This is a genomic window from Vogesella mureinivorans, assembly GCF_007644035.1.
GTDB lineage: Bacteria > Pseudomonadota > Gammaproteobacteria > Burkholderiales > Chromobacteriaceae > Vogesella > Vogesella mureinivorans.
In genome coordinates this window covers 1-113,625 of record NZ_VMTV02000791.1, presented here as the reverse complement: position 1 = coordinate 113,625, position 113,625 = coordinate 1, and the positions used below count along the sequence as shown (strand labels likewise).

Sequence of the window (113,625 nt, the reverse complement as noted above, 5' to 3'; positions counted from 1 at the left end):
CCCCAGGCACCCGCACCAAGAACGGTAATCTTCATCACGGCTTTCTTACAGGCCCCACAGGCCGCTAATACGGGCGTAGCCAATGCTGCCGTCACGGTGCTTGACCTTGACCCAGCTGCTTTGCGGTGCTTCCTGCATATCCAGCACCAGGTCTTTTTCGGCCCAGAACAGCAGCTTGGCGCTGTCTTGTGCGCTGTCGCGTACCGCCAGCTTGTCGCTGGTGACCAGCAGGGTACGGCGCGTAGACAGGGCGGCAGACGGTATCCACGCGATGCCGCCGGTAGCGTCACGCACGCGCGACCAGTCTTTCTGCGCGGCCAGCACTTCTACCGGGTAGTAGCGGCTCACCACAAACAGCTTTTGTGCCGACAGGTTGGGCGCGTCGTACAGGGCCACGCCGGTTTCTTTGACCGAGCGGAATTCCAGTGCAAAAGCCGTACCGGCCAGCGAGGCCAGTACGGCAGCAGCAACAATAAGGTGTCGCTTCATGAGGTTCAGGCGTTACCGGCTTCGGCCTGCTCTGCACGTTGCTGCATGTAGAGGGCTTCGAAGTTGATCGGCGTCAGCAGTACTGGCGGGAAACCGGCGCGGCCAACCAGGTTGGACACGGTTTCGCGCGCGTACGGGAACAGGATGTTCGGGCAAGCCACGCCCAGGATCGGGTCGATGTCTTCTGCCGGTACGTTGCGGATCTGGAAGATACCTGCCTGGCTGACTTCGCACAGGAACATGGTTTTGTCGCCCAGCTTGGCGGTCACGGTGATGGTCAGCGACGATTCGAAGAAGCCGTCTTCCAGCTGCTGTGCGCCATTGGCCAGCTGCATGTCGATTTCTGGCTGTTCCTGCTCCAGGAAGATGGCGGGGGCGTTAGGGATTTCCAGCGACAGGTCTTTTACGTAGATTTTTTCGATGGAGAAAACCGGTTGCAGCTCTTGTTGTTCGCTCATTTTTTACGTCTCTATGGCACCAGGCAGGTGCGGGGTTGGAATCAGCTGTCATCATCGCATGAATAGATGACAGCGACGAGATACAGATCAATCTGCCAGCAGTACGTCCAGCTTGCCGGCACCATTCAGTGCCACCAGGTCGTCGCAGCCACCCACATGGGTGTCGCCAACGAAGATTTGCGGCACGGTGCGGCGGCCGGTGATGCTCATCATTTTTTCACGCTCGGCCGGGTCCAGGTCGATGCGGATTTCCTTGATATCGCTCACGCCCTTGCTGGCCAGCAGCTGCTTGGCACGAATGCAGTAGGGGCACACTGCGGTGGTATACATGGTAACGGGTTTCATGGCGGTATCCGGTAAGGTTTGGGTCGATTATAAGCGTGTGCCGTGGCGGTGTGCTACCGCTCACGGTGCCAGTAGCAAGCTGGCCTGGTAACGGCGAATCACGTCGCCCACCGCGGCATCCAGCGCCGGGGTCAGCTCGCTGGCGCGTGGCGAATTCACCACCGCCACAATCACCAGGCGCTGGCCGGTGGGGGCCTGCCAGTAGCCAGCCAGTGCGCGGGTATCGTCCAGCGTGCCGGTTTTCATGCGCAGGCTGCCGGCAAAGCTACCCAGGCGCTTGCGCAGGGTGCCGTCTTCGCCCGCCAGCGGCAGGGTAGCAGCTAGCTCGGGGCCGTAGGGCCCGCGGGCGGCGTCGCGCAGTACCTCGCCCAGCAGGCGTGCACTGATGCGCTCGCGCCGCGACAGGCCAGCGCCGTTTTCCAGCACCAGTGTATCTGCGGCCAACCCTTTGCTTTGCAAGAGGCTGCGCACCTGGGCGATGGCATCGTCCAGCGTGTTGCCGCTTTGTGGCTGCTGCACGCCCAGCGCCAGCAGCACGCTGCGCGCCATGGTGTTATTGCTGTGTTTATTGACGTCGGCCAGCACATCGGTCAGCGGGTCGGATTCCTGCTGCAACAAGGTGCGCGCCCCCACCGGTGCCGCTGCTACGCCCACGGCTGACGGCCCCTCCCCGCCCAGCCCGCGCCACAGCGCGCGGAAGCTCTGGCTGGCAAAGCTGTTGATATCCAGCACATTGACGTAGTTGGCCGCACCATCGCAGCCCTGCGGCAGCTTGCCGCTCACACGGATGGTGCGCTCTGCTACCGTCACCTTCACGTGCTGGCGCACGTCGCCGCAGCCCGCGGCACTGCTGGCCTGCAGCTGGTTATCCAGCGCAAATTGCGGCAGCGGCGGGTCGAGCTGCACCGCCGGTTTGCCGCCATCAAAGCCATAGCGCAGCCAGGCGACTTTCAGGTTTAGCAAATGGGTATCCGGCGGCACGGTAAACACCCGGTCGGCGTCACCGGCAAAGCCATCGGCACTGCCGATATTGCTGTAGGCGCGTTTATCCAGCAGCAGGCTGCCTTCTATGCGCTGCACCCCACGCAGGCGCAGCTGGCGCAGCATTTCGGCCAGGCGCGGGCTATCCAGGCGCGGGTCGCCGCGGCCAACCCAGTACAGATCGCCGCGTAGCACGCCGTTTTCCAGCGGGGCATCACTCTTGAACTCGGTTTTCCAGCGGTAGTTTGGCCCCAGGCGGTTTAGCGCGGCCCAGCTGGTGAGCAGCTTCATGGTTGAGGCCGGGTTGACCGGGGTGTCGGCACGCCAGGCGTCGAATACGCTGTCGTTTTCTACCGGCGCCGCCCAGATGGCCACTTCGTTGGGGCGAAAGCCTGCCGGTGCGGCAGCCTGCGCGCTGGCCTGTGCGCTGGCTGCGCAAAGGAATAACAAGGTCAGTGTGCGTTTCACTTAGAGCTCCAGTGGGTCGACATCCAGCGACCAGCGTAGCTGGCGCGATGCCTTGCGGGCCAGGGCCTCGATGGTGGGCAGGGCTGCCCGTAACCAGCCGTGCAAAGCTGCACGGGCGGTGGATTCCAGTGTGAGCTGGGCGCGCTCGCGCCCGGCCAGGCGCGCCATCAGTGCCGGGGCCGGGCCAAATGCGCTGATACCGTCCGGCGGCGTGCCCAGCTGCTGCAGTACCGCCTGCAAAAATTGCTCGGCGTCGGCGTACAAGGGGGCATCGGCGCGCAGCAGTATCTGGTAGGCCGCGGGTGGGAAACCTGCCTCGCGGCGCTCGGCCAGCTGGCTGGCGGCAAAGCCGTCAAAATCGTGCTGCTGTAGCGCCAGGTAGAGCGGGTGGTCTGGCCACTGGGTCTGAATCACCACGTGGCCAGGCACACCGGCACGGCCGGCGCGGCCGGACACCTGCATCAGCTGCGCAAACAGGCGCTCGCTGGCGCGGAAGTCCGCCGAGTACAAACCGCCGTCGCTACCCAGCACCACCACCAGCGACAGCGCGCCGAAATCGTGCCCCTTGGCCAGCATCTGCGTGCCCACCAGGATATCCACCTGGCCACTGTGCACGCGCTGGTAAATGCTGTCCCACGCCGTTTTGGTGCTGGTGCTGTCGCGGTCGATGCGCAAGATGCGCGCCTCCGGCAGCAGGCGCTGCAGCGCCGCCTCCAGCCTTTGCGTGCCCTCGCCCAGCGGCTTGATATCCGGGTTGCCGCAATCCGGGCACTGCACGGGGATGCGCTGCTGTGCGCCGCAGTGGTGGCAGCGCAGCTGGCGGGCGGTCAGGTGTAGCACCATGCGGGCACTGCAATGGCGGCAGGCGGATGTCCAGCCGCAGTCGGTACACGCCAGTACCGGCGAGTAACCGCGACGGTTGATGAACACCAGGCTCATCTCGCGCCGCGCCAGGCGCTGGCGCAGTGCCGCGATCACCTCGGGTGCCAGGCCATCGTCCAGCTTTTGCCGCCGCACGTCCAGCAGGCCGATCTGCGGCAAGCAGGCGCCGTCGTGGGCGCGCTGGTTCAACACCAGCTTGCGGTAGCGCCCGGCTTCCACATTGGCCACGGTTTCCAGGCTGGGCGTGGCGCTGCCCAGCACCACCGGCACCTGCTGCCGGTGCGCACGCCATACCGCCAGGTCGCGCGCGTGGTAACGCAGGCCGTCGTGCTGTTTGAACGAGCCATCGTGTTCCTCGTCCACAATCACCAGGCCCAGCTGCGGCAGCGGGGTAAATACCGCCAGGCGCGTGCCGATGACAATGCCGGCACGGCCCTGCCAGGCATCCAGCCAGCCTTGCAGGCGCTCGCCATCGGACAGGCCGCTGTGCAGGCAGGCAATGCCGGTGGCGGGAAAGCGCCGGGCAAAGCGGTCGATCAGCTGCGGGGTCAGGTTGATTTCAGGAATGATCACCAGCACCTGGCGGCCTGCGGCCAACACCTGGGCAATCAGCTGCAGGTACACCTCGGTTTTGCCACTGCCGGTAATGCCATGCAGCAGAAACGCGGCAAAGCCGCCCAGCGCCGCTGCCACGGCAGCGCGTGCCGCCTCTTGCTGCGCGTTCAGCGGCAGCGCGCCTTCTACCCGCAGTGCGGCCGGTTGCCATGGCAGCACGGCAATATCGCCACTGGCCAGGCCGGCTTTCAGGTAACTGCTTGCCTGCGGGTGCAGCTGGCGCAGGGCATCGCGGCTAAGCGGCTGCTGCAAGGCCTGCCACAGCAGGGTTTTAACGGTACTGCGCGCCGCAGGCGGGCTAGCCAGCCCCTGCGCGCTGAGCTGGTAATAGTGGTGGTCGGCCTGCTTGACCGGTTTTGCCTCGCGCAGGCTGGTAGGCAGGGCGGTAAACAAGGCTTGGCCTACGGGGTGCAGGTAATAGCGGGCAGCAAACTGCACTTGTTCCAGCAGCAGCGCAGGCAGCGGCGGCAGCTCGTCCAGTACCGCCAGGATGGGCTTGAGTTTGTCCGGCGCCACGGCGGGGGGCGGTATGCTGTTGTCGATAACGCCACACATCTCGCGTGGGCCAAAGGCTACTTTTACCCGCGTACCATCCGGCAGCGGGCTGTCATGCAGGTAGCTGAAGGCGGCGCGTAGCGGCACATCCAGCCACACACCCAGTATCACGTGCTCAGTCAAATGAACTCCCGTTTCCCCGCCAGGCCACGCCGGTATTGGCTTGGCGCAAGCTGTGCACAGATGCTGTGGATAACTTTGTGAACAAGCTGTAGTTCAGTGCACCCAGAGGCCGCCAAACCGGCCTTTGCGTTAGATTGCACAAAAATTAATCTAATTATTTTATCTTTTAAATTCAATGACTTGCGTTTTTAGTGGTTTTTTTATCGCTAGCGCTTGACAGAAAGCTCACAAACTTATCGAGCGTGTGAATAAGTACAGGAACAACACCGCCCGCAGCTGTCAAGCCCCCTGCGCAAAGGGCGGCCAACAATAAAAAACGGCCACCGCATCATACGATGGCCGCCAGCAAAATGCAGTGTTGTTACAGGTGGTACTGGCGCGACAAACGGTGCACGGCGTCTACCAGCGCACCGGCGTGTGCCGGGTCGGCAAACTGCGAAATACCGTGGCCCAGGTTGAATACGTGGCCGCTGCCGTGGCCGTAGGCCGCCAGGATACGCGCGGCTTCCGCCTCGATCGACGCCGGGCTGCCAAACAGCGCATTCGGGTCGAAGTTACCCTGCAGCGCCACCTGCTCGCCCACGCGGACACGCGCCAGGCCGATGTCGGTGGTCCAGTCCAGGCCCACGCAATCGGCACCAATACCGGCGATGGCTTCCAGCCACTGGCCGCCACCTTTGGTAAACACAATCACCGGTACGCGGCGGCCGTCTACCTCGCGGGTCAGGCCGGCAATGATCTGCTGCATATAGGCCAGCGAGAACTCGCGGTAGGCAGCGTGGCTCAGTGCGCCACCCCAGGTATCAAAGATCTGCACGGCCTGGGCGCCCGCAGCAATCTGGGCGTTCAGGTAGGCCGTTACCGACTGCGCGGTGATCTGCAAAATGCGGTGCAGCAGTTCCGGGCGGGCGTACAGCATGGCTTTTACGTGGCGGAAGTCGGCCGAGCCGCCGCCTTCGATCATGTAGCAAGCCAGCGTGAATGGGCTGCCGGAAAAACCGATCAGCGGCACGCGGCCATCCAGCGCACGGCGGATGCTGCTGACGGCATCAAAGACGTACTGCAGTTTTTCCAGCGGTGCCACTTCCAGCGCCTGGATCGCGGCTTCGTCGCGCAGCGTACGCTCGAACTTGGGGCCTTCGCCTTCGGCAAAGTACAGGCCCAGGCCCATGGCGTCCGGCACGGTCAGGATGTCGGAAAACAGAATGGCCGCGTCCAGCGGGAAGCGCTCCAGTGGCTGCAGGGTGACTTCGGTCGCGTAATCCGGGCTGGTACACAGACCCATGAAACTGCCCGCCTTGGCACGGGTCGCGCGGTATTCCGGCAGGTAACGGCCTGCCTGGCGCATCATCCAGATCGGGGTGTAGTCAACCGGCTGCTTCAGCAGCGCGCGCAGGAAGGTGTCATTCTTGAGCTGTGTCATGTCGGCCTGAGTGGGTCTGATAAGTTGGCCGCATTATACCGCGCCCGCCCTGCCCCGTGCTTTGACATAAGTCGCCCCGTTGTGGACAAAACGCCGGTGTCGCCCTGCACCGGATTTATTGCCATTGTTAATGCACTTGTGAGGCCCTACCCCGTGTGCTTAACTGGAACAGCTGTAACGATCACCAATCAGACTTTAAAGGAATAGCACATGAATCAGAGCGATATTTCACAGTGGCAACAGGTCCTGGGCACCTACGCCATCGACGTCGGCGTCAAACTGCTGGCCGCCATCCTGTTCTGGGTACTGGGGCGCTGGCTCATCGGCGTGGTAGGCAACCTGGTACAACGCGCCCTGGCTCGCCAGCATGTCGACGCCACCATCATGCGTTACATGGGCACCGTCATTAACGTTACCCTCAACATCATGCTGGTCGTCGGTATCCTGGGCTATTTCGGCATCCAGACCACCACCTTTGCCGCGCTGTTTGCTGCAGCCGGCGTAGCCATCGGCATGGCGTGGTCCGGCCTGCTGTCCAACTTTGCCGCTGGCGTGTTCCTGATCGTGCTGCGCCCGATGAAGGCTGGTGACTTTGTGACCGCCGGCGGTGTGACCGGTACCGTGCGCGAGATCGGCCTGTTCACCACCGCGCTGAATACCCCGGACAACGTGCTGACCATGGTGGGTAACAGCAAAATCCTGAGCGATACACTGCAAAACTACAGCAGCAACCCGCACCGCCGTGTCGAGCTCAAAGCCCAGCTGGCCGGCAACGCCGATTTCCCGGCCGCAGTCGCCGTGCTGAAACAGCGCATTGCCACCATCCCCAATGTCCTGGCTACCCCGGCGGTAGAGGTGGAAATCCTGGAGTTCAACCTGGTGGGCCCGGTACTGGCGGTACGCCCGTACTGCCATAACGACCACTACTGGCAGGTGTATTTCGACACCAACAAAACCATCCGCGAAGCGCTGGGCGGCCAGGACTTCCCTGCGCCAATGCCGGCACAGCTGGTTTACGTCAAGCAGTAAGCTGCAAGACACCTGCCGGGGCGCTGCGGCGGCTGCCCGGCAGGCCAGCATGGCTTCACAAATCCGCCCGGCATGCGCACAATGGTAAAAAAACATGCCACGACGCCATGCACGCCATTTTCCGCCCTACCCTCCCCCTGTTGTGCCTGCTGCTCGCCTTGCCAGGCTGTGCCAACAACAAGGCACGCGAAGACGCCAGCCGCGCAACTGTCACCATCAGCAGTGATGGCAAACGCCTGGTGTACAACGGCAAAATCAAGGCCAGTACCGTAGACGACGCGCTGGCGCTGTACAAGGTGGCCAACCCCAAACCCGACACGCTGGATATCTCCAGCCAGGGCGGCAGCCTGTACGATGGCATCCGCTTGGGTACGCTGGTCTACAAGCAGCAGCTGGATGTGCGCATTTTTGGCGAGTGTGCCTCGTCCTGCGCCAACTACATTTTCCCTGCCGGCAGAAGCAAATACCTGCTGCCAAACAGCCGGCTGCTATGGCATGGCGGCATGCTGCAGCCCGACTGGCGTGCGCGCATACAGCAACGCTACGCCAACGATGCCCAGGCGCGGCTGCGTGCCATCGAAGAAAACGACTGGATGCAGCAATACGAAGCGGCGTTTTTTCGCCAGATCGGTGTAGACCCGCTGTTGACGGTATGCGGCCAACACCCCGCCTGGCGCCAGCAGTTTCCGGATACGCACGGCTTTGACTACTCACTGGAAGACCTGGCGCGCTTCGGGGTAAGCAATATCCACATGGTTGGCCGCAGCTGGCGGGCAGCCATCGGCGATAGCAGCATCTTCCGCGCCAGCTACTGCGATAGCGCCCCGCCCATCAGCAACGAGCTCATCAAGAATGCCAGCCGTTATGAAGAAGACGACTAGCGCCGCCTAGCCGCCATGCACGCGCACCGGGCGCCGCAGCGTACCCGGGCCACAAAACAAAGCCACCCGCGTGCGGGTGGCTTTGTCATGGCTGTGACGGCAGGCTAGTCGTGCGCCTGGGCCACCTTTTGGCCGCTCAACCGCGCCAGCAGGCGGCGGATGCGGCTGCGCAGCCCGTCCATATAGGTGTACACCACCGGCACCACGATCAGCGTCAGCACGGTAGACGTAATCATGCCGCCGATAATGGCGTGCGCCATGGGGCGCTGCGTTTCCGACCCCGCCCCGCTGGCCAGCGCCAGCGGCAGCATGCCGAAGATCATGGCCAGGCTGGTCATCATGATGGGGCGCAGCCGCACGCGGCCAGCCTCCACGATGGCGTCCAGCCGCGACATGCCCTCGCGCCGGCTCTGGTTGATGAAGTCCACCAGCAAAATACCGTTCTTGGACGCCAGGCCCATCAGCATGATGATGCCGATCACCGAGAACATGTTCAGCGTGGAGCCAAACAGCAGCAGCGCCACAAACACGCCGACAAAGGCCAGCGGCAGCGCCACCATGATGGTGATGGGCAGGGTAAAGCTGCGGAACTGCGCTGCCAGAATCATGTAGATGAAGATCACCCCCATGGCCAGCGCCTGCACGGCGTAGCTCAGCGACTCCTGCATATCCTGGCGCTCGCCCTGCTGAGACAGCACCACGCCGGCCGGCAGCGTCACCGCCTTGATTGCCTTGTCTACGTCGGCAAATACCTCGCCCGAGCTGCGGCCGCTGATGTTGGCCGTGACGCTGATCTCGCGCATCAGGTCGGTACGCTCGATCTGGCGCGGGCTGGTGGCCGGCACAATGCTGGCCACCAGCGACAGCGGCACCATCTGCGCCTCGCCGGTGTCGGCACGCCGGCCAGGCACCATCAGCACGTCCAGTAGCTCGGCGGCGCGCTCATCACGCGGGATCTGCAGCCGCACGCTGTAGTTTTCGCCGTCCGGCGCTTCCCAGGTGGTGGCGGTACTGCCGCCCAGCAGTACCGACAGCGTGTTGCCCACGCGGGCCAGGTCTACCCCCAATGTGGCGGCTGCGTCGCGGCGCAGCTGCACGTTCAGCGCCGGGTCGGCGTCGTTCAGGCTGGATTCCACATCGCTCACGCCCTTCACCTGCTTGATGGCCGCCATGATGTCGGCCGTGGCGCGCTGCAGGCTTTGCAAGTCACTACCGCGCACCCCCAGGTTCACCGGCTTGCCCGGCGGGCCGTGCTGGCCGGTTTCTTGTACCGAATCCAGCTGGATGCCCGCCACCGGCTGCGCGGCGCTGCGGGCAGCGGCCATCAGGGCAAACAGGTCACGCTCGCGCTGTTGCTTGTCGCCTACATCTACCGACAGCTGGGCTTCGTTGCGGCCGGCACCAAAGCTGCCGCCACCGATCTTGCTATCGATGGATTTCACCTCGGGCACCACGGCACGGATACGCTGCTCCACCTCGCGCGCCTTGCCTTCGGTGTACTCCAGCGTAGAGCCGGCTGCCGTCTTGAAGGTCAGGCGGAACTCCCCCTTGTCGGCGGCGGGCATGAACTCGCCACCGATGATGGGCACCAGCATGAAGCTGCCCACGGTCAGGGCCAGTGCACTGGCTACCACGGTTTTGCGATGCGCCAGCGACCAGCGGATGGTGGCCACATAGCCATCGCCCAGGCGGTCTAGCGAGGCCTCGAACCAGTCCAGCATGCGGCCAACCGGCCCCTTGTGCTTGTCGCCGTGGCGGTGCGGGTCGTGCCAGATGGACGACAGCATCGGGTCCAGCGTAAACGACACCAGCAGCGAAATCAGCACCGCTACGGTAACCGCCAGGCCAAACTGGTGAAAGAACTTGCCGATGATGCCGCCCATAAAGCCCACCGGCAGGAACACCGCCACAATGGTGAGCGTGGTGGCCAGCACCGCTAGGCCGATCTCGTTGGTACCGTCCAGCGCCGCCTGAAAGTGGCTTTTACCCAGGTTGGCATGGCGCACGATGTTCTCGCGCACCACGATGGCGTCGTCGATCAGCAGGCCTACCGATAGCGACAGCGCCATCAGCGTCATCATGTTCAGGGTGAAGCCCATGGCCTGGATGGCAAACAGCGTGCCGATCATGGAGATGGGCAGCGTCAGGCCGGTAATCACCGTGCTGCGCCAGCTGCCCAGAAACAGGAACACAATCAGCACGGTCAGCGCTGCGCCTTCCAGCAGGGTTTTTTCTACCTCGTGCAGCGAGCCTTTTACCTCTTCCGACTTGTCGTAGGTCAGGCGCACGCTGGTACCCGCCGGCGCCTGCGGCTGGTATTCCGCCACAATGCGTTTTACGCCGTCGGCCACGCTCACCACGTTGGCGCCACGCGCGGCGCGGATATCCAGCCCCACGCCGGGCTTGCCGTCGATCAGCGTAATGCTGTTGCGCTCGGCTTCGGCGTCGTCCACCTCGGCCACGTCGGCCAGGCGGATGTCACGGCCATCGCGACTGGCGATCACCAGCGCACGGAAATCGTCCATGGTCTTGAGCTTGCCCGCCACCCGCACCGACAGCTCGTTACTCTGCGTGCTGACCTGGCCGGCCGGGTAGTCACGGTTGGCCGTGGCAATGGCATCGGACACCTCGCTGACCGACAGGCCCAGCGCCTCCAGCCGGTATGGGTCCAGCTGTACGCGTACCTCGCGCTTGCTGCCGCCGACAATCTTCACCTCGCCCACGCCGGCTACCGTTTGCAGGCGCTTTTTCAGCACGTTTTCGGCCCAGGTGGACACGTCGCGCTGGCTGCTCTGCGCCGAGCTGAGCGTGTAGGACATCAGCGGGTCGTCGTTGGGGTTCATCTGCGAAATGGTGGGGGTATCCACCTCGCGCCGCAGGCTGCCCTGTACCGCGCCCACTTTGTCGCGCACCTCTTGCAGGCCCTGCGCGGCGTCGGTAGACAACTCGAACTCCACCACCACCACCGAGCTGCCCTCAAACGAGTAAGAACGGATGTGCTTGACGCCGTTGATGGTGTTGACCGCTTCTTCGATAGGGCGGGTGACATCGCTTTCCACCACCTCGGGCGAGGCGCCCTGGTACGTGGTGGACACCACCGCTACCGGAAAGCGGATATCGGGGAACTCCTCTACCGGCAGGTTGCGCCAGGCAAACAGGCCCAGCACCGTGAGCAGCAACATCAGCACGGCGGCAAAGTAGGGGTTTTGTACACTGACGCGTGTCAGCCACATGGCAGTGTCTCCTTAAGGTTTGGGCAGGGTCACGGCATCACCGGGCTTTACGCCCAGTAGCGCCGCCGCCAGGATGGTCTGCCCGGCGGCCACGCCTTGCACCGCCAGCACGCGCTCGCTATCAGAGCGCAGCACGATGCGCACCGGCTGTTTGAGCAGCCGCCCGCCCTGTACCAGCATCACCCACGGGCTGGCGCTGTCGGCCTGCTGTACCGCGGCTTGCGGCAGGCGCACAGCGTCCAGCACCTCGCGCTGCACAATACCGCCCTTGGCAAACTGGCCGGCTTTCAGGCGGCCATCCTGGTTGGCCACGCGCAGGTAAACGCTAAACGTCCGCGTGGCGGTGGCTGCTACCGGGTTGATACGCACCAGCTCGCCACGGAACTCGCCGGCTAGCCCCTCTACCGTAAAGCGGGCAGCCTGGCCTGGCTGGAGCTTGCCGATGTCACGCGCCGGCATGTTGGCCGCCGCCTCCAGTACCGACAGGTCGGCAATGGCAAACAGCTTCTGGTTCTTGCTGGCTTGCTCGCCCGGCTGGGTACGCCGTGCATATACGGTGCCGGCCATGGGGGCGCGCACCTCGGTTTCGCCCAGGCTGGTTCTGGCGCGCGCCAGCTGGCTGCGCCGTGCGGCCAGCTCGCCCACGCGAATCTGGTAGTCGTTGTCTATTTCGTCAAATGCCAGCTTGGAGATAAACCCCTGCTGGTACAGCTCGCGCTGTTTGTCACGTTTGAGGCGGGCCAGCTTCAGCCGCGCTTCGTCGTTGGCCAGCTGCGCCTGCATTTCCAGTACGTTCTGGCGTAGCGCTTCGGCGTCGATGCGCGCCAGCAGCTGGCCTTTTTGTACGGTTTCGCCCTCGCGTACCAGCACGGCCAGCACGGTGCCTTCGCTCTGCGCGGCCACCTCGGCGCTGTTTAGCGGGTTCAGCGTGGCGGTAAACGGCAGCTGCTCGGCCACCGGCGCCATGGCCGTGACCAGCAAATCGGCCTGCGACAGCGCGCGGGCCGGGGGAGTGGCTGCCGCCGCGCTGGCTGCTTTGGCGGCGTCGGTATCACTTTTATTGCAGGCGGTGCCCAGTACGGCCAGGCCCAGCAGCAGCATGGCGGCCAGGGGGCTTAATCTGTAGCTATGCATTACACAGTCCTTCACGGCAGCCCCGCCAGTACGGCGGGGCCAGTTTGATCGGGCAAATCAGAGGTTGGCCGCAGGCTGCATGCCGCGCGGCAGCAGCAGCCACAGGCGGCCATTCTGTTTCATGCGGCCGGCGTACAGGCCGGCTTCGGTACCAAAACCAAAGAAAAAGTCGGCACGCACGCCGCCACGAATGGCGCCGCCGGTATCCTGCGCGTGCACCAGGCGGTTCAGCGCTTTAGGGCTACCATCTAGCGGCCAGGTGGTAGACAGGTACACCGGCGCGCCCAGCGGGATATAGCGCGGGTCGACGGCCACGCTGTAGCCGCCCAGCAGCGGCACGCCCATGGCCCCGAGCGGGCCGTTGTTATCTGCCGGCAGCGTTTTGAAAAACACATAGCTGGGGTTGGCATTGAACAGCTCCTGCTTGCGCGCAGGGTTGGCCGCAATCCATTCCTTGATGCTTTGCATGGATACATCGGACAGCTTCATCTGGCCGTTATCCACCAGCCAGCGGCCGATGGACTTGTAACCGTGGCCGTTTTGCTCGGCGTAGCCGGCGCGTACATAGCTGCCGTCTTCCAGCTGGATACGGCCGGAGCCCTGCACCTGCAGGAAGAACAGCTCGGTATCGTCCTCGGCCCAGGCCAGCACCGGCGCGGTGTTGATGCCCTTGCCGGCGTTGATCTCGGCACGGCTGTAATACGGCAGCAGGCGGCCATTGTCGATACGGCCTTTCAGCGCGCGCGTGCGGCTATCCACCACAAAATCTTTCGGGTTCACCAGCACTTCGCCCGCGTCGGCGCGGGTTTTGCCAGGCACCACTTGCAGGCGGTTGCCCGCGGCCGGGCGGGCTACCAGCACGCTGGCCGCCAGCTGCGCGGCGCTGGCATCCAGCACGCGCAGGTCGGCCGGTACGCCGTACACGGCATAGGGCGTTTGCGCCGAATGCTGGTGGCTACCGGCCAGCAGCGGCTCGAAATAGCCGGTAATCAGTCCGTTGCCCGGCTCCACAATGCGCCACGGGGCAAAGCGTGCCTCGTAAAAGCGGGTAATGGCCGGCAGGTTGGCCGCATCCAGCGTGGCGGCCTCGGCGCAGATATCCTTCCAGGCTGCCCTGCCCTGCAGGCTGCGGCAGCTCAGGCGCAGGCCTTCCAGGCTTTGCGACGCCATGCTCTGGCCCCAGTCCGGCAGGTCGGCAAAGCTGGCTGGCTGATAGCGCACGGTACCGCTAGCCGGCGGCGGGGTGGTGCTCAGGGTGGAACAGGCAGACAGGGCCAACAGCGCGGCCAAAGGCAAGAGGTGCTTGAGCATGGTGTGAGTATGGGACAGCGGGGTCGGTAAGCGGGTTAGCGGTAGACAGCAGACCGGGCTGTGTCGACGAAGTTCAGATGGTAATAAACCGCCGGTCAGAAAGGCAAATGACAAATGCCAGCCTGTCGCACTTTTCGCCCTGTCCCAAAGCACAAGGGCCAGGCGTTGGCCTGGCCCTTGCGCTAGTGACGATCAGGCCTCAACGCGGCAGCGCGGCGTTCAGCGCCTTGATGAAGTCCGGCGAGTCCGGCTTGGTCAGCGAGCTGAAAGCGGTGACGGTCTTGCCATCGGCCGAAATGATGTACTTGTAGAAGTTCCACTTGGGCGTGGTGCCGCTGGCCTCGGCCAGCGCCTGGTAGAACGGGTGGGCATCGCTGCCGCGCACGTGTACCCGGCTGGCCATGGGGAAGCTCACGCCAAAGTTGCTCTCGCAAAACTGTGCTACCTCGGCGTCTTTGGCCAGCTCCTGGTTAAAGTCATCGCTGGGGAAGCCCACCACCACCGCGCCCTTGGCCTGGTAGCTTTTCCACACGCTTTGCAGGCCTTTGTATTGCGGGGTAAAACCGCACTGGCTGGCAGTATTCACAACCACCACGGCCTTGCCGCTGTAGTCGCACAGATTGATCTTGCCGCCCATCAGCGCAGGCACCTGATGGTTCAGCAGTGGCGGGCAAGCGGCCAGTGCGGCCAACGGTGCCGCCAGGCATAACAGGGCGAGGCGTGGTGTCATGGTGCAGCCTTTCAGTCTTGCTGTGCAGCCATCTCGGCGCGCACTTTGTCCATATCCAGGTCGCGGATGGCCTGGATCAGCTGGTCAAACTGGCCAGCCATCATCGCCCCCGCCTGATGAAACACCACGATACCGTCTTTCAGCGCCATCAGCGTGGGGATGGAGCGAATCTGGAAATGCCCCGCCAGCTCGCGCTCGGCTTCGGTATCGATTTTGGCAAACACGATGTCCGGGTGCTTTGCGGCGGCGGCCTCGAACACCGGGCCAAACATCTTGCACGGGCCACACCATTCGGCCCAGAAATCCAGCATCACGATACCCTCGCGCTCGGCGTAGTCGTTGAAGGTATCGGCGGTAAGGTTGATATGGCTCATGCTTGTTTCCTGATCGGTTAAACGACGGCACTGCCGTCCATAGCCTGCAAGATGGCTACCTTTGCCGCCGAATACAAGCGCACGGAGATGGTATTTTTTTATCGAGGTGATAGTGGGCGGCGCGGTGCGACACTACAGCAAGTAGGATGGGTGAAGGCGCTCGCGCCGTAACCCATCGATCCATTCATCCACGCACAGCGATGGGCTGCGCTGCACTGCACCCATCCATATCGAAGAGCACGTGACGCAGACGCAACCCAAAACCCATTCACACAAAAAATCGGACAGGCTCCCCGGATCCAGCGACGCTTAGCCCACTTGGCATCACAAAATGACACTCTCCCTACTCGAACTTTCAGCGACAGACATCGAAACAATAGCTGTCTCGTGTGTTCCTGCCAGCGTGGCAGCTATAGCCGAGCCAGGTTCGATGCCACCGGCTTTTGTCGCCCAACGAGCACTGGCACTTATCGCAGCTGGCCAACCTAACCCTTGGGCAACCATTTTTCTCATCGTTGACGACCTGAATGGCAGGATTGTCGGAGCCTGCGGGTTCAAAACCGCACCGAGGCATGGCCGGGTAGAGGTAGGCTATGGCGTAGCCCCTGTCGCCAGGGGCAAGGGCGCGGCCACAGCAGCGCTAGGGCTACTGGTTCAAAAAGCCTATATGGCTGGTGCAACAGAAGTGCTGGCCGAAGTCGCGCCGGACAATCACGCCTCTACCCGTGTGGTGCAAAAGGCCGGCTTCACCATCGCTGGCTCGCGTCTGGATGACGAGAACGAGTATGTCATCCAGTGGCTGCTGAGCAGGGAGGGCTAAGGCGCTAGTCGTGTCTGCCAGCCGTAACATGGCGTGGCCCACCCCTGCTTCTCCAGTTGGCCGCAACGCATAAGGCGCGGCCAACGTTGATGCCCACAGCGCCCCCGGATGCGCCGAGGGCTTATCCGGGCTAGCCGATAGCCTGCATGATGGCGAGCATCAGCCCTGATGGGTGATGCGCCAGCACTGGTGGATTTTCTTGTTGCGGAAGTCTTCCGGCACCGACTGTGCGCTGATGTCGCGCACGGCGTAGTCGGCTACCAGGCGTTCGTCCATCGTGAAGCTGCGCAGGTTATTGCTGAAATACAGCACGCCATCCGGCGCCAGCAGGCGCATGGCGCCGTCTACCAGCTTGAGCTGGTCGCGCTGTACGTCCAGCTCGTCCATCATTTTCTTGCTGTTGGAAAAACTGGGCGGGTCCATCACGATCAGGTCGAACTGCTTGCCCGCTACCCAGGCGTCTTCCAGGTACTGGAACACGTCGTCGCGAATCAGCACGTGCTTGGTCAGGTCCAGGCCGTTCAGCTCGAAGTTGCGGCGGCTCCAGGCCTGGTAGGTGTTGGACAGGTCGACCGTTTCGCTGGACACGGCACCGCCGCTGGCGGCGTAGCAGGTAAAGCTGCCGGTGTAGGCAAACAGGTTGAGAAAGCGCTTGCCGGCGGCTTCTTCGCGCACGCGGCGGCGGGTGTTGCGGTGGTCCAGAAACAGGCCGGTATCGAGGTAGGCGTCCAGGTTGACCCAGAAGCGCTGGCCTTGTTCTTCCACAATGAAGTCTTCGCCTTCGCGGCCGGTTTTTTCGTACTGGCTTTCGCCTTTCTGGCGGCGGCGGGTTTTCAGCGAGATCTGCCACAGCGGTACGCCGGTGACCTCGCAGATGGCCTGCTGCACGGCGGCGATCCAGGCCTGGTAGTCGGCGTCTTCGATCTGCCAGCCGGTATCGTATTCCTGCAGGTGGATGCGCTCGCCGTACAGGTCGATGATGAGCGGGAACTGCGGTACGTCGCGGTCGTACAGGCGCCAGGCGTCCAGGCCATTACGGCGCGCCCATTTGCTGTAGTGCTTGTAATTTTTGGCCAGGCGGCCAGTAAAGGCCGATACGTCTACCATGAAAAACCTCTTTTGAAATGCAGCGCGCCGGAGGGCATCCGGCGCGGGGGAATGCGGGGTGGCCAGGGTTGGCCGCAGGCTAGCCTTGCTGCTGATAGTAATTCACCAGCTTGCGGTACACCGGCTCAGGTACGTACTGGCGAATCATCTGCTCCCAGCCGGCGGGGCCCATCAGGCCTTTTACCATGGTAGACGATACCTCGGCATATTCACGCGGTGGCAGCAGGAAAATGGTGGTGATGTCGGCGTGCAGGTCGGAGTTGATGTAGCGCATGGTGCGCTCGTATTCGTAGTCGGTAGCGGTACGGATGCCGCGCACGATGTAGTTGGCGTCGATGCTTTGCGCGTAGTTCACCAGGAACTGGTTTTCGAATACTTCCACCTTCAGCTTGGAAAAGCCGCGCGTCACGGCACGCAGCATATCCAGGCGCTCTTCCACATCGAAAGTGCAGCGCTTTTCCGGGTTCACCCCGATGGCCACCACCAGCTCGTCGAACAGGTCAACGGCTTCGCGGATCATCCACAGATGACCATTGGTGACCGGGTCGAAACTACCGGCGTAGACAGCTCGCTTCAATTGACGCTTTCCTTTGTGGGTATGAGGCATGGCGGAATGTATCCTGCTTGAACAGGGGGGAACAAGGCATTTATTGCTGCACTGCAGTAAAAAAGCGCCGCCGGGGTGTTTTCACCACGGCGGCGCCATTTTAACGCAGGCAGGTCAGGCGTTGATGGTTTCTGCGTGGTGGCAGGCGACTTCGCGCCCCAACAGGGTGCGCAGCTGCGGCACGTCCTGGCCGCACTGCGCCGTGGCATACGGGCAGCGCTTGTGGAAGGCGCAGCCGGTAGGCGGGTTCAGCGGGCTGGGCAGCTCGCCCTGGATCTTAATCTTCACGCGGCGGTCTTCTTCGTGAATGGACGGCGTGGCCGACAGCAGTGCCTGGGTATACGGGTGCAGCGGCTTGTCGTAGATCGCTTCCTTGGTGCCCACTTCTACCGCACGGCCCAAGTACATCACCATCAGGTCGTCGGCGACGTGCTCGACCACGGCCAGGTTGTGCGAGATGAACACGTAGGCGGTGTTGAACTCGTCCTGCAGGTCCATGAACAGGTTCAGCACCTGCGCCTGGATGGACACGTCCAGCGCCGAGGTCGGCTCGTCGGCCACCACGATTTGCGGCTGCAGCATCATGGCGCGCGCGATGGCGATACGCTGGCGCTGGCCACCGGAGAACATGTGCGGGTAGCGGTAGTAGTGCTCGGGGCGCAGACCAACACGCTTCATCATGGCGCGTACTTTTTCCTCGCGCTCTTTGGCGCTCAGATGGGTATTGATGAGCAGCGGCTCGCCCAGCTGGTCGCCGATTTTCTGGCGCGGGTTCAGCGAGGCGTAGGGGTTCTGGAACACCATCTGCACCTTGCTGCGCAGGGCCTTGAGCTGGGCTTTGCTGGCCTTGGCAATATCCACGCCTTCCAGCACCAGCGAGCCGGCGGTGGGGGCTTCGATCAGCGTGAGCTGGCGTGCCAGGGTGGATTTGCCGCAGCCGGATTCGCCCACCACGGCCAGCGTTTTGCCGGCTTTGAGTTCGAACGACACACCATTGAGCGCCTTGACCATGGCCTTGGGCTTCAAAAAGCCCTGCGAGACTTCGTAGTGACGGGTCAGGTCGCGAGCCTGCATGACGGTATGGCTCATGAGGCCTCCTTATCGAACAGCGGGTAGAAGCAACGCACGGCGCCGTGCTGGTGCGGGGTAATGGCCGGGCGCTCGTCACGGCAGCGCGGCTGTACGTGCGGGCAGCGCGGGCTCAGCAAGCAGCCTTTGGGGCGGTCGTACTGGCCGGGCACAATGCCGGGCAGCGTGGACAGGCGGTGCGCGCCTTTACTGTGCTCGGGAATGGACGACAGCAGCGCCTGGGTGTACGGGTGCACCGGCTGGCGGAACAGCTGCGGCACCACGCCTTCTTCGGCGACCTGGCCGGCGTACATGACCGCTACGCGATGCGCCACCTCGGCAATCACCGCCAGATCGTGGGTGATCATCAGCAGCGCCATATTGCGCTCTTTTTGCAGGTTCACCAGCAGGTCCATGATCTGGGCCTGGATGGTCACGTCCAGCGCGGTGGTGGGCTCGTCGGCAATCAGTAGCTTGGGGTTACAGGCCAGTGCCACGGCAATCATCACGCGCTGGCTCATGCCGCCGGACAGCTGGTGCGGGTAGGCTTCCAACCGGCTCTTGGGCGCGGGGATTTCTACCAGCTCCATCAGCTCCAGCGCACGGGCTTTCAGCTCGGCGCCGCGCAGGCCCTGGTGTACTTTCAGCACCTCCATGATCTGGTAACCCACGGTGTAGCTGGGGTTGAGCGAGGTCATCGGGTCCTGGAAGATCATGGCAATGTCTTTGCCCACGATCTTGCGGCGCTCTTTGGCGCTGATGGTGAGCAGGTTTTTGCCGTCAAATTCCAGCTGGTCGGCCACGATGCGACCCTGCCCTTCCAAGAGGCCCATCATGGCCATCATGGTCACCGATTTACCCGAGCCGGATTCGCCGACAATGCCCACAATCTCGCCCTGGTTCACGCTCAGGTCCAGGCCTTCTACTGCACGGAAAGGGTTGGCCGCATTGCCAAACTCTACCGACAGGTTCTTGATTTGCAACAGACTCATGATTTCCCCTTACGCCGCGCGCTTCATTTTCGGGTCCAGCGCGTCACGCAGGCCATCACCCATCAGGTTGATCGACAGCACGGCCAGCAGAATGGTGAGGCCGGGCATCAGCACCACCCACCAGGCGCTGGTCATGTAATCCCGTGCGCTGGACAGCATGGTGCCCCACTCCGGGGTAGGTGGCTGTACGCCCATGCCCAGGAAGCCCAGTGCCGAGATTTCCAGAATGGCGGCAGAGAAGCTCATGGTGGCGTGCACGATCAGCGGTGCCATGCAGTTGGGCAGCACGGTGACGAACATCAGGCGCAGCAGGCCGGCACCGGATACCCGGGCAGCGGTCACGTAGTCGCGGTTCAGCTCGGTCATGGCCGAGGCGCGCGTCAGGCGCACATAGCCCGGCAGGCCCACCACGGCAATGGCGATCATGGCGTTGACCAGGCCAGGCCCCAGAATGGCCATGATGGCGATGGCCAGCAGCAGCGAAGGCAGCGCCATCATGATGTCCATCAGGCGCATGATCAGGCCGCCCATGACTTTGGGGAAAAACGCGGCCAACAGGCCCAGGATCACGCCTGGCACCAGCGACAGCAATACCGAGATCAGGCTGATCAGCAGCGACATCTGCGCGCCGTGGAACAGGCGCGCCATGATGTCGCGGCCCAGCTCGTCGGTACCCAGCAGGAACTGGCTGCTGCCACCCTGCGCCCACGATGGCGGGGTCAGCAGGTGGTCGCGGTACTGCTCCAGCGGGTCGTGCGGCGAAATCAGGCCGGCAAACAGTGCACAGAACAGCACGATGGACATAAAGACCAGGCCAGCTACCGCGCCTTTGTTCTGGCTGAAGCTTTGCCAGAATTCCTTGAAGGGCGACGGGTAAGTCAGTGCCGGGTCATCGTTGGCCGCAAGCTGCGGCGATGTATTCACATTAGCCATATTTCTACCTGCTTATTTGGCGTGACGGATGCGCGGGTTGGCGATGCCGTACAGGATGTCAACGACGAAGTTGGTGAGGATCACCAGCGTGGCCACAATCAGGATGCCGTTTTGCACCACCGGGTAATCGCGGCGGCCAATGGCTTCGATCAGCCATTTGCCAATGCCCGGCCAGGAGAAAATGGTTTCCGTCAGCACCGCACCACCCATCAGCGTGCCGACTTGCAAGCCAATCACGGTCAGCACCGGAATCAGCGCGTTGCGCAGGGTGTGGATAAAGATCACGCGGGCAGGCGACAGGCCTTTGGCGCGGGCGGTACGCACGTAGTCTTCACGCAGCACTTCCAGCATGGACGAGCGCGTCATCCGGGCAATGGTGGCCAGCGGGATGGTACCCAGCACGATGGTAGGCAGGATCAGGTGCATCACCGCGTCCTTGAACGCGCCAGCGTTGATGTCCGGGTCCAGCAGCTCGGCGCGCCAGGCATCAATCAGCATGAAGCCGGTTTGCGGCTGCACGTCAAACATCAGGTCGATACGGCCCGATACCGGCGTCCAGCCCAGGAATACCGAGAAGAACATCACCGCCAGCAGGCCCCACACGAAGATAGGCATGGAAAAGCCGGTAAGCGACAAACCCATCACGCCATGGTCAAACATGGAGCCACGCTTGATGGCTGCTACCACGCCGGCCAGCAGGCCAAAGACGGTGGCAAACACCAGCGCACAGAGCGCCAGCTCCAGCGTGGCGGGGAACAGGGTAGTGAACTCGTTCCACACGCTTTCCTGGGTCTTGAGCGAGGCGCCCAGGTCACCGTGGAACAGCTTGGAAACGTAGTCGAAATATTGCACGTACAGCGGCTGGTCCAGGCCCAGGCGCTTCATGGCCGCGGCGTGCATCACCGGGTCTAGCGTGCGCTCGCCTACCATGACTTCGATGGGGTCGCCAGGAATCATGCGGATAAGCGCAAAAGTAATCAGCGTAATGCCGAAGAAGGTGGGGATCAGTACACCCAGCCTGCGCAGAATGAATGAAAACATGTTGAATGAGTCTCCCGTGCATGCCCTTGTGAGGCACGACGTGTACAGCCAGAAAACGCAGGCAAACGGGAAACTATCAGCAGAACAGCAGAAGGGAGGGGTGCCGGGCAGCTTGCAACTGAACCACCCACCTATACCAGCAACAAGGCCGCCACGGCAGAACGCACTTTAGCGCTGCCCTGCCCTTGCCACCTTGATACAGATCAACCCACCATAACTAACCATCTCGATAGTTACCGTTTGCATAAACGGCTCGCCAATGAGCAAACAAGGAGGCCGAAGCCTCCTTGTGCCAGACAGGGGCCTAGGCCCCGTCTATTAGCTTACTTAACGCTAACACCTGCGAAAGAATAGTCGCCGAACGGGCTGATCTTGAAGCCGTTCACTTCTTTACGCATTGGCTGGTTCACTGTCGAGTGAGCGATGGTGGACCATGGCAGATCTTTCTTGAAGATCTCCTGGGCTTTCTGGTACAGCGCAGTACGCTCTTTCAGGTCGGTGCTCTTACGTGCTTTCAGCACGGCAGCATCGAAGTCCTTGTTGCAGTAACGCGCGTAGTTGGAGCCACCTACTGCTTCGCAGGTCAGCAGCACGCCCAGGAAGTTATCCGGGCTGGCGTAGTCGCCGGTCCAGCCGATCAGGCCGGTGTCGTGCTCGCCGTTTTTCATGCGTTTCAGGTACTCGCCCCACTCGTAGGTGGTGATCTTGGCTTTCACGCCGATTTTGGCCCAGTCAGACTGGATCATTTCGGCCATCAGCTTGGCGTTCGGGTTGTACGGGCGCTGTACCGGCATGGCCCACAGGGTGATCTCGAAGCCGTTCGGGTAGCCAGCCTTGGCCAGCAGGGCTTTGGCCTTGGCTACGTCTACAGCCGGGTTACGCAGCTTGTTGTTGTACGACCACAGCGAAGCCGGGAACGGGTTGGCCGCTTCCTGGCCTTGGCCTTGGTATACCGCATCGATGATGGCTTTGCGGTTGATGGCCATGTCCAGTGCCTGACGCACTTCCAGTTTCTTGAACAGTGGCTTCTCGGTGTTGTACGACAGGTAGCCAATGTTGAAGCCCGGTGCGGTGGTCACTTTCAGTGCCGGGTCGGTTTTCATGCCGGCCAGGTCTTGTGGCTTCGGATACGACATGATGTGGCACTCGCCCGCTTTCAGCTTCTGGGCGCGTACCGAGGCGTCGGTGGTGATGGCGAAAATCAGGTTGTCGACTTTCACGTCGCCCTTTTTCCAGTACTGCTTGTTAGCCTTGTAACGGATCTGGGCGTCTTTCTGGTAACGCACCAGAATGAACGGGCCGGTACCTACCGGCTGCTGGTTGATCAGGGAGGCTTTGCCTTCTTTTACCAGCTTGTCGGCGTACTCGGCCGACAGGATGGACGCAAACGGCATGGCTACTTTGGCCAGCAGGTCGGCATCCGGGTCTTTCAGGGTGAACTTGACGGTGTTGGCGTCAACTTTTTCTACCTTCACGATGTTGGCGTCCAGGCCAGTATCGGAAGCGTACGGGAATTCAACCGGGTAGGCTTTGTTGAACGGGTGGTTCTTGTCAACCATGCGGCTGAAGCTGAATACCACGTCGTCAGCGGTGAAATCACGGCTAGGGGTGAAATAGTCGGTAGTGTGGAACTTCACGCCCTTGCGCAGTTTGAAGGTGTATTCCTTGCCGTCGGCAGACACGGTCCAGGACTCGGCCAGACCAGGGATGGTCTTGGTGGAGCCTTTTTCGAATTCAACCAGGCGGTTGAACATGGCGTGCCCGGCGGCATCGAAGGTGGAACCACCGGTGTACTGTGCCGAATCAAAGCCTTCCGGGCTGGCTTCGGAGCAGTAAATCAGGGTGCCGGCAGCGTTGGCGGCAGTGGCAGCGGCGGTCAGGCCGGCTGCAAACAGCAAATGTTTGGCAACTCGCATGGTTTCTCTATTCCCTATTTCTACTTTGATGGAAGTGATGCTTGGGCATCGCACGTCATGACAATGCAAACGCCGTGCCGGTTTATCGTTAGCCCCCGGCGTATACATTATGCAAGGCAATAAAACGCCAACAAGGCTTGCTTGTTATTTTTCACTACAAAGCCACGGGCTGGCAGCACGCTTGTTGTGTTTTTGGCGCTTTATTGATGCAAAACACGTTTATCTATGGCGTGTTGTTGCACCAAGTGTAGACAAGCTGCAGCCCGGGCAGTCGGACAGTGCCCCTGTCCGATCGCGGCTGAGTATTTCACAGCACGGATATCACATCCACTGAGGAAAATTGATGTTCTATGCGCTTTTGTTATAGGCTGGGCATCTATCGCCATCTGCGGCCAACCTGCACCCACCCAAACAAAAATGATTCGTTTTAGACAAATAGAGGCATTTCGTTGCCTGATGAGCTGCGGCACCACGGTAGCCGCCGCGCGGCGCATGCACATTACCCAGCCCGCCATCAGCCGGCTGATCGCCGATCTGGAAGACGACCTGGGCTTTCGGCTGTTCAACCGCGCCAAAGGCCGGCTGGAGCCCACCACGGCGGGCATCCGCTTTCAGCGTGCGGTAGAAGAAAACTTTCTGGGGCTGGAGCGCCTGCGACAAGCCGCAGAAACCATACGCGCCGAGGAAAACGAAGGCCTGGCCATTGCCTGCATGCCGGTGCTGTCCACCAGCCTGCTACCGCAAATCCTGAAAGAATTTTTCAAGCTGCGGCCAGATGTACCGGTACGCATCGACACGGTAGGCAATGCCGAAGTCACGGTAAAACTGCAAGACCTGAAAGTGGATGTAGCGATCAGCCTGGCGTTTCCCGCCATTGCCGGCATCGAGGTAGAGCCACTACTGGAAGCCGACGTGCTGTGCGCGCTGCCAGCCGGCCACCCGCTGGCCGAGCGCGACTTCATCACCCCGCAGGACCTGGCCGAAGAGACAGTCATTGGCTGGATGCCCAACTACCCGCTGAGCCAGAATCAGGAGCAAAAGTATTTTGGCCATGCCGGGGTGGCACCACGCTACAACATCCGCACCCACGCCTCGCACACCCGCTACGCCATGGTGGCCAACGGCTTTGGCGTCTCGATCGTGGAGCCCTTTGCATCAGCACTGTGGGAAACCCAGGGTGTGGTAACCCGCCCGTTCATGACACCAGCCAAGCACGAATACGTGATCGCCTACCCGTCCAGCGGCAGCCGCTCAGCGATCTTGCAAGACTTTCGCCTGGCCACGCTGCGGGTAGTCAACGACCCGGCGCTGGTGCCATGGGGCCGCGCGCTGACACAGGAATAGAAAAAGGCGCCCACGGGCGCCTTTTTCTGGCTGCTGACAACATACCAACAAAAGCTTTACCGAACCCGGCAGAGCCTGGCCGCTTAATATAAGTACTGGCATCCGCAGCCTGGCCATTTACAAAACAAATCCTGCTTGCATGGCAAGCCGGATGTGTCATCCCTATCAAAAAGGCGCCCCCAGGCGCCTTTTTGTATTCTTGCGGCCAACCTTGGACCTTAGCGTTTGCGCAGAATCACCGAGCCTACCGAGTAGCCGGCGCCGAACGACGACAGCACGCCGATGTCGCCGCTTTGCAGGTCGGCGTGGTGCAGGTGCAGGGCAATCACGCTACCGGCCGAACTGGTATTGGCGTAGCTGTCCAGAATCACCGGCGCTTCGCTGCCTTCGGCGTCGCGGCCCAGTACGCGGCGGGCGATCAGCTGGTTCATCGACAGGTTAGCCTGGTGCAGCCAGAAACGCTTCACGCCTTGTGGCTCGATGCCGTTGGCCTGCAAATGGGCCACGATATGCTCGCCTACCATCGGGCACACTTCCTTGAATACCTTGCGGCCCTGCTGCACAAACAACTTGTCCAGCTGGCCAATACCCTGCTCGTCGCAGCGGTTCAGGAAGCCGAAGTTATTGCGAATGTTGTTGGAGAACACAGTAGCCAGCTTGCAGCCCAGCACCTCGAACACGTTGGCCGCCGTGGTGGTGTCGGCCGACTCCAGCACCACGGCGGTGCAGGCATCGCCAAAGATGAAGTGGCTGTCGCGGTCGCAGAAGTTCAGGTGGGCGGAGCAGATTTCCGGGTTCACCATCAGCACGGCGCGTGCCTGGCCAGCGGCGATGGCGTTGACGGCAGTCTGAATACCGAAGGTAGCCGACGAGCAGGCCACATTCATATCAAAAGCGTAGCCGTTGATGCCCAGTGCCTGCTGCACCTCGATGGATACCGCCGGGTAGGGGCGCTGCAGATTGGAGCACGCCACAATTACCATATCGATGTCGGCGGCGGTCTTGCCGGCGCGGGCCAGCGCCTCGGTGGCGGCGGCGACGGCCATTTCGGCCTGCACCGACAGCACGTCGTTGCTGCGCTCCGGCAGGTACGGCGCCATGCGCGCCGGGTCCAGCACGCCGCTGGCGTTCATCAGATAGCGCTGCTTGATGCCGGAGGCTTTTTCGATGAACTCGGCGCTGGATTCGGCCAATGCGGCCAACTCGCCACGGGCGATGGCATCCTGGTTTTCTGTATTGAATGCGGCAACGTAGCTGTTAAAAGCTACCACAAGCTGCTCATTGCTCACCGCGTGCGGCGGGGTAAACAGGCCGGTACCGCTGATCACCACTTTATTCATGGCTGTTCCTTCTGTCTGGGCAGCACGGCTGCCCGCAATTCAAACAAGTGTTTGCGCGAATCATACACCAAGGCTACCCGGCACGCCGGTTTTCACCCGCCGCCACCGCCGCCATCCTGGCAAAAAACCCTGTCAAACTAGGTAAATACGGGTAAAATCGTTGGCCTCTCAAGTGGGCATGGCCCACTGTCTGCACCCCGCCGTTTTATTTGCTTTTACCCGGAACTTCCTGCTGGCAATACTTGACCAAATTACTCGGGATTGAGTTATAATCCGGTCAACCACTCAGGGAGCCCAAACACCATGCGCTTAACCACCAAAGGCCGCTTTGCCGTCACTGCCATGCTGGACCTCGCCCTGCGCGAAGCCAATGGCCCCGTTACGCTGGCCGGTATCAGCGAACGCCAGGGTATCTCCCTGTCTTACCTGGAGCAGCTTTTCGGTAAACTGCGCCGCGCACAGCTGGTAGACAGTGTACGCGGCCCCGGCGGTGGCTACACCCTGGCCCGCACCATCGAAGAGATTTCTGTTGCCGATATTATTGTTGCCGTGGACGAACCCGTGGACGCCACCCAGTGCGCCGGCCGTGAAAACTGCCACGACAACCACCGCTGCATGACCCACGACCTGTGGACTGACCTGAACGTGACCATCTTCGACTATCTGTCCAAGATCAGCCTGGCCAGCCTGGTGGCGAAGCAGCGCGCCAAAGAAACCACTGTAGTACAAGATCAAAGAACCCTGCGTCGCAACAGTACCTGTAGCGAGGCTGTCGCTGGCAACCCCGTGTAAGCGACACCTGGAGAACCCGATATGAGCGAGCTGAAGCAACCGATCTACCTCGACTATTCCGCCACAACGCCGATCGACCCGCGCGTGGCCGAAGCGATGATCCCTTACCTGACCGAGCTGTTCGGCAACCCGGCCAGCCGCAGCCACAGCTACGGCTGGACTGCCGAAGAAGCGGTAGAAAACGCTCGGGCCAATGTGGCCCAGCTGGTGAACTGCGACCCGAAAGAAATCGTGTGGACCTCGGGCGCTACCGAGTCCAACAACCTGGCCATCAAAGGCGCAGCCCAGTTCTACAAGACCAAGGGCAAGCACCTGATTACCCAGCGTACCGAACACAAAGCCGTGCTGGACACCATGCGCGAGCTGGAGCGTCTGGGCTTTGAAGTGACCTACCTGGACGTGCAGGACAACGGCCTGATCGACCTGGCCGCGTTTGAAGCCGCCATCCGCCCGGACACCATCCTGGCGTCCATCATGGCCGTGAACAACGAAATCGGCGTGATCCAGCCTATCGCCCAGCTGGGCGAGCTGTGCCGCGCCCGTGGCGTGCTGTTCCATGTGGATGCCGCCCAGGCTACCGGCAAGATCGCCATCGACCTGGCCGCGCTGAAAGTGGACCTGATGAGCTTCTCGGCCCACAAGACCTATGGCCCCAAAGGCATTGGCGCGCTGTATGTCCGCCGCAAGCCGCGCGTACGCCTGGAAGCCCAGATTCACGGCGGCGGCCACGAGCGCGGTTTCCGCTCCGGCACCCTGGCGACCCACCAGATCGTGGGCATGGGCGAAGCGTTCCGCATTGCCCGTGAAGAAATGGAAAGCGAAAACGCCCGCACCCGCGCCCTGCGCGACCGCCTGTGGGCTGGCCTGCAAACCATCGAGGAAACCTACCTCAATGGCGATATGGACCAACGCGTACCGCACAACCTGAACGTGAGCTTCAACTTTGTAGAGGGCGAAAGCCTGATCATGGCGATTCGCGATCTGGCCGTATCGTCCGGCTCGGCCTGTACCTCTGCATCGCTGGAGCCATCCTACGTACTGCGCGCGCTGGGCCGTAACGACGAGCTGGCACACAGCTCCATCCGTTTCTCCATTGGCCGTTTCACCACCGAAGCCGACATCGACTACGCCGTGAACCTGCTGCAAGGCAAAATCGGCAAGCTGCGCGAGATGTCCCCGCTGTGGGAAATGTTCAAGGACGGCATCGACCTCAACACCATCGAGTGGGCAGCCCACTAAGACCCCATTTTGACGATGCGGCCAACCTTGGCCGCACGCAGGAGACAGCATCATGGCATACAGCGACAAGGTAATGGACCACTACGAAAACCCGCGCAACGTGGGCGCTTTCGAAAAGGGTGACGACTCGGTAGGCACCGGCATGGTGGGCGCACCGGCCTGTGGCGACGTAATGAAACTGCAGATCAAGGTAGGCGAAGACGGCGTGATCGAAGACGCCAAATTCAAAACCTACGGCTGTGGCTCCGCCATTGCCTCCAGCTCGCTGATTACCGAATGGGTAAAAGGCAAATCGCTGGACGAGGCGCTGGCCATCAAGAACACCGATATCGCCGAAGAACTGGCCCTGCCCCCGGTGAAAATCCACTGCTCCATCCTGGCAGAAGACGCCATCAAGGCCGCAGTAGCCGACTACAAGCAGAAGCACGGTAAATAACAGACGGCGGGCTCCGGCCCGCCAGCAGCACAAGGCAGACGCAATCATGGCAATCACGCTCTCCGAAAGCGCAGCAAAGCACGTCAGCAACTTCATCGCCAAACGCGGCAAGGGCCTGGGCATCCGCCTGGGGGTGAAAACCTCCGGCTGTTCCGGCATGGCTTACAAGCTGGAGTTTGTCGACACCGCCAACGATGAAGACATCACCTTCCTGAGCCACGGCGTCACCGTGTTTACCGACGCCAAAAGCCTGGCCTACCTGGAAGGCACCGAGCTGGACTACACCAAGGAAGGCTTGAACGAAGGCTTCAAGTTCAACAACCCGAACGTGAAGGACGAGTGCGGCTGCGGCGAAAGCTTCAACGTCTAAGCCCCTGCTGCCACCGGCCTGCCTGCGCGAGCGCGGGTTGGCCGGTGTTGTCGTTTCATCCTTACCCGGTTTTTGCAGAAAGCGTTCATGAGCACCGACTTCACGCAGGATCACTTTGCGCTGTTCAACCTGCCGCGCCGTTTCGCCATCGACACGGCCCAGCTGGATAGCGCCTGGCGCACCGCCGCTGCCGAAGTGCACCCCGACCGCTATGTCAGCGGCCAGGACGCCGAAAAGCGCGTGGCCCTGATGCGAGCCACCCGCGTGAACGAAGCCTACCAGACGCTGAAATCGCCGGTCGCCCGCGCCCGCTACCTGCTGCAGCTGGCCGGCATCGACACCGCCGAAGAAACCAATACCAGCATGCCGGCAGCCTTTCTGATGGCGCAGATGGAATGGCGCGAAGCCATTGCCGACGCCCGCGCTGCGGCCAACGTCGACCAGCTGGAAGCGCTCTCGCAGCAGCTGCGCGGCGACGTAAAAGGTCTGGAAGCCGAGCTGGGCAGCGCGCTGGACGAGCAGGCAGACCACGCGGCGGCCGCACTGGCGGTACGCAAGCTGCGCTTTCTGGAAAAACTGGATCAGGAAATCGGCGACGCCATCGAAGCGTTGCTGTACTAAACATACCGCGCCAGCCCACGCTGGCCACTGCATAGAGTAAGCAAGCAGCCATGGCCCTATTGCAAATTGCCGAACCCGGCTTGTCCGCCGCCCCGCACCAACACCGCCTGGCGGTAGGCATAGACCTGGGTACCACCAACTCGCTGGTTGCCACCGTCAAGAGCGGCTCCGCCACCGTACTGCCCGACGAGCACGGCCGCAGCCTGCTGCCATCGGTGGTGCGCTACACCGAGCAGGGCGAGGTCGTTGTCGGCTACGCCGCGCAAGCCGAGCAAAGCCGCGACCCCAACAACACCATCGTGTCGGTAAAACGCTTCATGGGCCGCGGCCTGGCTGATATCCAGGACGTTGGCCGCAGCCCCTACCGCTTTGTGGACGCCCCCGGCATGGTGCAGCTGCTGACCCGCGCCGGCGCCAAGAGCCCGGTAGAAGTATCGGCCGACATCCTGCGCACCCTGCGCAGCCGCGCCGAAGACAGCCTGGGCGGCGAGCTGGTGGGTGCCGTGATTACCGTACCCGCCTACTTTGACGATGCCCAGCGCCAAGCCACCAAAGATGCGGCCCGCCTGGCCGGGCTGAATGTGCTGCGCCTGCTGAACGAGCCCACCGCTGCCGCCATCGCCTACGGCCTGGACAACGGCGCCGAAGGCACCTATGTGGTGTACGACCTGGGCGGCGGTACTTTCGACGTATCGGTACTGGCGCTGAGCCGTGGCGTATTCGAGGTGCTGTCCACCAGCGGTGATTCATCGCTGGGTGGCGACGACTTCGACCACCGCATCTACTGCTGGATTCTGGAGCAAGCCGACCTGCACGGCCTGAACGCGCACGACACCCGCCTGCTGCTGACCTGTGCACGCGAAGCCAAAGAAGCGCTGACCGAGCACGCCGACACCCGTATTACCGCCCTGCTGTCCGACGGCCTGACCGTGGACCTGCTGCTGACCCAGGCCATCTTCCACGACATCAGCAAAACGCTGATCGACAAGACCCTGCTGCCGGTACGCAAAGCGCTGCGCGACGCCAAAATCGGCGCCGAAGACGTCAAAGGCGTGGTGATGGTAGGCGGTGCCACGCGCATGCCGCACGTACAAAAAGCCGTGGGCCAATACTTTGGCCAGACCCCGCTGACCAACCTGGACCCGGATAAAGTGGTGGCGCTGGGCGCGGCCATCCAGGCCAATGTGCTGGCCGGCAACAAGGGCGAAGACGAATGGCTGCTGCTGGACGTGATTCCGCTGTCGCTGGGCATTGAAACCATGGGCGGCCTGACCGAAAAGATCATTCCGCGCAACAGCACCATTCCGGTAGCGCGCGCGCAGGAATTCACCACCTTCAAAGACGGCCAGACCGCCATGTCGGTGCACATCCTGCAAGGCGAACGCGAGCTGGTGAGCGACTGCCGCAGCCTGGCCAAGTTTGTGCTGCGTGGCATACCGCCGATGGTGGCCGGTGCCGCCCGCATCCGCGTGACCTACCAGGTAGACGCCGACGGCCTGCTGTCGGTCACCGCGCGCGAGCAGACCTCGGGCGTGGAAGCCAGTATCGAAGTGAAGCCTAGCTACGGCCTGTCCGACGACGAAATCAGCCGCATGCTGACCGACTCGCTGGCATACGTGCAGGAAGACATCGCCGCGCGCAAGCTGCGCGAAGCGATTGTGGACGCCGAAGGCCTGATCGCCGCCACCAGCGCCGCCCTGGCTGCCGATGGCGACCTGCTGGATAGCGACGAGCGCGCCCAGCTGGACGCTGCCATCGCCGGCCTGCACAGCGCTATCGCCACGCAAACCACGCGTGAAGTCAACGCCGCGACGCAACGCCTGAGCCAGGCCACGGAAGAATTCGCCGCCCGCCGCATGGACCGCAACATCCAGCAAGCCCTGAAGGGCAAACACATCGGCAACCTGTAAACCCGCTGCGGCCAACGTGCCGCAGCGGCAGCAAAAACCTAAAGGAACACACCATGCCGCGTATCATCGTGCTGCCTCACGCTGACCTGTGCCCCGATGGCGCCGTTATCGACGACGTTGCCACCGGCACCACCGTCTGCGATGCCCTGCTGGGTAGCGACATCGAAATCGAACACGCCTGCGAAATGTCCTGCGCCTGCACCACCTGTCACATTGTGGTACGCGAAGGCTTCAACTCGCTGCCCCCGTCCGACGAGCTGGAAGACGACATGCTGGACAAGGCCTGGGGCCTGGAAGCCCAGTCGCGCCTGTCGTGCCAGGCCATCGTGACCGATGAAGACCTGGTGGTAGAGATTCCACGCTACACCATCAACCACGCGCGCGAGCACCACTAAGGAGCCTGGCCATGAAATGGACCGATATCAACCAGATTGCCATCGAGCTGTACGATAGCCAGCCAGACACCGACCCGAAAACCGTGCGTTTTACCGACCTGCACAACTGGGTGGTAAACCTGCCGGGCTTTGACGACGACCACAGCCGTGGCGGCGAAAAGGTACTGGAAGCCATCCAGCAGGCCTGGATCGACGAGGCAGAATAAGCCCTGCTGCCACGCACCGCGCCCTGCCTCATGCAGGGCGTTTGTCATTCTGGCCAGGAAAATCCGTGCGCAAGCACTATAAACAGCTCAGGCACATCAGCCGCACCCGGCTTGCCTTTGGCATGTTGTGCCAAGACTGACAAAAGTAGTGGTGGCCTGCGCGCCAACTCATTAGAATGGCGCGTTTTTTTTCACATTCAGGCAAGGTTATTATGTCGACACCGTTCATTATCGGCGTCGCTGGCGGCAGCGGCAGCGGCAAAACCACGGTGACCCGCAAGGTGCTGGAAACCATCGGCACCGAGATGGCCGCGGTCATCGTGCAGGACTACTACTACCGCGACCAAAGCCACCTCACGTTTGAACAGCGCCTGAGTACCAACTACGACCATCCGCATGCCTTTGACTGGCCGCTGCTGATCGAGCACATCGACGACCTGCGCAACGGCCGCGCCATCGAGATGCCGGTGTATGACTTTTCCAATCATACCCGCGCCGAAGAAACGGTCACCCTGCAGCCCGCGCCGGTGATCGTGATCGAAGGCTTGTTCCCGCTGTACGACGCTGCGCTGCGTGACATGATGTCGCTGAAGATTTTTGTGGATACCGACCCGGACGTGCGCTTTATCCGCCGCCTGAAGCGCGATATCGCCGAGCGTGGCCGCACCACAGACAATGTCATCGAGCAGTATCTGGGCACCGTGCGCCCGATGCACAACCAGTTCATCGAGCCCACCAAACGCTTTGCCGACGTGATCTTGCCGCACGGCGCCAACGACCCGGCGGTGGATATCATCACCACCAAAGTGGCCAGCCTGATTCAACAGGCCGGCTAACACCCGCCAGGTTGGCCGCATGCGGCCAACCTGGCTTAAGCCACAGGAGCAAGCATGACTACCCTGAAACCGCGCAACCCGTTTGCGCACAGCCCTTTGCTGAAAAAAGGCGGCGCCCACCAGCGCAGCCAGAGCAGCGCCCGCTTTGCCGGCAAGCAAAACCTGCTGGCCGAGCTGGACGACTGGTACGACAGCCAGCACGACCATACCCTTGATACCCAGTGCCACGACACACAGAAAGGCACTGCCGGCAAACCGGGCTGCGGCCCGGTTTTTTTGCGCCTGCCGTTTCCCACGCGCCAGGCAATAACCCTGCACTTGCAAGGGTAGCCAGCCAGCGCGCTGCGCTTTACCATGCGCGTTTTTGCGCAAAACCTGCCATGCCTACCCGTAAACACACCCTGCTTTTTGCCCTGTTCATGTCCGGCTATATGGCGTTCTTCATGTCCGGCATTCTCACTGGTATCAATACCGGCCTGGACGCTGGCTTCCCTGCGCGCTGGCTGCACGCCTGGCTACTGGCATGGTGCTGCGCTTTCCCGCTGGTGCTGATTGGCGCCCCGCGCGTACGCGCCCTGGTGAGCCGCCTGCTGGACAAATAAAACGCCCCTCTGGCTGGCACCCGCCAGCCATCATGCGCACATCAGCTACGCCCTATTGCTGCCCCCCAGCGTAATAGCCCTATCGTGAACAGCGACCCTGGCATTCACAGTTGAATATTTAGTTTCAAATTCAATAGTAATTTGCCATAAATCATTGCTTTTACTGTCATTTTTTTCACTATCGAGCACATACAATCTACAATTGCGCTATGATGGCGCCCCCGAAACGGGGAAAGTTCCTTACCGAAAATAACAAAGACCGGAAAACCGGCATTTAACAACACCTTCATTCTTGAGGAGTCCACATGGAAACGCTGCACAGCCTGATTAATGCAGGCAATGACCTGGTTTGGGGTCAGCTACTTATCTATATCCTGATTGGCGTAGGCCTGTTCTTTACCGTGCGCATGGGCTTTATGCAGATTCGCCTGCTGCCGCGCGGCTGGCAGGAAATGCTGGGTGGCCGCGGCCACAATAGCGAAGGCAGCGATATCTCCTCCTTCCAGGCTTTTGCTACCGGCCTGGCTAGCCGTGTGGGTACCGGCAACGTCGCCGGCGTGGCCACCGCCATTGCACTGGGCGGCCCGGGTGCCGTGTTCTGGATGTGGATGACTGCGCTGCTGGGTATGGCCAGCGCCTTTGCCGAATCCACCCTGGCCCAGCTGTTCAAGGTAAACCACCACGACGGTACCTTCCGTGGCGGCCCGGCTTACTACATCCAGAAAGGCCTGGGCCAGCGCTGGCTGGGTATTGCTTTCTCCATCTCGCTGATTGTTGCCTTTGGCCTGGTGTTCAATGCGGTACAGGCTAACTCCATCGTGGCCGCAACCGAAGGCGCATGGGGCTGGGACAAAAACCTGGTGGCCATCGGCCTGGTGCTGATGACGGCACCGATCATTTTCGGTGGTATCCGCAAAGTTGCGCAGGTTGCCGAGTGGATGGTGCCGGTGATGGCTGTGATCTATCTGGGCATGACGCTGTTCGTGATTTTCACCAATCTGTCTGAAGTGCCGGCCATCTTCATGCTGATCGTGAAAAGCGCCTTTGGTCTGGAACAAGCGGCGGGTGGTTTTGCCGGCTATGCCGTGAGCCAGGCCATGATGATGGGTATCAAGCGCGGCTTGTTCTCCAACGAAGCCGGTATGGGTTCTGCCCCTAACGCTGCCGCCGCGGCCACTACCGCCCACCCGGCTAGCCAGGGCATCATCCAGATGTTCGGCGTATTCATCGACACCATCATCGTCTGCTCTTGCACCGCCTTTATCGTGCTGCTGTCGGGTGCCTATGTACCGGGTGCCGAACTGAAAGGCGTACAGCTGACCCAGGCCGCACTGAGCGCCACACTGGGTAGCTGGGGTGGCCACTTCCTGGCGGTTGCCCTGTTCCTGTTCTGCTTCAGCTCTATCATCGGTAACTACGCCTACGCCGAAGGTAACGTGGAGTTCATCAAGAACAACAAGGCCGTGATGCTGGGCTTCCGCCTGCTGGTGCTGTTCATGGTAGCGTTTGGTGCCATTGGCAGCTCGCCACTGGTATGGGACATGGCCGACCTGGCCATGGGCGTGATGGCGCTGATTAACCTGTTTGCCATTGTGATGCTGTCCAAGTACGTATTCGTGCTGCTGAAGGACTATCAGCAACAGCTGAAAGCGGGCAAGAACAAGCCGGTATTCGACGTGAAGCAGTACCCGGAAATCCAGGCCAAGATCCACAAGGACGTGTGGAAGTAATATCCGCTTAGACCCTATCGCCCTGCCCGCCTACGCTGGCAGGGCTTTTTGCTTTTCTGCGTGCCAATCAGCGTGCCAAGGTTGGCCGCAGGCGTAAAAAAACCGGCCTTGGCCGGTTTTTTCGTACAAAGTGCAGCACCACTAAGCCGCCTCGATCACCGCTGCGATGCGGCTGGCCCAGTCATTTGCCAGCGCCAGGTCATCGGCCTCTACCATCACGCGCACTACCGGCTCGGTGCCGGAGGGGCGCAGTACCACGCGGCCATGGCCTGCCAACGCCTGCTCGGCTTCTTGCAGCAGTGCTGCACTAGCCGTTTTCCAGTCCTGGCCGTGCAGGCGCACATTGATCATTTTCTGCGGGAACGGCGTCCAGTCGGCGCAGACATCGGCCAGCCCGGCTTTCAGCTCGTGCACGGCGGCCAACACCTGCAGCGCGGAAATAATGCCATCGCCGGTAGAGTGCTTGTCCAGGCACAGTACGTGGCCGGAAGCTTCGCCACCTACCAGCCAGCCGTTTTGACCCAGCATTTCCAGTACGTAACGGTCGCCTACCTTGGCGCGGCCAAACGGCACGCCCTGGCGCTGCAGTGCCAGCTCCATGGCCATATTGGTCATCACCGTGCCCACCACACCACCGCCAAGCTGGCCGCGGGCTGCACGTGCCTTGGCAATCACGTAGATCAGCTGGTCGCCGTCGTACACATTGCCGTGGCGGTCGGCCATCATCAGACGGTCGCCATCGCCATCCAGCGAGATACCGTAGTCGGCACCATGCGCTTGCACGGCCTGGGCGATGGCCTCGGGGTGGGTGGCACCTACGCCGTCATTGATGTTGTAGCCACTGGGTTTGTCGCCAATGGCAATGACTTCGGCGCCCAGCTCGTGGAAAACTTTGGGGGCAATGTGGTAGGTGGCACCGTGTGCGCAGTCCACCACCAGCTTCAGCCCTTTCAGGTCCAACTCGTTGGGGAAGGTGCTCTTGCAGAATTCGATATAGCGCATGTCCGCGCCTTCGATGCGCTTGGCTCGGCCCAGCTCGCGCGAAGGGCTGGTTTCCATCGGGGAATCCAGCATGGCTTCGATCTGCAGCTCTAGCGCATCGTCCAGCTTTTTGCCGCCTTTGGCAAAGAACTTGATGCCATTATCCTGATAGGGGTTGTGCGAGGCGGAAATCATCACGCCGGCAGACAAGCGCAGCGCACGGGTCAGGTAGGCAATGCCCGGTGTGGGCAGCGGGCCGGTGAGCAGCACATTCACCCCGGCGGCAGTAAAGCCGGCCTGCAGGGCGGCCTCCAGCATATAGCCGGAAATACGCGTGTCTTTACCGATAATGACGGTAGGGTGCTCTTCGTGTGCATGGTCTACCAGCACCTTGCCGGCTGCGTAGCCCAGGCGCAATACGAACTCGGGGGTAATCGGTGCCTTGCCTACCTCACCACGTACGCCATCGGTACCAAAATACTTGCGGCCCATCTGCCTTCCTTTACATGACATTTTTATAATATTTTACCTGCACCCTGGCAGGTATAACATGCATTCATCGCAATATTAGCGCACTTCGTGCAGAGCACGGAGTACCTGCAGCGCTTGCACTGTTGCTTTCACATCGTGCACGCGTATTACCCTAGCGCCTTGCTGCGCACTGAGCACGGCAGCAGCAATACTGGCACCCAGGCGCTGGTCTGCCTGGCTTTCGCCGGTAATGGCGCCCAACATGCTCTTGCGCGACAAGCCTACCAGCAGGGGGACACCAGCTTGCTGTTCCAGCTGCGGCAAGGCGCGCAGTAGCGCCAGATTGTGTTCTAGTGTCTTGCCAAAGCCAAAGCCCGGGTCGGCTAGCAACCTGGCCTGCTCCATGCCTGCATCCAGGCATAGCTGCACACGGCGCGCCAGATAGCCGCCCACCTCATCGACCACGCTGTGGTAGCTGGGCTGCTGCTGCATGGTGTCGGGGTTGCCCTGCTTGTGCATCAGGCAGATGCCTACGTTGGCCGCGGCCAACAAGGGTAGCGCACCATCGTCCTCCAGTGCCGATACATCGTTGATCAGGTCTACCAGGCCTTCGGCCAGGGCAGCCTGCATCACGCTGGTACGGCGGGTATCGAGTGACAGCGGCACGTTCAGCCCCACCAGCTCGCGCAGTACCGGCATCACGCGCTGCTGCTCTTCCTCTGGGCTGACAAACGGTGCGCCCGGGCGGGTGGACTCGCCACCGATATCCAGAATATCCGCGCCGTCGGCCAGCAGGGCCTGTGCATGCGCTACCGCATGCGCCACGGTATCGTGGCGGCCACCATCCGAAAACGAGTCCGGCGTGACATTCAGGATACCCATCACCAGGGGGCGGGACAGATCCAGGTTGAAGCGGCCACAAACAAAGCGGGACATGGTGCCATCCAGAAACAAAAGAGCCGCAGCTTAAGCTGCGGCTCGGGCAATTGACAAGAGGCTTACAGCTCTTGCGCCGGAGTGGCGCTGGCCTCTGGTGCGGGCGGTGCCGGCGGTTTGCTTTCCGGCTTGGCAAAGCCGCCACCCGGTTTCGGCGTACGCGGTGGCTTACCATCCATGATGTCGTTGATCTGCTCGGCGTCGATGGTTTCCCACTCCAGCAGGGCCGCGGTCATGGCTTCCACCTTGTCGCGGTTTTCGTCCAGCAGGCGGCGCGCCAGCGCGTACTGCTCGTCGATGATACGGCGGATTTCCTGGTCCACCTGCATCATGGTGGCTTCGGACAGGTTCTTGTGCGTGGTAACCGAGCGGCCCAGGAACACTTCGCCTTCGTTTTCGCCATATACCATCGGGCCCAGCTTGTCGGACATACCGTAGCGGGTCACCATGTCACGCGCCATTTGCGTGGCACGCTCGAAGTCGTTGCTGGCGCCGGTGGTCATCTGGTTCATGAACAGCTCTTCGGCAATACGGCCGCCGAACAGGATGGCCAGACGGTCCAGCAGATAGCCACGGTCGTAGGCAAAGCGGTCTTGCTCCGGCAGCTGCATGGTCACACCCAGGGCACGGCCACGCGGGATGATGGTGACCTTGTGTACCGGGTCGGACTTGGGCAGCAGCTTGGCCACCACGGCGTGGCCGGATTCGTGATAAGCGGTATTACGCTTTTCTTCCTCGGACATCACCATGCTGCGGCGCTCGGCACCCATCATGATCTTGTCTTTGGCCGATTCGAAATCCAGCATGTCCACCAGGCGTTTGCTGCGGCGTGCGGCAAACAGCGCGGCTTCGTTCACCAGGTTGGCCAGGTCGGCACCAGAGAAGCCAGGGGTACCACGGGCGATAACCGGTGCATCTACGTCAGCGGCAATCGGCACCTTGCGCATGTGTACGTTCAGGATCTGTTCGCGGCCACGGATATCCGGCAGCGGTACCACCACCTGGCGGTCGAAACGGCCCGGGCGCTGCAGTGCAGGGTCCAGTACGTCCGGGCGGTTGGTGGCGGCGATCACAATCACGGTCTGGTTGGTTTCAAAGCCATCCATTTCCACCAGCAGCTGGTTCAGTGTCTGTTCGCGCTCGTCGTTACCACCCCCCAGGCCGGCGCCACGCTGGCGACCAACGGCGTCGATCTCGTCGATAAAGATAATGCACGGCGCGTTTTTCTTGGCTTGCTCGAACATGTCGCGCACGCGGGACGCACCTACGCCGACAAACATTTCTACAAAGTCGGAACCGGAAATACTGAAGAACGGCACCTTGGCTTCGCCAGCAATGGCCTTGGCCAGCAAGGTTTTACCGGTACCCGGGCTACCTGCCAGCAGGATGCCGCGCGGGATGCGGCCGCCCAGGCTCTGGTATTTGGTCGGGTCACGCAGGTAATCCACGATCTCCTTCACTTCTTCTTTTGCTTCATCGCAGCCAGCCACGTCGGCAAAAGTGACGGTGTTGGTGTCCTGGTCCAGCATGCGCGCCTTGCTCTTGCCAAACGAGAACGCGCCGCCTTTGCCACCGCCCTGCATCTGGCGCATGAAGAAGAACCATACGCCGATCAGTAGCAGCATCGGGAACCAGCTGATGAAAATGCTCATCAGCATGGACGGCTCTTCTTCCGGCTTGGCGGAGAAGCGCACGTTGTTCTGGATCAGTACGTCTACCAGCTTGGTATCCAGCGGGGCAAACGAGCTGAAAGACGAACCGTCGGTACGCTTGCCGCGTATCCACTGGCCGCGCAGCGGGTTGCCTTCGATGGTCAGGGACTGCACCTTGCCGGTTTCAACGTCGCTGATGAATTGCGAGTATTCAAGCTGGTTTTGCGTTTCCCGGGGTTGAAACTGTTTGAATACCGTCATCAGGACAAGCCCGATGATGACCCAGATAGCGATGTTTTTGCCGATATTGTTCACAAGAGCGTGCTCCTATGTGCCCTGACTTGGAGAATGGTTTATTTGATTGTAACCCCCGCGTGGCAGGCTGTCAGCGACGACACTTGCCAAGCAGGTAAATTTCGCTGGAGCGATCACGGGAGGCCTTGGGTTTGCGCGTTACCACTTCGGTAAACAGCTCGCGCATGGACTGCAGGTAAGCCTGGAACTCGCTGCCCTGAAATACCTTGACCAGAAAATGGCCACCGGGTTTCAGGTGATCACGGGCAAATTCCAGCGCCAGCTCGGTCAGGTGAAAGCTGCGGGCCTGATCGATGGCGCTCATGCCGGAGATATTGGGGGCCATGTCGGAAATTACAAGGTCCAGTTGACGCCCGCCCAGCAGGGTAACAAACTCGTCCAGCACGTCTTGCTCGCGAAAGTCACCCTGGATGAAAGACACGTCGGCAATGGCATCCATGGGCAGGATATCCATGGCAAAGACTTTGCCTTTGTCACCCACGATGCGTGCTGCCACCTGCGACCAGCTACCCGGAGCAGACCCCAGGTCGGCCAGCACGGTTCCCGGCACGATCAATTTATCTTTTTCATTGATCTCCAGCAGCTTGTAGGCAGCGCGGGCACGGTAGCCATCCTTCTGCGCCATATGCACATAGTGGTCGTTAACGTGCTCTTTTAACCAGGCATTACTTGTCCTGCTGCGTGCCATGCTTCTTTCCTGATGAATGGGGTTGGGTTCTACTGGGAACTATAAATACAATTGCCGTACATGCCAGTATGGCTTGCAGATAGCGCACTCCACACACCGGCAGCCACGGATGGCGGGCGCTGACGAAACTACTGTGAACAGCGCCTGAATTTTAGTAAAATCTTTTTTTAATCTGAAACTTGAAGCAACACATGAAAATCGAACTGACAGCCGTCGAGCGTACTTACCTGAAGGGCCTGGCCCATTCACTGAACCCGGTGGTAATGATTGGCAACAACGGCCTGACCGAATCCGTGGTACGTGAAATCGCCATCAGCCTGGACGCTCACGAACTGATCAAGGTTCGCGTTCTGGGCGATGACCGCAGCGCGCGTGTCGCCATGTACGACCAGATCTGTGACGAACTGGGCGCCGCCCAGGTGCAACACATCGGCAAACTGCTGGTGCTGTACCGCCCGTCCGACAAGGCACTGATCGACCTGCCAAAAAGCAAGAAAGCGCTGAAAGCCCGCCCGTAAGCGCAGTAGCTGGCAATACATGATAAAAGCGGTGGCTTGCCACCGCTTTTTCTTTGCCTGTCAGTTATCGCTGCGCAGCAGGTACACCAGACCCATCAGGCTTTGTACCAGGTAGATCAGGCTGGAAATGGCATGCCAGGTAGCAAAGCCGCCCCCAAACAAGCCTTCAGCTGCGTGATTCATCTGCATTTTCAAGGCAGCAATGATAGGGGTAACAGCAAAATGGTTGATCACGATGCAGGCCAGCATGCCCAGCAGCAGCCAGAACGGTGCCTGTTTCAAGCCACGTGCGCCCTGACGCAAAATGTAATCTGCCATCAGGAACACACTGCACACCAGCCCTACCCAGGCGATAGAGGCGAAGAGCCTGCCTGCCACCATGCCTGCCGTCACGTTATCCAGTGCAGAAAACAGCACCGGCGTCACAATAATGCCGATAACCCACAAGCCGCCAATCCAGAAAGTACGGGCGATGGCGCGTAAACCGTTCATGCTTCCCCCTGATCATTGCTGCTCAAGGTTGGCCGCAGCCCATGCTGCAGCCTGCCTCAGGCTTAGATATACAGTACGTCCAGGATTTCGTATTCGCGAATGCCACCTGGTGCCACCACCTCGGCCACATCACCGGCTTCCTTGCCGATCATGGCACGGGCGATAGGCGAATTGATCGATACTTTGCCTTCCTTGATGTCGGCTTCGTCGTCGCCCACGATCTGGTAGGTCACTTCGTCATCGCTCTCCATATCCAGCAGCTTGACGGTGGCAGCAAACACCACACGACCATCAGCGTTCAGCTCGTTGGGGTCGATGACCTGCGCGTTGGAAATCTTGGCTTCCAGCTCGGCAATGCGGCCTTCCACAAAAGACTGGCGCTCTTTGGCAGCTTCGTACTCGGCGTTTTCCGACAGGTCACCCTGGGCGCGAGCCTCGGCAATGGCCTCGATCACCGACGGACGCTCCACACTCTTGAGGCGCTGCAGTTCGGCCTTGAGCATTTCCGCTCCACGTACGGTCAACGGGACTTTGATCATGTGTCTATTCTCCGGGGGCCTCTGGCGGCCCCATGATAAAAGCGCAAGCCGCCGTACGAGACGGCGGCTTTGCGGGACGATTGTGTCAGACGGGATTGTAACGGGATTTCACGTGCGGTTCAAAGGTTGGCCGCACGTGAAGCCCATCAGCCCTTCAGGTCGGCGTGCAGCTGCTGCACGCTGTACACGTCGAAAGCATCCACGTGCGACAGGCCGGCACACACCGCCTTGGCACCGGCCAGGGTGGTGTATTGCGGTACACGCATCTGCAGCGCGCTGCGGCGGATGGTGTGGCTGTCCTGGATGGCCTGGCGTTTTTCGTCCACGGTGTTGATCACCACGTCGATTTCGCCGTTCTTGATCAGGTCCACAATGTGCGGGCGGCCTTCGTTCACCTTGTGCACGATCTGCACGATGATGCCGGCAGCTTGCAGCGCCTTGGCGGTGCCACGGGTAGCACACACGCCAAAACCCAGCTGCTGCAGCTCGCGCGCCACTTCCACGCCACCTTCTTTATCGCCTTCACGCAGCGACATGAATACCTTGCCGGTACGCGGCAGCTTGTCGCCGGCCGCCAGCTGGGCTTTCACGTAGGCTTCGGCAAAGGTGCGGCCAACGCCCATTACTTCGCCGGTGGACTTCATCTCCGGCCCCAGGATGGTATCCACGCCAGGGAACTTGATGAACGGGAACACGGCTTCTTTCACGGCGTAGTAAGGCGGTACCACTTCGCGGGTAAAGCCCTGCTCTTTCAGGCTGATACCGGCCATGGCACGCGCGGCGATCATCGCCAGCGAAGCACCGCTTACCTTGGACACAAACGGCACGGTACGCGAGGCACGCGGGTTCACTTCCAGTACAAAGATGGTGCTGCCCTGGATGGCGAACTGCACGTTCATCAGGCCCACCACGTTCAGCGCACGCGCCATGGCGATGGTCTGGCGACGGATTTCGTCCTGCAGCTCGGCCGACAGGCTGTACGGTGGCAGCGAGCAGGCAGAGTCACCAGAGTGCACACCGGCTTGTTCGATATGCTGCATGATGCCGCCGATGACCACGTCGGTACCGTCGGAGATGCAGTCCACGTCCACTTCGATGGCGTCGTTCAGGAAGCGGTCCAGCAGCACCGGGCTGTCGTTGGACACTTTCACCGCTTCGCGCATGTAGCGTTCCAGGTCGGCTGGTTCGTGCACGATTTCCATCGCGCGGCCGCCCAGTACGTAGGACGGGCGCACCACCAGCGGGTAGCCGATTTCTTCGGCCAGACGCATCGCGTCTACCGGGTTGCGTGCGGTACGGTTTGGCGGCTGCTTCAGGCCCAGGTCTTGCAGCAGGTGCTGGAAGCGCTCGCGGTCTTCGGCAGCGTCGATCATGTCCGGGCTGGTGCCGATGATAGGCACGCCGTTGGCTTCCAGTGCACGCGCCAGTTTCAGCGGGGTCTGGCCGCCGTACTGCACGATCACGCCGAACGGTTTTTCGATGCGGCAGATTTCCAGCACGTCTTCCAGCGTCAGCGGCTCGAAGTACAGGCGGTCGGAGGTGTCGTAGTCGGTGGACACGGTTTCCGGGTTGCAGTTGACCATGATGGTCTCGAAACCGGATTCGCGCAGGCTCAGCGCGGCGTGTACGCAGCAGTAGTCAAACTCGATACCCTGGCCGATACGGTTCGGGCCGCCACCCAGTACCATCACCTTCTTGCGGTCGGTAGGCTGGGATTCGCACTCTTCCTCGTAGGTGGAGTACATGTAGGCGGTGTTGGTGGCGAACTCGGCAGCGCAGGTATCCACGCGCTTGTACACCGGGTGCAGCTTCAGTGCCCAGCGGTGGGCACGCACGGCGGCCTGGTCGGTGCCCAGCAGCTCGCCCAGACGGCGGTCAGAGAAGCCTTTACGCTTCAGGCGGCGCAGTTCGTCGTAGCTCAGGCTGTCTACCTTGCGGCCGGCCAGCGCTTTTTCTTCGCCCATCAGGTCTTCGATCTGCGCCAGGAACCATGGGTCGATCTTGCTGATGGCAAAGATCTCGTCGCGGCTCAGGCCGATACGGAAGGCGTCGGCTACCGACAGGATGCGGTCCGGGCCAGGGGAGCCCAGCTCGTGGCGGATGGCCGCTTCGTCGGTGGTGCGCGGGTCGAAGCCGGACAGGCCGGTTTCCAGACCGCGCAGGGCTTTCTGCATGGACTCTTGCAGCGTGCGGCCCATGGCCATCACTTCGCCTACCGATTTCATCTGGGTGGTCAGACGGTCGTCAGCCTGCGGGAATTTCTCGAAGGCGAAACGCGGGATCTTGGTCACCACGTAGTCGATGGACGGTTCGAACGAAGCCGGGGTCGCACCGCCGGTGATGTCGTTTTTCAGCTCGTCCAGGGTAAAGCCCACGGCCAGCTTGGCGGCGATCTTGGCAATCGGGAAGCCGGTGGCTTTGGACGCCAGTGCGGACGAACGCGATACACGCGGGTTCATCTCGATCACGATCATGTCGCCGGTGTCCGGGTTTACCGCAAACTGCACGTTGGAACCGCCGGTATCCACACCGATTTCACGCAGTACCGCCAGGCTGGCGTTACGCATGATCTGGTATTCCTTGTCGGTCAGCGTCTGTGCTGGCGCCACGGTGATGGAGTCGCCGGTGTGCACGCCCATCGGGTCGAAGTTTTCGATGGAGCAGATGATGATGCAGTTGTCGTTGCGGTCACGCACCACTTCCATCTCGTACTCTTTCCAGCCCAGTACCGACTGCTCGATCAGCAGCTCGTGGGTGGGCGAGGCTTCGAAGCCGCGCTCGCAGATGGCCAGGAACTCTTCCTTGTTGTACGCAATACCGCCGCCGGAGCCGCCCATGGTGAAGGACGGGCGAATCAGCGTGGGGTAGCCTACCTTGGCCTGGGCTTCCAGCGACTCTTCCAGGGTGTGGCATACGAAAGACAGTGGGCAGGACAGGCCGATCTTGGCCATGGCTTCCTTGAAGCGGCCACGGTCTTCTGCTTTGTCGATGGCGTCTTCGGTGGCACCGATCAGCTCGACTTTGTATTTTTCCAGCACGCCGTTACGTGCCAGGTCCAGCGCACAGTTCAGTGCGGTCTGGCCGCCCATGGTCGGCAGGATGGCGTCCGGGCGTTCTTTATCGATGATCTTTTCGACCACTTGCCAGGTAATCGGCTCGATATAGGTTACGTCGGCCATGTCCGGGTCGGTCATGATGGTGGCCGGGTTGGAGTTCACCAGAATGACTTTGTAACCTTCTTCACGCAGCGCCTTGCACGCCTGGGCGCCGGAGTAGTCAAACTCGCAGGCCTGGCCGATGACGATCGGGCCAGCGCCAATAATGAGAATGCTCTTGATATCAGTACGTTTAGGCATGGTTATCGCTCAATTCAATTCAATTATTCAATTCACAGACTGGCTGCGGCCAACTTGGCACCAAAGCCAATGAACATCGCCCCTACCGAGCCACCCATGGCTGCCGACAAGCGGCGGCGGCGGCGGAAGGCGGCGGCCAGGTGGTTGCCCGCCAGAATCACAACGGTCAGGTACAGCAGGCTGAAGCACTGCACGATGGCACCCAGCACGGCAAAGGTCAGCGCCGGGTAGGCATAGGCCGGGTCAACAAACTGCACGAAGAACGACACGAAAAACAGAATCGCCTTCGGGTTCATCAGGCTGATCAGCATGGCCTTGCGAAACGGGCTGCTGGCGTCTACCTGCTGTGCAACACCTTGCGGTGCAGTACCGTGGTGGGCGTTACGCCAGCCCTGCCAGGCACCTTTCAGCATGTTCAGGCCGATCCAGGCCAGGTAGCCGCCACCCAGGTATTTCACGATGGCAAACAGCGCCGGGTTGGTCTGCAGCAAGCCGGCCGCGCCAGTGGCGGCCAGTGTCATCAGGATCAGGTCGCCGGTAAAAACGCCACCGGCGCCGGCAAAACCGGCCCGCACGCCGCGCTGGGCAGCCACGGACAAGACGTACATCGAGTTGGGGCCCGGCAGCAAAATGATGAAAATGGTGCCGAGGATGTAGGTCGTGAGGTCGGTTATGCCAAACATGATGGGCTCCTGATCAGGCGCGCTCGGCCATGGCCGCGATGAAACGGTCAAACAGATAGGCTACGTCTTCCGGGCCCGGGCTCGCTTCCGGGTGGCCCTGGAAGGAGAATGCCGGGCGGTCGGTCAGCGCAATGCCCTGTACGGTGTGGTCAAACAGCGAGCGATGGGTCACGCGCACGTTGGCCGGCAGGCTGGATTCGTCTACCTGGAAACCGTGGTTCTGGCTGGTGATCATCACGCGGCCGCTGTCCAGGTCTTGCACCGGGTGGTTGGCACCGTGGTGGCCGAACTTCATCTTGGACGTTTTGGCACCCGTGGCCAGGCCCAGCAGCTGGTGGCCCAGGCAAATGCCGAATACCGGCAGCTTGGTGTCCAGAATCTCGCGGATGGCGGTGATGGCGTAGTCGCATGGCTCCGGGTCGCCCGGGCCGTTGGACAGGAACACGCCGTTCGGGTTGAGCGCCAGCACGTCTTTGGCAGGCGTCTGGGCCGGCACCACGGTGAGCTTGCAGCCACGCTCGGCCAGCATACGCAGGATGTTGTGCTTCACGCCGAAATCATAGGCCACCACGTGGTACGGGGTGTCGGTCTGCTCGGTGTAGCCCTGGCCCAGGCGCCATTCGCGCACGTTCCACTGGTAGGCTTCCTTGCTGCTCACTACCTTGGCCAGGTCCTGGCCAGCCATGCTGCCAAAGCCACGGGCCAGCTCTACAGCGCGGGCTTCGTCGATCTCGCCGGCCATGATGCAGCCTGCTTGTGCACCTTTTTCGCGCAGGATGCGGGTGAGTTTGCGGGTGTCGATGTCGGCGATGGCGACGACGTTGTTCTTAACCAGATAATCGGACAGCGAGTCTTCCGCGCGGAAGTTGCTGTGCAACAGCGGCAGATCACGAATGATCAGGCCGGATGCAAAAACGGCGCCGGACTCGGTGTCTTCCGAGTTGGCGCCGACGTTTCCAATATGGGGATAAGTCAGAGTGACGATTTGCCGGGTATACGATGGATCGGTAAGGATCTCCTGATAACCGGTCATGGCGGTATTGAATACCACCTCTCCTACGGTGTGGCCGCTGGCTCCGATGGCGACGCCTTTGAAAAGCGTGCCGTCAGCCAAGGCTAGAATCGCGGGTACGGTTGTCACTGGCTGGCTCCTGAAATAATGGTGTTTTGAATCACTTATATAACAAACGGGACACCACGCCGCAGCGCTTGTCCCGTTCGGTTAAACTTTTCGATTATACCGCGATTTTGCGTTTTTTCAATGAGAAGACCGGTATTTTTTTGCTCAACTCAATAAAAACAATCACTTATATCAGCACGCGGCCAACTTGACGCCAGCGTCAATTTAGCCGCCACGCTACGCTATTTGGCCCATCAGGCTTGCCCAGCATCAATAAAACCGGTTTAAGCGCTTCGTATTGCGCCGGCTCGCTGCTGGCCGTGCCGGCAAACTGCAAGCCATTGGCGTCATAACGCCCCTGCCCCTGGATTTGCAGCGGCCCCTGCACGGTACGCATGGCCAGCTGCACCTGCTCGCCCAGGCCTTGTACATCCAGCGCGTAGCTGCCAAACGGCTGGATGCGCGACAGCGGCGAGCTGGCCGCGACCCATGCCAGCGCAGCCTGGCCCTCTACACGCCCAGCCTGCCATGCCATCTGCCCCAGCTGTAACTGTAGTTGGCCGCCCAGCCGCGCGCTGTGCCATTTCGATGAAAAGCCCGTCAGCGCCGCCACGGGCAGCTGCAGCTGCAGGTTTTGCAGCGCAACGCTACCGGCTTTCAGCTGCAGGCTGCCAGTCTGGCCGTCGGCGTCGATATCCCACTGCATGGCCAGGCTGCGCAGCGCGGCAGGCTGCCAGCGCCAGGCCAGCGTGCTCATGGGCAAGACCTCGCCCTGGCGGCCGGCGTACATCAGCTGGCCGCTACCCTGCCACAGCGTGCCCTTGGCCGATGCCAGCCGCCAGCGCCCTTCCGTGGCCGCGGCCAACCTGGCGTCCAGCAAACTGGCTGGCAGATGTGCCACGGCAGACAGCAAACCCACTACCACCAGCCCTACCCACCATGCGCGCTTCATGCCTCGCCCCCTGCGTGCACCAGCACGGCGTCCAGCTTTACCCGCCCTGTCGTGGTGGCGTCGGCCTGCAGGCGCAGCACCCGCACTTGCTGGCCGGCCAGCTGGCCACTGGCGCGCACCCAGTCGTCAAATGCCACCTCGCCCTGCACCCGCACGCCAAACTCGCCCTCGGCCTGCAGCTGCAAACCGGCCAGGCCGGCGTCACGCAGCAGTGGTGCCAGCATGGCTTGTAGCTCGGCGGCGGGCAGCGGTGCAACCTCGGCCTGCGGTTTCAGCCCCTGCGCCTCGCTGGCCAGCGTGGCCACCAGGCGTGCCTCGGCCTGCAGGCTGGCCACGCTATTAGGCAGCCGGGCAGACTGCTGGTGCGCCGGCACCCACAGCGCCAGATAGAACAAGGCGCCCCCCAGTACCAGGGCCATCAGCCCCAGCAGCCGCTGCTCGCGTGCAGAAAGCTGTTGCCAGCGCTGCATGGCCTGCGTTGTCAGCTTGTTCATGCCGGCTCCCTTGTCAGTACCCATTCACGCTGCCCTTGTTCATTCTGGCTGCTAGATAGCAGCCATTGCCGTGCGGCCAACTGTGCCTGCCAGGCTTGCGCCTGCTCGGTAGTCAGCGCCGGTGCCTGGAACGCCAGGCGGCCGCTGTCGTAGCGCAGCGACACCAGCTTGAGTTGGCCGCGGTTGACCTCGGCCAGCTGGGCCATGGCGGTCACCATATCGTCGCGTGCGGGCAGGCCGCGGCTAACGCGCAAACGGTCTACCGCCCGCAGCATGGGCAGTGCGCTGCTGCCGGCCACGGCTTGCGGCGCCCACGGCTGTACTTGCTGGCGGATCTGCTGCTGCAGGCTTTTCTTCTGCCAGGCGTACCAGCCCCACTGCCCGCAAGCCAGCAAGGTTTGCGCCAGCACCACGGCGGCAACGATAACGCCGGCACGCCGTAGCGTGGGGGCGAGTGCCCGCCACTGGCGGTCTGCGGCCAGCTCGCCGTGGGCAAAGTTCACCCCCACGGCACGCCCGTGCTGCCATTGCCAGGCCTCGCCCTGCTGTACCGGCCACGGCTCAGGCAAACCCGCTGGCCGCTCGCCCAACAGCAGCACCACGGCTGGTGGCGCAGTTGCGGCCAACCTGGGCAGCAATACCGCCACGCTGGCCGCTGGCAAAAAGCCGGCCTCGTCCAGCCCGCTGCGCAGCAGCCAGCCCTGCGGCTGTGCCGCCAGCACCCACTGCCCGGCGTTCGGCAGCGGCAGCAGGGTTTCTTCCGGCACGATGCGGTCGGCCAGCCGCCCCAGCTGGCGCAACATGGCCACGGCGCGGCGTACCGGCGCGGCCTCGCATACCGCCACGCTGCGGCGGCCATCGGCCAGCTTGCCGCCTACGGCGTACAGGTTGACCGCAGGGTCGTTCGCTAGCTGTTCTTCCAGCGCATAGCCAATAACCGCGGGCTTCAGCTCGCGCCCTGGCGGCAGCGCCACGGCGGTAAACAGGGTACTGCCGGCGGGCAATACCAGCTCCAGCTGGTCGGCACGTGGCCAGCCGGACGGGCTGCCATCGCCCTGCTGCAGGCACTGGCCCTGGCTACCCAGCAGCGCCCACGGCAGGCCGGGCTCGCTATCGGGCCAGCCCGGCCGCAGATATAGTCTCAATACACTCATGATTCCCCGTTGGTGGCCGGCGTCACCGGCACCACTCCTTCTTCTCGCCACAAGACCTTGCTGGCTTGTTCGTTACGCAACAGCAAAGCGTCTACCCGCAGCATGCTGCGCGGGTGGCGTATTTCACTTTGCAGCAGAAAATAGTCGCTACGCACACCGTACTCCACCGCCAGCGGCACCAGCCCGCCCGTAAGGCGCAGGCCAAAGTCGGCTTTGTCCTTGAAGTACGTGGTGGTGCGCTGGTTGATCAGCGCCTGCGCCTGGCCCCGCCCCAAGCCGGGCACCAGCGCCATCATCAGGGGCAGGCTGATGGTGTTCACATTCAAGGCGCTACGCTGCGGCAGTAGCGCCAGGTGCGGTGCCAGTTTGGCCAGCACCTGGCTGTCGTAGCCCTTTACCCAGCGCAGCTGGGCAAGCTTTTGTACGCTAGCGGCAGGTGGCATGGCATACGCAGGCTGCTGCGCGGCATACCAGGCGGCTTCGGCCCCTTGCGGGCGCTGCTCGTCGTCGGCATCCAGCCAGTCCAGCAGGGTATCGGCCAGGGCGGGCGGCAGCTGTAGCTGGGCCAGCAGGCGGCGGTACAGCTGCACTTGCGCTTCATCTTCCTTGCCATCCGGCAGCAGCAGGTTGTGTACGTTAAAGCGCCCTTGCGCGTCGTACAGCTGGCCGCTGATACGGGTACTTTCTGCCTCGGTTTGCGGCAGCGGCTGCGCCCACAGCTCGCCCAGGTAGTCCACCGCGCCGCCACTGCGCGCATCGAATGCCAGAATATCCCCGGCCCAGCCTACACCCGCGTCGGCAATCAGCCTGATTTCGGCACGGGCACGGTCGTTATCTGCCTGGCGCCACCACAGGCTTTGCTGCCACAACACGGTTGAGGCTGCGGTAGCGGCCAGGGCCACAATCAGCAGCGCCATGATGATGGCCATGCCTTGCTGCTGTGTTTTCATGGCAGCGCCCACACACGGTGGATGGTTTCATCACCGGGCACCACTACGCGCATTTCCAGTGCGCGCGGGTGCGGCGAGCCGGCATCCGCCGCGGGCCATTGCGGGTACCACTGGCCATTGGCGGCCAGCACGCGCCACTGCACACGGTAGTCACCGGCCAGTAGCGGCAGCGCCTCGCCATCGGGCGGGGTGGTGGCCGGGCCGGCTAGCCAGCCTAGCCCGGCCGCGGCGCGGTATTGCACGTATTCCTGCCCGTCCGGGTAGCGCGACGAGGCCAGCCGTAGCAGCAGCTGCTGGCCCTGCCCTGCTGGCTGCAGCTGCAGGGCAGGCTGTTGCTGCTCGCTGGGGGCTTGCCGCGGCAGGCGCTGCAGATCGGCTTCTACCCGGCGCAATACACGCGCCAGCTGCACCCAGCGCTCGCCGGTTTGCATGATGTGCTCGCGCGCGTTCAGCAGGTTGCCAAAGGCGCGGTAGCCCATCACGGTAAGAATGGCCAACAGGCTCATGGCCACCAGGATTTCAATCAGCGTCATGCCGAGCTGGCGCTTCATGGCTGCACCTCGGGGCTGCGCACAAAGCCGGTGATCTCGGCCAGCACATAGCGCTGGCTGCCCGGCTGCAATACCCGCAGCACCACTTTGCGGAAGTTGCCGTTTGGCGTGTCGCTGACTTCGCGCTCCCAGCGCAGGCGCCGGCCGTCACTTTCCATTTCGCCTTCCTGCAGGCCTGGGCCTGGCCACTCGCGCCGCGCCTGCATCAGGGCCAGCTGGTTTTGTGCCTCCCAGGTGGCGATCATGCGCTGCTTCATCTGCTCGCTATTGTCTGCCGCGACCCCGCTGGCGCGCAGCAGCGCGGCCAGCGCCACGGCCATGATGGCCAGCGCCACCAGCACCTCGAACAGGGTAAAACCGCCCTGCCGCCTCACGGTGCGGCCTCGACGGTGACGGTACCGACCGGCGAGAGCGTCACGCTACGCGCGCCGCTGTCGCCACGCAGGGTCAGCACCAGCGCCGGCGGGCGGCCATCCTGCCACAGGCGCACCGGGCCGCTGGCCGGGCGGCCATCTTGCAGCAGGCCATCACCGCGCAGCCCTTCCGGCAGCGCGTGGTCGGCAAAAAAAGCATCGGCACTGGGCTGCCAGCCGCCCTGGCTATCGGCCACGCGCCAGCGTGCGCCGCCTGTCTGCCAGTCCAGCGCCAGCGCCTCGCCCATTTCGGCGGCGTCCACGGCCTGCTCCAGCACCCGCGCCAGGCGGTAGCTTTCGTCTTCCAGCTGGCGATGCGTATCGGGGCGCAGGCTAAAGCTGACGGTAGTGGCCATCACACCAATGATGAGCAGCACCACCATCACCTCGATCAGCGTAAAGCCGCCTTGCGGCCAACGTTGGCCGCAGCCTGCGCGCATCATGCCGGTTTACAGCGCCCAGGAGCCGATATCGGCGTCGTTGCCTTCGCCACCAGGCTCGCCGTCGGCGCCCAGGCTCCAGATATCCACCTCGCCGTGGCTACCGGGCGCGGCGTACTGGTAGGGGTTGCCCCACGGGTCGTTAGGCAGGCGCTCCAGATAGCCACCCGGTTTCCAGTTTTTGGGGGCGGGGCCGCTGGCTGGCTTGCTCACCAGCGCCTGCAGGCCTTGCTCGGTAGTGGGGTAGCGCGTGTTATCCAGGCGGTAGAGCTTGAGGCCCTGCAGCATGGCGCCGATGTCCTGCTTGGCGGCCACGATACGCGCCTCGTCCGGGCGGCTCATCACCTTGGGCACCACCAGCGCGGCCAGCACGCCGAGGATGACGATCACCACCATGATCTCGATCAGGGTGAAGCCGCGCTGGGCGGCGTGTTTGATGTGTTTCATGCTTGCTCCTTGTATTGATTCATTACCCCGCGTACGGGCGCCCCCACCCACCGGATGAGGGCTGGTAGCACCTGGCGCTTACCTCACCATCTGGTTCATGTCGATAATCGGCATCATGATGGCCATCACGATCAGCAACACCAGCCCGCCCATCACCAGAATCAGTAGCGGCTCCATCAGCGTGGTGAAGGTGGCCAGTTTGCGCTCTACTTCTTGCTGCTGCTGTAGCGCGGCTCGGTCCAGCATGTCGGCCAGGCGGCCGCTGGCTTCGCCGCTGCCGATCAGGTGGATCAGCACCGGCGGAAACTGCCGCGTGCTGCCCAGCGCGCGCGACAGCGCCATGCCCTCGCGCACCTTGCTGGCGGTGTCGGCAATGGCGTCCTGCAGGGGGATGAGGCTGACGATGCCGCGCGCGGTGTCCAGCGCGGTCAGCAGCGGCACGCCGGAACCCACCAGAATCGACAGCGTGCTAGCCATACGCGCGGTATTGAGCGCCTGCAGCAGGCGGCCGATCACCGGCAGGCGCAACAGTTGGCCGTGCCAGGCGCGGCGTAGCGCCGGCACCTGCAGCATGCGCCAGCAGGCAGCGGCGGCGGCCACAATCAGCAACAGCAACACCACGCCCCAGTCGCGCAGAAAATGGCTGCTGGCCACCAGCATGCGCGTGAGCAGCGGCAGCGTTTGCTTGCTCTGGGCAAACACGCTCACCACCTGCGGCACCACATAGGCCATCAGGCCACCAACGACCAGCAGCGCCACCACGGTGACCACCGCCGGGTAGGCCATGGCCAGCGCCACTTTCTGCTGCGTGTGCTGGCGCTGGTCCAGGTAATGCGCCAGCTTGGCCATGACCTGCCCCAGGTGGCCGGACTGCTCGCCGCCCTGCACCAGCGAGCGGTACAGGCTATTGAACACGGCGGGTGCGCCGGCCAGTGCCTGCGCCAGTGATTTGCCTTCCAGGATATCGCTACGGATTTGCGCCAGCACGGCACGGGTACGCGGGTGCTCGCTTTGCTCGGCGATGGCGGTCAGGGCGCGCTCCAGTGGCAGGCCGGCGTCCAGTAGCGTCGCCAGCTGCTGGGTGAACATCACCAGCTCGGCGCGCGGCAGGCCACGCGCCAGTACCGAGTTCCCCTGGCGTGGTGCGGCCACGCTGTCGATTTCCAGTGGCAGCAGGCCGCGCTCGCGCAGCTGGGCGCGGGCAGCGCGGGCGGAGTCGGCCTCCAGCAGGCCGCCGTGTTCCTTGCCGGCGGCGTCGAGGGCGGTGTACTTGAATGCGGCCAACTCAGCTCCTCGTCACGCGCAGGATTTCTTCCAGGCTGGTCTCGCCGCCACGCACCCAGCGCAAGCCGTCGTCGCGCAGGCTGCGCATGCCGCAGGCAGTGGCGTGGGCACGCAGCTGGGCTTCGCTGGCGCGATCGTGAATCAGCTTTTGCAGCGTGTCGTCCACCTGCAGCAGCTCGTACACGCCGTAGCGGCCACGGTAGCCGCTGTTGCTGCAGGCCGGGCAGCCCGCCGGGCGGTAGTGCAATACGCCGGGCTCGCCGTCCAGCGGCAGCGGGTGCGGCTGCTTGCACTGCGGGCACAGGCGGCGCACCAGGCGCTGCGCCATCACACCCAGCAGGCTGGAGGCCAGCAAGAAGGGCTCGACACCCATATCAGTCAGGCGGGTAATGGCGCTGGCGGCGTCGTTGGTGTGCAGCGTGGCCAGCACCAGGTGGCCGGTGAGCGAGGCCTGCACCGCGATCTGCGCGGTTTCCAGGTCGCGGATTTCGCCGATCATCACCACGTCCGGGTCCTGGCGCAGGATGGCGCGCAGTGCCTTGGCAAAACTCATGTCGATCTTGGTATTCACCTGCGTCTGGCCTACGCCGTCCAGGTGGTATTCCACCGGGTCTTCCACCGTCATGATATTGGTGTGGCGCGCGTCCAGCCGCGATAGCGCGGCGTACAGCGTAGTGGTTTTGCCGGAGCCGGTGGGGCCGGTGACCAGCAAAATGCCGTGTGGCTGGCGGATCAGGCCATCCACCTGCCCCAGCGTGTCGGCGGCCATGCCCAGCGTGGCCAGGTCCAGCCGCGCCGCTTCTTTGTCCAGCAGGCGCAGCACTACGCGCTCGCCGTGGCTGGTGGGCAGCGTGGACACCCGCACGTCTACCGGGCGGCCGCCCAGGCGTAGCGAGATGCGGCCGTCTTGCGGCAGGCGTTTTTCGGCAATGTCCATGCTGGCCATGATCTTCAGGCGCGACACCATGGCGGCGTGCAAGGCGCGGTGCGGGGTAACCACGTCGCGCAGCGTGCCATCCAGGCGAAAGCGCACCAGGCTGCGGTCTTCGAAGGCTTCGATGTGGATGTCCGAGGCGCCATCACGCAGCGCCTGCGTCAACAGCGCGTTGATCATGCGGATAATGGGCGCATCGCCTTCGGACTCCAGCAGGTCTTCCACCTCGGGCAGCGAGTCCACCATGGCGTTCAGGTCCAGGCTGTCGCCGATGTCGTCCACCACCCCCGCCGCGCCGTCGCTGCGGTTGGCGTACAGGCTGGACAGGCGGCGGTCCAGCTCGTCTGCGGCCAACGTTTCCACCTGATCGGGGGCCGCGTGCAGGCGCAGCACTTCGCTGATGGCACTGGCGGGGGTCTGGCTGTCGACCAGCAGCACGCGGCCATCGGGGCCATCTTCCAGCACAATGCGCTGGCTACGGGCAAAAGCAAAACCCAGTACCGGGTGACGGGCCACGCTCATGGTTTGGCCACGCCCTGGCTGTCGGGCTGCGGTAGTTGGCCGCTTTGCTGCAGCTGCTGCAGCAGGCCGCCGGCCGGCGACGACTGGTAGGCGTCGGCCGCGTTCAGCGGCAGCTTGCCGTCCTGGCGCTGGCGGTCGCCTATTACGTAGTCGTAGCGGTCGCTGGCCAGGCCGCGCGCGCTGCCATCGTCACGCAGGATGGTGGGTTTGAGGAACACCATCAGGTTGGTTTTCTTGCGCTGCTTTTGCTGGTATTTGAATAGCCAGCCCAGCACCGGGATGTCGCCCAGCAGCGGTACTTTGTTTTCGCCGTCGCTGACCGACTCTTGTATCAGGCCGCCAATGGCCACGATGCTGCCATCGTCAACGGTGACGGTGGTTTCGATGGCACGTTTGTTGGTGGTGAGGCCGGCAGGGTTATTGCGGCTGGTTTCTTCTACCGACGACACTTCCTGCAGGATTTTCATCTTCACCAGGCCGCCTTCGGAAATCTGCGGCGTCAGCTTCAGCGTCAAGCCCACGTCCTTGCGCTCGTAGGTCTGGAACGGCGACGACACGCTGCTATTGTTGCTACCGCCATTGCCGGTATTGCTGTAGCTGCCGGTGAGAAACGGTACGTTCTGGCCAATGACGATCTTGGCTTCTTCGTTATCCATGGTCATCAGGTTGGGCGTGGACAGCACATTGCCTTCGGCTTCTTTTTCCAGCGCACGGGCCAGCAGGCCCAGGTTCAATATCTGGCCGATACCCGGTATGGTGACCGTGCCCTTGCTGATGCCCACCGTCAGGCCACTGCTACCGGCCAGCGCGCTGATGCCCGCGGTACCGCCGGTGGCCACGTTGAGGATGCCGGGGTTGCCGGTGGCGGGGAAATTGGTGCCACCTATCACGCTGGTGCCGCCATTACCCAGGCCGGAGAGCGACTGCCACTGCATACCGACTTCTTGCGCCCGCTCGGCAGACACCTCCACCACCAGCGCCTCGACAAACACTTGCGCGCGGCGGCGGTCCAGCATGTCGATCACGTTGCGCAGGTTCTGGTACATGGCGTCAGGCACGTTCATGATCAGCGCGTTGTTGGCCACATCCGCCTGGATAGTGCTACCCAGCGCGCCACTATTACTGTCAGTGGCCTTGGCTGTGCCAGACGCGTTGGCGGCCTGGCTGCTAGCCGGCGCGCTATTGCTGGCCGCCGGGGCATCGGCGGACAGCAGGCTGCGCAGCGTTTGCGCCACCCGCGTGGCCTCGGCATTGCGCAGGTACACCACGCGCACATTGGCACCGGCCTGGCTGGGCTGGTCTAGCAGGGTGAGCAGGTTTTTCACCTTGGCCAGGCGGCCACTGCTGTCGGCACGTACCAGCAGTACATTGCTGCGCGCATCCGGCACGATGGTGACACGGCCGCCGTCGGCAGCGTTGGCCGCACCGGTGCTGCCTTCCTGCAATAGCTTGTTCAGCTGGCTGGCCATCTCGATAGCCGAGGCATACTTCACCGGCAGCACCATGCTGTCTGCCGCGCTAGCACTTTCGATACTGTCGATGATGGCTTCGATACGGCGGATATTGTCGGCGTAGTCGGTGACCACCACCGCATTGGCCTGCGGCATGGCGGCTACGGTGTTATTGGGGGAAATAATGGGGCGGATCACCGGCACCAGCTGGTTGGCGCTGCCATGGCGCAGGATGAATACCTTGGTGATCAGGCGGTCGCCGTCGCCACGGCGCGCATTACCCACCCGTGCGTGCAGCTTGGCGTCGGCCTCCGGCACGATCTTGATCACGCCGTCGCCCTCTACCGCACTAAAGCCCTGCATGCGCAGGCTGGACAACAGTATCTGGTAGGACAGCTCGCGTGGCACCGGGCGCGCCGACACGATATTGACTGTGCCTTTTACGCGGGGGTCCAGCACGAAATTCTTGCCGGAAATCTCGCCGATGGCCTTCACCACGGTGTCGATATCCACATTGACGAAGTTCAGCATTACCGGCTCGTCGGGCGCGGCAAAAGCGTGGCAAGCAAACACCAGTGCCAGGGCACCGGCCAAACGGGCTATCTGCATGATTGTATCGATCTGCTTTTCTATTGTTCAGATACCGTGGCGTCTTGCACCACACCTGCTACGGCGCCAGCGTATCGCCAACGCAAAACTTCGATAAACACACTACCGCCTGCCACTCAGTCCTTCTGGACTGGCGCCTCCCTTGGCTGCAGGCTTTCTACCACCGCGGGCACGGCCGGCACGGGTGCGGGCATGACCGGCTGCACCGCGGGCGCACCAAACAACTGCGGCTGCGCTGGCACCACGCCAGGGGTCATGCCTTCCGGCACCGCCTGGCGGCTTAGCGCCACGCTCAGCTCCTGGCCATCCGGCTGGCGTAACACCACCCCGCTGCCATTTACCCTGAGCAGCAGCCACCCGCCCGGGGTCTTGTCGCCAGCGCGTACGGCTATTTTCTGGCCGTTTTCCAGCAAGATGGCAAAGTCCTGGCGCGAGCCCTGCCCGCCGCCCAGCACCCCCAGCACACTAACCGGCGGGGCGACCTGGCTGGCCGCCGCGTCTTGCATCGCACCAAACCACGACTGCTGCGCTACTGCCCCGGCTGCCGCCAGCGGCTGTGGCTGCGCCAGCACCCGCATGGCCGGTGCAGCAGGCCACATGGCCAACACGGTAGCAACCAGCCACCAGCAGGCAAACAATGCGGCCAACCAGGGCAATAGCGCTGGCAGGCGGGCAAGCTGTCGTAACGCACGTTGTGGCATGGACATGGGCGGGGCGTACCGAAAACGGGCAAAGGTGGAAGAGTAATGAAGCCAGCATGGATGGGCAAGCACCCTACACTGGCCGCATTGCCAGCATATGAAAAGCCCCCGTTCATTTGAAAGGGGGCTTTCGAGGGCAAGCAGGCTTAGAACAGCGCTGCGTCCAATGCCAGCACGCTATCGGCACCGCTAACGATGGCCGCGGCCAGGCCGCCGGTTTGCGGCAGCAGGTGCTCGGCGTAGAAGCGCGCGGTAATCTGCTTGGCTGCCAGGAAGTCGGCATCCACGCCTTCGTCGCCTTGCTGTGCTTTGGCGATCAGCGCGGCACGGCCCATCATCCAGCCGCCCAGCGTAATGCCCATCAGCTTCAGGAACGGTACCGAACCGGCTGCGGCCAACGCTGGCTGGCTGCCGAAGGTGCCGACGATGAAGTCCACGCAGCGCTCGGCATCTTTGGCAGAGGCTTCCAGGTTGGCCGCAATGCTGTCAAAGCCTGCAGCCGACAACTTGGCCACGGTGCTGCGGACTTCTTCCAGCAACCAGCGCGCGGTGGCGCCGTTTTCGCTGGCGGTCTTGCGGCCGATCAGGTCCAGCGCCTGGATACCGGTGGTACCTTCGTAGATGGCCGTAATGCGCGCGTCGCGGCAGTACTGCGCTACGCCGGTTTCCTCGATATAGCCCATGCCACCGTGAATCTGCATGCCCAGGCTGGTGATCTCGTTCGCCTGCTCGGTGTTCCAGCCTTTGACGATAGGAATCAGGAAATTCACCAGCGCCTGGTTTCGCGCGGCTTCGCTGGCTACCGGGTGACGAGCGGCACGGTCGAGCGCAGCGGCAGCGTAGAAGGCCAGCGCGCGCTGGGCCTCGATCTGCGCGCGCATGGTCATCAGCATGCGGCGTACATCGGGGTGCTGGATGATGGCCACACCAGCCGGGTCCGGGCTGCCTACCGCACGGCTTTGCACGCGGTCGCGGGCGTACTCAACGGCCTTCTGGTAGGCGCGTTCGGACACGGCCATGCCTTCGATGCCCACCCCCAGGCGGGCGTGGTTCATCATGGTGAACATATAGCCCAGGCCTTTATTGGCCTCGCCCACCAGGTAGCCGATGGCGCCGCCTTCGTCGCCAAAGCTCATCACCGCAGTAGGGCTGCCGTGAATGCCCAGCTTGTGTTCCAGCGATACGCAACGCACATCGTTACGTGCACCCAGGCTGCCATCGGCGTTCACCATGAACTTGGGCACGATAAACAGCGAGATGCCCTTCACGCCAGCCGGGGCGTCGGGCAGACGGGCCAGCACCAGGTGGACGATGTTGTCCGCCATGTCGTGCTCGCCCCAAGTAATGAAGATTTTCTGGCCGCTGATCTTGTAGCTGCCATCGCCTACCGGGATGGCCTTGCTGCGTACCTGGGCCAGGTCGGAGCCGGCTTGCGGCTCGGTCAGGTTCATGGTGCCGGTCCACTCGCCGGTAGACATGCGCGGCAGGTAGATGGCTTTCAGTTCGTCGGAGGCGTGGTGGTTGATGGCTTCGATCGCGCCCAGGGTCAGCATCGGCGCCAGCGAAAACGCCAGGTTGGCCGAGCACCACATTTCTTCTGCGGCCAAGGCCACCAGCGCCGGCAACCCTTGGCCGCCGAATTCGGCTGGCGCGCGCAGGCCTACCCAGCCGGCTTCCACGTATTGCTGCCAGGCTTCCTTGAAGCCTTCGGCGGCGGTAACGCTACAATCCGGCGACCACTTGGCGCCCTTGTCGCCCTGCTTGTTGATGGGGGCCAGCACGCCTTCGGCGAACTTGGCGCCTTCTTCCAGAATGGCGTCAACCAGCTCTACCGAGCAGTCTTCGTAGCCTGGCAGGCTGCACACGGCGGGCAGCTCGGCCAGCTCGTTCAGGGCAAAACGGATTTCCTTGGCGGGTGCCTTGTAGATCATGAGATTACTCCTCGATTAACTCGTCATCGTGCAAAAAAACCGGTCACCGATCCGGCTGATGGCAAGCCCACGCGGCGCAAGCAGCGTGCATTTCCCCAGACGAACCGGTAAACCGGTTTTCTTGTGTGGCGTGGCACCGTAGCACCACGCCTTGTTTTATGGTGAACCGGCTCACGACCCGCTACGCGTCGGCGATACGGCGTTGAAAACGCCTTGCTTCGCCTTGGCGCGCGGGATCGTGAGCAAATTCAAACAGCAATATTACTTGGACAGCTCAGCCAGCAGCTCGGGCACCACGGTGAACAGGTCACCCACGATGCCGTAGTCGGCTACCTGGAAGATCGGCGCTTCTTCATCCTTGTTGATCGCTACGATCACTTTGGAATCTTTCATGCCGGCCAGATGCTGGATGGCACCGGAAATGCCCACGGCTATGTACAGCTGCGGGGCCACGACTTTGCCAGTCTGGCCTACCTGGTAGTCGTTTGGTGCGTAGCCGGCATCGACCGCAGCGCGCGAGGCACCCACGGCAGCGCCCAGCTTGTCGGCCAGCGGCTCGATCACCGCCTTGAACTGCACATCCGAACCCAGCGCACGGCCACCGGAGACGATGATCTTGGCAGCGCCCAGCTCCGGGCGGTCGGACTTGGTCAGCTCCTGGCCCACGAAGGACGACAGGGTGGCGTCGGCTGCAGCAGCAATGCTTTCCACGTTGGCCGCACCGCCTTGTGCCGCCGCTTCGAAGGCAGTGGTACGTACGGTGATCACCTTGATGGCATCGGCAGACTGCACGGTGGCCAGCACGTTGCCGGCGTATACCGGGCGCACGAAGGTATCGGCAGACTCGATAGCGATAATGTCGGAGATCTGGGCTACGTCCAGCAGCGCGGCAACGCGCGGCAGCAGGTTTTTGCCGTAGGAGGTCGCCGGGGCCAGCACGTGGCTGTAACCGGACGCCAGGCCCACCACCAGCGGGGCCAGGTTTTCGGCCAGGCCATGCGCGTAGGCGGCGTTGTCGGCCAGCAGTACCTTGACCACACCGGCCAAAGCCTTGGCCGCATCGGCAGCAGCAGCGGCGTTGTGGCCGGCTACCAGCACGTGTACCTCGCCCAGCTTGGCAGCGGCGGTAACGGTATTGAGGGTGCCTGCTTTCAGGCTCTGGTTGTCGTGTTCAGCGATAACGAGAATAGCCATGGCTTACAGCACCTTTGCGTCGTTTTTCAGTTTGGCTACCAGCTCGGCAGCATTGGCAACCTTGATACCGGCGGAGCGCTTGGCTGGCTCGGCCACTTTCAGGGTTTTCAGGCGCGGGGTCACGTCTACGCCCAGGTCGGCCGGGGTGGTTTTATCCAGCGGCTTTTTCTTGGCGGCCATGATGTTTGGCAGCTTCACGTAGCGCGGCTCGTTCAGGCGCAGGTCGGTGGTCACCACGGCTGGCAGGCGCAGCTTGATGGTTTCCAGGCCGCCGTCCACTTCGCGGGTAACGTCGATGGTTTCTGCAGCCACGTCTACCTTGGAGGCAAACGTACCCTGACCCCAGCCCAGCAGGGCGGCCGCCATCTGGCCGGTCTGGTTGGCATCGTCGTCGATCGCCTGTTTGCCCACGATCAGCAGCTGTGGCTGCTCTTTGTCGGCCACGGCTTTCAGCAGCTTGGCCACGGCCAGCGGCTGCAGCTCGGCGTCGGTTTCTACCAGAATGGCACGGTCGGCGCCCATGGCCAGGGCAGTGCGCAGGGTTTCTTCACACTGCTTCACACCCATGGATACCACGACGATTTCGGAAACCTTGCCGGCCTCTTTCAGGCGTACAGCCTCTTCCACGGCGATTTCGTCAAACGGGTTCATCGACATCTTGACGTTGGCCACATCCACATCCGTGCCATCGGCTTTGACGCGCACTTTCACGTTGTAATCGACAACGCGTTTCACAGCGACTAGAGCTTTCATATTCCTCCAGCAGACTCTTCAGGTTTCAACGACTCGCCGATACTGCAGCAGGCGCTTTATTGATGCTAGCACCACACTTTAATCAAACGAGCGTTTAATTGGTAGACTGACGACAATAAAAATGCAGTACAACAGGGGTGTGCAGATATTACGCCATTTCCCCGTAATTTGCATTTGGGGCAAAGCGTGTCAGAATGCAGCGCAATATTGAGCATGTCATAAGCAGAAAAACAGGCAGGAACATCGCAAAAGCAGTGCCGGCAGTGGGCTGGCGCTGCAACCAGCAGCCCGCAAAGGAGTTTTCATGACAGTTTATTTCGAAGACATCAAGCTTGGCGACACCGCCGAGTACGCCAAAACCATTACCGAAGCCGACATCCTGATGTTCAGCGCGGTATCCGGTGACGACAACCCGGTGCACATCAATCAGGAATACGCCGAAAACTCGATGTTCCAGACCCGCATCGCGCACGGCATGCTCACCGCCAGCCTGATTTCTACCGTAGTGGGCACCCGCCTGCCGGGCAACGGCACCATTTACCTGTCGCAATCTACCCGCTTCAAAGCGCCGGTGAAGATTGGCGAAACCGTCACCGCCCGCGTGACGGTAACCGAGCTGGACCCCGTCAAGAAGCGTGTGAAGTTTGCTACCGTCTGCCTGGTAAAGGGCAAAGCCATCCTGGAAGGTGAGTCGCTGGTGATCGCCCCGTCGCGCGAAGCTTGATATGGGCAGCCTGCAGCTTATCCCGCTGACGGATGACGCAGGGCAGATCATCGAGCCCGAGCTGCTGCAAAGTGCAGCGGCACTGCACCGGCAGCTGCGCCCCATGCTGCCGGAAGAAGGCGTGGCCTACCTGATAAAAATGCAGCGCGTATGCCGCTACGGCGCCCGCCTGGTGCTGGCGTGTAACGACCAGGGCCAGCCACTGGGCCTGGCGCTGTACCGCTTGTACGAAAATACCTACGAAGACCTGCGGCTGTACGTGGACGACCTGGTTACCGACGAGGCCGCCCGCTCGCAAGGCGTGGGCAGCCAGCTGCTAGCCTGGTGCGAAGCGCGTGCCAAGGCAGCAGGCTGTAGCTATATCGTGCTGGACTCTGGCACCTGGCGTACCCAGGCGCACAAGCTGTACTTCCGCCTGGGCTTTGTGATTTCTTCGTTTCACTTCACCAAAGCCCTGTAATACCCAGGTTGGCCGCATGCGGCCAACCTTACGCCTTTGGCGCCCTGCCACGCTGCTGCTGCAGCGCCCACTGCACCGACTCCCGCAGCACCCCCTCCTCTGCCTGGCTCTGCTGTTGCAGTGCAGCCACAATGTCTGCGCTGTACGGGGCATTGCCAAGCGCAATGGCAATATTGGATAGCCACTTGCTGTAACCGATACGGTAAATCGGGCTGCCCGCCATGCGCTGCTGAAAGTCTTGCTCGCGCCAGGCAAACAGCGACAGCAAGCTGACTGCATCCAGGCCATGGCGTACGGCAAAGTCGGCCTCGGCGGTAGGCACGGCAAAGCGGTTCCACGGGCACACCAGCTGGCAGTCGTCGCAGCCATAAATGCGGTTGCCGATGAGCGGGCGCAGCGGCTCGGGGATGGCGCCTTTCAGCTCGATGGTGAGGTAAGAAATGCAGCGCCGCGCATCCACGGTATACGGCGCCACAATCGCCCCGGTGGGGCAGGCATCGATACAGCGGGTACAGCTGCCACAGTGCCCCTCTTCTGACGGGTCTTCCGGCAAGGGCAAGTTGGTCAGGATTTCGCCCAGGAAAAACAGCGAGCCCTGCTTTTTGTTAAGCAGCAGGGTGTGCTTGCCGCGCCAGCCCTGCCCTGCCTGCGCCGCCAGCGCCACCTCGGCCAGCGGTGCGCTATCGGTAAACACGCGAAACTGGTGCTCGGGCACCGCCGCGCTGATCTGCTCTGCCAGCTTCTGCAGCCGGTTACGCAGCACCTTGTGATAGTCACGCCCCAGCGCGTAGCGCGAGATATAGGCCTGCCCCGGCTGCTGCAATACCGCCTCGGCATCGGCGGCCGGCTGCGGCCAATAGTGCATGCGCAGGCTGATCACGCGCAGGGTACCCGGTACCAGCTCGGCCGGGCGCACCCGCAGTGCACCATGGCGTGCCATGTAGTCCATCTCGCCGTGATAAGCTGCGGCCAACCAGCCGGCCAGCTGCTGTTCGGCCTCGGGTGGCAGCGCCGCCCGCGTGATGCGCGCCTCGGCAAAGCCCAGGTCCTGCGCCCACTGCTTGATTTGGCTGGCCAAATAGCGATAATTCTCGTTTTTACAGGATATTCCACTCATGGCAACGGATGATACCAGTGTCGGCGCCGGCTACCTTGCCGATGAAGCCGCTACTTTGCAGCTGGGCCGTCAGCTAGCCGGTGCACTGTCTGGCGGGCTGCAGCTGCAGCTGGATGGCGACCTGGGCGCAGGCAAAACCACGTTCACGCGCGGCCTGCTGCAGGGCCTGGGCTATAGCGGGCGGGTAAAAAGCCCGACCTATACCCTGGTAGAAAGCTACCCGCTGCCTGCACTCACCCTGCACCATTTTGACCTGTACCGCTTTAACGACCCGGAAGAATGGTACGACGCCGGCTTTGCCGACTACTTTGCCGACGATACCGTCTGCGTTATCGAATGGCCCGACAAAGCCAGCGGGGTACTGCCAGAGCCGGATCTGGTACTGAAACTTAGTGTGGATGGCGATGGTCGCAGTTATCGCCTTCATGCCCACAGTGAAACAGGACACGTATGTCTCAAGCACTTCATGACGCACTGCGCCGCAAGCTGATCGGCGCGGCAGCGGCCACCTTTTTGCTCACCGTCAGCCGTGCCGGCCTGGCTGCCAGCAGCCAGATCGTGGCAGTACGGGTGTGGCCATCGTCTACCTATACCCGCCTGACCATCGAGGCGGGTAGCGATATCCGCTACAAACACTTTGCCCTGGCCAACCCGAACCGCCTGGTCATCGACCTGGAAGACGTGCAGCTCACCGGCGTACTGCAAGACATCGGTGGCCAGATCCAGTCTGCCGACCCGTTTATCCGCACGGCACGCGCCGGCCAGTTCAACGGCAACACCGTGCGCCTGGTGCTGGACCTGCGCAACGAGGTAAAGCCGCAGATTTTCTCGCTCAAACCGGTGGGCGAATACCAGCACCGCCTGGTAGTTGACCTGTACCCGTCCAACGCGCAGCAGGATGACCCGCTGCTGGCCCTGCTGCAGGACTACAACAAAGGCCAGCTGGACAACAACGCCCCGCGCGGCAACAAGGGCAAGACCGACCCGGCCCGCCCGGTGGTGATCATGATCGACCCGGGCCACGGCGGCGAAGACCCTGGCGCGGTAGGCCCCAGCGGCACACGTGAAAAAGACGTGGTATTGCGCATCAGCCGTCAGCTGAAAAAGCTGGTGGATGCCGAAAAGAACATGAAAGCCTACCTGACGCGCGACGAGGATGTGTTCCTGCCGCTGGGCGTGCGCGTGGCCAAAGCGCGCAAGATCGGCGCCGACCTGTTTATCTCGGTACACGCCGACGCGGTAGAAAACCGCACCGCGCGCGGCTCATCGGTATTTGCCCTGTCGGAAAACGGCGCCACCAGTACCATGGCGCGCCTGCTGGCCAAAACACAGAACGATGCCGACATGATTGGCGGGGTAAAAATTGCCGGCAAGGACAAATACCTGGCGCACACCCTGTTCGACCTGACCCAGACTGCCACCATCAACGACAGCCTGAAGCTGGGCAAAGCCGTGCTGGGCAAAATGGGCGGCCTGAACAAGCTGCACAAGGACAAGGTAGAACAAGCCGGTTTTGCCGTGCTGAAGGCGCCGGATATTCCCTCCATCCTGGTAGAAACGGCCTTCATCAGCCACCCGGAAGAAGAGCGCAAGCTGGTAGACCCGGCGTTTCAGCAGGACATGGCCGAGGCCATCATGTCCGGCGTACGCACCTACTTTGCCCAGGGCGCGGTCATCGCGCGTACCTGAGGTTGGCCGCATCTGGCCAGCCATGAAAAAAGCGCTGCCTGGGCAGCGCTTTTGCTTTTGTGCGGCACAATACAGCCTAGAGCGAGTCCAGCTCTTTCATCGGGTCATCGCCGGACACCGGCACGCGGTATTCTTCGTTGGCCCACTGGCCCAGGTCTATCAAGCGGCAGCGTTCGCTGCAAAAGGGGCGGAACGGGCTTTGCGGCCCCCACGGCACAGCTGCCTTGCACTGCGGGCAGGCCACGGTACGTGTTGTTGTCATGGTCAAAACTTGCAATAGGTCAGGGAGAAATCCACATCATCCTCTACCTGGCGCGAACGCACTTCGCCGGTGGCAGCATGGATGAAACGGACATTGATGGCGTATTTGTTGGCCGATACTTCCGGCACGATCTGCAAGCTACGGTCGAAACCCACACGGATCAGCTGCACGACCTTGCCGCCGGACATTTGCTGGAACGCGCCGCGCCGGGCGGTGTAGGGGTGGGTTTTACCGCTATCACGCAGCAGTTTAAGCAGAATGTTGGCCGCAGCGGCCGTGGGCATCAGCGGCGCAGCCCAGCGCTGCAGGTCTGCACGGCGCTGCTCGCTATCATGCTGCAACCACAAGTGGTACGACGGCAGATCATACTGGCAGGTACCGCCAGGAATCACAGAGCGCTGCTTGATGGCCATCAGCCATTCGTTCTCGCGCAGGTGCTGGCCAAACTTGCCGGTGATCTCCAGCAGGCTGCTCATGGTGCGCTCGATCTCTTCCAGCTGCGATTCCAGCGCTTCTTGCTGCACAACCGGGTTATCACGCAGCGATTCGAGGTTCAGCTTCTGACGCTCCAGCTCTTGCAGCAGGTCAGACTTCAGCTCGGTACGCCCGGCAGCCTCCAGCACCTCGAACAGCGACATCAGCGCAGCATGGTGCGCATAGCTTTCTTGCTGGGCAATGAAAAACACCAGACGCTGGTATACCTGCTCCAGTCGAAGCAAAGTGCGAGTACGTTCTACTAAGGGAAACTCGAAACTGGTCACAGCAGCTGTCCGTTGATTAAATGTCATGCCGGATCGGCAATGCCAAAGCAGGCTAGATAATAACGATGTTTGGCAGCGACTAGAAGCGCAAGCTCGGCCAGATCGCCATCGTTGGGTAAAACATCGTCCGCCAGGGCCATACGCTGCTCCCGGCCCATCTGTGCTGCAATGATGGCACGCACCTGCGCCTCGGTCATGCCATTGCGCGCCATAACCCGTTCAATTTGTGTGGGCACTGCGCAATCTACCAACAAACTGCGGGCGATAAGCTGCTGGTAGCGCTGGCTTTCAAACAATAAAGGTACCGCCAATAAGCAGTAAGGTGCCGACAGCTGTGCCAGCTGGCGCAGGCTTTCGGCATGGATCATCGGGTGCAGTATGCCTTCCAGCACCTGCCGCTGTGCTGGCTGGGCAAACACCAGCTCGCGCATGGCTGCGCGGTTCATCGCACCGTCAGCCTGCTGCATACCGGCACCAAATGCCGCCACAATGGCCGGCATGGCAGCACCACCCGGCGCGGTCAGCGCGTGGGCAACGGTATCGGTATCCACGCAGGGGATGCCATGCCCGGCAAACAGCCTGGCTACAGCACTTTTGCCACAGCCAATGCCGCCAGTCAGCCCCACTACCGGGCTAGGCACCGGTATACCAAGCCACAATCGGCTTGCCCCACACGAACGCAATCATGCCGGCCGCCGCCAGATAAGGGCCAAACGGCATGGCCTGGCCACGATCGTGGCGCTGTAGCGCCATCAGCAGCAGGCCAAACAGCGCGCCTACCAGCGAGGAGAGCAGCACAACCAGTGGCAGCATGCTCCAGCCCAGCCAGGCCCCCAGTGCGGCCAACAGCTTGAAGTCGCCGTAGCCCATGCCCTCTTTACCGGTAGCCAGCTTGAACAGCCAGTAAATGCCCCACAGGGTCAGATACCCGGCCATGGCCCCCACCACTGCATCGGCTAGAGGCACCGTCACCCCCAGCAGGCTGAACAGCAAGCCCGCCCACAACAGCAACAGCGTCAGGTCATCAGGCAGCAATTGTGTCTTGGCGTCGATCAGCGCCAGCGCCAGCAGCAGCATGCTGAAGCAACATGCGGCCAACCATGGCCAGCCCAGCCCCAGCTGCGCGGCAAAAGCAGCAAACACCACGCCGGCTACCAGCTCTACCAGCGGATAGCGCCACGCAATGGCCCCGCCACAGCTGGCACAGCGCCCGCGCTGCCACAGGTAGCTCAGCACCGGGATGTTCTGCCAGGCACGGATAGGGGCGTGGCAATGCACACAGGCGGAGGGCGGATAAAAAAGGTTGTAGTTGGCCGCAGCCGGTGGCGCCTGGCCCTGCAAGGCCGCACACTCTTGCTGCCACTGGCGCTCCAGTATCAATGGCAAGCGGTGTATCAACACATTCAGAAAACTGCCCACCAGCAAACCCAGCACCAGCGCAAAGGCCACTTGCCACGCAGCGGGCAATAACATCAGTCCATCCAGCATTAGCCCACCACCTGACCCATCTTGAAAATCGGCATGTACATTGCCACCACCAGGCCACCAATCAGCACGCCCAGAATCACCATGATCATGGGCTCCAGCAGGCTGGACAGCGCCGCTACCGCGTTATCGACTTCTTCTTCATAAAAGTCGGCCACCTTGTCCAGCATGTCATCCAGCGCACCGGATTCCTCGCCGATAGCAGTCATCTGCAGCACCATATTGGGAAACAGGTTGCTGCGCTGCATGGAAAAATTCAGCGTAGAACCGGCACTGACATCGGCCTGGATAATTTTGGTCGCGTCTGCATACACCTGGTTACCCGCCGCACCGGCCACCGAATCCAGCGCCTCCACCAAAGGCACACCGGCGGTAAACAGCGTAGACAGGGTACGAGACCAGCGCGCGATGGTGGCTTTACGCACGATATCGCCAATAATGGGTACGCGCAGCAGCAAGCGGTCTGCGCTGACCTGCATGGACGGCGAGCGCTTATACACCGTTACCAGCCCCCAGATGGTGCCGCCTATCCCGCCAAAAATCAGCCACCAATACTCGACAAACAAGTCAGACAGCCAGATCACCAGCTGGGTTGGCCCCGGCAAATCGGCACCAAAGCTGGAGAACAGCTCTTTAAACGCGGGGATAACATAGATCAGGATCACGGCAGTGATCACAAAGGCGGTCACGATAATGGCCGAGGGGTAAATCATTGCCGACTTGATCTTGCCCTTGATGGCAATGATCTTTTCTTTGTAAGTCGCCAGCTTGTCCAGCAGCGAGTCCAGCACACCACCAGTTTCACCGGCCGCGATCAGATTACAAAACAGGCTATCGAAGTACACCGGGTATTTGCGAAAGGCATCTGCCAGGTTGCTACCGGTTTCCACCTCGGAACGCACATCCAGCAAAATCTTGGTAAAAGCCGCGTTGCTGTGCCCCTTGGCGCTAATGTCGAACGCCTGCAACAGCGGCACACCGGCTTTCATCATGGTGGCCAGCTGCCGGGTAAACAGGGCCACGTCCCGCTCGGTAATACGCTTGCCAAAACCCGCCCGTTTCTTGCTGACCTTGGTGGCATTGATGCCCTGGCGGCGCAGCTGCGCTTTGGCCACCGTCTCGGACTCGGCACGAATCTCACCCCGGATCACCTTGCCGGTCTTGTCCTTGCCCTCCCAGTTCCAGATCGCCGAAGAGGGCTTTTTCAGTGCAGCTTCCGCCATAGTGCCGGTTTACTTTCTGTTATTCGTTGGTAACGGCTTCAATTTCGGTCAACGAGGTCACACCCCGCTTGACCTTGAGCAAGCCAGAGTGACGCAAATCTACCATGCCCTCTTTTTTGGCCAGATCTGCAATGTCGATAGCGTTACCGTCCGACATGATCAAACGCACCATGGCATCGGTAATCGGCATCACTTCATAGATACCGGTTCGGCCTTTGTAGCCGGAACCACGACACTCGTCGCAGCCCACCGGGCCATAAGGCTGCCAGCTGCCATCCAGCTCTTCTTCGGCGAAACCGGCACGCAGCAGCGCCTCATGCGGGATATCCACCGGCTTTTTGCAATGGGTGCACAGCTTGCGCGCCAAACGCTGCGCCATGATCAGCAATACCGAACTGGCAATATTGAAGGGGGCGACGCCCATGTTCAACAAGCGGGTCAGCGTAGCCGGTGCATTATTGGTGTGCAGGGTGGAAAACACCATGTGGCCGGTCTGGGCGGCTTTAATGGAAATATCCGCTGTTTCAAAGTCGCGAATCTCACCCACCATGATCACATCCGGATCCTGACGCAGGAATGAGCGCAAGGCCGAGGCGAAGGTCAGACCCGCACGCTCGTTCACATTCACCTGGTTGATGCCTGGCAAGTTGATCTCCACCGGGTCTTCTGCGGTAGAAATATTGGTATCGGGCTTGTTCAGGATATTCAGACAGGTATACAGGGAAACCGTCTTACCACTACCCGTCGGCCCGGTTACCAGCACCATGCCGTAGGGCCGCTCGATGGCACGCAGCAGCAGCGCTTTCTGGCTGGGCTCAAAGCCTAGCTGCTCGATATCCAGCGAGGCAGCCGAGGCGTCCAGGATACGCATCACGATTTTCTCGCCATACAGCGTAGGCAGTGTGCTAACCCGGAAATCAATGGCCTTGGTACTGGAAATCTTCAGTTTCAGGCGGCCATCCTGCGGTACGCGCTTTTCGGAAATATCCATGCGCGAGACCACCTTGATACGCGAGGCGATCTTCTCTTTGATCGACAGCGGCGGCTGCACGATCTCTTTCAAGTTGCCATCAATACGGTAACGCACACGGTAAAAGCGCTCGTAGGGCTCGAAATGGATATCCGAGGCGCCACCGTTAATCGCATCCAGCAAAATCTTGTTCACAAACTTCACCACCGGCGCATCGTCTACGTCCGGCATGCCATCCGGTACCGCCTCGGTATCCGGGTCGGCGATTTCCAGCTCGCCAAACTCGTCCGCCGCCATGCTGTTGAACGCGGCTACCGCAGCATTCTCGCTGTAGCGGCCAACCAGCTTGCCCAGCTTGTCGTCTTCCACCACCACCACATCGACGGTCAGCCCGGTCTTGAAGGTAATGGCATGAAACGCTGCAGTCTGCGTGGGGTCGGAGGTGCCGACAAACAAACGCGTACCGCGCTTATAAAGTGGCAATAAGCGCTTGCCCGCCACCAGCTCATCATCCACCACCCCTTTGGGTAGGCTGTCACTACTGACGGTAGATAAATCCAGCAGGGGTAAACCGAACATGCTGGAAGCAAATTTGGCGATCACCAGCGGCGTCAGCTTCTTGCTGAGTACCAGTTGCTCGACAAAGGTAATACCGGATGCCTGCGCCTGGCGCTGGATACTTTCAGCATCCTGCAGCAGCAGATGTTCGCTTTGCACCAAAGCACGACCGAGACCGGAAATCGAAGCAGCGTCCATAGACATCAGTACTTGAAAGTGAGTTAAGCCAATTATACGGCCGAAGTCGCCATGCATCAGCACGCATTATGTACTTTACTGCAAAGCCAACCCGGCTTAGCAATAAAAAAAGGCTGCCGAAGCAGCCTTTTTACAGTCAAACCGTTTGCAAGAAACGATTAGAACTTGGTACCCAGGTAAACGGTAGCGGTACGAACGTCAGCTTTACCAGCAGCATCGAAGTTAGCTTTGGCAAATTCAACACCGGTACGGGTGCGCTTGGACAGGCCATACTCTACGCCAACAGCGTAAGCTTTGTGACCGTCGTTAGCAGTAGCACTGCCTGTTTTGGAATCGCCTTCACGCCAGTAACCCAGCTTCGGAGTAACGTTGCCCATGGCGTAGGAAGCTGCCAGACCCCAGCCATTACGCTTGGTGTCGGTGCTTTGATCCTTACCACGTGCGTAACCAGCTTGCAGGGTCAGTGCGTCTACTGCAACGGAAGCATTCAGCTCGTGCAGTTTTTTCTTCTGACCTTGAGCATTCAATTTCTCGCTCACGGTGTCGTAAGACAGAGAAACACCACCAATCTCGTAAGCCAGGCTTACAGCATCAGCGTATTGCTTAGCTTGCTCATTGGCGGAGCTGGAGCCGAAAGAGTGCTGAACGGTAGCGCTCAGACCAGCAATAACCGGTGCTTTGTAGGAAACGGTGTTGTTTACACGATCACCTTGGTCATACAGATCAGACTTGAAGGTCGCGCTGTTGTTTTCGAAGATGGCCATGGCGCCAGAGTTTGGCATCAGGTAAATGTTACCCATGGTAATGCGACCAAAGGAACCATCCAGACCTACGAAAGAGTCACGACCAGCCCACTGGTTGCCACGATTGGAGTCGGTAGCATCAGCCAGGTTGATACGGTTGGCGATCTGCCAAACAGCTTTCAGGCCGTTACCCAGGTCGTCAGAACCGGCAAATTTGATTTCGCCGTTGGTACGGTTTTCGGTATTGATGGAACCTTTGCCAGTTTCTTTGGTGTTAACAATACCAACAGCCAGGTTACCGGAGATAGTTACGTCAGCCATTGCAGCAGCCGGCAGAGCAGCCAGAGTAGCCAGTACGATCAGCTTCTTCATGTGTGTTCCTTTCGAGGTCATGTACACTGCCCGATGAGTAGCCGGCACGTTTTGTGGGTGCCGGGCGGGCTGTCTTGACCACCGGTTAACCGGCGGTATCTGGATTGGAATATAAATGCATCGTTGCAAAAAAACAAAGCCTTAGTGAGGTTTTTTTGGTCACTGCAGTTTGTATACAACCAAGAAAACCACAACAACCTATTGTTTTTAATAGAAATTACCCAATTGTCGATAGTGGTACACTAGCAACAGAAAAAACACACACAGGACAAGCTGTTGTGTTTTCTACACAAGATCAATCCAACATGACTCTATCGAAATCACTAGTCTGGTTCCGGCGCGACCTCCGTCTGTCTGATAACGCTGCGCTGCTGGAGGCAGGCAATCACGCTGACGTACTCTATGGCGTATTCGTATTTGACAGCACGATACTGGCCCAGCTGCCGCGGGATGATGCGCGGCTGGGTTTTATCCACCATGCCGTTGGCGAGCTCAAACAGGCACTGCAAGCGCGTGGGGGTGATCTACTAGTGTTGCACGGCGATCCGGCTGTGCTGATACCCGCCCAGGCGCTAGCGCTTGGCTGCCAGCACGTTTACGCCAATCGCGATTACGAGCCTTATGCACGTAGCCGGGACGCGCAGGTGGCAGACAGCCTGATGACTGCGGGTAGCGAGCTGGTTTTGTGTAAAGACCAGGTCATCTTTGAATGCGACGAGCTACTGACCGGCCAACACAAACCCTATACGGTGTTCACGCCGTATATGCGTGCCTGGCGCAAGCGCTTTCATAGCGGCCTCGCCCTACCCTACCCCGATACGGGCAAAGCACAGTGGAGCAGGCCTGGGGAAGCAACATCCCCAATGCCCACGCTGAGCGAACTAGGCTTTGGTGAAGCATCGATCACCCCTGCGGCCAAACCTGGGCGCGAAGCCGGGCTAGGTTTGCTGGCCCGCTTTGCCCGCAAACTGCCGCACTACCATACCCTGCGCGATTTTCCGGGCGAAGCCGGCGTATCCGGCCTGTCGGTACATTTGCGCTTTGGTACCGTGTCGGTACGTGAAGCAGTGTCTTTGGCGATTTCACAAGAAAACGAGGGCGCAGGCTGCTGGCTCAACGAGCTGATCTGGCGCGAGTTTTACCAACAGCTGCTGTGGCACTACCCGCAAGCGGCCACAGAAAGCTTCAAGCCTGCGTACCGCACACTACAGTTTCCGGGCGAGCCGCACTGGTTCGAGGCCTGGTGCGAGGGGCGTACCGGCTACCCGATTGTGGATGCTGCCATGTGCCAGCTAAACCAGACCGGCTATATGCACAACCGGCTACGCATGATTGTGGCCAGCTTCCTGGTAAAAGACCTGCTGATAGACTGGCGGCAAGGCGAAGCCTACTTTGCGGCGAAGCTGATGGATTTCGACCTGGCGGCCAACAATGGTGGCTGGCAGTGGGCAGCGTCTACCGGCTGCGATGCCCAGCCGTATTTCCGCATTTTTAACCCGGTAAGCCAATCGGAAAAATTTGACCCGGAGGGGAAATTTATCCGGCGCTACCTGCCACAGTTGGCCGCACTGGATAACAAGAGTATCCACGCGCCATGGCTGGCCAAACAGCTACCGCTTGGTTTCGTGTTGGGCCAAACTTACCCGGCACCGATTGTGGATCACGCCATGCAGCGCGAGCGTGCGCTGGTGTTATTTGGCAAACAAGACTAGCGCAGACTACGCTGCTGGTCTGTGTAATGAAAAAGCCCGGCGAACCGGGCTTTTTCATTACACAGACCAAGCAGTACGTTGATCAAGGCTTCTTGGCAGCAGGGGCTGGCGCAGCTGGCGCTCCCGGCACAGGAGCTGCTTTTGCTGCTGCCTTGGCCTGCTTGGCTGTTTGTTGTGCTGTAGCAGGTGTAGCAGTAGTGGCAGCACCTTTGGCAGCTACTTTGGCAGCAGCCGTATTGGTGCTACCACTCACAGCCAGGTCAGCTTTCAGCTTTTCTACCGTCTTCTCGCCAATGCCTGGCACATTCACCAAGTCAGCCTGGCTTTTGAACGGACCGTTCTTGCTACGGTAGTCAATGATGGCCTTGGCTTTCACCGGACCAATGCCTTTGAGGGTTTCCAGCTCTTGCTGAGTAGCCGTATTCACGTTCACTGCGGCCAGGGCAGCTACCGACATCAACATGGCAAACAGGCCAATAATCCATTTCTTCATAACTACTCCTTATAGAAACATGTGATTACGGCACAGATGCCTGCCGCTGACCCAATATGCCAAAAGCTCAATAGCGATGTAAAACAAACTCCAGAACAATCTTGCTACCGATATAGCCAAAAAGTAACAGTGCAAAACCTGCCAGCGTCCAGCGAATCGCTAGCCTGCCTCGCCAGCCATGTAGCTTGCGGCCAACTAGTAGGCTGCCAAACACCAGCCACGACAGGAAACCGAAGATCACCTTGTGATTCATTGGCACAGCCCTGCCGAATACCTCTTCGGCAAAAAACACGCCACTGACCAGGCTCAGGGTCAACAGGATAAAACCGGTACCCAGTGTCTGGAACATCAGGTTTTCCAGCACCAGCAGGGGGGGCATCTGTCTGGCCAGGGCAAAACGCTTATGATGCAAGGCACGCTCCTGCAGCAACATCAGTACTGCCAGCATGGCGCCAATGGCAAACAGGCTATACGCCAGCAGCGACACGAGCAGATGCAGCATGAAGGCCAGGTTATCAACAGCGTAAAGGATATGGGGTATAGGCAATACCTCGGCCATCAGGATGCCGATAGCAGCCAGCGGTACCAGGAAGATCTGCAGCCCTTCCATGCGGGCAAAGTAGCTGCCCGTCCAGAAAATCAGCAGCATGATCCAGCCAAGCAGGGACAACACCGACCCGACGCCCAAACGCACGCCGCCGTCCTGCAGCACCGGCATGGCCAGAATCGCCGCGTGCATGAGTAACAGCACGCCCAGCAGCGAATGCTCGACAACCGGTTGGCGCTGCCAGGACGCTACGCCACGCCAGTGCGCCAGGAAATGCCAGGACAGCCCCAGGTAACCGCAGGCCAGCAGAATTAGCAAAATGAAGAGGAATCCGCTCATGGAATGTGGGAGCTCAACGAACCGGAACCGGGTCGTGGTAAAATGAACGATTGCAGAAGTCTACACCAAGCCGGGAGTGCTTGGCAGACCATAAGGATATCCCATGCTTGACAACCTTACCTCACGCCTCACCAGTGCGCTGAAAACCTTGCGCGGTCAGGCACGGATCTCGGAAACAAATATACAAGACGCCTTGCGCGAAGTGCGCATGGCCCTGCTGGAGGCCGATGTCGCCCTGCCAGTGGTAAAAACCTTCATTAACCAGGTCAAGGAACGGGCGCTGGGCCAGGAAGTCCTGGGCAGCCTGACCCCAAGCCAGGCGCTGATCGGCGTGGTGAATGAAGAGCTCGTCAAACTGATGGGCGAGAAGAACGATGCGCTGAACCTGGCCGCCGTGCCGCCCGCCATTATCCTGATGGCGGGCTTGCAGGGTGCCGGTAAAACCACCACTGTGGGCAAACTGTCCAAACTGCTGAAAGACACCCAGAAGAAAAAGATCCTGGTGGTCTCTGCCGACGTCTACCGCCCGGCAGCCATCGAGCAGCTGAAAACCCTGGCCGAGCAAGTGGGCGTAGAGTGGTTTCCCTCCGCCGGCGACCAAAAGCCGCTGGCCATTGCCCAGGCGGCACTGGACTACGCCAAACGCCACTTCTTTGACGTGCTGATGGTGGATACCGCCGGCCGCTTGGCCATTGATGAAGCCATGATGGCCGAAATCAAAGAGCTGCATGCCTTCCTGAAGCCGATTGAAACCCTGTTTGTGGTAGATGCCATGCAGGGCCAGGATGCCGTCAACACGGCGCAGGCATTCAACGAAGCCCTGCCGCTGACCGGCGTGGTGCTGACCAAAATGGACGGCGACTCGCGCGGTGGTGCGGCGCTGTCGGTACGCCACATCACTGGCAAGCCGATCAAATTCATTGGTGTGGGCGAAAAAATCAGCGGTCTGGAGCCCTTCCACCCCGACCGTCTGGCCAGCCGCATTCTGGGCATGGGTGACGTACTGTCGCTGATTGAAGACGTACAGAAAGGCATAGACCAGGACGAAGCCGCCAAGATGGCGAAAAAGCTGAAGTCCGGCAAAGGCTTCGACCTGGAAGACTTCAAAGCCCAGATGCAGCAGATGAAAAAAATGGGCGGCATGACCAACCTGCTGGAAAAAATGCCGGGTGAAATCGGCCAGCTGGCCAAAGGCGTGCAAGGTGCCGAGGCAGAGAAATCCATGCGCCGCATCGAGGGCATCATCAACTCGATGACCATGGAAGAGCGCCGCAAGCCAGAGCTGATCAAAGCCAGCCGCAAACGCCGCATCGCCACCGGCTCCGGTGTGTCAGTACAAGAAGTAAACCGCCTGCTGGCTCAGTTCGAGCAGACACAGAAAATGATGAAAGCCTTTTCCTCCAAAGGCGGCATCATGAAACTGATGAAGGGCATGAAAGGCATGCTGCCGGGCATGTAATCGTTAGCAACGGGCGTCGTGTACGCCCGTTTTTCATGTGTAGCAGAAAGCTAGCCGATGCAATTCGATATCGTCGTACTTACCGACAACGCCCTGCTCGCACTGGACGAGCAAGACTGGTACAGCCGCCAGGTACACCTGGAAGACGGCCTGGTGGCCAGCGCACTGGACAAGCAGGGGCTAAAGGTTGGCCGCAAAGACTGGGCCGAACCCGGCTATGACTGGGCACAATGCCGTGCCGCCGTGTTTCGTACCACCTGGGACTACTTCCACCGCTTTGACGAGTTTGCCCCCTGGCTAGCCAAGGTTAGCCAGACTACCCGTTTGTTCAACGAGGCCGGGCTGATTCACTGGAACCTCGACAAACACTATCTGGCTGACCTGCAACAAGCCGGTATCAATACCGTGCCCACCTGCTATATCGAAGTGGGCGACCAGCGCACATTGGCACAAGTAATTACCGATAGCAGCTGGCCAGACGTCATCCTCAAACCGGTGATTTCCGGCGCTGCGCGTCACACCTACCGGCTGCAAACCGACGGGGCTGCCGCGCTGGAGTGTACGTTTGCCGAGCTGGTGCAGCAGGAAGCCATGATGCTGCAACCGTTCCAGCACGACATCCTGAGCCAGGGCGAGCTATCGCTGATGGTCATCGATGGCCAGTACACGCACGCTATCCGCAAGACCGCCAAAGCCGGCGATTTCCGCGTGCAGGACGACCACGGCGGCACCGTGCACCGCTACGAAGCCAGCGCCGAGGAAATCCGCTTTGCCGAGGCCGCCGTCGCCGCCGTACCGTTTGACGTACTGTATGCACGGGTGGACATGGTGCGCGACAACCGCGGCCAACTGGCCATCATGGAACTGGAAATGATTGAACCCGAGCTGTTCTTCCGCTTCAAACCGGAAGCGGCAGACACCCTGGCCGCAGGCATTGCGCGCCGGCTGGCAGCCTGAGCCAGCACAGAAGATTTCTTTTTGAAGCAACCGGCCAGCCCGCGCTGGCCAGCAACCTGGAAGCACTGAGTGATGAACCTGACCACGCTGACCGCCCTCTCCCCGCTCGATGGCCGCTACTCCGGCCAAGCCGAACCGCTGCGTACCATCTTCTCCGAATACGGCCTGATGAAAGCCCGTATCAAGGTAGAGCTGGAGTGGCTGAAAATGCTGGCTGCCGAGCCGGGCATCGAGGAGGTAAAGCCGTTCTCTGACGCCACCATCCGTGAAATCGACGATGTCATCGCCAACTTCTCCATCCAGCATGGCGAAGAAGTGAAAGCCATCGAAGCACGTACCAACCACGATGTAAAAGCCATTGAGTACTGGCTGAAAGAGCGCCTGTCCGGCAACCCGGAAGTTATGGCCGCCAGCGAGTTCATCCACTTCGCCTGCACCTCGGAAGACATCAACAACCTCAGCCACGCGCTGATGCTGAAAACCGCGCGTAACACCGTGATGCTGCCGGCGCTGGACGAAGTCATCACCAAGCTGAGCCAGCTGGCCCACGACCAGGCAGCCATCCCGATGATGTGCCGCACCCACGGCCAACCTGCCACCCCGTCCACCATGGGTAAAGAGCTGGCCAACGTGGTTTACCGCCTGAAGCGCCAGCGCGAACAGCTGGTAAAACAGGAACTGCTGGGCAAGATCAACGGCGCCGTAGGCAACTACAACGCCCACATCGTGGCCTACCCGAATGTAGACTGGGAAAGCCTGGCAGGCCGTTTCGTCAGCGGCCTGGGCCTTACCTTCAACCCGTACACCATCCAGATCGAACCGCACGACTACATGGCCGAGCTGTACCAGACCCTGAGCCGCGTGAACACCATCCTGATCGACCTGGACCGCGATATCTGGGGCTACATCTCGCTGGGTTACTTCAAGCAAAAAGTGAAGAAGGACGAAGTGGGCAGCTCCACCATGCCGCACAAGGTAAACCCGATCGACTTCGAAAACTCGGAAGGCAACTTTGGCCTGGCCAACGCCATCCTGCAACACCTGGCAGAAAAGCTGCCGGTATCGCGCTGGCAGCGTGACCTGACCGACTCCACCGTGCTGCGCAATATGGGCGTGGGCTTTGGCTACACCCTGCTGGGCTTCAAAGCACTGATGAAAGGCCTGAACAAGCTGGAAATCAACCCGGCCATGCTGACATCCGACCTGGACGCCACTTGGGAGCTGCTGGCAGAGCCGATCCAGACCGTGATGCGCCGCTACGGTGTACCTAACCCGTACGAGCAGCTGAAAGAGCTGACCCGTGGTAAAGACGGCGTCACCCGTGACACCCTGGCCGCCTTCATCAAGGGCCTGGAGATTCCGGAAGCCGAGAAAGTACGCCTGCTGGCCCTGAGCCCGGATAGCTACCTGGGCAAGGCAGAAGAGCTGGCTCGCCGCATCTGATGCTACCTGGCCGCCGCCTGCACGGCGGTGCGGTAGCCAGCAAACACAAAACCCCTTTCACGCTGAAAGGGGTTTTGTTTGCAAGGCATCCGCGCATGACCGTCACGCGCAAATGAAAAAGCCGTCAATCAATGATTGACGGCTTTTTTGAAACTTGGTTGCGGGAGCAGGATTTGAACCTACGACCTTCGGGTTATGAGCCCGACGAGCTACCAGACTGCTCCATCCCGCGACAGAGAGAACGCATAATAGACGATCTCTATAATAGCGTCAAGCTTTTTTATACGTGCCAGGCCACCAGGCCAAAATGCCATGTCACCAGAATCACCAGACCAAACGCAATACGGTACCAGGCAAAGATTTCATAGGTATGGTTGGCCACAAACTTGACCAGCGTACGCACCGCCAGCAGGGCACTCAGGAAGGCCGCCACGAAGCCCACGGCAAACATGGGGAAGTCGGCCATGGAGAGCAGGTCGCGGTGCTTGTACAGGTCGTACACGGTCGCGGCGAACATGGTTGGCACGGCCAGGAAGAACGAAAACTCGGCCGCTACTTTGCGGTCCAGACCAAAGAACATACCGCCAATAATGGTGGCGCCAGAGCGGGACGTGCCCGGTATCATGGCCACCACCTGCGCCAACCCCACCTTCAGCGCATCGCGGCCACGGATCTCATCCACACTATGAATCCGCGCCACCTGCTGACGCCGCTCGGCCAGCAGAATCACAAAACCACCGATAATCAACGCTGTGGCGACGCTTAGCGGGTTAAACAGGTAAAACTTGATCTGTTTGATAAACAGCAAGCCCATCACCGCGGCGGGCAGAAAAGCAATAAACAAGTTGGCCGCAAAACGCTGCGCCTTGGCATCGTGGGTGATACCGGTGGCCAGCGAGACAAAACGCTCCCGATATTGAAACAGTACGGCCAAAATGGCACCAAACTGGATGGCAATCTCAAATACCTTGCCTTCGTTCTGGAAATTGATCAGGTCAGCCACCACGATCAAATGGCCGGTACTGGAGACCGGTAAAAACTCGGTCACCCCCTCGACAATGCCCAAGAGCAGCGCCTTGGCTAGCAATAGAAAATCCACAGAAAACCTTTTGTACTTAAAGTAAAGAAAACAGGCCGCCCATCACCGGGCGGCCTGTTATGACGCCGCAGGCTTACTTGCCGCGGGCCTTAACGATCAGCTCGTCCACCACTTGCAGCAAGCGGGCAGGCTCGGCCGCCATCGTGGCGTACTTGCCAGCCACCACAATGGTGGGCGTCCCCTGAATGGCGTAATCGCGGGTCATTTTACTGGCGCGGCCAACCTGGGCATTAATACCAAAAGATTTATACGTCTGCATGAAGGCAGGCACGTTCACACCAGGCTGCGTGGCCAGCCACTTGGCCAGGGCGGCTTCGTCAGCCAGGTTGATTTTTTGCTCTACCATGGCTTTCAGTGCGGGTGCATGCAGCTTCTCCATGGTTTTGGTCGCGTTAACCGTGGCAAATAGCCGCGCCAGCGGCTCCATCTGCGCGCCCCACACAATCTGCTCGCGACGGAAGCTCACTGTGGCAGGCAGCTTTTTAGCCCAAGGTGCCAACACCGGCTCCAGATGGAAACAATGCACGCAGTGATACGAGAAAAACTCGATCACTTCCACTTTGCCCGGTGTCGCCACGGGCTGGGGCTTTGGCAGTACAACGTAGTCTTTACCCTCCACAATAGCGGCATGGGCAAAACCGGTAAGGGTAAACATCAGAGCAAGCAACCACTTCTTCATGACAGGTCTTTCGTCTTATTTGGCAGGTAATTTCACAAGCGATGCATCGACACCTTCCTGACGCAGGCGGGCCTTTAGCGCATCAACATCTTCCTGGCGCTCAAACGGGCCAATACGCACCCGGTGCACCAAACCCTTTTCCGGCAAATTCAGCGACTGGATTTTGGCCTCTACGCCCATTAGTGCCAGCTTTGCCTTCATATTGTCTGCATCGCCTTCCGACTGAAACGCACCAGCCTGGAGGAACAGCCTTGGAGCCTGCACCGGCGTGGCAGCTTCGGCGGATTTGCCATCCTGTTGAATGGCTTCTTGCTGGCCGGGGAGAATCTTGTAGAAGTCAAAACGCTGACCATCACTATCTGCCGGGGCAGGTTTGGCGTGCGCAACCGCAACCGGCGCCGAGGCGGGCACAGCGGGCGGCACCGCTGCAGGCAAGGGCACAGGGGCGGGTACCGGCGCCGTCGTAGTCGCCAGTTTGGCACCGGGCTCCAGCAGCTCGGCCGCAGGCAAGGACGCCTCCTCCTTGCCCTGCATTTTTTCCAGATTACTGAAAGGCGTAGAAGCACGGTTCAGGTACATGGTCATGCCGACAGCAATGCCCACACCCACAATCAACCCTACCAGCACACCCGTCATCAAACCGCCACCACGCTTGCCAGCTGGTGCACTTCGCCCCCCCGAACGGGTGGCGTGCTTCAAATCTCTGTTACTCATAAGCCCACTATATTGATTTTAATCTTGCCAAGCTGGTTATTTGTTCGCACCAAAACCGGCCAACCCTCGCCGGAACTGCACCGCCTGCAAGATATGCTGGCGTGACAACTCCTGGCTTCCCGCCAGATCTGCCAGGGTACGGGCCACACGCAAAACGCGGTGGTACGCACGGGCAGACAGATCAAGCTTTTCCAGCAGCTGGTTCAGCTGCTGCTGTAATTCTGGTGGCAAGGCGCAATGCAACGATAACTCGGCACCATGCAAACTGGCATTGCTCTTGCCCTGCCGCTGCCACTGGCGCTGCCGGGCTGCATCGACACGCTCGCGCACCTTGGCACTACACTCCCCTGCTGGTAGCGTCTGCAGCTCATCCAGCGATAACGACCCCACCTCTACCATCAGATCAAACCGGTCCAGCAAAGGACCCGACAGTTTACCGCGATAGCGCAAAACCTGCTCCGGCGTACAACGACAAGCACGCCGCGCATGCCCCAGATAGCCACAGGGGCAGGGATTCATCGCGGCCAGCAGCTGAAAACGCGCCGGATAACACACCTGGCGCGCCGCACGCGATATATGAATCTCCCCGGTCTCCAGAGGTTCCCGCAGCACCTCCAGTACCTTGCGATCAAACTCTGGCAGCTCATCCAGAAACAGCACACCGTGGTGCGCCAGGGTGATTTCGCCTGGTCGAGGATCTGGCCCGCCGCCCACCAGCGCCACGGCCGAAGCCGTATGGTGCGGGTGGCGATAGGGCCGAATGCACCATAAACGCACATCAAACCCCTGGCTGCCCAAAGACTGCACTGCGGCACTCTCCAATGCTTCATCCTGGCTCATGGTCGGCAGAATACCGGGCAAGCGTGCGGCCAACATGGATTTACCGGTACCCGGCGGCCCCTGCATCAGCAGGCTGTGCCCGCCCGCCGCAGCCACCTCAAGCGCCAGCTTGGGCAGGCCCTGCCCTTTTACCTCGTCCAGGTCCGGATAAACCAGCGGGGTTTGCCCGCCGGGGCGATAGCTACACAGTGCAAGCTGGCTAATACCCGCCAGATGGGCACATACTTCCACCAGGCTATCAGCAGCGTAAATTTCAACGCCCTGCACCAATGAAGCTTCTTCTGCACTAATTCTGGGCAGGATAAAACGCCTGCCACTGCCACGTGCAGCGGCGACCATGGCCAATGCACCACGAACAGGCCTCAGCTCGCCGCCCAAGCCCAATTCGCCGGCAAGCTCGTATTGTGGCAAAGCCAGCAAAGGCAGCTGACCATCCGCAGCCAACAAGCCTACGGCAATAGGCAAATCAAAACGGCCCGACTCTTTAGGCAAATCGGCAGGCGCCAGGTTCACCGTAATACGACGGGCCGGAAAATCAAAGCCGGACTGGATAATCGCGGCGCGCACCCGTTCGCGACTCTCCTTCACCTCGGTATCGGGTAACCCTACCAGGGTAAAGGCGGGCAGGCCATTCGCCAGGTGCACCTCAACAGCAACTTCCGGTGCACTGACGCCGGCAAGCGCGCGGCTCAAACAGACCGCGAGCGACATGCAGGCCTAGAGAGGCTCTGCCGGTGCATCTGTGCTGGCGGGCGCGGTATTCTGGGCTTCCAGCACGAGCAGGCGGCGCTCCAGCTCGGTCAACTGGGCACGCGTCTGTGCCAGCACTTCCTGCTGAATATCAAACTCTTCACGGGTCACCAGATCCATACGGCTGAACGTGGCAGCCATCATGGCTTTGACGTTTTTTTCCAGATCTTTTGCCGGGCTGGCGGCGATGGTTTCGGAGATTTTGTTGCTGATTTCGTCGAACAGTTTCTGGCTAAGCATGATGGCGCCTTGACTTTGGCATGATGAATGCCGGCCAGTTTAGCAAAAAGCGTCCGCCGCTGCATAAGCGCAAACGCACCATTACCGGGCAAGCCCCTCATCAGCCTGATTGCCCCGCGGAAATATATCGAATACAAATGAGCCGCCTGCGGCAATTGCTTGAAATATAAAACAAATACGATTCTGGCACAGTTCATGCATAGGCAAATTTGTCACACTCACTCATTACTGAGCACCAAGGAGCCAACATGAAACTGGTCAGCGCCATTATCAAGCCCTTCAAGCTTGACGAAGTCCGTGAAGCCCTTTCCGCCATCGGCGTGCAAGGTATTACCGTTACCGAAGTGAAAGGTTTTGGCCGCCAGAAAGGCCATACCGAGCTGTATCGTGGTGCAGAGTATGTGGTGGATTTTCTGCCCAAAGTAAAACTGGAAATTGCCATCAGCAACGAGCAGCTGGATCAGGTAGTAGAGGCCATCGAAACGGCTGCCCGCACCGGCAAGATCGGTGATGGCAAGATCTTTGTATACGACCTGGAGCAAGTGGTTCGTATCCGTACCGGTGAAACTGGCGCTGATGCCGTTTAAGCCCCAGCTGAAAGGATAAGAAAATGAGCAAGAAACTACTCTCGCTAGCCGCACTAGGCACACTGTGTACCGCTTTCCCTGCGCTAGCTGATGGCGCCCCTACCCTGGTGGCAACCACGGCGATCAGCGCCGGTGATACAGCCTGGATGATGACGGCTACCGCACTGGTGCTATTCATGACCATCCCTGGCCTGGCGCTGTTCTATGCCGGTATGGTACGCAAGAAAAACGTACTGGCCACCCTGATGCAAAGCTTTGCCATTTGCGCCCTGATGACCGTGCTGTGGACCGTAGTTGGCTACAGCCTGGCTTTCACACCAGGCAACAGCCTGATTGGCGGTCTGGATCGCATCCTGCTGGACGGCATGCTCTTCCTGAAAGATGAAGGCAAACTGACCGTTCACCCGCTGGCAGGCACCATTCCGGAAGCGGTATTCATGATCTTCCAGATGACCTTTGCCATCATTACCCCGGCACTGATCGCTGGTGCATTTGCCGAGCGCATGAAGTTTTCTACCATGCTGGTGTTCATGACACTGTGGTCTCTACTGGTTTATGTCCCGGTCGCTCACTGGGTATGGGCACCTGGCGGCTGGATGTTTGATCACGGCGTGCTGGATTTTGCCGGGGGTACAGTTGTACACATCAACGCGGGTATTGCAGGCTTGGTTGCCGCGCTGGTTCTGGGTAAACGTGTCGGTTTTGGCCGCGAAGCCATGCCACCGCACAACCTGGTACTGACACTGGTAGGCGCTTCCATGCTGTGGGTTGGCTGGTTCGGTTTCAACGCTGGCTCCGCAGTCGCTGCGGATGGCCGTGCCGCCATGGCCATGGTGGTAACCCAGGTGGCTACCGGTATGGCTGCACTGTCGTGGATGGCTGCAGAATGGATCGCAAAAGGCAAGCCTTCAGTACTGGGCATCGTATCGGGTGCGGTTGCCGGCCTGGTCGCCATCACCCCTGCCGCTGGCTTTGTTGATGCCAAAGGCGCGCTGGCTATCGGCCTGATCTCGGGTGCCGTCTGCTACTGGAGCGCCACCTCGCTGAAGCACATGCTGAAATACGATGACTCGCTGGATGCCTTTGGCGTACACGGCGTAGGCGGTATTATTGGCGCCCTGCTGACCGGCATCTTTGCCGTAAAAGAAATCGGCGGTGTTGAAGGCAACCTGATGACCCAAGCCGTTGGCGTAGTGGCTACCGTCGTGTATTGCGCCATCGTCACCTACATCCTGCTGAAACTGCTGGATATGGTAATGGGACTACGCGTAAGCGAAGAGGAAGAACGCGAAGGTCTGGACGTAGCGCTGCATGGCGAACGTGTAGAGTAAGTACCACGGCCAAGCTGTTAGCTTGGCCGCAAAACAAAACCGCCCGGCTTACCGGGCGGTTTTTTCATGGGCACACTGCCTAGCCACGGCGCCCTGGAAAGGTAATGACCTTGGCACCTTGTGGCGCACCATCCACAGCGGTGTCCGCCGCAGCCAATGGCGCAGCCGGTGCTGCCGATGGGCGTTCTGCCGCTTCGTCGAGTTTTTCCAGCTCGAACCCCATACCTTCGCCAGAATCGCGTGAAAAAATGGAGAGCACATTGCCAACCGGTACCCAGATTTCACGCGAGATGCCACCAAAACGCGCCGAAAACGAAATCCAGTCATTCTCGATACTCAAACCCTGTGTCGCGCCGTAGCCCACATTCAGAACGATTTCGTTATTTTTCACAAACTCCATCGGTACCTGCACGTTCTCATCGACCCACACCACCATATAAGGTGTCTGCCCCTGATCGGTACACCACTGGTGAATGGCACGAATCAGATAGGGCCTGGTACTGGTTGTCATGGGGAACTCCTCTGCTGGCAATATGAAAACAGGCCAGCGGGCCACCTGGCAGCAAAACTGCCAGAGTGCCCAGCCGGCCTGCCGGGTGGCGCTATTACTTGCGCATGGCCTTTTCTGCAGGCGTCAGCGAGTCGATAAACGACTGGCGCTGGAACAGGCGCTCGGCATACTTCAGAATAGGGGCTGCATTTTTGCCCAGATCCACGCCATAGTGCTCCAGGCGCCACATCAGCGGCGCAATCGCCACATCGATCATGGAAAACTCGTCGCCCAGCATGAACTTTTGCTTGGCAAAAATCGGGGCAATCGTCACCAGGCCATCACGAATGGCTTCGCGTGCTTTGTTGGCTTCTTTGCCGCTAGCGCCGTTTTCCAGTGTTTTCACGTGTACAAACAGCTCTTGTTCGAAACGGAACAGGAACAAACGAGCGCGAGCACGCATTACCGGGTCGGCTGGCATCAGCTGTGGGTGCGGGAAACGCTCGTCGATGTATTCGTTGATGATATTGGATTCATGAAGAATCAGGTCGCGCTCCACCAGCACCGGAACCTCGTTGTACGGGTTCATCACGGCCAGATCTTCAGGCTTGTTGTGAATATCCACATCAATGATCTCGAAGTCCATGCCCTTCTCGAACAACACGATGCGACAGCGTTGGCTGAAAGGACAAGTACTACCAGAGTAAAGGGTCATCATGAGGCATTCATTCCTTAAACAGGCTTGTTGATCAAATAACGGGCAATTCTAGCACCTTTGACGCACCACTTTCCACAAAAGTTGCATAAGCCCATGAATACAAAGAGAAATTAACAATTCAGCACAAGATGGAAAACAGGGTAAAACCATGCATAGGGTTTCCCGATACAAAAAACCCCCTTCGCAAGCGAAGGGGGTTTTGCTGGCGGCATCAAGTCGCCCCACTCGGCACATGACCTAGTGGATGTCTTTCCAGTATTCCTTTTTCAGGAAGTAGGCGAAAGGCAACAGCAGCAGGAACAGATACAGCAGCACGGTGTAGCCCACCTGATGGCGCTTCACCTGCACCGGCTCGCCGATGTAGACCAGGAAGTTGGTCAGGTCGGCCATACGCTTGTCAAACTCGGCGGTGTTAGCTTTGCCGTTTTCCAGCTTGGTCAGCGTACCGGCTTTCACCAGTTCCAGTTTCTTTTCTTCGTGGCCATCTGCGCCTTTATGGGTACGCAGTTCTTGCTCACCCTGCCATTCCCACAGGATGTGCGGCATGCCCACCTTGTCGAATACCAGGTTGTTCCAGCCAGTTGGGCGGCTAGGGTCACGGTAGAAGCCACGCAGGTAGCCGTACAGGTAGTCAGCACCACGCGAGCGCGCAATCACGGACAGGTCCGGTGGGGTTGCGCCAAACCAGTTCTTGGCATCTTTCTTGTCCATGGCCACGTTCATCGGATCACCGATCTTGTCGGTGGCAAACATCAGGTTGGACTTGATCTGGTCTTCGGATAGGCCGATGTCAGTCAGACGGTTGTAGCGCATGGCGCTGGCCGAATGGCAAGACAGGCAGTAGTTCACAAAGGTCTGTGCGCCACGCTGCAGGCTTTCGGTATCCTGGATGTTGATCGGTGCTTTTTCCAGGGCAGGGCCTTCGGACGCAGCAAACGCACCAACAGCAGGAACCATGAGGGCTACGGCGGCAACCAGTTGACGGATAGTCTTGTTCATAGTGCCCCCTTTATCAGATGAATTTTGCAAACAGGGTAGCGGCCACCAGCGTTGCTACCACCAGTACTACAAAGCGTGCCTGGCGAGCCGGAGTGCTCATGGTCACACGGGTCGGAACCGGTGTGGTGCCCACGTCGTTCTTGGTATAGAACGGCATGCCCAGGAAGAACGCAAAGTAAATGATGGAGAGCAGCTGAGCCACGATTGTGCGCAGGTCGGTCGACGGCAACGCACCCAGAATACCCAGACCGATAAAGGCGGTAATGAACAAGGTCAGCATGATCTTGAACTTGGGGCCACGATAACGGATCGACTTCACCGGGGATTTATCCAGCCACGGCAGGAAGGCAATCAGCACCACCGCCGCACCCATCGCCAGCACGCCCCATACTTGGGTACCGGCAAACGACGGTACCGCACGCAAAATGGCGTAGAACGGGGTGAAATACCATACCGGCGCAATGTGAGCTGGTGTCTTCAGCGGGTCTGCCTGGTCGAAGTTCGGTTTTTCCAGGAAGTAACCACCCATCTCCGGTGCAAAGAACACGATAGCGGAGAACACGATCAGGAACACAGCCACACCCAGTACGTCTTTCACGGTGTAGTAAGGGTGGAACGGAATGCCATCCAGCGGCTTGCCATCTTCACCTTTGAGTTTCTTGATTTCCACGCCGTCCGGGTTGTTGGAGCCCACTTCGTGCAGGGCGATCAGGTGGGCTACCACCAGTGCCAGCAGAATCAGCGGTACCGCAATCACGTGCAGGGCAAAGAAGCGGTTCAGCGTTGCATCGCCCACCACGAAGTCGCCGCGGATGAACACCGACAGATCCGGGCCGATAACGGGGATGGAAGCAAACAGGTTAACAATTACCTGTGCGCCCCAGAACGACATCTGACCCCATGGCAGCAGGTAGCCCATGAAGGCTTCGGCCATCAGCACCAGGAAGATCAGCGTACCGAATACCCATACCAGTTCGCGTGGCTGCTTGTAGGAACCGTAGATCACGCCACGGAACATATGCAGGTAAACCACGACAAAGAACATGGACGCGCCGGTAGAGTGCATGTAGCGGATGATCCAGCCACCTGCCACATCACGCATGATGTATTCCACCGAAGCAAACGCTACCGGAATGCCAGCGCCGTTCAGCGTGGCATCCGGCTTGTAGTTCATGGTCAGGAAAATACCGGTAACGATCTGGATCACCAGCACCAGCAGTGCCAGGGAACCAAAGAAGTACCAGAAGTTAAAGTTTTTGGGGGCGTAGTACTCGGTGACGTGTTCTTTCATCATCGAGGACAGCGGGAAACGCTCATCCACCCAATTGAGGATTTTTTGGCCAGTGCTCATGTATTTTCCCCTCGCTTACTTGTCATCGCCGATCAGCAGCGTGGTATCGGTCAGGTACTTGTGCGGCGGGATTTCCATGTTCTTTGGCGCCGGCACACCGTTGTAGACACGGGCAGCCAAGTCAAACTTGGAGCCATGGCATGGACAGTAGAACCCGCCAACCCATTTCGGGCCCAGGTCGGCAGGCGCCAGGTCCGGACGGTGGGTCGGAGAACAGCCCAGGTGGGTACAGATACCTACAGCAACCAGAATCTCCGGCTTGATGGAGCGGGTCTGGTTCTTGCAGTAATCCGGCTGCTCTGGCGATTCGCACTTCGGATCCAGCAGCTCACCTTCGATAGTCGACAGGTTTTTCAGCTGTTCCGGTGTACGGGACAGAACCCATACCGGCTTGCCACGCCATTCGACGTTGATCTTCTGACCCGGCTCCAGCTTGCTGATGTCCACTTCTACTGGCGCACCTGCAGCCTTGGCACGCTCAGAAGGTGCAAAGCTCATCAAAAACGGGACAGCCACACCGGCTGCCGCCACACCACCAACCGCGCTGGTGGCCACCGTCAGAAAACGACGGCGCCCCGCATCAACGTGTTGTTCACTCATTACAGTCATCCTCAAACGTGGAAACCGAGCTATAAACTTGAAACTTTACAATTCTACCCGATTCCATGAGGGAACTTGAAGCGCATATGCGACAAATCGCCTCATTGACAACAGGGGCTTAGTTTTCAAACCGGGTTAAAGAGATCGATAAATTGCACATCCAGGGCAAAATCGTTCGCCAGCCACTCGCCTAGCGCCTTCACGCCGTAGCGTTCGGTGGCGTGATGGCCCGCCGCGATGAAGCTTACGCCTGTTTCATTAGCCAAATGCTGATTTTGCTCAGACACTTCGCCAGTAATGAACACATCCACGCCTAAAGCGATGGCTTGTTCGAAATAACCCTGCGCCCCACCGGTACACCAGGCTACGCGCTGCACGCTGCGGGTGTTGTCCCCCAGCAATAGCGCTTCCCGCCCCAGGCTGCGGCCAACGTGCGCGCGCAGCGCATCGGCCGTACAGCTTTGTACCAGCTCGCCGGTCCAGATCAGCGGCTCCGCCAGCGACGGCGCCGCGTTCTGCAAGCCCAGTACCTGGCCCAGCTGGGCGTTATTGCCCAGCGCCGGGTGCGCATCCAGCGGCAGGTGGTAGGCAAACAGGTTGATGTTGCTGTGCAGCAACGCCGCGATGCGCTGGCGCTTGATACCGGTAATGGCAGCGGCCTCGCTTTTCCAGAAATAACCGTGGTGCACCAGGATGGCATCGGCCTGCAGGCGGATCGCTTCGTCAATCAAGGCTTGCGATGCGGTAACGCCGGTGACGATACGGCGGATCTCGTCACTGCCCTCCACTTGCAGCCCGTTCGGGGCGTAGTCCTTGAAGCGCCATGGCTCCAGCTTGCCGTCCAGCGCTTTGAGCAAATCTGATCGTTTCATGTTGACGCTCCACAAGATAAAGCCGGCATTGTGCCAGACTGTGCGGGCAAAACAATGCGGCCAACCCGGTGAAAGGTTGGCCGCATTGTTTTGCTACATAGAAAAACCCCGCGCCGTGGCGCGGGGTTCAGGCTTCGCAGAGCGAGGCAGCTTACATCATGCCGCCCATACCACCCATGCCGCCCATGCCGCTCATGTCTGGCATGGCAGGCTTGTCTTCCGGCAGCTCGGCTACCATGCAGTCGGTGGTCAGCATCAGGCCAGCTACGGAGGCTGCGTGCTGCAGCGCGGAGCGGGTTACTTTGGCTGGGTCCAGAACGCCCATTTCCAGCATGTCGCCGTATTCGCCAGTGGCCGCGTTGTAACCGAAGTTACCTTTGCCTTCCAGCACTTTGTTTACCACTACGGACGGCTCGTCACCGGCGTTTTGCACGATCTGGCGCAGCGGGGCTTCGATGGCTTTCAGCACGATCTTCACGCCAGCAGCCTGGTCGGCGTTGGCAGTCACCAGATCAGCCAGGGTGGAGCGGGCACGCAGCAGGGCTACGCCACCGCCAGGTACCACGCCTTCTTCCACTGCCGCACGGGTAGCGTGCAGTGCGTCTTCCACACGGGCTTTCTTCTCTTTCATTTCCACTTCGGTCGCAGCGCCAACCTTGATCACGGCGACACCGCCAGCCAGCTTGGCTACGCGTTCTTGCAGTTTTTCACGGTCGTAGTCGGACGTCGCGGCTTCGATCTGCTGACGGATCTCGGCAACACGTGCCTGGATCAATGCTGCATCGCCTGCGCCATCGATGATAGTGGAGTTTTCTTTACCCACTTCAACGCGCTTGGCTTGGCCCAGCATCTCCAGAGTTACCTTGTCCAAGGTCAGGCCCACTTCTTCTGCAATCACGGTGCCGCCGGTCAGGGTAGCGATGTCTTGCAGCATGGCCTTGCGACGGTCGCCAAAGCCAGGGGCTTTCACGGCTACCACTTTCAGGATGCCACGGATGGTGTTCACTACCAGGGTAGCCAGCGCTTCGCCTTCTACGTCTTCAGCAATGATCAGCAGCGGGCGGCCGGACTTGGCTACTTGCTCCAGTACGGGCAGCAGGTCGCGGATGTTAGAGATTTTCTTGTCGAACAGCAGGATGAACGGATTATCCAGTGCGGCAATCTGTTTTTCTTGGTTGTTGATGAAGTACGGGGACAGGTAGCCGCGGTCGAACTGCATGCCTTCTACCACGTCCAGCTCGTTTTGCAGCGATTTGCCGTCTTCAACGGTGATCACGCCTTCTTTGCCGACTTTTTCCATTGCGGTAGCAATGATTTCGCCGATATCGCTATCGGAGTTGGCCGAGATGGAGCCAACCTGGGCGATTTCCTTGGTGGTGGCGCAAGGTTTGGCGATCTTGGCGATCTCGCCTACCAGCGAGATAACGGCTTTGTCGATGCCGCGCTTCAGGTCCATCGGGTTCATGCCGGCAGTCACGAACTTCATGCCTTCGTGCACGATAGCCTGGGCCAGTACGGTAGCGGTGGTGGTACCGTCACCGGCAACGTCGGAAGTCTTGGAAGCGACTTCTTTCACCATCTGGGCGCCCATGTTTTCGAACTTGTCTTTCAGTTCGATTTCTTTGGCTACGGATACGCCATCCTTGGTGATGGTCGGGGCGCCGAACGAGCGGTCCAGTACCACGTTGCGGCCTTTCGGGCCCAGGGTCACTTTAACGGCGTCAGCCAGAATGTTGACACCCACTACCATTTTTGCGCGGGCGGAATCGCCGAAGCGTACGTCTTTAGCTGCCATGCTTGAAATTCTCCAGAATCAGTTTGATAAGAGGGATGCGGCCCGGATTACTCAACGATGCCCATCACGTCTTCCTCGCGCATAACGAGGAGCTCATCACCGTCAACCTTGACGGTTTGGCCGGAATACTTGCCGAAGATAACCTTGTCGCCAACTTTCAGCTCCAGCGCACGGCGGTCGCCGTTTTCCAGGATCTTGCCGTTGCCTACGGCAACCACTTCACCCATGTCTGGTTTTTCAGCTGCGGCGCCCGGCAGAACGATGCCGGAGGCGGTTTTTTCTTCAGCCTCGAGGCGCTTGATAACAACACGATCGTGCAGAGGACGAATTGCCATTTGACTCTCCTAATAGCAGTGGCTGTTGAAAGATGATTACCTATCAATTCAGCGATAGCGGACAGGTGCATTAGCACTCTGCCCTGACGAGTGCTAATCATAGGGACGGCATAGCCGGTTTTCAAGAGGGGGAGCCGCAAGATTTTGTCAGCGGCATGGTGCAGGCATGACACTGACAAACGAAAAACCCCTCTTGCCAGGCAAGAGGGGTTGGATAACACGGCGCAAGTAAACGCAGGGCTTACCAGACTTGCAGGTAGGACAGCATGCCTTCGGCGGCCTGGCGACCTTCGAATACCGCACGTACCACCAGGTCCGCACCGCGCACCTGGTCGCCACCAGCGAAGATTTTCGGGTTGCTGGTCTGGTGCTTGAAGTGACCATTGGCCGGGGCCACGGTGCGGCCCTGTGCATTGCTGGCAATGCCCTGGCGCTCGAACCAGCTGGCGGCTTCTACCTGGAAGCCAAAGGCGACGATGACGTGGTCGCACTCGATCACTTCTTCGCTGCCTGGCACGATTTCGGCGTTACGACGGCCTTTGGCATCCGGCGCACCCAGGCGGGTTTCGGCCAGTTTCAGGCGCAAGCTGCCATCGGCGGCCTGTTCTACACCCATAGGCTGGCGGTTCCACAGGAACTCCACGCCCTCTTCCTTGGCATTGGCCACTTCGCGCTTGGAGCCCGGCATATTGGCCTCGTCACGGCGGTAGGCGCAAATCACCTTGCTGGCACCCTGGCGGATGGACGTGCGGTTGCAGTCCATGGCGGTATCACCACCGCCCAGCACCACCACGCGCTTGCCGTCCATGGACAGCGGCGCATCGCCGGCTGGCAGGGTGTCCAGGCACTGGCGTACGTTGTTGATCAGGAAAGGCAGTGCTTCCAGTACGCCCGGCAGGTTTTCACCTTCAAACCCGCCCTTCATGTACTTGTAGGCGCCCATGCCCATGAACACGGCGTCGTACTGCGCCAGCAGGGCTTCGATTTCCACATCGCGGCCCACTTCGGTATTCAGCTGGAAGGTCACGCCCATGCCTTCCATGATCTCGCGGCGGCGTTGCACCACGCTCTTTTCCAGCTTGAACTCGGGGATGCCGAAGGTCAGCAGGCCGCCGATTTCTTCGTAGCGGTCGATCACCACCGGGCGGACGCCGTTGCGTACCAGCACGTCGGCACAGGCCAGGCCGGCCGGGCCGGCGCCGATGATGGCCACTTTTTTGTCGGTCCACACCACTTTGGACATGTCCGGGCGCCAGCCGGCTTTGTAGGCTTCATCCGTGATGAATTTTTCTACACTGCCGATGGTCACGGCGCCAAAGCCACCCTGCTCCAGCGTGCACGCGCCTTCGCACAAACGGTCTTGCGGGCAAACGCGGCCGCAGATTTCCGGCAGGCTATTGGTCTTGTGCGACATCTCGGCCGCCTCGAACAGCTTGCCTTCCTTCACCAGCTTCAGCCAGTTGGGGATGTAGTTGTGCACCGGGCATTCCCACTCGCAGTAGGGGTTGCCACAGGACAGGCAGCGGCCTGCCTGGTCGCCCGCATCTACCGCGTGCAGCGGGGTGTAAATCTCTTTGAATTCGATCTTGCGCACGGCGACTTCTACTTTGTCGCCCGGGTTGCGCGAGAGCTTCATGAACTGGAAAACGTCACCCATGATCACTTGTCCTTTGCCCCTGCGGCCAACGTTGGCCGCAAGGTGCTTTTATTGCTATCAAGGGGCGGACCAACCCGCCCGTCCCTATCAGTCTTTCAGCAGGCTTTCCAGCTTGGCCGCTTTAGGCTTCACCAGCCAGAAGTAGTCGACGTAATCGTCGAAGTTTTCCAGCATGGCGCGGCCGGTTTCCGAGCCGGTCAGCTCCACGTGCTTGGCGATCTTCTCCAGCAGGTAGGCGCGGTACATGCCCATCGCTTCACCGTTGATCAGGTTGATATCCACCAGCTCGTTGTTGAAACGGTAGGCAAACTTCTCGGCACGGTCATACACGAAGGCAAAGCCCCCGGTCATGCCGGCGCCAAAGTTGTAGCCGGTTTCGCCCAACACGATCACGCTGCCGCCGGTCATGTATTCGCAGCAGTGGTCACCCGCGCCTTCGATCACTGCCAGGGCACCGGAGTTACGCACGGCAAAGCGCTCGCCAGCCACACCGGCGGCAAACAGCTGGCCACCGGTGGCGCCGTACAGGCAGGTGTTACCGATGATGATGGACTCGTCCGACTGGTACGCTGCGCCTTTTGGCTGGTAGATGGTCACGCGGCCACCGGCCATGCCTTTGCCCACGTAATCGTTGGCATCGCCTTCCAGCTCCAGGTGCAGGCCCGGTGCGTTCCACACGCCAAAGCTCTGGCCGGCGGAGCCGGTGAACTTCACCTTCAGGCAGCCAAACGGCAGGCCGGCGGCACCGTGTACACGGGCGATTTCGCCGGACAGACGGGCGCCGATGGAACGGTGAATGTTCTCGATCGGGTAGCTCAGCTGCAGCATCTGCTTGTTGTTGATGGCAGGCAGCGCGTCCAGCAGGATCTGCTCGGCCAGCTCGCCCTTATCGAAGGACGGGTTGGAATCGCTCACGCAGAAGCGTGGCACGCTGTCCGGCACCGTGCCTTGCGACAGCAGCGGCGACAAGTCCAGGCGCTGCTGCTTGCCGGTTTTGCCTTCCAGCAGGGTGAGCATCTCCATGCGGCCGATCAGCTCTTCCATATTGCGCACGCCCAGCTTGGCCATCCACTCGCGGGTTTCCTGCGCGATGAACAGGAAGTAGTTCATCACCATTTCTGGCAGGCCGATGAAGTACTTGGAACGCAGCTTCACTTCCTGGGTGGCCACGCCGGTGGCGCAGTTGTTCAGGTGGCAAATACGCAGGAACTTGCAGCCCAGCGCCACCATCGGGCCGGTACCAAAGCCGAAGCTCTCGGCGCCCATGATGGCCGCCTTGATCACGTCCAGGCCGGTTTTCAGGCCACCGTCGGTCTGTACCCGTACGCGGCCGCGCAGGCCATTGGCACGCAGTACCTGCTGTGCCTCGGTCAGGCCCAGCTCCCACGGGCTACCGGCGTATTTCACGCTGGTCAGCGGGCTGGCACCGGTACCACCGTCGTAACCGGAGATGGTAATCAGGTCGGCGTAGGCCTTGGCCACACCGGCAGCAATGGTGCCCACGCCCGGCTCGGCGACCAGTTTTACCGACACCAGCGCAGTCGGGTTCACTTGCTTCAGGTCGAAAATCAGCTGGGCCAGATCTTCGATCGAGTAAATGTCGTGGTGCGGCGGCGGCGAAATCAGGCTGACGCCTTCCTTGGCGTGACGCAGGCGTGCAATCAGCCCGGACACTTTATCGCCCGGCAGTTGGCCGCCTTCGCCTGGCTTGGCACCCTGGGCTACCTTGATCTGCAGCACTTCGGCGTTCACCAGATAGTGCGGGGTCACACCGAAACGGCCGGACGCTACCTGCTTGATCTTGGACATCTTCTCGGTGCCATAACGCGCCGGGTCTTCGCCACCTTCGCCGGAGTTCGAGCGGCCACCCAGGCGGTTCATGGCGGTGGCCATGGCTTCGTGCGCTTCTGGCGACAGCGCGCCCAGCGACATACCGGCGGAGTCAAAGCGCTTGAGGATGCTTTCCACCGGCTCTACTTCGTCGATGGCAATCGGTGTCACGCCTTCAAAATTCAGCTGCATCAGGTCGCGGAACATGGCCACAGGGCGGGTGTTCACCAGCTCGGCGTACTGCTTGTAGGCGTCGTAGTCGGTGTTCTGTACCGCTTTTTGCAGCGTCATCACCACGTCCGGGTTGTAGGCGTGGTATTCCTCGCCGTGCACGTATTTCAGCAGGCCGCCGTGGGTCACCGGGCGCATCGGGTTGAATGCCAGGCGCGACAGCAGCTTCTGGTCTTCTTCGAAGTCTTCGAAGCTGGCGCCGGAGATACGCGATACGGTGCCCTTCAGGCACAGCTGTACCAGGTCTTCGTGCAGGCCGATGCCTTCGAACAGCTGGGCACCACGGTAGCTGGCGATGGTGGAAATACCCATCTTGGACAGCACTTTCATCAGGCCCTTGTTGATGCCCTTGCGATAGTGCTGCAGCGCTTCGTTCACGCGCAGGCTTACGTCCCCGGTTGTCACCAGGTCCACGATAGTCTGGTAGGCCAGGTACGGGTAAACGGCGGTCGCACCGTAGCCCAGCAGGCAGGCCATCTGGTGCGGGTCGCGCACGGTACCGGTTTCGGCAATGATGTTGGACTTGCAGCGCAGGCCCGCGTCGATCAGCGCGTGATGCACGGCGCCGACGGCAAACAGCGCCGGGATCGGCAGACGGTTGGCCGCAATGGTGCGGTCGGACAGCACCACAATAACGGTACCTTCCTGCACGGCTTCCACCACGTGCGCGGCCAGGCGTTCGATGGCCTGTTGCAGGGTACGTTCGGCCGGGTCGAAACACAGGTCGAAGGTGGTGGCTTTCAGGTAGTGCTCGGTACGCGTGGTGATGCGGATGAACTTCTCGCGCGACAGCACCGGGCTGCGCACTTCCAGGCGCTTGGCGTGCTCGGCGGTTTCCTCGAACATATTGCGCTCGGGGCCGAATACGGTGTTCAGCGACATCACGATGGCTTCGCGGATCGGGTCGATCGGCGGGTTGGTCACCTGGGCAAACTGCTGGCGCAGGTAGTCAAACGGCGAGCGTACCTTCTGGCTGAGTACTGCCATCGGGGTGTCATCACCCATCGAGCCTACGGCTTCCTGGCCGTCCTGGGCCAGCACGCGCAGGATCTGGTCGCGCTCTTCAAAACTGATGTTGAACAGCTTCTGGTAGGTCAGCAGCTGGTCTTTCGGCCACGCTTCCAGGCCGGCATCGTCCTCGATGGACAGCTCCAGGCGCGAGCCGGCGTCCTTGATCCACTGGCGGTACGGTTTGGCCGATTTCAGCTGCGCGTCGATGTCTTCCGGGTACAGGATTTCGCCGGTTTGCAGGTCGGCGGCAAACAGCTGGCCCGGCTTCACGCGGCCTTTTTTCACCACGTCTTCCGGCTTGTAGTCCCAGACGCCCACTTCGGAAGCGATGGTAAGGATATTGTCTTTGGTCAGCACCCAGCGCGCCGGGCGCAGGCCGTTACGATCCAGCATACAGCCGGCGTAGCGGCCGTCGGTCAGCACGATACCGGCCGGGCCATCCCACGGCTCCATATGCATGGAGTTGAATTCGTAGAAGGCACGCAGGTCTTTATCGGTGGAATCCACGTTCTGCCATGCCGGCGGCACCAACAGGCGCAGCGCACGGAACAGCGGAATGCCGCCCATCAGCAGGCCTTCCAGCATGTTGTCCAGGCTCATGGAGTCGGAGCCGTCGGTTTGCACGATAGGACGGATGGCGTCCATATCGATGTGCGGCGAGGTCATGATGCGCTCGCGGGCACGGGCCCAGTGACGGTTGCCCTGTACGGTGTTGATCTCGCCGTTGTGCGCCAGGAAGCGGAACGGCTGCGCCAGTTTCCACTGCGGCCAGGTATTGGTGGAGAAACGCTGGTGGAATACCGCCAGGCTGGACTCGAAACGCGGGTCGGACAAGTCCAGATAGAACTTGTGCAGGTTATCCGGCGTCACCAGGCCCTTGTACGACAGGGTGTGCGGCGACAGCGTCGGCAGATAAAAATAAGGGTCGTCTGCCTTGTTGGCTTTTTCAGCCTGGCGACGACCCATATACAGGCGGCGTTGGAACGACAGCTCGTCCATGCCGAAGGGGCAGTTTACAAATACCTGGTAGAAGCTAGGCAACGATGCCATGGCCTGCTCGCCACAGGCGCCGATATCGATAGGCACCTCGCGGAAGCCGGCCACTTCCAGGCCCTGGGCTTCCAGGAATTCTTTTAGCCTGTTGCGGCTACGCTCGCCCTGCGCGGCATCCGGGTGGGCAAACACCAGGCCTGCGGCGTACACTGCCTTCAGGGCAAAACCGGCTTCGGCGGCGACTTCACGCAGAAAACCGTCTGGTTTGCGGAACAGCAAACCACAGCCGTCGCCCGATTTGCCATCGGCAGCTACGGCGCCGCGGTGGGTGAGCTTGGCCAAGGAAGATATGGCGGTATTGACCAGCCAGTGCGAAGGCTTGTCGTCCAGTTGGGCGATCAGGCCGAAACCACAGCTGTCTTGTTCGAAATCCGGGCTGTATAAAGTGCCCTCCAGCCAGCGCTGTCTGTCCATCTTTTGTCCCTGCTTATAATGTGATGCGAATGTTTCGATTCTAAGGTCAAGAATGCTGACCCTGCAACCGCTTTTTGTGCGACGCATTATCATTTAATAAACAAAGACTTATTGTAATTTTATCACTACAGAATGCGGGATTACCCGCACGTCACTTTATAATTTAGAGACACCAACATTCAAAAAAACGACTTGCCTGGCTGATAGTCGGAACCCTACAAAATAATGGATTTTTAATACTGTCAGACAATAAACAAATGGCATCGCATCACACCGCATCCACACAGGACACACTGTTCCGCCAGCTGGCTGAACAGGCACTGGCGCGCTCGGCTGGCGCACCGCTGGTAGCGGGCAACCAGATCGACGTGCTGTTTGATGCCGAGGCCAATTTCCAGGCCTGGTGGGACAGCATAGCCAGCGCCAGATACAGCATCCTGATCGAGATGTATCTGTTTGCCGACGACGAATTCGGCCAGCAACTACGCGGCTTGCTGCTGGAGCGCCTGGCGCAAGGCGTGCAGGTGTATGTGCTATACGACTGGCTGGGCTGCTGGCGCGAACACTACAGCGGCTTCTTCACTCCCCTGCTAGAGGCCGGGGCGCAGGTACGCGCCTGGCAAGCCCCCGGCTGGCGCAGTGGCCTGAGCCTGCTGGGGCGTGATCATCGCAAGCTGATTGTGGTGGATGGCGATACCGCGTTTATCGGTGGCCTGTGTGCCAGCTCGCGCTGGCTGGGCTGGCGCGATACCGGCCTGCGCCTGCGCGGCCCGCTGCTGGGCGATGCCGTCGCGGCATTTGCCGACAGCTGGGCGGCCTGCGGCGAGCCCTTGCCCAGCCTTGCGGCCAACCTTGAGCCAGCGGGTCAGGTTAGCGCACGGCTGATCGCCACCACCCCGTCCACCGCCAAGCTGATGCGGCTGGACTTGCTGATCGCCGGCTTCGCCCGCGAACGGCTGTGGCTGACCGACGCCTACTTCATGGGTACCAGCGCCTACCTGAGCGCGCTATGCAACGCCGCCCGCGATGGTGTGGATGTGCGCCTGCTGGTACCGCGCAGCAGCGATATCGGCTGGATCGCCACCGTCTCGCGCACGCTGTACCGCCCGCTGCTGGAGGCCGGTGTACGCGTGTTCGAATGGAACGGGCCCATGATCCACGCCAAAACCGCGGTGGCGGATGGCCGCTGGGCGCGCATTGGCTCCACCAATCTGAATATCTCCAGCTGGCTGGCCAACCGCGAGCTAGACGTAGCCATAGAAGACAACAGCCTGGCTGCCCAAATGGAAACACGCTTTTTGCAGGACATCGACCACGCTACCGAGGTCGTGCTGAGCGGCACACACAAGCGGCCAGCCCTGGCCAAACCCCGCCAGCAAGGCCCCAAGCTACCGCTGCGCCAGCACGCGGTGGCCAGCGCCGCCGCCGCTGCCCGCCAGGCCGCACGGCTGGGAGATGCGCTGGATAGCGCCATCCGCGGTACACGCAGCGTGGAAGACAGCGAAGCCAGGGCTTTTGCCAGCATTGCGCTGGTGCTGCTGATGTTGGCCGCAGCGATACTGTGGTTCCCCTATCTGGTCGTGCTGCCGCTGGCGCTACTACTCTTGCTGGCCAGCGGCAGTATTCTGCTGCGCGCTGCACCACGGCTGTGGAAAAAGCGCCGCCCACCCACCAGCCCACCCCCAGCGGACACCGACAGCACCGGCTAGCAAACGCTTGTTCCGGCAAGGCTTTTGATCAAATCACGCAGCCGCCAGCCCGCCTTGCGCACTGACAGAAAAACTTTTTCTGGCTGTAATACTGCCGTGCAACATAAACGCCCACAATGCCGCTACAATGCGCGCTTTCTTGGGTTATTCGAAGGTGTTTTCCGTTGCGGCCAACCTCATCCAGGCCACCCGGACGACAACACCCTAAGCCGGCAGACGTGAAGGAGGCGAGCCTCCCAGTGCGGACCGCGGTGCAAAGCGCCCCTTTGTTCCGTCGTGCAGTGCATGGCGGATAAACAATCGCGCCTCAAGGCCAGCCATCCAGGGCGGCGGCATCACGTCGTACGTACAGAACTGTGCCCCAACGCGCACCGAGTGACACTTCCGGCCCCGCCGCGAAGGCCAGCATTGGCGTTACAGGTGCACCGAACCACACTGTCGCACCCGGCGTGGTTCACGCTCTGCCCAAGCGGCCTTACGGCAGCCTGATGTGTCCGAGTTAACAGTAACAAGGACTCAGGTATGCGTTTTCACTTTCCCATCGTCATCATCGACGAGGACTTCCGTTCCGAGAACACCAGTGGTTCCGGTATTCGTGAACTGGCCGCCGCCATCGAAGCCGAGGGCATGAGCGTCATTGGCTACACCAGCTATGGCGATCTGACCTCGTTTGCACAGCAGCAAAGCCGCGCCGCCGGTTTCATCCTGTCCATCGATGACGAGGAATTCCACACCGACGACTCGGCCGAAACCGCACTGGGCGGCCTGTACGGCTTTGTGGCGGAAATCCGCCGCCGCAACCCGGATATCCCGGTGTACCTGTACGGCGAAACCCGCACCGCACGCCATATTCCCAATGACATCCTGCGCGAGCTGCATGGTTTCATCCACATGCACGAAGACACGCCGGAGTTCGTGGCACGCCACATCATCCGCGAAGCCAAATCCTACCTGGACAGCCTGGCACCACCGTTCTTCCGTGCGCTGGTGAACTACGCCTACGATGGCTCCTACAGCTGGCACTGCCCGGGTCACTCCGGCGGCGTGGCCTTCCTGAAAAGCCCGGTAGGCCAGATGTTCCACCAGTTCTTTGGCGAAAACATGCTGCGCGCCGACGTGTGCAACGCGGTGGACGAGCTGGGCCAGCTGCTGGACCACACCGGCCCGGTAGCCGCGTCCGAGCGCAACGCCGCGCGTATTTTCAGCAGTGACCACCTGTTCTTCGTTACCAACGGCACCTCTACCAGTAACAAGATCGTGTGGCACAGCACCGTGGCCGCCGGCGATATCGTGCTGGTAGACCGCAACTGCCACAAATCCAACCTGCACGCCATCATGATGACCGGGGCCATCCCGGTGTTCCTGATGCCCACGCGCAACCACTACGGCATCATCGGCCCGATCCCGAAAAGCGAGTTCTCGCTGGACAGCATCCGCGCCAAGATTGCGGCCAACCCTTTCGCCCGCGAAGCACTGGCCAAAAACCCCAACGCCAAGCCACGCATCCTCACCATTACCCAGTCCACCTACGACGGCATTCTGTACAACGTAGAAGAGATCAAGGGCATGCTGGATGGTGAAGTCGACACGCTGCACTTTGACGAAGCCTGGCTGCCGCACGCCAGCTTCCACGATTTCTACGGTGACTTCCACGCCATTGGCGAGGGCCGCCCGCGCTGCAAGGAATCGATGATTTTCTCCACCCAGTCCACCCACAAACTGCTGGCCGGCATTTCGCAAGCCTCGCAGATCCTGGTGCAGGACCCGGAGAACCGCAAGCTGGACACCATGAGCTTCAACGAAGCCTACCTGATGCACACGTCCACCAGCCCGCAGTACGCCATTATCGCCAGCTGCGACGTCGCAGCCGCCATGATGGAACAGCCGGGTGGCCAGGCGCTGGTAGAAGAATCGCTGGTCGAGGCGCTGGACTTCCGCCGCGCCATGCGCAAGGTAGACGAAGAATACGGCGACGACTGGTGGTTCAGCGTATGGGGCCCGGATGCGCTGTCTGATGACGGCATCTGCGACCCGATCGACTGGACGCTGAAACCGGAAGACAGCTGGCACGGCTTTGCCGGTATCGAAGAAGGCTTCAACATGCTGGACCCGATCAAGGCCACCCTGCTGACCCCGGGCCTGTCGCTGGACGGCAGCTTTGAGGAGCTGGGCATCCCGGCCGCCATCGTCACCAAATACCTGACCGAACACGGTGTGGTGGTGGAAAAAACCGGCCTGTACAGCTTCTTCATCATGTTTACCATCGGCATTACCAAAGGCCGCTGGAACACGCTGATCTCGCTGCTGCAGCAGTTCAAGGACGACTTCGACAAAAACCAGCCGCTGTGGCGCGTGATGCCGGAATTTGTTGCCAAGTACCCGCAGTACGAGCGCGTGGGCCTGAAAGACCTGTGCCTGAAGATTCACAGCCTGTACCGCGAGCACGACATCGCCCGCCTCACCACCGAGATCTACCTGTCGGATATGGAGCCGGCCATGCGCCCGGCGGATGCCTTTGCCAAGATGGCACACCGCGAAATCGAACGCGTGCCGGTAGAAGCGCTGGAAGGCCGCGTCACCGCCGTGCTGCTGACCCCGTACCCGCCAGGCATTCCGCTGCTGATTCCGGGTGAAGTGTTCAATACCACCATCGTCGACTACCTGCGCTTTGTGCAGGCCTTCAATAGCCAGCTACCCGGCTTTGAAACCGACGTACATGGCCTGGTAGCCACCCTGGTAGACGGCCAGAAAGTCTATTGCGTGGATTGCGTCAAGGCAGGCTAAGCCGACAGGCGTACAATCAAGGCGTGCAGGCTTTGGCCTGCGCGCTTTTTTATTTTCCCCGGTTTTATTTACCCCGACCCTGCTGTAGATGCTGACTCGCCTACTGACACTCTTGCTGTTCTTTACCCCACCCGCCCACGCCCAGGCCGTGCTACAAGCCTATAGCATGCTGTATCCACCCTTGCACATGGGCCCCGGTAGCGGGCAGAAACCCGGCATAGCCGACGAGCTGGTGCAACGTGCGGCCAACCAGGCAGGCATGACCGTCGAGATCAGCACGGTACCTTGGCGACGCGCCCAGCTCATGGCCAGCCAGCATCGCACCACCTGCATTTTCCCGCTTACCCGCCTGCCTGCGCGCGAAAAGCAGTACCAGTGGGTAGGCCTGATTCTCCCCGGGCAGGTACGCCTGTACGGCTGGGCAGGCAACGCCCGCCTGGCCAGCCCCCAAGCTGCCGCGGATGCGCGTATTACCGTACTGGCTGGCTCGTCGGCAGAAATCCGCCTGCAACAAAAACGGCTGCCTTACAGCACGACCAATGTAGTGAATGATGGCCTGCGCCTGTTGCAGCTGGGCCAAGCCGACTACTGGGCAGTACACGATGTGGTAGCACGCTACGAAGCCCGGCTGGTGGGTTTCCCGCTGAAAGCCGTGGCCACGCTGGGCGAGGCCGATTCCTGGCTGGCCTGCCACAGGGACTACCCCAAGGCGCAGTTACAGGCGTTACAGCAAGCTTTTAGCCGACTGAATGCACAGGGAGAGGTCGGGCAGATTCTGCAAAATTATCTGGGCTACGATACGCAGGGCACAGAGTGATACACACGCTGTTGGCGTTGAGTCTTCTTAATCCTCCGCCAGTCGTGCAAATGCCTGATGGTGGGTGCCGTTCTGTACCAGCTTGCGGTAGTGGTAACGCAGGGTATTCACATGCTCGTATGGGGTCTTTTTACTGGCGGCCAAATACAGCGACATCGTCACCGGTAGCGGATACAGCGGACGGAACTGGCCGCAGTCCAGCTTTTGCTGGCGGCAATAGGTTTGCATGGCAATACGGCTAACCGGTACCGCATCGACCATGCCACGTCGCAGTTTGAGCATGTTCACATCGTTATTCTCGGACAGGTCCAGCCCACCCACCGAGCTGGGCGTCAGCTCGCTAAAACCATTGGCCTTGAACCAATCCAGCCGTACATCTTTATTGATGACACCAATACGCAGCTGCCTGGCTTGCTCCATAGACACTATCTGCAGGCTCTTGCGGCCAACCATGCCATAAAGGTGAACGTGCAGACCCACCAGCTCGCCTATCCAGTGAAAGCGGCTCTCGCGCTCCGGCGTGCGTGCCAAGGCGTAAATCAGCACATTCGGCGCATGCTGGGCCAGCGCCATGCTGCGCGCCCAAGGATAGACATGATGGGTATAGGGTAGGCCCGCAGACTGCATGAGCTTGTCGATAAAGGGCAAGGCCGGGCCGGCCAGCTCGTCGCCTACCCGATACGTAAAAGGCGGAGCATCTTCGGTTACCACACGAAAGCTGACGGCACGGGCGGGCAGGGCCATACAGGACATGCCCCATACACACACCATCACCAGCAGACGCAGCATATATTCATTCATGAACACGCATTCCTAAGGCCGCAGAGCCAGGCTGGCACGATCAGTGTAGGGCGACATGAGCCGCTGATAGCTACCATTGCGAACCAAACGTTCGTAGCTATGACGCAGTGCCTGCATCACTGGCGGGGCTGTTTTCAGGCTAGCGGCCACATACAAATCCACACTGAAAGGCAACACCATGACCCGGCGAAAACGGTTGCAGTCTACGTTTTCGGTTAGGCAAAAAGAGCGCAGCCCTACCGCCGAGGTCGGCACCATATCCACCCTGCCCTGCATCAGCTTGCGCATATTGCTCAGCCCGTTATGCGCCACATCCATGCCTGTACGGCTATCCGGCGTCGCCTCCGGAATACCCTGCTCGCGCAGCCAATGGGCGCGCACATCGTTGGCCGTTACCCCCAGCCGATAATGACGCAGCTCGTCTACCGTGCGGGCGCGAATGTCCTGGCGTGTCTGCAGCGCATACATGGCGTACTGCACGGTAAGCAGTTTGCCTACCCACTGAAACTGCGTCTCGCGCTCTGGCGTGCGCGCCATAGAGTAGATCAGCACATTGGGCAGGCTGCTGGCCATCATGTAAGCGCGCGCCCAAGGGTAAACCTGCTGGCTATAGCGCAGACCAGCATCTTGCATGAGCAAATGAATAAAAGGAGGGGCCTCGCCTTGTAGCTGGCCCTGCCATAGATAATGCAGCGGCCGGGCGTCCTCGGTGACCACGACCATGGCAGGCAAGCTGGTGGCAAACGCCACCTGCATCAGCAAACATGCCCCCAATACCCATCCTTGCCACACACGCCTCATGGCCTTGCCGCCTTGTTCAATATTTATTCATTATTGAATCAATACGTCATTTGCGCAAAATTACTTATTGCTTACGCCAACGCCTGCGCCAAGTCAGCCAGAATGTCATCGATATCCTCGATGCCGATAGACAAACGCAGCTGCCCCTCGCGGATACCCAGCGCTGCTTTTTGCGCCGGCGGCATGCCACCGTGCGACATGGTGTAGCTGTGGTTTACCAGCGATTCGACCCCGCCCAGTGACTCGGCCAGCATGAACAGCTGCAAGCGGCTGGCCACGCGGCTGGCGGCTTCGCGGCTGTCGTCTTTCAGGTACACGGTAACGATACCGCCAAAGCGGCGCATCTGGCGTTTGGCCAGCGCGTGGCCCGGGTGATCGGCCAGGCCGGGGAAGAACACTTTCTCGATAGCCGGGTGCTGCTGCAAATAGGCAGCCACGCGCTCGGCGTTGTCGCAGTGGCGCTCCATGCGCAGTGCCAGCGTCTTGATACCGCGCAGGGTCAGGAAGCAGTCTTGCGGGCCGGGCACGGCACCGGCAGCGTTCTGGATAAACTTGATGGCCTTGAACAGCGCCTCGTCGTTCACCGCCACCAGGCCCAGCAGCACATCCGAATGGCCGCCCAGATACTTGGTGGCCGAGTGCACCACGATATCCGCGCCCTGATTAAGCGGGTTTTGCAGGTAAGGCGTGGCAAACGTGTTGTCCACGGCCACCACGGCACCGTGCGCGTGGGCAATGGCCGACAGCGCAGCCACGTCTACCAGGTTCAGCAGCGGGTTGGTGGGGGTTTCCAGCCACACCAGGCGGGTTTGCGGGCTGATCGCCGCCTGCAGGTTGGCCGCATTGCTCAGGTCGGCAAAGGTCACCTTGATGCCCAGCGGCTGCATCACTTTATCCAGAATGCGGTAGGCGCCGCCGTACAAATCGGCCACCGCAATCACCTCGTCGCCCGGCTGCAGCGTGGCGCGCAGCACAGCGTCCACCGCAGCCATGCCGCTGGCGAAGGCCAGGCCGTGCTGTGCCTCTTCCAGCGCCGCCAGGTTGGCCTCCAGCGCCGCACGGGTAGGCGTACCGGTACGGGCGTAGGCAAAATCCAGCTGCTCGCCTACCGCATCGTGGGCAAAGGCCGAGGTCTGGTAAATGGGCGGCATCAGCGCCCGGTTGTGCTGGTGGCAGTCAAACCCGGCGTGTATGGCCTTGGTAGCAAATTTCATGGTCTGTTCCCCTTGCGGCCAACCCTGGCCGGTATGTGTCTGCCAGCCTGCACGCGCAGCGCACGCAGGCTGCGTACAGGCTTAACGTTGGTAGGCTTTGGCGTAATGCTGCTCTACGCGCTTTTGTACGCGTTCGAACAGCGCGCTCAGCACCCAGTAGATCGCCGCGGCCATCAGGTACAGCGGCAGCGGCTGGAAGGTCTGCGCGATCATGTCTTTGGTGGCCATCATCAGCTCGGACACGGTAATCACCGACACCAGCGAGGTGTCCTTGATCAGCGAAATCAGGCTGTTGGCCAGGCTGGGCACCGCCAGGCGTATACCTTGTGGCGCAATGATGTGCCGCATGCTCTGCCACCAGCTCAGCCCCAGCGACTGCGCCGCGTCCCACTGCCCCTTATCCACCCCGGCAATGGCACCGCGCAGGCTTTCCGACAGGTAAGCCGCCACGTTTAGCGTCAAGGCCAGTACGCCGGCGGTGACCGGCTCGAATTCGATGCCTACCGACGGCAGGCCATAATAGATGACAAAAATCTGCACCAGCAGCGGCGTACCGCGCATGGCGCTCACATAAAACGCCACCAGCGGCGCCAGCAGCGGCACACGTGCCAGGCGCACCATGGCCACCACAAAGCCCAATGTCAAACCCAGCACCATGGCGCTCAGGGCAAAGAACACCGTTAGCCCGGCCCCTTTGAGCAGCACGGGCAGCGCCTCTTGCGCCAGACTCAACCATTCCATTTTCACTCTCCAAAACACAAACGCCCCCGCACACGGCAGGGGCGTGATATTCAAGCTGCAGGATTATCGCGCAGCGGGTGCTTTCGATACATCAATACCGAACCACTTCACCGAAATTTTCTTGAACGAGCCGTCTTTGTGCAGCGCGTTCAGGGCATTGTCGATGGCGGCCTTGAACTTGGGGTTACCTTTGGCAAACGGAATACCCATCTGCGTGGTGCCACCTACCGGCGCGCCGGCTTTCAGCGGCAGCTTGGCTTCTTTCAGTGCAAACGGAATCAGCAGGCTGTCGTTCACTGCCGCATCCACACGGCCCAGCGCCAGATCCTGGAAAATTTCTGCGGCGGATGGGTAAAACTTGGCTTCGATACCGCCCTGCGCCTTCACCATCTCGGCGTAGTTGCTGCCCTGGGTCACGCCCATTTTCTTGCCGGCCAGGTCGGCCAGGCTCTTGAAGCTGCGTTTTTCGTCCTTGCGTACGATCAGCTGCGCGCTGGAAATGGTGTACGGCTGCGAGAAGTCGAACACTTCCTTACGCTTGTCGGTAATCGACACCTGGTTCAGCACCACGTCGAACTTGCCGCCTTGCAGGCCGGCCAGCAGGCCGCTCCATTCACCAGTGGTGAACTCCGGCTTCAGCTTCAGCTTTTGCGCCAGCGCATTGCCCAGCTCTACTTCAAAGCCGGTCAGCTTCTGCTCTTTGTCCTTGAAGTTGAATGGCGGGTAGGTGCCTTCCAGTGCGATTTTCAGCGTGCCGCGTTGCTGTACGGTATCCAGCAGGTCTGCAGCGTAAACGTTGGCCGCAAAGCCGATCAGTGTCAGAGCGAGCAGGGTCTTTTTCATGATTTTATTCCTTATGGCTATTGATTTAATAATCAATACAATGAAACGAACTATAACAAACCCGACTTTTTGACTCCAGCATTCGGTTGGAACAAATACCGATAAGCAAATGAAAAAGCTGGTAGTACGACCTGGGCTGTGAAGCCCCGGACCGCACAGCCAGCCCGGCCCTGCTTAATCCTTGCTACCCTGGAACACGTACATGCCGCTGCCATCCATCGCTTGCAGCATCATGCTCAGGCCATTTACCTGCCCACTTTCGCTCAGGGTAGCGTAGGCCACGCCGCCGGCCGTGCCGGTAAAGGCACAGTCTGTGCCGTTGAAAATACCGACGACAGAGAACAGGTTTTTGCGGCTATCCAGCACGCTAAAGCGGCTATTGCTGAACACACATGCCGGGTTGCCGCTGATCAGCATGCTATTGGGGTTTGCATCGGACAGTGTCAGGGTAGCCAAGGTATTGCCTGCCTGCTTGCTGGTATAGCCCCCCAGCACGCTGGCAATGCTCGCTGCGCTATCGTATTGGCTGTTGTAAGTCACCGTGACGCTGCGCGGGTTGCTGCCGTTCAGGCCAGCCGCCACCTGAAACTGCAATGTTTTTTGACTGCCGCCCGACTGTACCGTGACGCTAGACGAGTCAAGCGATTGATAAAAGCCCCCTGCCACATGACGATAGTAGCCTTTGCCACTGGTGTTCTTGCTACCGGCCACAAAGTTTTCCGCGCTGAAACCCGTCATGTACAGGGCTTCGGCTGGCGCACCATCCGCCGCATTCAATACGGCGTAAGCGCCGCCCAAACCATCCGCAGCCACCTCGATATTCAGCTCGTTGCTGGCAGACTTGGCCGTACCTTGCCAAAGGCCCTGCGGGTCGATTTTGGCTGGCGGTGGCGGCGTCACCCCGCCACCCAAACTACCGCCGCCACCTCCACCGCCACCACAGGCAGTCAGGCAACACAGCAGAAACATGGGGAGCAGGGAGGCAAAGCGGGTCATGGTTTTCCTTTTTGAACAAACGGGTATAACGCCCATGCAGCCCAAGGCTATGGATAAGCCGGGCTGACAAGGGGCAAACTGACTGGGGTAACAGGATATCAAGCGGTCCGGGCGGGGCAGCTACACACCAGGCAAGTGCCTGGCGGCATCGACAGCCAACCGCACACAATGGGAACACATGGCGTAGCAAACAAGCGTCTTGCCGTTCGCCACGTTATAGATTCAGCGCAACGCTATGTTTTATACATTCCATTATTTCAATGGCGATATTCATCAATGCTAGGACTTTTACTTTTCAACAAAAGTTCTTAGCAAGACCTGTCCATTTGGACAGCTACTCACGCACTGCTGGGAGCCCCCCATTCGCCTGTGCCAGATTCCTGCACCCAACAAAAACAACAAGCCCCGTCAGGACGGGGCTTGTTGTTATGAGCAGCACCCACTGGGCGCCGCTACAGTGCTACGGCTTACACGTTGAACAGGAAGTTCAGCACGTCGCCGTCTTGCACCACGTATTCTTTGCCTTCTGCGCGCATCTTGCCGGCTTCCTTGGCCTTGGCTTCGCCACCCAGGGTGATGAAGTCATTGAAGGCGATGGTTTGCGCACGGATGAAGCCACGCTCGAAGTCGGTATGGATCACGCCGGCGGCTTGCGGTGCGGTATCGCCAACACGGATGGTCCAGGCGCGGACTTCTTTCACGCCAGCGGTAAAGTAGGTTTGCAGGCCCAGCAGGGTGTAACCGGTGCGGATCAAGCGGTCCAGGCCAGGCTCTTCCAGACCCATTTCGGCCAGGAATTCGGTTTTATCGGCGTCGTCCAGGTCGGCAATTTCGCTCTCGATAGCGGCGCACAGCGCTACTACCGGCGCGCCTTCAGCGGCGGCCAGGGCGGTGAGCTTGTCCAGATGCGGGTTGTTCTGGAAGCCATCTTCTGCCACGTTGGCCACGTACATGGCCGGCTTGATAGTGAGCAGGCACAGCGGCTTGAGCAGCGCCTTGTCTTCGTCGTCCAGCTTGAAGCTGCGCAGCGGCTTGCCTTCGTTCAGGTGCGGCAGCACTTTTTCCAGCACGGCCACCAGCTTCTGCGCGTCTTTATCGCCGGATTTGGCTTTCTTGCCGTCACGGGCGATGGCTTTTTCTACCGAGGCCAGGTCGGCCAGCGCCAGCTCGGTGCCGATGGTTTCGATATCGGAGATCGGGTCGACTTTACCGGCTACGTGCACGATATTGTCGTCGTCAAAGCAACGCACCACGTTCACGATGGCGTCGGTTTCGCGGATATTGGCCAGGAACTTGTTACCCAGGCCTTCGCCCTTGGAGGCGCCCGCTACCAGGCCGGCGATGTCGACAAACTCGACGATGGCAGGCTGGATTTTCTGCGGGTTGATGATGGCGGCCAGCTGCTGCAGGCGCGGGTCCGGCACTTCTACGATGCCCACGTTCGGCTCGATGGTGCAGAACGGGTAGTTGGCCGCTTCGATACCGGCTTTGGTCAGCGCGTTAAACAGGGTGGATTTGCCTACGTTGGGCAGGCCGACAATACCGCATTTCAGACTCATGGTGATTCCTCGAAATATCCGGCCTGCCACCGGGGCAGGCATACACCGCGTGATTGTATCACCCGGTGCCGTGTTCTTTGTTTTCGGCCGCTTGCGGCCAACCTTGGCCGCGCTTTACTTGGCGGCGGTGTGTAGCGTTTTCATGGCGGCGGGCATGTCGCCGGCGATGGCTTGCGCCATGACCTGCATGGCTTTGGCGATGGCGTCGTCGATGGCTTGCTGTTCTTCGGCACGGGCTTTTTTCAGCACAAAGTTGGCTACTTCGTTGCGGTCGCCCGGGTGGCCAATGCCGATACGCAGGCGCCAGAAGTTGGGCGAGCCGATCTTGGCAATGATGTCTTTCAGCCCGTTGTGGCCGCCATGCCCCCCGCCCTGCTTGAAGCGTGCCGCGCCGGGCGGCAGGTCCAGCTCGTCGTGCACCACCAGGATTTCCTCTGGCGCGATCTTGTAAAAGCGTGCCAGCGCGCCCACAGCCTGGCCGGACAGGTTCATGTAGGTCATGGGTTTGAGCAGCCACAGGTCGCCGCCGGGCAGTACCGCACGGGCCACTTCGCCAAAGTATTTGCCTTCGGCACGCAAGCTGGCCTTGTGCTGCCAGGCCAGCTCGTCTACCAGCCAGAAGCCGGCGTTGTGACGGGTTTTTTCGTATTCGGCGCCGGGGTTGCCCAGGCCGACCACCAGACGGATGGCTGTCATTTCCTGTATTCCATGAAAAAGGCCCGCTGCAGGTTTAGCCGCAACGAGCCCAGTACCGTTACCGCCAGGCGGCACGGCTTAATCTATTACACGCGAGCGAAGTCGATGTGCAGAACCAGTTGCTTGAACGGGTGCATCTGGAAAGCAGCGATTTTTACTTGCTCTTTCTGACCGTCGATAACCAGTTCCAGTACTTCGTTGTGGAACGCTTCGTTTTTCAGAGCGTAGTACATAGTGTTGTGATCCAGGGTGATGGATACAGCGTCTTTACCAGCGCCGTATACCACAGCCGGGGTCTGACCAGCGATACGCAGGCGGCGGCTCGCACCAGTACCTTCTTGTACGCGCTTGGTAGCGATAACTTCGATTGCCATGTGAAATACTCCAGTTAGCTTTTCAGCTTCATTTAAGTCTCCAGCCCACCGCGACCAGCGGGCTGAACGTTTACGGCAGGCAAGCGCCCGACGAAACCAGATCCTCATTGAAGAGGTAGGACACCGATTCTTCGTTGTTGATGCGACGCAGGGTTTCTGCGATCAGGCCACCAATGGATACCACGCGGATGCGGCTGCACTGTTTGGCCTGGGCCGACAGCGGAATGGTATCGGTGATGACAACTTCGTCGATGTCCGAATTAGTGATGCGATCCACAGCCTGCCCGGAGAACACGGCGTGGGAAGCGTAAGCCAGTACACGCTGGGCGCCACGCTCTTTCAGGGCGGAAGCAGCTTTGCACAGGGTATTGGCGGTGTCGATCATGTCGTCCACGATCAGGCAGGTGCGGCCTTGCACTTCACCGATGATGTTCATCACCTCGGCCACGTTGGCCTTCGGGCGACGCTTGTCGATGATGGCCAGGTCGGTATTCAGCGCCTTGGCCACGGCACGGGCGCGTACCACGCCGCCTACGTCCGGGCTCACCACGATCAGGTCTTCAAAACGCTGGCTGCGGATATCTTTCAGCAGTACCGGGGTAGCGTAGACGTTATCCACCGGCATGTCGAAAAAGCCCTGGATCTGGTCGGCGTGCAGGTCGACGGTCAGTACACGGTCTACACCGGCGCTGGTCAGCATGTTGGCCACCAGCTTGGCGGTAATCGGTACACGGGCGGAACGGGGGCGACGGTCCTGACGGGCGTAACCGAAGTACGGAATCGCCGCAGTAATCCGGCCGGCAGAGGCGCGCTTGAGCGCGTCGGCCATGGTCAGGATTTCCATCAGGTTATCGTTGGTTGGGGCACAGGTAGGCTGCAGGATGAAAACGTCGCGACCGCGCACGTTTTCCAGCAACTCTACTGCCACTTCACCATCACTGAACTTGCCCACATCGGCACGGCCGAGGGAAATATCGAGGTGTTTCACCACGTTTTGTGCAAGTTCCGGGTTCGCTGTCCCGGTGAAGACCATCAAACTGTCGTATGCCGCCATAACTGGAATGCCTTAGGATCGGTAGATAAAGAAAAAGCGTGTAAGAAGTACTTACACGCTCTTTTTCTCACTTCACTCTGGAAGCTTGGCTGAGGAGGAAGGATTCGAACCTTCGCATGCCGGAATCAAAATCCGGTGCCTTAACCAACTTGGCGACTCCCCAGTATTCTTTGTTATGCAGGATAATGGCTGAGGAGGAAGGATTCGAACCTTCGCATGCCGGAATCAAAATCCGGTGCCTTAACCAACTTGGCGACTCCC

The 113,625-nt window shown here is 60.6% G+C and carries 109 protein-coding genes and 2 tRNA genes (1 of these 111 only partly in view); 30 read left to right on the top strand and 81 right to left on the bottom strand.

All coding sequences use genetic code 11. The annotated features are described in order from the left end of the window. The 7 genes from FLQ44_RS18800 to hemE form a co-directional block, all read right to left on the bottom strand. A protein-coding gene (locus FLQ44_RS18800; protein ID WP_017508186.1) for an NAD(P)H-dependent glycerol-3-phosphate dehydrogenase crosses the window boundary here: on the bottom strand, window positions 1–35 show its 5' portion. It extends 961 nt beyond the left edge of the window; the window shows 35 of its 996 coding nt (coding positions 1–35); its start codon is at window positions 33–35; the stop codon falls past the left edge of the window. A 10-nt stretch (window positions 36–45) separates the two neighbouring features. Further along, entirely contained in the window at window positions 46–489 is a 444-nt protein-coding gene (locus FLQ44_RS18795; RefSeq protein ID WP_147695581.1) for an SH3 domain-containing protein, read from the bottom strand. A gap of 5 nt (window positions 490–494) precedes the next feature. Next, the gene (gene secB / locus FLQ44_RS18790) at window positions 495–947 is read right to left on the bottom strand and encodes a protein-export chaperone SecB (RefSeq protein WP_147682641.1); all 453 of its coding nucleotides are present in this window, start codon (window positions 945–947) and stop codon (window positions 495–497) included. 87 nt (window positions 948–1,034) lie between these two features. Further along, a complete protein-coding gene (gene grxC, locus FLQ44_RS18785) occupies window positions 1,035–1,292 on the bottom strand; it encodes a glutaredoxin 3 (RefSeq protein ID WP_026107825.1) in 258 nt (85 codons plus the stop codon). Between the two features lie 60 nt (window positions 1,293–1,352). Then, window positions 1,353–2,741, bottom strand: a complete 1,389-nt coding sequence (dacB, locus tag FLQ44_RS18780; RefSeq protein WP_147695580.1) for a D-alanyl-D-alanine carboxypeptidase/D-alanyl-D-alanine endopeptidase — start codon at window positions 2,739–2,741, stop codon at window positions 1,353–1,355. After that, on the bottom strand, window positions 2,742–4,916 hold the full coding sequence (locus FLQ44_RS18775) for a primosomal protein N' (RefSeq protein WP_147695579.1): 2,175 nt from the start codon (window positions 4,914–4,916) through the stop codon (window positions 2,742–2,744). A 361-nt stretch (window positions 4,917–5,277) separates the two neighbouring features. Next, window positions 5,278–6,339 (bottom strand): uroporphyrinogen decarboxylase, encoded by a 1,062-nt coding sequence (gene hemE / locus FLQ44_RS18770; protein ID WP_147695578.1) that lies wholly within the window; start codon window positions 6,337–6,339, stop codon window positions 5,278–5,280. Between the two features lie 210 nt (window positions 6,340–6,549). Between hemE and FLQ44_RS18765 the strand changes: the two genes are divergently transcribed. After that, entirely contained in the window at window positions 6,550–7,368 is an 819-nt protein-coding gene (locus tag FLQ44_RS18765) for a mechanosensitive ion channel family protein (protein ID WP_147695577.1), read from the top strand. 107 nt (window positions 7,369–7,475) lie between these two features. Further along, a complete protein-coding gene (locus tag FLQ44_RS18760; protein ID WP_147695576.1) occupies window positions 7,476–8,249 on the top strand; it encodes a hypothetical protein in 774 nt (257 codons plus the stop codon). 104 nt (window positions 8,250–8,353) lie between these two features. Here the strand turns inward: FLQ44_RS18760 and FLQ44_RS18755 are convergent, their stop codons facing one another. The 5 genes from FLQ44_RS18755 to trxA form a co-directional block, all read right to left on the bottom strand. After that, entirely contained in the window at window positions 8,354–11,482 is a 3,129-nt protein-coding gene (locus tag FLQ44_RS18755; RefSeq protein ID WP_147695575.1) for an efflux RND transporter permease subunit, read from the bottom strand. Window positions 11,483–11,494: 12 nt separating this feature from the next. Continuing rightward, on the bottom strand, window positions 11,495–12,616 hold the full coding sequence (locus FLQ44_RS18750; RefSeq protein ID WP_206208982.1) for an efflux RND transporter periplasmic adaptor subunit: 1,122 nt from the start codon (window positions 12,614–12,616) through the stop codon (window positions 11,495–11,497). A gap of 57 nt (window positions 12,617–12,673) precedes the next feature. Next, complete coding sequence (mltA, locus tag FLQ44_RS18745; RefSeq protein ID WP_147695574.1) at window positions 12,674–13,927, bottom strand: murein transglycosylase A; 1,254 nt, start codon at window positions 13,925–13,927, stop codon at window positions 12,674–12,676. 199 nt (window positions 13,928–14,126) lie between these two features. After that, window positions 14,127–14,657 carry a glutathione peroxidase gene (locus tag FLQ44_RS18740; protein ID WP_147695573.1) on the bottom strand — a complete coding sequence of 177 codons (531 nt, stop codon included), beginning with the start codon at window positions 14,655–14,657 and terminating at the stop codon, window positions 14,127–14,129. Between the two features lie 11 nt (window positions 14,658–14,668). Then, window positions 14,669–15,031 (bottom strand): thioredoxin, encoded by a 363-nt coding sequence (gene trxA, locus FLQ44_RS18735; RefSeq protein ID WP_147695572.1) that lies wholly within the window; start codon window positions 15,029–15,031, stop codon window positions 14,669–14,671. A 331-nt stretch (window positions 15,032–15,362) separates the two neighbouring features. On the opposite strand from trxA, the gene FLQ44_RS18730 reads away from it, so the two are divergent. Beyond that, on the top strand, window positions 15,363–15,851 hold the full coding sequence (locus FLQ44_RS18730) for a GNAT family N-acetyltransferase (RefSeq protein ID WP_147695571.1): 489 nt from the start codon (window positions 15,363–15,365) through the stop codon (window positions 15,849–15,851). A 159-nt stretch (window positions 15,852–16,010) separates the two neighbouring features. Here FLQ44_RS18730 and FLQ44_RS18725 read toward each other — a convergent pair whose 3' ends face one another. The 7 genes from FLQ44_RS18725 to FLQ44_RS18695 form a co-directional block, all read right to left on the bottom strand. After that, window positions 16,011–16,958, bottom strand: coding sequence for a class I SAM-dependent methyltransferase (locus FLQ44_RS18725; RefSeq protein ID WP_147695570.1), 948 nt, complete (start codon window positions 16,956–16,958; stop codon window positions 16,011–16,013). A 79-nt stretch (window positions 16,959–17,037) separates the two neighbouring features. Next, window positions 17,038–17,565, bottom strand: coding sequence for a pantetheine-phosphate adenylyltransferase (coaD, locus tag FLQ44_RS18720; RefSeq protein WP_026107826.1), 528 nt, complete (start codon window positions 17,563–17,565; stop codon window positions 17,038–17,040). Between the two features lie 114 nt (window positions 17,566–17,679). Continuing rightward, entirely contained in the window at window positions 17,680–18,654 is a 975-nt protein-coding gene (locus FLQ44_RS18715; protein ID WP_147695569.1) for a peptide ABC transporter ATP-binding protein, read from the bottom strand. Next, window positions 18,651–19,625 carry an ABC transporter ATP-binding protein gene (locus tag FLQ44_RS18710; protein ID WP_147695568.1) on the bottom strand — a complete coding sequence of 325 codons (975 nt, stop codon included), beginning with the start codon at window positions 19,623–19,625 and terminating at the stop codon, window positions 18,651–18,653. The genes FLQ44_RS18715 and FLQ44_RS18710 overlap by 4 nt, the downstream gene beginning before the upstream one ends. 9 nt (window positions 19,626–19,634) lie before the next feature. Further along, complete coding sequence (locus tag FLQ44_RS18705) at window positions 19,635–20,558, bottom strand: ABC transporter permease subunit (protein WP_017508204.1); 924 nt, start codon at window positions 20,556–20,558, stop codon at window positions 19,635–19,637. Between the two features lie 12 nt (window positions 20,559–20,570). Further along, window positions 20,571–21,599 carry an ABC transporter permease subunit gene (locus FLQ44_RS18700; RefSeq protein WP_147695567.1) on the bottom strand — a complete coding sequence of 343 codons (1,029 nt, stop codon included), beginning with the start codon at window positions 21,597–21,599 and terminating at the stop codon, window positions 20,571–20,573. Window positions 21,600–21,922: 323 nt separating this feature from the next. Beyond that, the gene (locus tag FLQ44_RS18695; protein ID WP_147695566.1) at window positions 21,923–23,515 is read right to left on the bottom strand and encodes an ABC transporter substrate-binding protein; all 1,593 of its coding nucleotides are present in this window, start codon (window positions 23,513–23,515) and stop codon (window positions 21,923–21,925) included. Between the two features lie 417 nt (window positions 23,516–23,932). Between FLQ44_RS18695 and FLQ44_RS18690 the strand changes: the two genes are divergently transcribed. Beyond that, window positions 23,933–24,859, top strand: a complete 927-nt coding sequence (locus FLQ44_RS18690; RefSeq protein ID WP_147695565.1) for a LysR substrate-binding domain-containing protein — start codon at window positions 23,933–23,935, stop codon at window positions 24,857–24,859. 218 nt (window positions 24,860–25,077) lie between these two features. Here FLQ44_RS18690 and FLQ44_RS18685 read toward each other — a convergent pair whose 3' ends face one another. Continuing rightward, window positions 25,078–26,199, bottom strand: coding sequence for a beta-ketoacyl-ACP synthase III (locus FLQ44_RS18685; RefSeq protein WP_147695564.1), 1,122 nt, complete (start codon window positions 26,197–26,199; stop codon window positions 25,078–25,080). Between the two features lie 303 nt (window positions 26,200–26,502). On the opposite strand from FLQ44_RS18685, the gene iscR reads away from it, so the two are divergent. The 12 genes from iscR (at window position 26,503) to FLQ44_RS18625 (ending at window position 35,336) form a co-directional block, all read left to right on the top strand. After that, entirely contained in the window at window positions 26,503–26,991 is a 489-nt protein-coding gene (iscR, locus tag FLQ44_RS18680; RefSeq protein ID WP_147695563.1) for a Fe-S cluster assembly transcriptional regulator IscR, read from the top strand. Between the two features lie 21 nt (window positions 26,992–27,012). Further along, window positions 27,013–28,230: an IscS subfamily cysteine desulfurase gene (locus tag FLQ44_RS18675; protein WP_147695562.1), complete on the top strand. Its 1,218-nt coding sequence runs from the start codon at window positions 27,013–27,015 to the stop codon at window positions 28,228–28,230. Window positions 28,231–28,282: 52 nt separating this feature from the next. Next, window positions 28,283–28,666 (top strand): Fe-S cluster assembly scaffold IscU, encoded by a 384-nt coding sequence (gene iscU, locus FLQ44_RS18670; protein ID WP_017508211.1) that lies wholly within the window; start codon window positions 28,283–28,285, stop codon window positions 28,664–28,666. Between the two features lie 46 nt (window positions 28,667–28,712). Continuing rightward, window positions 28,713–29,036, top strand: coding sequence for an iron-sulfur cluster assembly protein IscA (gene iscA, locus FLQ44_RS18665; RefSeq protein ID WP_147695561.1), 324 nt, complete (start codon window positions 28,713–28,715; stop codon window positions 29,034–29,036). Between the two features lie 87 nt (window positions 29,037–29,123). Then, window positions 29,124–29,657 carry a Fe-S protein assembly co-chaperone HscB gene (hscB, locus tag FLQ44_RS18660; protein ID WP_147695560.1) on the top strand — a complete coding sequence of 178 codons (534 nt, stop codon included), beginning with the start codon at window positions 29,124–29,126 and terminating at the stop codon, window positions 29,655–29,657. Window positions 29,658–29,707: 50 nt separating this feature from the next. After that, window positions 29,708–31,567 carry a Fe-S protein assembly chaperone HscA gene (hscA, locus tag FLQ44_RS18655; protein WP_147695559.1) on the top strand — a complete coding sequence of 620 codons (1,860 nt, stop codon included), beginning with the start codon at window positions 29,708–29,710 and terminating at the stop codon, window positions 31,565–31,567. A gap of 53 nt (window positions 31,568–31,620) precedes the next feature. Further along, complete coding sequence (fdx, locus tag FLQ44_RS18650) at window positions 31,621–31,962, top strand: ISC system 2Fe-2S type ferredoxin (RefSeq protein WP_147695558.1); 342 nt, start codon at window positions 31,621–31,623, stop codon at window positions 31,960–31,962. A gap of 11 nt (window positions 31,963–31,973) precedes the next feature. Then, on the top strand, window positions 31,974–32,168 hold the full coding sequence (gene iscX, locus FLQ44_RS18645; protein WP_017508216.1) for a Fe-S cluster assembly protein IscX: 195 nt from the start codon (window positions 31,974–31,976) through the stop codon (window positions 32,166–32,168). A 212-nt stretch (window positions 32,169–32,380) separates the two neighbouring features. Next, window positions 32,381–33,004: a uridine kinase gene (udk, locus tag FLQ44_RS18640; protein ID WP_147695557.1), complete on the top strand. Its 624-nt coding sequence runs from the start codon at window positions 32,381–32,383 to the stop codon at window positions 33,002–33,004. A 54-nt stretch (window positions 33,005–33,058) separates the two neighbouring features. Further along, window positions 33,059–33,334: a hypothetical protein gene (locus FLQ44_RS18635; RefSeq protein WP_147695556.1), complete on the top strand. Its 276-nt coding sequence runs from the start codon at window positions 33,059–33,061 to the stop codon at window positions 33,332–33,334. A gap of 50 nt (window positions 33,335–33,384) precedes the next feature. Continuing rightward, window positions 33,385–33,606 (top strand): DUF2798 domain-containing protein, encoded by a 222-nt coding sequence (locus tag FLQ44_RS18630; protein WP_147682590.1) that lies wholly within the window; start codon window positions 33,385–33,387, stop codon window positions 33,604–33,606. Between the two features lie 305 nt (window positions 33,607–33,911). Next, window positions 33,912–35,336, top strand: a complete 1,425-nt coding sequence (locus FLQ44_RS18625) for an alanine/glycine:cation symporter family protein (RefSeq protein WP_147695555.1) — start codon at window positions 33,912–33,914, stop codon at window positions 35,334–35,336. A gap of 141 nt (window positions 35,337–35,477) precedes the next feature. Here the strand turns inward: FLQ44_RS18625 and glmM are convergent, their stop codons facing one another. From glmM to FLQ44_RS18605, 4 genes are all read right to left on the bottom strand, one after another. Then, complete coding sequence (glmM, locus tag FLQ44_RS18620; RefSeq protein WP_147695554.1) at window positions 35,478–36,809, bottom strand: phosphoglucosamine mutase; 1,332 nt, start codon at window positions 36,807–36,809, stop codon at window positions 35,478–35,480. A gap of 75 nt (window positions 36,810–36,884) precedes the next feature. Beyond that, window positions 36,885–37,724 carry a dihydropteroate synthase gene (gene folP / locus FLQ44_RS18615; RefSeq protein ID WP_147695553.1) on the bottom strand — a complete coding sequence of 280 codons (840 nt, stop codon included), beginning with the start codon at window positions 37,722–37,724 and terminating at the stop codon, window positions 36,885–36,887. A 62-nt stretch (window positions 37,725–37,786) separates the two neighbouring features. After that, window positions 37,787–39,691: an ATP-dependent zinc metalloprotease FtsH gene (gene ftsH / locus FLQ44_RS18610; RefSeq protein ID WP_147695552.1), complete on the bottom strand. Its 1,905-nt coding sequence runs from the start codon at window positions 39,689–39,691 to the stop codon at window positions 37,787–37,789. Between the two features lie 70 nt (window positions 39,692–39,761). After that, a complete protein-coding gene (locus FLQ44_RS18605) occupies window positions 39,762–40,379 on the bottom strand; it encodes an RlmE family RNA methyltransferase (protein WP_147695551.1) in 618 nt (205 codons plus the stop codon). Between the two features lie 191 nt (window positions 40,380–40,570). On the opposite strand from FLQ44_RS18605, the gene yhbY reads away from it, so the two are divergent. Continuing rightward, the gene (yhbY, locus tag FLQ44_RS18600) at window positions 40,571–40,897 is read left to right on the top strand and encodes a ribosome assembly RNA-binding protein YhbY (protein ID WP_017508225.1); all 327 of its coding nucleotides are present in this window, start codon (window positions 40,571–40,573) and stop codon (window positions 40,895–40,897) included. Between the two features lie 60 nt (window positions 40,898–40,957). Here the strand turns inward: yhbY and FLQ44_RS18595 are convergent, their stop codons facing one another. The 20 genes from FLQ44_RS18595 to FLQ44_RS18500 all read right to left on the bottom strand — a co-directional run bounded on the left by FLQ44_RS18595 (window position 40,958) and on the right by FLQ44_RS18500 (window position 61,867). Next, entirely contained in the window at window positions 40,958–41,389 is a 432-nt protein-coding gene (locus tag FLQ44_RS18595; protein WP_147695550.1) for a DUF4149 domain-containing protein, read from the bottom strand. A gap of 62 nt (window positions 41,390–41,451) precedes the next feature. Next, the gene (gene greA, locus FLQ44_RS18590; protein WP_147695549.1) at window positions 41,452–41,928 is read right to left on the bottom strand and encodes a transcription elongation factor GreA; all 477 of its coding nucleotides are present in this window, start codon (window positions 41,926–41,928) and stop codon (window positions 41,452–41,454) included. A gap of 146 nt (window positions 41,929–42,074) precedes the next feature. Continuing rightward, a complete protein-coding gene (gene carB / locus FLQ44_RS18585; RefSeq protein WP_147695548.1) occupies window positions 42,075–45,284 on the bottom strand; it encodes a carbamoyl-phosphate synthase large subunit in 3,210 nt (1,069 codons plus the stop codon). 32 nt (window positions 45,285–45,316) lie between these two features. Beyond that, on the bottom strand, window positions 45,317–45,967 hold the full coding sequence (gene leuE / locus FLQ44_RS18580) for a leucine efflux protein LeuE (protein ID WP_147695547.1): 651 nt from the start codon (window positions 45,965–45,967) through the stop codon (window positions 45,317–45,319). Window positions 45,968–45,980: 13 nt separating this feature from the next. Then, a complete protein-coding gene (carA, locus tag FLQ44_RS18575; protein ID WP_147682581.1) occupies window positions 45,981–47,108 on the bottom strand; it encodes a glutamine-hydrolyzing carbamoyl-phosphate synthase small subunit in 1,128 nt (375 codons plus the stop codon). Window positions 47,109–47,307: 199 nt separating this feature from the next. After that, entirely contained in the window at window positions 47,308–48,039 is a 732-nt protein-coding gene (gspN, locus tag FLQ44_RS18570) for a type II secretion system protein N (protein ID WP_147695546.1), read from the bottom strand. Beyond that, window positions 48,036–48,533, bottom strand: a complete 498-nt coding sequence (locus tag FLQ44_RS18565; protein ID WP_170253035.1) for a type II secretion system protein M — start codon at window positions 48,531–48,533, stop codon at window positions 48,036–48,038. Before FLQ44_RS18565 ends, gspN begins: the two co-directional genes overlap by 4 nt. Next, window positions 48,530–49,687 carry a type II secretion system protein GspL gene (gspL, locus tag FLQ44_RS18560; protein ID WP_147695544.1) on the bottom strand — a complete coding sequence of 386 codons (1,158 nt, stop codon included), beginning with the start codon at window positions 49,685–49,687 and terminating at the stop codon, window positions 48,530–48,532. Before gspL ends, FLQ44_RS18565 begins: the two co-directional genes overlap by 4 nt. Beyond that, a complete protein-coding gene (gene gspK / locus FLQ44_RS18555) occupies window positions 49,684–50,637 on the bottom strand; it encodes a type II secretion system minor pseudopilin GspK (protein WP_147695543.1) in 954 nt (317 codons plus the stop codon). Before gspK ends, gspL begins: the two co-directional genes overlap by 4 nt. Beyond that, the gene (locus FLQ44_RS18550) at window positions 50,634–51,188 is read right to left on the bottom strand and encodes a type II secretion system protein GspJ (protein WP_147695682.1); all 555 of its coding nucleotides are present in this window, start codon (window positions 51,186–51,188) and stop codon (window positions 50,634–50,636) included. The genes gspK and FLQ44_RS18550 overlap by 4 nt, the downstream gene beginning before the upstream one ends. Further along, window positions 51,185–51,562, bottom strand: a complete 378-nt coding sequence (gene gspI / locus FLQ44_RS18545; RefSeq protein WP_147695542.1) for a type II secretion system minor pseudopilin GspI — start codon at window positions 51,560–51,562, stop codon at window positions 51,185–51,187. Before gspI ends, FLQ44_RS18550 begins: the two co-directional genes overlap by 4 nt. After that, window positions 51,559–52,044: a type II secretion system protein gene (locus FLQ44_RS18540; protein WP_147695541.1), complete on the bottom strand. Its 486-nt coding sequence runs from the start codon at window positions 52,042–52,044 to the stop codon at window positions 51,559–51,561. The genes gspI and FLQ44_RS18540 overlap by 4 nt, the downstream gene beginning before the upstream one ends. Window positions 52,045–52,050: 6 nt before the next feature. Continuing rightward, window positions 52,051–52,488 carry a type II secretion system major pseudopilin GspG gene (gspG, locus tag FLQ44_RS18535; protein ID WP_147695540.1) on the bottom strand — a complete coding sequence of 146 codons (438 nt, stop codon included), beginning with the start codon at window positions 52,486–52,488 and terminating at the stop codon, window positions 52,051–52,053. Between the two features lie 78 nt (window positions 52,489–52,566). After that, entirely contained in the window at window positions 52,567–53,772 is a 1,206-nt protein-coding gene (gene gspF / locus FLQ44_RS18530) for a type II secretion system inner membrane protein GspF (protein ID WP_147695539.1), read from the bottom strand. Between the two features lies 1 nt (window position 53,773). Next, a complete protein-coding gene (gene gspE, locus FLQ44_RS18525) occupies window positions 53,774–55,228 on the bottom strand; it encodes a type II secretion system ATPase GspE (RefSeq protein ID WP_147695538.1) in 1,455 nt (484 codons plus the stop codon). Further along, on the bottom strand, window positions 55,225–57,288 hold the full coding sequence (gspD, locus tag FLQ44_RS18520) for a type II secretion system secretin GspD (protein ID WP_147695537.1): 2,064 nt from the start codon (window positions 57,286–57,288) through the stop codon (window positions 55,225–55,227). Before gspD ends, gspE begins: the two co-directional genes overlap by 4 nt. A gap of 116 nt (window positions 57,289–57,404) precedes the next feature. After that, window positions 57,405–57,995 carry a hypothetical protein gene (locus FLQ44_RS18515; protein WP_147695536.1) on the bottom strand — a complete coding sequence of 197 codons (591 nt, stop codon included), beginning with the start codon at window positions 57,993–57,995 and terminating at the stop codon, window positions 57,405–57,407. A 140-nt stretch (window positions 57,996–58,135) separates the two neighbouring features. Further along, a complete protein-coding gene (locus tag FLQ44_RS18510) occupies window positions 58,136–59,920 on the bottom strand; it encodes an acyl-CoA dehydrogenase C-terminal domain-containing protein (RefSeq protein ID WP_147695535.1) in 1,785 nt (594 codons plus the stop codon). Between the two features lie 261 nt (window positions 59,921–60,181). Then, on the bottom strand, window positions 60,182–61,114 hold the full coding sequence (locus tag FLQ44_RS18505; protein WP_147695534.1) for an electron transfer flavoprotein subunit alpha/FixB family protein: 933 nt from the start codon (window positions 61,112–61,114) through the stop codon (window positions 60,182–60,184). Between the two features lie 3 nt (window positions 61,115–61,117). Further along, window positions 61,118–61,867: an electron transfer flavoprotein subunit beta/FixA family protein gene (locus FLQ44_RS18500; RefSeq protein ID WP_017508248.1), complete on the bottom strand. Its 750-nt coding sequence runs from the start codon at window positions 61,865–61,867 to the stop codon at window positions 61,118–61,120. Window positions 61,868–62,171: 304 nt separating this feature from the next. On the opposite strand from FLQ44_RS18500, the gene FLQ44_RS18495 reads away from it, so the two are divergent. Both FLQ44_RS18495 and FLQ44_RS18490 read left to right on the top strand, forming a co-directional pair. Then, window positions 62,172–62,591, top strand: coding sequence for a MaoC family dehydratase (locus FLQ44_RS18495; RefSeq protein ID WP_147695533.1), 420 nt, complete (start codon window positions 62,172–62,174; stop codon window positions 62,589–62,591). A 1-nt stretch (window position 62,592) separates the two neighbouring features. Then, on the top strand, window positions 62,593–63,051 hold the full coding sequence (locus FLQ44_RS18490) for a GNAT family N-acetyltransferase (protein WP_206208981.1): 459 nt from the start codon (window positions 62,593–62,595) through the stop codon (window positions 63,049–63,051). Window positions 63,052–63,079: 28 nt separating this feature from the next. Here the strand turns inward: FLQ44_RS18490 and queG are convergent, their stop codons facing one another. After that, entirely contained in the window at window positions 63,080–64,129 is a 1,050-nt protein-coding gene (gene queG, locus FLQ44_RS18485) for a tRNA epoxyqueuosine(34) reductase QueG (protein ID WP_240801341.1), read from the bottom strand. 37 nt (window positions 64,130–64,166) lie between these two features. Between queG and tsaE the strand changes: the two genes are divergently transcribed. Then, window positions 64,167–64,658, top strand: coding sequence for a tRNA (adenosine(37)-N6)-threonylcarbamoyltransferase complex ATPase subunit type 1 TsaE (gene tsaE, locus FLQ44_RS18480; RefSeq protein WP_147695531.1), 492 nt, complete (start codon window positions 64,167–64,169; stop codon window positions 64,656–64,658). Further along, on the top strand, window positions 64,619–65,857 hold the full coding sequence (locus tag FLQ44_RS18475) for an N-acetylmuramoyl-L-alanine amidase (RefSeq protein WP_147695530.1): 1,239 nt from the start codon (window positions 64,619–64,621) through the stop codon (window positions 65,855–65,857). Before tsaE ends, FLQ44_RS18475 begins: the two co-directional genes overlap by 40 nt. Before the next feature lie 76 nt (window positions 65,858–65,933). Here the strand turns inward: FLQ44_RS18475 and yacG are convergent, their stop codons facing one another. The 7 genes from yacG to FLQ44_RS18440 all read right to left on the bottom strand — a co-directional run bounded on the left by yacG (window position 65,934) and on the right by FLQ44_RS18440 (window position 72,429). After that, window positions 65,934–66,119, bottom strand: coding sequence for a DNA gyrase inhibitor YacG (gene yacG, locus FLQ44_RS18470; protein ID WP_147682559.1), 186 nt, complete (start codon window positions 66,117–66,119; stop codon window positions 65,934–65,936). Window positions 66,120–66,121: 2 nt separating this feature from the next. Beyond that, a complete protein-coding gene (gene zapD, locus FLQ44_RS18465) occupies window positions 66,122–66,880 on the bottom strand; it encodes a cell division protein ZapD (protein ID WP_147695529.1) in 759 nt (252 codons plus the stop codon). A 23-nt stretch (window positions 66,881–66,903) separates the two neighbouring features. Beyond that, complete coding sequence (gene coaE, locus FLQ44_RS18460) at window positions 66,904–67,521, bottom strand: dephospho-CoA kinase (protein ID WP_170253034.1); 618 nt, start codon at window positions 67,519–67,521, stop codon at window positions 66,904–66,906. Further along, complete coding sequence (locus tag FLQ44_RS18455; protein ID WP_147695528.1) at window positions 67,514–68,368, bottom strand: prepilin peptidase; 855 nt, start codon at window positions 68,366–68,368, stop codon at window positions 67,514–67,516. The genes coaE and FLQ44_RS18455 overlap by 8 nt, the downstream gene beginning before the upstream one ends. Next, window positions 68,368–69,588 carry a type II secretion system F family protein gene (locus FLQ44_RS18450; RefSeq protein WP_147695527.1) on the bottom strand — a complete coding sequence of 407 codons (1,221 nt, stop codon included), beginning with the start codon at window positions 69,586–69,588 and terminating at the stop codon, window positions 68,368–68,370. The genes FLQ44_RS18455 and FLQ44_RS18450 overlap by 1 nt, the downstream gene beginning before the upstream one ends. 19 nt (window positions 69,589–69,607) lie before the next feature. Next, window positions 69,608–71,320: a type IV-A pilus assembly ATPase PilB gene (gene pilB, locus FLQ44_RS18445; RefSeq protein ID WP_439144950.1), complete on the bottom strand. Its 1,713-nt coding sequence runs from the start codon at window positions 71,318–71,320 to the stop codon at window positions 69,608–69,610. Between the two features lie 152 nt (window positions 71,321–71,472). Then, window positions 71,473–72,429 (bottom strand): porin, encoded by a 957-nt coding sequence (locus FLQ44_RS18440; protein WP_170253033.1) that lies wholly within the window; start codon window positions 72,427–72,429, stop codon window positions 71,473–71,475. A gap of 305 nt (window positions 72,430–72,734) precedes the next feature. Here FLQ44_RS18440 and FLQ44_RS18435 point away from each other — a divergent pair, with 305 nt between their 5' ends. Continuing rightward, window positions 72,735–74,141 carry a cryptochrome/photolyase family protein gene (locus tag FLQ44_RS18435; protein ID WP_147695525.1) on the top strand — a complete coding sequence of 469 codons (1,407 nt, stop codon included), beginning with the start codon at window positions 72,735–72,737 and terminating at the stop codon, window positions 74,139–74,141. Window positions 74,142–74,223: 82 nt separating this feature from the next. On the opposite strand, the gene FLQ44_RS18430 is transcribed toward FLQ44_RS18435, so the two are convergent. After that, a complete protein-coding gene (locus FLQ44_RS18430; protein ID WP_147695524.1) occupies window positions 74,224–74,634 on the bottom strand; it encodes a ComEA family DNA-binding protein in 411 nt (136 codons plus the stop codon). A 67-nt stretch (window positions 74,635–74,701) separates the two neighbouring features. Next, complete coding sequence (locus FLQ44_RS18425) at window positions 74,702–75,520, bottom strand: cytochrome C assembly family protein (RefSeq protein ID WP_170253032.1); 819 nt, start codon at window positions 75,518–75,520, stop codon at window positions 74,702–74,704. Between the two features lie 103 nt (window positions 75,521–75,623). Here FLQ44_RS18425 and ffh point away from each other — a divergent pair, with 103 nt between their 5' ends. The 3 genes from ffh (at window position 75,624) to purB (ending at window position 79,379) form a co-directional block, all read left to right on the top strand. After that, complete coding sequence (ffh, locus tag FLQ44_RS18420) at window positions 75,624–76,979, top strand: signal recognition particle protein (RefSeq protein WP_147682553.1); 1,356 nt, start codon at window positions 75,624–75,626, stop codon at window positions 76,977–76,979. Window positions 76,980–77,036: 57 nt separating this feature from the next. Continuing rightward, window positions 77,037–77,936, top strand: a complete 900-nt coding sequence (locus FLQ44_RS18415; RefSeq protein WP_147695523.1) for an ATP-grasp domain-containing protein — start codon at window positions 77,037–77,039, stop codon at window positions 77,934–77,936. 72 nt (window positions 77,937–78,008) lie between these two features. Further along, window positions 78,009–79,379: an adenylosuccinate lyase gene (purB, locus tag FLQ44_RS18410; RefSeq protein ID WP_147695522.1), complete on the top strand. Its 1,371-nt coding sequence runs from the start codon at window positions 78,009–78,011 to the stop codon at window positions 79,377–79,379. A 155-nt stretch (window positions 79,380–79,534) separates the two neighbouring features. Here the strand turns inward: purB and FLQ44_RS18405 are convergent. The 6 genes from FLQ44_RS18405 to FLQ44_RS18380 form a co-directional block, all read right to left on the bottom strand. Beyond that, a tRNA-Met gene (locus FLQ44_RS18405) sits at window positions 79,535–79,611 on the bottom strand. 48 nt (window positions 79,612–79,659) lie between these two features. Beyond that, window positions 79,660–80,478, bottom strand: a complete 819-nt coding sequence (locus tag FLQ44_RS18400; protein WP_147695521.1) for an undecaprenyl-diphosphate phosphatase — start codon at window positions 80,476–80,478, stop codon at window positions 79,660–79,662. Window positions 80,479–80,551: 73 nt separating this feature from the next. After that, window positions 80,552–81,157, bottom strand: a complete 606-nt coding sequence (locus tag FLQ44_RS18395) for a thiol:disulfide interchange protein DsbA/DsbL (RefSeq protein WP_147695520.1) — start codon at window positions 81,155–81,157, stop codon at window positions 80,552–80,554. A 15-nt stretch (window positions 81,158–81,172) separates the two neighbouring features. Further along, a complete protein-coding gene (locus FLQ44_RS18390) occupies window positions 81,173–81,793 on the bottom strand; it encodes an SPOR domain-containing protein (RefSeq protein ID WP_147695519.1) in 621 nt (206 codons plus the stop codon). 114 nt (window positions 81,794–81,907) lie between these two features. Further along, entirely contained in the window at window positions 81,908–83,422 is a 1,515-nt protein-coding gene (locus FLQ44_RS18385) for a YifB family Mg chelatase-like AAA ATPase (protein WP_147695518.1), read from the bottom strand. A 6-nt stretch (window positions 83,423–83,428) separates the two neighbouring features. After that, window positions 83,429–83,701 carry an accessory factor UbiK family protein gene (locus FLQ44_RS18380; RefSeq protein ID WP_147695517.1) on the bottom strand — a complete coding sequence of 91 codons (273 nt, stop codon included), beginning with the start codon at window positions 83,699–83,701 and terminating at the stop codon, window positions 83,429–83,431. 248 nt (window positions 83,702–83,949) lie between these two features. Here FLQ44_RS18380 and glnK point away from each other — a divergent pair, with 248 nt between their 5' ends. Then, window positions 83,950–84,288 carry a P-II family nitrogen regulator gene (gene glnK / locus FLQ44_RS18375; protein WP_017510221.1) on the top strand — a complete coding sequence of 113 codons (339 nt, stop codon included), beginning with the start codon at window positions 83,950–83,952 and terminating at the stop codon, window positions 84,286–84,288. Window positions 84,289–84,311: 23 nt separating this feature from the next. Further along, the gene (locus FLQ44_RS18370) at window positions 84,312–85,619 is read left to right on the top strand and encodes an ammonium transporter (RefSeq protein WP_147695516.1); all 1,308 of its coding nucleotides are present in this window, start codon (window positions 84,312–84,314) and stop codon (window positions 85,617–85,619) included. A 79-nt stretch (window positions 85,620–85,698) separates the two neighbouring features. Here the strand turns inward: FLQ44_RS18370 and FLQ44_RS18365 are convergent, their stop codons facing one another. The 10 genes from FLQ44_RS18365 to gltB all read right to left on the bottom strand — a co-directional run bounded on the left by FLQ44_RS18365 (window position 85,699) and on the right by gltB (window position 98,975). Then, entirely contained in the window at window positions 85,699–86,130 is a 432-nt protein-coding gene (locus FLQ44_RS18365; protein WP_147695515.1) for a ClpXP protease specificity-enhancing factor, read from the bottom strand. 94 nt (window positions 86,131–86,224) lie between these two features. Next, a complete protein-coding gene (locus FLQ44_RS18360; RefSeq protein WP_026108187.1) occupies window positions 86,225–86,827 on the bottom strand; it encodes a glutathione S-transferase N-terminal domain-containing protein in 603 nt (200 codons plus the stop codon). A gap of 237 nt (window positions 86,828–87,064) precedes the next feature. Beyond that, window positions 87,065–87,826 (bottom strand): cytochrome c1, encoded by a 762-nt coding sequence (locus FLQ44_RS18355; protein ID WP_147695514.1) that lies wholly within the window; start codon window positions 87,824–87,826, stop codon window positions 87,065–87,067. 13 nt (window positions 87,827–87,839) lie between these two features. After that, on the bottom strand, window positions 87,840–89,177 hold the full coding sequence (locus FLQ44_RS18350; RefSeq protein WP_147695513.1) for a cytochrome b: 1,338 nt from the start codon (window positions 89,175–89,177) through the stop codon (window positions 87,840–87,842). Between the two features lie 15 nt (window positions 89,178–89,192). Next, window positions 89,193–89,777: a ubiquinol-cytochrome c reductase iron-sulfur subunit gene (petA, locus tag FLQ44_RS18345; RefSeq protein ID WP_147695512.1), complete on the bottom strand. Its 585-nt coding sequence runs from the start codon at window positions 89,775–89,777 to the stop codon at window positions 89,193–89,195. A 125-nt stretch (window positions 89,778–89,902) separates the two neighbouring features. After that, window positions 89,903–90,649: a Nif3-like dinuclear metal center hexameric protein gene (locus tag FLQ44_RS18340; protein WP_147695511.1), complete on the bottom strand. Its 747-nt coding sequence runs from the start codon at window positions 90,647–90,649 to the stop codon at window positions 89,903–89,905. A gap of 151 nt (window positions 90,650–90,800) precedes the next feature. Next, the gene (groL, locus tag FLQ44_RS18335; RefSeq protein ID WP_147695510.1) at window positions 90,801–92,444 is read right to left on the bottom strand and encodes a chaperonin GroEL; all 1,644 of its coding nucleotides are present in this window, start codon (window positions 92,442–92,444) and stop codon (window positions 90,801–90,803) included. A gap of 47 nt (window positions 92,445–92,491) precedes the next feature. Beyond that, the gene (groES, locus tag FLQ44_RS18330) at window positions 92,492–92,779 is read right to left on the bottom strand and encodes a co-chaperone GroES (protein WP_017510212.1); all 288 of its coding nucleotides are present in this window, start codon (window positions 92,777–92,779) and stop codon (window positions 92,492–92,494) included. Between the two features lie 241 nt (window positions 92,780–93,020). Beyond that, the gene (locus FLQ44_RS18325; RefSeq protein WP_147695509.1) at window positions 93,021–94,436 is read right to left on the bottom strand and encodes an FAD-dependent oxidoreductase; all 1,416 of its coding nucleotides are present in this window, start codon (window positions 94,434–94,436) and stop codon (window positions 93,021–93,023) included. Between the two features lie 87 nt (window positions 94,437–94,523). Continuing rightward, on the bottom strand, window positions 94,524–98,975 hold the full coding sequence (gltB, locus tag FLQ44_RS18320; protein WP_147695508.1) for a glutamate synthase large subunit: 4,452 nt from the start codon (window positions 98,973–98,975) through the stop codon (window positions 94,524–94,526). Window positions 98,976–99,232: 257 nt separating this feature from the next. On the opposite strand from gltB, the gene FLQ44_RS18315 reads away from it, so the two are divergent. From FLQ44_RS18315 to FLQ44_RS18305, 3 genes are all read left to right on the top strand, one after another. After that, window positions 99,233–100,684: a phospholipase D-like domain-containing protein gene (locus FLQ44_RS18315; protein ID WP_206208979.1), complete on the top strand. Its 1,452-nt coding sequence runs from the start codon at window positions 99,233–99,235 to the stop codon at window positions 100,682–100,684. A gap of 522 nt (window positions 100,685–101,206) precedes the next feature. Next, complete coding sequence (locus tag FLQ44_RS18310; RefSeq protein WP_147695507.1) at window positions 101,207–103,468, top strand: arginine/lysine/ornithine decarboxylase; 2,262 nt, start codon at window positions 101,207–101,209, stop codon at window positions 103,466–103,468. An 88-nt stretch (window positions 103,469–103,556) separates the two neighbouring features. Beyond that, window positions 103,557–104,285, top strand: coding sequence for a substrate-binding periplasmic protein (locus FLQ44_RS18305; RefSeq protein ID WP_147695506.1), 729 nt, complete (start codon window positions 103,557–103,559; stop codon window positions 104,283–104,285). 27 nt (window positions 104,286–104,312) lie between these two features. On the opposite strand, the gene FLQ44_RS18300 is transcribed toward FLQ44_RS18305, so the two are convergent. From FLQ44_RS18300 to FLQ44_RS18250, 11 genes are all read right to left on the bottom strand, one after another. Then, window positions 104,313–105,086, bottom strand: coding sequence for a substrate-binding periplasmic protein (locus tag FLQ44_RS18300; protein WP_147695505.1), 774 nt, complete (start codon window positions 105,084–105,086; stop codon window positions 104,313–104,315). Window positions 105,087–105,098: 12 nt separating this feature from the next. Beyond that, the gene (locus FLQ44_RS18295) at window positions 105,099–105,887 is read right to left on the bottom strand and encodes a substrate-binding periplasmic protein (RefSeq protein WP_147695504.1); all 789 of its coding nucleotides are present in this window, start codon (window positions 105,885–105,887) and stop codon (window positions 105,099–105,101) included. 71 nt (window positions 105,888–105,958) lie between these two features. Beyond that, window positions 105,959–107,101 carry a trans-sulfuration enzyme family protein gene (locus FLQ44_RS18290; protein ID WP_147695503.1) on the bottom strand — a complete coding sequence of 381 codons (1,143 nt, stop codon included), beginning with the start codon at window positions 107,099–107,101 and terminating at the stop codon, window positions 105,959–105,961. Window positions 107,102–107,182: 81 nt separating this feature from the next. After that, window positions 107,183–107,842 (bottom strand): amino acid ABC transporter permease, encoded by a 660-nt coding sequence (locus FLQ44_RS18285; protein WP_147682531.1) that lies wholly within the window; start codon window positions 107,840–107,842, stop codon window positions 107,183–107,185. 63 nt (window positions 107,843–107,905) lie between these two features. Beyond that, window positions 107,906–108,685: a transporter substrate-binding domain-containing protein gene (locus FLQ44_RS18280; protein ID WP_147695502.1), complete on the bottom strand. Its 780-nt coding sequence runs from the start codon at window positions 108,683–108,685 to the stop codon at window positions 107,906–107,908. 174 nt (window positions 108,686–108,859) lie between these two features. After that, entirely contained in the window at window positions 108,860–109,681 is an 822-nt protein-coding gene (locus tag FLQ44_RS18275; protein WP_147695501.1) for a hypothetical protein, read from the bottom strand. Between the two features lie 467 nt (window positions 109,682–110,148). After that, entirely contained in the window at window positions 110,149–111,240 is a 1,092-nt protein-coding gene (ychF, locus tag FLQ44_RS18270) for a redox-regulated ATPase YchF (protein WP_147695500.1), read from the bottom strand. 114 nt (window positions 111,241–111,354) lie between these two features. Continuing rightward, window positions 111,355–111,936 carry an aminoacyl-tRNA hydrolase gene (gene pth / locus FLQ44_RS18265; protein ID WP_147695499.1) on the bottom strand — a complete coding sequence of 194 codons (582 nt, stop codon included), beginning with the start codon at window positions 111,934–111,936 and terminating at the stop codon, window positions 111,355–111,357. Between the two features lie 86 nt (window positions 111,937–112,022). Then, a complete protein-coding gene (gene rplY, locus FLQ44_RS18260) occupies window positions 112,023–112,310 on the bottom strand; it encodes a 50S ribosomal protein L25 (RefSeq protein ID WP_017508751.1) in 288 nt (95 codons plus the stop codon). Between the two features lie 70 nt (window positions 112,311–112,380). Then, on the bottom strand, window positions 112,381–113,364 hold the full coding sequence (locus FLQ44_RS18255; protein ID WP_147695498.1) for a ribose-phosphate pyrophosphokinase: 984 nt from the start codon (window positions 113,362–113,364) through the stop codon (window positions 112,381–112,383). Window positions 113,365–113,450: 86 nt separating this feature from the next. Beyond that, window positions 113,451–113,527: transfer RNA gene (locus FLQ44_RS18250), tRNA-Gln, on the bottom strand. Window positions 113,528–113,625: the final 98 nt, after the last annotated feature.

Excerpts from the sequence above, each read along its gene's own strand:
- FLQ44_RS18795 (WP_147695581.1), bottom strand. The coding sequence starts at position 489 with ATGAAGCGACACCTTATTGTTGCTGCTGCCGTACTGGCCTCGCTGGCC.
- secB (WP_147682641.1), bottom strand. The coding sequence starts at position 947 with ATGAGCGAACAACAAGAGCTGCAACCGGTTTTCTCCATCGAAAAAATC.
- grxC (WP_026107825.1), bottom strand. The coding sequence starts at position 1,292 with ATGAAACCCGTTACCATGTATACCACCGCAGTGTGCCCCTACTGCATT.
- hemE (WP_147695578.1), bottom strand. The coding sequence starts at position 6,339 with ATGACACAGCTCAAGAATGACACCTTCCTGCGCGCGCTGCTGAAGCAG.
- FLQ44_RS18765 (WP_147695577.1), top strand. The coding sequence starts at position 6,550 with ATGAATCAGAGCGATATTTCACAGTGGCAACAGGTCCTGGGCACCTAC.
- FLQ44_RS18760 (WP_147695576.1), top strand. The coding sequence starts at position 7,476 with ATGCACGCCATTTTCCGCCCTACCCTCCCCCTGTTGTGCCTGCTGCTC.
- FLQ44_RS18755 (WP_147695575.1), bottom strand. The coding sequence starts at position 11,482 with ATGTGGCTGACACGCGTCAGTGTACAAAACCCCTACTTTGCCGCCGTG.
- FLQ44_RS18750 (WP_206208982.1), bottom strand. The coding sequence starts at position 12,616 with ATGCATAGCTACAGATTAAGCCCCCTGGCCGCCATGCTGCTGCTGGGC.
- mltA (WP_147695574.1), bottom strand. The coding sequence starts at position 13,927 with ATGCTCAAGCACCTCTTGCCTTTGGCCGCGCTGTTGGCCCTGTCTGCC.
- FLQ44_RS18740 (WP_147695573.1), bottom strand. The coding sequence starts at position 14,657 with ATGACACCACGCCTCGCCCTGTTATGCCTGGCGGCACCGTTGGCCGCA.
- trxA (WP_147695572.1), bottom strand. The coding sequence starts at position 15,031 with ATGAGCCATATCAACCTTACCGCCGATACCTTCAACGACTACGCCGAG.
- FLQ44_RS18730 (WP_147695571.1), top strand. The coding sequence starts at position 15,363 with ATGACACTCTCCCTACTCGAACTTTCAGCGACAGACATCGAAACAATA.
- FLQ44_RS18725 (WP_147695570.1), bottom strand. The coding sequence starts at position 16,958 with ATGGTAGACGTATCGGCCTTTACTGGCCGCCTGGCCAAAAATTACAAG.
- coaD (WP_026107826.1), bottom strand. The coding sequence starts at position 17,565 with ATGCCTCATACCCACAAAGGAAAGCGTCAATTGAAGCGAGCTGTCTAC.
- FLQ44_RS18715 (WP_147695569.1), bottom strand. The coding sequence starts at position 18,654 with ATGAGCCATACCGTCATGCAGGCTCGCGACCTGACCCGTCACTACGAA.
- FLQ44_RS18710 (WP_147695568.1), bottom strand. The coding sequence starts at position 19,625 with ATGAGTCTGTTGCAAATCAAGAACCTGTCGGTAGAGTTTGGCAATGCG.
- FLQ44_RS18705 (WP_017508204.1), bottom strand. The coding sequence starts at position 20,558 with ATGGCTAATGTGAATACATCGCCGCAGCTTGCGGCCAACGATGACCCG.
- FLQ44_RS18700 (WP_147695567.1), bottom strand. The coding sequence starts at position 21,599 with ATGTTTTCATTCATTCTGCGCAGGCTGGGTGTACTGATCCCCACCTTC.
- FLQ44_RS18695 (WP_147695566.1), bottom strand. The coding sequence starts at position 23,515 with ATGCGAGTTGCCAAACATTTGCTGTTTGCAGCCGGCCTGACCGCCGCT.
- FLQ44_RS18690 (WP_147695565.1), top strand. The coding sequence starts at position 23,933 with ATGATTCGTTTTAGACAAATAGAGGCATTTCGTTGCCTGATGAGCTGC.
- FLQ44_RS18685 (WP_147695564.1), bottom strand. The coding sequence starts at position 26,199 with ATGAATAAAGTGGTGATCAGCGGTACCGGCCTGTTTACCCCGCCGCAC.
- iscR (WP_147695563.1), top strand. The coding sequence starts at position 26,503 with ATGCGCTTAACCACCAAAGGCCGCTTTGCCGTCACTGCCATGCTGGAC.
- FLQ44_RS18675 (WP_147695562.1), top strand. The coding sequence starts at position 27,013 with ATGAGCGAGCTGAAGCAACCGATCTACCTCGACTATTCCGCCACAACG.
- iscU (WP_017508211.1), top strand. The coding sequence starts at position 28,283 with ATGGCATACAGCGACAAGGTAATGGACCACTACGAAAACCCGCGCAAC.
- iscA (WP_147695561.1), top strand. The coding sequence starts at position 28,713 with ATGGCAATCACGCTCTCCGAAAGCGCAGCAAAGCACGTCAGCAACTTC.
- hscB (WP_147695560.1), top strand. The coding sequence starts at position 29,124 with ATGAGCACCGACTTCACGCAGGATCACTTTGCGCTGTTCAACCTGCCG.
- hscA (WP_147695559.1), top strand. The coding sequence starts at position 29,708 with ATGGCCCTATTGCAAATTGCCGAACCCGGCTTGTCCGCCGCCCCGCAC.
- fdx (WP_147695558.1), top strand. The coding sequence starts at position 31,621 with ATGCCGCGTATCATCGTGCTGCCTCACGCTGACCTGTGCCCCGATGGC.
- iscX (WP_017508216.1), top strand. The coding sequence starts at position 31,974 with ATGAAATGGACCGATATCAACCAGATTGCCATCGAGCTGTACGATAGC.
- udk (WP_147695557.1), top strand. The coding sequence starts at position 32,381 with ATGTCGACACCGTTCATTATCGGCGTCGCTGGCGGCAGCGGCAGCGGC.
- FLQ44_RS18635 (WP_147695556.1), top strand. The coding sequence starts at position 33,059 with ATGACTACCCTGAAACCGCGCAACCCGTTTGCGCACAGCCCTTTGCTG.
- FLQ44_RS18630 (WP_147682590.1), top strand. The coding sequence starts at position 33,385 with ATGCCTACCCGTAAACACACCCTGCTTTTTGCCCTGTTCATGTCCGGC.
- FLQ44_RS18625 (WP_147695555.1), top strand. The coding sequence starts at position 33,912 with ATGGAAACGCTGCACAGCCTGATTAATGCAGGCAATGACCTGGTTTGG.
- glmM (WP_147695554.1), bottom strand. The coding sequence starts at position 36,809 with ATGGGCCGCAAGTATTTTGGTACCGATGGCGTACGTGGTGAGGTAGGC.
- folP (WP_147695553.1), bottom strand. The coding sequence starts at position 37,724 with ATGTCCCGCTTTGTTTGTGGCCGCTTCAACCTGGATCTGTCCCGCCCC.
- FLQ44_RS18605 (WP_147695551.1), bottom strand. The coding sequence starts at position 40,379 with ATGGCACGCAGCAGGACAAGTAATGCCTGGTTAAAAGAGCACGTTAAC.
- yhbY (WP_017508225.1), top strand. The coding sequence starts at position 40,571 with ATGAAAATCGAACTGACAGCCGTCGAGCGTACTTACCTGAAGGGCCTG.
- FLQ44_RS18595 (WP_147695550.1), bottom strand. The coding sequence starts at position 41,389 with ATGAACGGTTTACGCGCCATCGCCCGTACTTTCTGGATTGGCGGCTTG.
- greA (WP_147695549.1), bottom strand. The coding sequence starts at position 41,928 with ATGATCAAAGTCCCGTTGACCGTACGTGGAGCGGAAATGCTCAAGGCC.
- carB (WP_147695548.1), bottom strand. The coding sequence starts at position 45,284 with ATGCCTAAACGTACTGATATCAAGAGCATTCTCATTATTGGCGCTGGC.
- leuE (WP_147695547.1), bottom strand. The coding sequence starts at position 45,967 with ATGTTTGGCATAACCGACCTCACGACCTACATCCTCGGCACCATTTTC.
- gspN (WP_147695546.1), bottom strand. The coding sequence starts at position 48,039 with ATGAAGCGCGCATGGTGGGTAGGGCTGGTGGTAGTGGGTTTGCTGTCT.
- FLQ44_RS18565 (WP_170253035.1), bottom strand. The coding sequence starts at position 48,533 with ATGAACAAGCTGACAACGCAGGCCATGCAGCGCTGGCAACAGCTTTCT.
- gspL (WP_147695544.1), bottom strand. The coding sequence starts at position 49,687 with ATGAGTGTATTGAGACTATATCTGCGGCCGGGCTGGCCCGATAGCGAG.
- gspK (WP_147695543.1), bottom strand. The coding sequence starts at position 50,637 with ATGAAAACACAGCAGCAAGGCATGGCCATCATCATGGCGCTGCTGATT.
- FLQ44_RS18550 (WP_147695682.1), bottom strand. The coding sequence starts at position 51,188 with ATGAAGCGCCAGCTCGGCATGACGCTGATTGAAATCCTGGTGGCCATG.
- FLQ44_RS18540 (WP_147695541.1), bottom strand. The coding sequence starts at position 52,044 with ATGATGCGCGCAGGCTGCGGCCAACGTTGGCCGCAAGGCGGCTTTACG.
- gspG (WP_147695540.1), bottom strand. The coding sequence starts at position 52,488 with ATGAAACACATCAAACACGCCGCCCAGCGCGGCTTCACCCTGATCGAG.
- gspE (WP_147695538.1), bottom strand. The coding sequence starts at position 55,228 with ATGAGCGTGGCCCGTCACCCGGTACTGGGTTTTGCTTTTGCCCGTAGC.
- gspD (WP_147695537.1), bottom strand. The coding sequence starts at position 57,288 with ATGCAGATAGCCCGTTTGGCCGGTGCCCTGGCACTGGTGTTTGCTTGC.
- FLQ44_RS18515 (WP_147695536.1), bottom strand. The coding sequence starts at position 57,995 with ATGTCCATGCCACAACGTGCGTTACGACAGCTTGCCCGCCTGCCAGCG.
- FLQ44_RS18510 (WP_147695535.1), bottom strand. The coding sequence starts at position 59,920 with ATGATCTACAAGGCACCCGCCAAGGAAATCCGTTTTGCCCTGAACGAG.
- FLQ44_RS18505 (WP_147695534.1), bottom strand. The coding sequence starts at position 61,114 with ATGGCTATTCTCGTTATCGCTGAACACGACAACCAGAGCCTGAAAGCA.
- FLQ44_RS18500 (WP_017508248.1), bottom strand. The coding sequence starts at position 61,867 with ATGAAAGCTCTAGTCGCTGTGAAACGCGTTGTCGATTACAACGTGAAA.
- FLQ44_RS18495 (WP_147695533.1), top strand. The coding sequence starts at position 62,172 with ATGACAGTTTATTTCGAAGACATCAAGCTTGGCGACACCGCCGAGTAC.
- FLQ44_RS18490 (WP_206208981.1), top strand. The coding sequence starts at position 62,593 with ATGGGCAGCCTGCAGCTTATCCCGCTGACGGATGACGCAGGGCAGATC.
- tsaE (WP_147695531.1), top strand. The coding sequence starts at position 64,167 with ATGGCAACGGATGATACCAGTGTCGGCGCCGGCTACCTTGCCGATGAA.
- FLQ44_RS18475 (WP_147695530.1), top strand. The coding sequence starts at position 64,619 with ATGTCTCAAGCACTTCATGACGCACTGCGCCGCAAGCTGATCGGCGCG.
- yacG (WP_147682559.1), bottom strand. The coding sequence starts at position 66,119 with ATGACAACAACACGTACCGTGGCCTGCCCGCAGTGCAAGGCAGCTGTG.
- FLQ44_RS18455 (WP_147695528.1), bottom strand. The coding sequence starts at position 68,368 with ATGCTGGATGGACTGATGTTATTGCCCGCTGCGTGGCAAGTGGCCTTT.
- FLQ44_RS18450 (WP_147695527.1), bottom strand. The coding sequence starts at position 69,588 with ATGGCGGAAGCTGCACTGAAAAAGCCCTCTTCGGCGATCTGGAACTGG.
- pilB (WP_439144950.1), bottom strand. The coding sequence starts at position 71,320 with ATGTCTATGGACGCTGCTTCGATTTCCGGTCTCGGTCGTGCTTTGGTG.
- FLQ44_RS18440 (WP_170253033.1), bottom strand. The coding sequence starts at position 72,429 with ATGAAGAAGCTGATCGTACTGGCTACTCTGGCTGCTCTGCCGGCTGCT.
- FLQ44_RS18435 (WP_147695525.1), top strand. The coding sequence starts at position 72,735 with ATGACTCTATCGAAATCACTAGTCTGGTTCCGGCGCGACCTCCGTCTG.
- FLQ44_RS18430 (WP_147695524.1), bottom strand. The coding sequence starts at position 74,634 with ATGAAGAAATGGATTATTGGCCTGTTTGCCATGTTGATGTCGGTAGCT.
- FLQ44_RS18425 (WP_170253032.1), bottom strand. The coding sequence starts at position 75,520 with ATGAGCGGATTCCTCTTCATTTTGCTAATTCTGCTGGCCTGCGGTTAC.
- ffh (WP_147682553.1), top strand. The coding sequence starts at position 75,624 with ATGCTTGACAACCTTACCTCACGCCTCACCAGTGCGCTGAAAACCTTG.
- FLQ44_RS18415 (WP_147695523.1), top strand. The coding sequence starts at position 77,037 with ATGCAATTCGATATCGTCGTACTTACCGACAACGCCCTGCTCGCACTG.
- purB (WP_147695522.1), top strand. The coding sequence starts at position 78,009 with ATGAACCTGACCACGCTGACCGCCCTCTCCCCGCTCGATGGCCGCTAC.
- FLQ44_RS18395 (WP_147695520.1), bottom strand. The coding sequence starts at position 81,157 with ATGAAGAAGTGGTTGCTTGCTCTGATGTTTACCCTTACCGGTTTTGCC.
- FLQ44_RS18390 (WP_147695519.1), bottom strand. The coding sequence starts at position 81,793 with ATGACGGGTGTGCTGGTAGGGTTGATTGTGGGTGTGGGCATTGCTGTC.
- FLQ44_RS18385 (WP_147695518.1), bottom strand. The coding sequence starts at position 83,422 with ATGTCGCTCGCGGTCTGTTTGAGCCGCGCGCTTGCCGGCGTCAGTGCA.
- FLQ44_RS18380 (WP_147695517.1), bottom strand. The coding sequence starts at position 83,701 with ATGCTTAGCCAGAAACTGTTCGACGAAATCAGCAACAAAATCTCCGAA.
- glnK (WP_017510221.1), top strand. The coding sequence starts at position 83,950 with ATGAAACTGGTCAGCGCCATTATCAAGCCCTTCAAGCTTGACGAAGTC.
- FLQ44_RS18370 (WP_147695516.1), top strand. The coding sequence starts at position 84,312 with ATGAGCAAGAAACTACTCTCGCTAGCCGCACTAGGCACACTGTGTACC.
- FLQ44_RS18365 (WP_147695515.1), bottom strand. The coding sequence starts at position 86,130 with ATGACAACCAGTACCAGGCCCTATCTGATTCGTGCCATTCACCAGTGG.
- FLQ44_RS18360 (WP_026108187.1), bottom strand. The coding sequence starts at position 86,827 with ATGATGACCCTTTACTCTGGTAGTACTTGTCCTTTCAGCCAACGCTGT.
- FLQ44_RS18355 (WP_147695514.1), bottom strand. The coding sequence starts at position 87,826 with ATGAACAAGACTATCCGTCAACTGGTTGCCGCCGTAGCCCTCATGGTT.
- FLQ44_RS18350 (WP_147695513.1), bottom strand. The coding sequence starts at position 89,177 with ATGAGCACTGGCCAAAAAATCCTCAATTGGGTGGATGAGCGTTTCCCG.
- petA (WP_147695512.1), bottom strand. The coding sequence starts at position 89,777 with ATGAGTGAACAACACGTTGATGCGGGGCGCCGTCGTTTTCTGACGGTG.
- FLQ44_RS18340 (WP_147695511.1), bottom strand. The coding sequence starts at position 90,649 with ATGAAACGATCAGATTTGCTCAAAGCGCTGGACGGCAAGCTGGAGCCA.
- groL (WP_147695510.1), bottom strand. The coding sequence starts at position 92,444 with ATGGCAGCTAAAGACGTACGCTTCGGCGATTCCGCCCGCGCAAAAATG.
- groES (WP_017510212.1), bottom strand. The coding sequence starts at position 92,779 with ATGGCAATTCGTCCTCTGCACGATCGTGTTGTTATCAAGCGCCTCGAG.
- FLQ44_RS18325 (WP_147695509.1), bottom strand. The coding sequence starts at position 94,436 with ATGGGTGACGTTTTCCAGTTCATGAAGCTCTCGCGCAACCCGGGCGAC.
- gltB (WP_147695508.1), bottom strand. The coding sequence starts at position 98,975 with ATGGACAGACAGCGCTGGCTGGAGGGCACTTTATACAGCCCGGATTTC.
- FLQ44_RS18315 (WP_206208979.1), top strand. The coding sequence starts at position 99,233 with ATGGCATCGCATCACACCGCATCCACACAGGACACACTGTTCCGCCAG.
- FLQ44_RS18310 (WP_147695507.1), top strand. The coding sequence starts at position 101,207 with ATGCGTTTTCACTTTCCCATCGTCATCATCGACGAGGACTTCCGTTCC.
- FLQ44_RS18305 (WP_147695506.1), top strand. The coding sequence starts at position 103,557 with ATGCTGACTCGCCTACTGACACTCTTGCTGTTCTTTACCCCACCCGCC.
- FLQ44_RS18300 (WP_147695505.1), bottom strand. The coding sequence starts at position 105,086 with ATGAATGAATATATGCTGCGTCTGCTGGTGATGGTGTGTGTATGGGGC.
- FLQ44_RS18295 (WP_147695504.1), bottom strand. The coding sequence starts at position 105,887 with ATGAGGCGTGTGTGGCAAGGATGGGTATTGGGGGCATGTTTGCTGATG.
- FLQ44_RS18290 (WP_147695503.1), bottom strand. The coding sequence starts at position 107,101 with ATGAAATTTGCTACCAAGGCCATACACGCCGGGTTTGACTGCCACCAG.
- FLQ44_RS18285 (WP_147682531.1), bottom strand. The coding sequence starts at position 107,842 with ATGGAATGGTTGAGTCTGGCGCAAGAGGCGCTGCCCGTGCTGCTCAAA.
- FLQ44_RS18280 (WP_147695502.1), bottom strand. The coding sequence starts at position 108,685 with ATGAAAAAGACCCTGCTCGCTCTGACACTGATCGGCTTTGCGGCCAAC.
- FLQ44_RS18275 (WP_147695501.1), bottom strand. The coding sequence starts at position 109,681 with ATGACCCGCTTTGCCTCCCTGCTCCCCATGTTTCTGCTGTGTTGCCTG.
- ychF (WP_147695500.1), bottom strand. The coding sequence starts at position 111,240 with ATGAGTCTGAAATGCGGTATTGTCGGCCTGCCCAACGTAGGCAAATCC.
- pth (WP_147695499.1), bottom strand. The coding sequence starts at position 111,936 with ATGACAGCCATCCGTCTGGTGGTCGGCCTGGGCAACCCCGGCGCCGAA.
- rplY (WP_017508751.1), bottom strand. The coding sequence starts at position 112,310 with ATGGCAATCGAAGTTATCGCTACCAAGCGCGTACAAGAAGGTACTGGT.
- FLQ44_RS18255 (WP_147695498.1), bottom strand. The coding sequence starts at position 113,364 with ATGGCGGCATACGACAGTTTGATGGTCTTCACCGGGACAGCGAACCCG.